Here is a 115343-nt window from a genome sequence, read left to right as displayed (position 1 = left end):
GGCCCATCACCACATCGTCTTCACGGATGTCGATGTACGGGTATGTGTCCGAACGGCTGATGGTGTCCACCAGCAGGGCGTCGCAACGCACAGTGTTGGCGGAGTGCTTGGCACCCTCGCGGACCTGGACCAGGCCGCGGTAGGCGGCACGGCCGCCGCCACGGGCCACGGACTTGGAGATGATGGAGCTCTTGGTGTTCGGCGCGATGTGCACCATCTTGGAGCCGGTGTCCTGGTGCTGGCCTTCGCCGGCGAAGGCGATGGACAGGGTCTCGCCCTTGGCGTGCTCGCCAACGAGGTAGACGGCCGGGTACTTCATGGTCACCTTGGAGCCGATGTTGCCATCGATCCATTCCATGGTGGCGCCCTCTTCGCAGATGGCGCGCTTGGTGACCAGGTTGTACACGTTGGTGGACCAGTTCTGGATGGTGGTGTAGCGGACGCGGGCGCCCTTCTTCACGATGATCTCCACCACGGCGGAGTGCAGCGAGTCCGAGGTGTAGATCGGAGCCGTGCAGCCTTCGATGTAGTGGACGTAGGAGTCCTCGTCGGCGATGATCAGGGTGCGCTCAAACTGGCCCATGTTTTCCGTGTTGATGCGGAAGTAGGCCTGCAGCGGGATGTCCACGTGGACGCCCTTGGGCACGTACACGAAGGAACCGCCGGACCATACGGCCGTGTTCAGCGAGGCGAATTTGTTGTCGCCCACCGGGATGATGGTGCCGAAGTACTCCTGGAAGATCTCCGGGTGTTCACGCAGTGCGGTGTCGGTGTCCAGGAAGATGACGCCCTGGGCTTCCAGGTCCTCGCGGATCTGGTGGTACACAACCTCGGACTCATACTGCGCGGCGACACCGGAGACGAGGCGGCTGCGCTCTGCTTCCGGGATGCCCAGCTTCTCGTAGGTGTTCCGGATGTCTTCCGGAAGGTCTTCCCACGTGGCGGCCTGCTTCTCGGTGGAGCGCACGAAGTACTTGATGTTGTCGAAGTCGATGCCCGAGAGGTCTGCACCCCAGGTGGGCATGGGCTTGCGGTCGAAGTACTTCAGGCCCTTCAGGCGCAGGTCCAGCATCCATTCCGGCTCATTCTTCTTGGCCGAAATGTCGCGGACTACCTCGTCGTTGATGCCACGGCGTGCGTTGGCGCCGACGTCGTTCTTGTCGGCCCAGCCGTACTCGTAGTTTCCGATACCGTGCAGTTCGGGATTCTTCTCCAGAATCTCCGAGATCACAGTGCCGTCAGCTACCGCTTTCTCTGCTAGTTGGTCCGTCATCACGGCCTTTCTTGCTGGTTGTTTGATTCCTGGTACGGGCTGTCCGGCTGCACTGAGGGGCCGTCAGGCTCCTTGGCAACCGGGCGCCCGGTAGGTATGTGGGTGGTGCAAACGTGGCCGCCGCCGGCGAGCGTGGACAACCTGCGGACGTCCACGCCGACCAGACGCGAGAACACCTCGGTCTCGGCGTCGCAGAAGACCGGGAACTCCGCGGCCAGGTGCTGGATGGGGCAGTGGCCCTGGCACAGCTGGATGCTGGACAGCGCCGCGGGGAGCGGCGCCTTGGCCTCGATGGAGTGGGCGGAGGCGACGTAGCCGTCGCGGCTGAGCGCCTTGGACAGCGCCATGGCGCGCTCGGCGATGTCCGGTCCGGCGTCGTTGACTTCCGGCGCGTAGCGCCGTTCCATGTCGGCAAAGCGCTCGACGGCGTACTCACGGACGGCTTCGTCGCCCGCCAGTTCCTGCAGGCGCCTGAGGGCGGAGCTGGCGATGTTGAGGTAGTCGTCGCCGAGTTTCGATTGGCCCTGCGAGCTCAGGACGTAGCGGCGGGCGGGACGCCCGGCGCCCGCGCCGGCCCTGGCCACGCGCTTGACCTCAATGACGCCGCTGCGTTCCAGGTGGTCCAGGTGGCGGCGGACGGCGGCGGGGGTGAAGCCGAGGAGCTCCCCCAGCTCGGCGGCACTGACCGGGCCATGCTCCAGCACGGCGCCGAGGACGCGGTCGCGCGTGCGGTCTTCCGCGTCAGGCAGCGCCGGCGTGCCCGCAAGGGGCTCGGCCGTCAGTGCGCCATGCCGCTTGGACGGCACGGAAACAGGGCTGCTCATGGAATACACAACACAATCATGTCGTAATTTCATCCTGGCAGCCAGTAAGGCAAGGCTGGCCTGAGGCGCCCACGGCGGCGGCCGTACTACTTCACGTAGAATACTCTGGTGCGATCCCCCGATTCCCCTGTCCTCGTTATTGACGGACTCATTAAGGATGTTGGCCCGCTGGCCTCCCTTGACGGCAAGATGCTCCGGGTGGTCGGAGGCCTTTCCCTCGTGGCCGAACGCGGCCAGATCACCGCGCTCCTGGGCGCCAACGGTGCCGGCAAGACCACCACGCTCGAATGCGCCCAGGGCCTCCAGCGGCGCACGGGCGGAAGTATCTCCCTCCTGGGCGAAGACCCGGACACGGCCGGGGCATCCCTGCGGGCACGCGTCGGCGTCATGCTCCAGGACGGCGGGCTGCCGCCGTCGGCCCGTCCCATCCCCCTGCTGCGCCACGTCGCCGGAATGTACCGGAACCCCATGTCCGTGGACCTCCTGGTGGAGCGGCTTGGCATCTCCCAGTTCAGCCGGACCAACATCCGGCGCCTGTCCGGCGGGCAGAAACAGCGGCTGGCCCTGGCCGCCGCGCTGGTGGGCAACCCCGAGATCCTGTTCCTGGACGAACCCAGCGCCGGCCTTGATCCCCAGTCCCGCCAGATCGTGTTCGAACTGATCGCCGAGCTCCGGGACTCCGGCATGGGCATCGTCCTGACCACCCACCTGATGGACGACGCGCAGCGGCTGGCAGACTACGTCTACATCATCGACGGCGGGCACAACGTCGCCGAGGGCACCGTCGCCGAACTACTGAGCGGCGACCACTCCACCGGCGAGGACATCACCGAGCGGACCCTGTTCTTCGATGCGTCCGCCGGGCTTGATTTCTCCGCCGCCCTCGGCGCGGGCCTCACTGTCAGCGAGAGCCGTGCCGGCAGCTACGCCGTCACGGGCACCCTGACCCCGGCAGACCTTGCCGCGCTCACCGCATGGTGGGCAGCGCGGGACATCATGCCGGCTTCCCTGCGCCTCGAAGCGCGCAGCCTCGAAGACGTTTTCCTGGACATCTCCGGAAGGGACATCCGATGAGCAACGCACTGGCCGGCCAGCAGGCAGGCCGGGACGGACACGCCGGACCAGCGCCCATCCTGCGCCGGATCCTGCTCCAAGGCCGCTACGAAACCCTGGCGATGATCCGCAACGGCGAACAGCTGATCCTTGCGGTCATCCTGCCCCTGCTCGCGCTGGTGGGCCTGACCGTCACGCCGCTTCTGGACGGCCTGGGCGGCAGCCGCATCGACGTCGCAGTGCCGGGCATCCTGGCGCTCTGCGCCATGTCCACGGCCTTCACCGGGCAAGGCATCGCCACCGGCTTTGACCGCCGCTACGGTGTGCTGCGCTTCCTTTCCACCACGCCGCTCGGACGGACCGGCCTGATCGCCGGGAAGATCCTGGCCGTGCTGGTGGTCTTGGCCCTCCAGGTCATGGTGGTCGGCGCCGTCGCTGCCATGCTCGGCTGGCAGCCGAGGCCCGAAGGCTGGCTGCCGGGCCTGGCCCTGCTGGTCCTGGGCGCCGCGGCATTCACCGCGCTGGGCCTGCTGGTGGCCGGCACGGTACGGCCCGAAGCCACCCTGGCCATCACCAACCTGCTGTGGATCCTGCTCGGGGCGTTGGGCGGCATCGTGGTGCCCGCCGAGCGCCTGCCCGCACTGGCCCAGGGCATCGTGCACTTCCTGCCCTCGGGGGCACTGGGCCAGGCGCTGCGGGATGCCTTCCTGCATGGCGTTGTGCCCCTGCCCGCCGTCATTGTCCTGGTGCTGTGGACGGTCCTGGCCGGTGCCGCAGCCATCCGCTGGTTCAAATGGAACTGAGAGCCCCGTTGTGGGCCCGAACCGTCAATTGGAATTGAGAGAAACTTTGAGCACGGCTTCCCGCCTCCCGAAAACCATCCAGCGCCTCGCAGCCAAGCTTCCCACGCAGCTCAACAGCAGCATCCGGCGCCTGGCGGTGCTCTCCCTCATCGGCCAGACCGTGCTGGTGGTCACCGGCGGCGCCGTCCGCCTGACGGCCTCCGGCCTGGGCTGCCCCACGTGGCCGCGGTGCACCAGCGACTCCCTGGTGAACACGCCCGAAATGGGCATCCACGGCTTCATCGAGTTCGGCAACCGGCTCCTGACCTTCGCCTTGGCCGCGGTGGCCGTCGCCATGCTGGTGTACCTGTGGAACCTCCGCAAGGAACGCCGCGACCTCTTCCTGCTGGCGCTGGGGCTGCTCGCCAGCATCCCGGCGCAGGCCGTGATCGGCGGCATCACGGTGCTCTCGAACCTCAACCCCTGGGTGGTGGGCCTGCACTTCCTGGTGTCCATGGCCCTCGTGGTCCTCGCCACCCTGCTGGTGAACCGGGCCTACGGCCGCGCGGGGCGCTTCATGAACCGCACCCTGCCCGCCCTGCCCGGCGTTGCTTCGCCGGTGATGGCCGCCGTCGCCGCGTTCTCTGCCCTGGCCGTGATGCTCGGCGTGGTGGTGACCGGGGCCGGCCCGCACGCCGGCGACGCCGACGCGCCCCGCAACGATCTGGACTGGGACCTGTTCTCCCACATCCACGCCGTCCCGGCCTACCTCATCACCGCCGGAACGCTCTTTGCGCTCTACCTGGTGCTCCGCAAGCGCATCCCGGGCATCTTCCGGACTGCCGTGTTCCTGCTCCTTGCCGTGACCCTGCTGCAGGCCGTCATCGGCTTCACCCAGTACTACAACGGCATCCCGGCGCTCCTGGTGGGCGCCCACATGCTCGGCGCCGCGCTGCTCATGAGCGCCGCCACGAATGCAGCAGACATAGCCCGCTTCAGCCCGGTCAAGTAGCCGCAGCTTAAACAACAACGCGGGGTCACTCCGCGCCCATCCACCTCGTTGGCATGGGCCGGGAGTGACCCCGCGTTGTTGTTTGGTGAGGCCCTTAGCCAACCAGCGGGGAACCGATGAACGGATCCACGGCGAGGGCGATGAAGAGCAGCGTCAGGTAGCTGATGGAACCGTGGAAGACCTTCATGGCGCCCTTGTTGGAGACGTCGCCGCCCTGGGCGCGGTTGTACAGGGCGTGGGACTCGTAGAGGAACCAGGCTCCCGCGGCGACGGCGGCGATGGTGTAAACCCAGCCGGCCCGACCGACGGGAACCATGAGCAGCGAGCAGGCAACCATGGCCCAGGCGTAGAGGACCACCTGCACGGAAACCACTTTGGCCCCGGCGATGGCGCCGAGCATGGGGACGTTGGCGTTGCGGTAGTCCTCGCCGTAGCGCATGGACAGCGGCCAGTAGTGCGGCGGCGTCCAGAGGAAGATCACCATGAAGAGCACGACGGCGGGCCACTCGAGGGTGTTGGTGACGGCGGCCCAGGCGATGAGCACCGGGAAGCAGCCGGCGGCTCCGCCCCAGACGATGTTCTGTGCCGTGCGGCGCTTGAGGATCATCGTGTAGATGACCACATAGAAGAGGATGGCGCCGAGTCCCAGCCAGGCCGCGAGCGGGTTGGCACCGAACCACAGGATGGCGATGGACGCCGCGCCCAGGATCCAGCCGAAGATGAGGGCTTCCCGGGGGGTCACTTCACCGGTGACGAGGGGCCGCTTCTCGGTGCGGTGCATGAGCTTGTCGATGTCTCGGTCGATGTAGCAGTTGAAGACGCCGGCGCTGCCGGCGGCGAACGCTCCGCCGACGAGCGTGGCCAGGATGAGCCCCAGCGAGGGGAAGCCGCGCTGGGCGAAGATCATGGTGGGCAGGGTGCTGACCAGGAGCAGTTCGATGACGCGAGGTTTGGTGAGGGCAAGATACGCCTTGAACTTACGGGAGATTCCGTTGCTCCCCCGGGCGGGGGACGCGTTGATGGGCGTATCTGTTGTGCTCACGGTGGCAGTCACTCTGTTCTATGCTCTGGTGTTCTCGCAGCGGCGGCTGTCCAAATTCAGGGGATGCACATGCCGCTGGTGGCCTCCAGATATCATACCGTGGCCCGAAGTGGGCCGTGGCACCGAAAATTCCCCAATGTTTCCGAAACTTCACGCCTTGTAAACCGCACAGTGATTCATAAAACGGAATTTCCGCCCAATTTTGGGAAATCCCACGGCCCAGGCCCCCGAATGAGGCTAAGCTGTCTGCAGATCAGCACTCGACGGCTTTCCGGGAAAACGCATTCTCAGGATCGGGTGACTGGGTGATAGATCAACGTTTCAATGGTGAACGGCTGGTAGACAACCCGCAGCGGGCGCCATCCTGTGCCCCTGCTCCGGCGCGTCCTCAATGCCTGCCGTCAGCACAGAGAGGGGCTCGGTTTTCGTGCCACATTTGGAAGAGCAAGAACTGTCATGGACCAGCTTGGACCAGCGCGCTGTTGACACCGTGCGTGTCCTGGCCGCGGATGCCGTGGAGAAGGTCGGCAACGGCCACCCGGGCACGGCAATGTCCCTGGCGCCCGCCGCATACCTGCTGTTCCAGAAGCTGATGCGCCACGACCCCAAGAACCCGGACTGGATCGGCCGTGACCGGTTCATCCTGTCCCCGGGCCACACGTCCCTGACCCTGTACATCCAGCTCTTCCTCTCCGGCTACGGCCTGGAGCTGAAGGACCTCGAGGCGCTGCGCACCTGGGGTTCGCTGACCCCGGGCCACCCGGAGTACAAGCACACAGCCGGCGTGGAGATCACCACCGGTCCGCTCGGCCAGGGCCTGGCCTCCTCCGTGGGCTTCGCCTACTCCCAGCGTCGCCAGCGCGGCCTGTTCGACCCCGAGGCAGCGGAGGGCACCAGCCCGTTCGACCACACCGTCTGGGTCATTGCCTCCGACGGCGACCTCCAGGAAGGCGTGACCTCCGAGGCTTCCTCGCTGGCCGGCCACCAGGAACTGGGCAACCTCGTGGTGATCTACGACGAGAACCACATCTCGATCGAAGACGACACCGACATCGCGTTCACCGAGGATGTCCTCAAGCGCTACGAGTCCTACGGCTGGCACACCCAGCGCGTTGACTGGACCAAGACCGGCGAATACGTCGAAGACGTCCAGGAACTCTACAGCGCCCTGCTCGCGGCCAAGGCCGAGACGAACAAGCCCTCCATCATCTCGCTGCGCACCATCATCGGCTTCCCGGCCCCCAAGAAGCAGAACACCGGCAAGATCCACGGTTCCGCCCTGGGCACCGAGGAAGTCGCGGCACTGAAGGAAGTCCTGGGCTTCGACCCCGCCAAGACCTTCCAGGTTGATGAAGACGTCCTGGCCCACGCCCGCGCCGTTGTTGACCGCGGCGCAGCCGCCCGCACCGAATGGCAGGCAGACTTCGAAGCATGGCAGTCCGCCAACCCGGAGAACGCCGCACTGCTGGAGCGCATCGAAGCCAAGAAGCTTCCGGTGGAGCTCGACGCCGCACTGCCGGTGTTCGAGGCCGGCAAGGACGTGTCCACCCGCGCCGCGTCCGGCAAGGTCCTGAACGCCATCGGCCCGGTCATGCCCGAACTCTGGGGCGGCTCCGCCGACCTCGCCGAGTCCAACAACACCACCATCGAGGGCTCGCCGTCGTTCATCCCGGCATCGCGCTCCACCGATGCGTGGAAGGGCAACCCCTACGGCCGGGTCCTGCACTTCGGCATCCGCGAACACGCCGCAGCGTCGATCGTGAACGGCATCAGCCTGCACGGCCGCACCCGGGCGTTCTCCGGCACCTTCCTGATCTTCTCCGACTACCAGCGCCCCGCCATCCGCCTCGGCGCCCTCATGGGTGTCCCGTCGCTGTACGTGTGGACGCACGACTCCATCGGACTGGGCGAAGACGGCCCCACCCACCAGCCGGTGGAACAGCTCGCCACGCTGCGCGCCATCGTGGGCCTGGACGTGGTCCGCCCCGGCGACGCCAACGAGGTCGCTGTGGCCTGGAAGACCATGCTGGAGAACCACGAGAACCCTGCGGGCATCGTGCTGACCCGCCAGAACATCCCCACCTACGCCCGTGGTGAAGGCGAAGCCGAGGGCGACACCTTCGGCTCGGTCGCAGGCGTGGCCAAGGGCGGCTACGTCCTGGCCGAAGCCTCCAAGGACGGCGCGACCGTTCCCGCCGACGTGATCCTGATCGGCACCGGCTCCGAGGTCCAGCTGGCCGTCCAGGCCCGCGAAGCCCTCCAGGCCGAAGGCATCGCCGCCCGCGTGGTCTCCATGCCGTGTGTCGAATGGTTCAAGAAGCAGGACGCCGCCTACCGCGAAGCTGTCCTTCCGGCTGCCGTCCAGGCACGCGTTTCGGTCGAGGCCGGCCTGGCCCTGGGCTGGGCCGAGTTCGTCGGCTCCGCAGGCCGTTCGATCTCGCTCGAACACTACGGCGCTTCCGCCGACTACAAGCGCCTCTTCCAGGAGTTCGGCATCACGGCAGAGGCAGTCGCCGCCGCCGCCAAGGACTCCCTCGCCGGCCTCCCGGCCTGACACGAACAAATTTTCAAGGAGATAAAGAAAATGACTACGACTCCCACGCAGCAGCTTTCCGATGCCGGTCTGTCGATCTGGCTTGACGACCTCTCCCGGGAACGCCTGTCCAGCGGCAGCCTGCAGAAGCTGATCGAAGAGAAGAACGTGGTCGGTGTGACCACCAACCCGTCGATCTTCCACGCCGCCATCACCACCGGCCACTACTACGACGGGAAGGTCGCCGAACTCGCCGCCCAGGGCGCCACCCTGGACGAAACGATCTTCGAGATCACCACCACCGACGTCGCCGACGCCTGCGACCTCTTCGCCCCGGTCGCCGCCGCAAGCAAGGGTGTTGACGGCCGCGTCTCCATCGAGGTGGACCCCCGCCTCGCCTGGGACACCGAAGGCACCATCGCCGAGGCCAAGCACCTCTACAAGAAGGTCAACAAGGACAACGTCCACATCAAGATCCCGGCGACCCTCGAAGGCCTCGCGGCGATCACCGCTGTCCTGGGCGAAGGCATCAGCGTCAACGTGACCCTGATCTTCTCCCTGGAGCGCTACCGCGCCGTCATCAACGCCTTCCAGTCCGGCCTGGAGCTGGCCAAGGAAAACGGCCACGACCTCTCCACGATCCACTCGGTGGCATCCTTCTTCGTCTCCCGCGTGGACACCGAGATCGACAAGCGCCTCGACGCCCTGGGCACCGACGAAGCCAGGGCCCTCAAGGGCAAGGCCGGCGTTGCCAACGCCCGCCTCGCCTTCCAGGTCTACGAAGAGCTCTTCTCCACCGAACGCTGGGCAGTGCTGGCCGAGGCCGGCGCCCTGCCGCAGCGCCCCCTGTGGGCCTCCACCGGCGTCAAGGACCCGGCATACCCGGACACCCTGTACGTGACCGAACTGGTCGCCGCCGGCATCGTCAACACCATGCCGGAGAAGACCCTTGAGGCCACCTTCGACCACGGCGTAGTCACCGGAGACACCATCTCCGGCACCTACGAGGCCGCCAACGAAACCCTCAACGCCCTCGAGGCGCTCGGCGTTTCCTACAACGACGTCGTGGCCCTGCTCGAGTCCGAAGGCCTCGAGAAGTTCGTGGCCAGCTGGAAGGAACTGCTGGCCGACGTCGAGGGCGCCCTCGCCGCTGCACGGAAGGCTTCCTAACCCACCATGAGCACACTCAGCTACGACGCCACCGGTGCCGCACGACAGGCCATCGAGAAGCACATCGACGGTCTTGTCGAAGACCGGATCGCCACGCGGATCTTCGCCAAGGACCACACCCTGTGGGGTCCCGACGCGGAGTCCGAATCCGCCGTCCGCCTCGGATGGGTTGAGGCCGCGGCCGTCTCCCAGCCGCTGGTAGACGGCATCCTGGAACTCGGTGATGCCCTGCGCGCCGAGGGTATCACCCGCATTGTCCTGTGCGGCATGGGTGGTTCTTCCCTGGCTCCCGAGGTCATTGCCGGCACCGCTGGCGTCGAGCTGACTGTGCTGGACAGCACCGATCCCGAGCAGGTCGGTGCCGCCGTCGCGGACCGCTTGGCCGAGACCGCCATCGTGGTCTCGTCCAAGTCCGGTTCCACCCTTGAGACGGACTCCCAGCGCCGCATCTTCGAGCAGGCCTTCACCGAGGCCGGCATCGACGCGAAGAGCCGCATCATCATCGTGACGGACCCCGGCTCCCCGCTGGACAAGGCCTCCCGCGAGGCCGGTTACCGTGCCGTCTTCAACGCCGACCCCAACGTCGGCGGACGCTACTCCGCGCTGACCGCCTTCGGCCTGGTGCCCTGCGGCCTGGCCGGCGTGGACATCCAGGCATTCCTGGACGAGGCCGAGGAAGCCGCCGAAATCCTCAACGAGGACGCCGCGGACAACATCGGGCTCGCCCTGGGCATCGCCCTCGGCGGCACGGCTCCCTTGCGCAACAAGATCGTCATCGCCGAGGATGGCTCCGGGATCGTCGGCTTCGCCGACTGGGCCGAGCAGCTCATCGCCGAATCGACCGGCAAGCTGGGCACGGGCGTGCTTCCCGTCGTCGCCGGCCCCAACGCCCCGGAGGTCAGCGGCGGCGCCGACGACGTCCTGGTGGTGCGGCTGGTGGGCGAGGACTCCGACGTCGAACTCGGTGAAAACGAAGTCGCGATCGCCGGTGGCCTGGCCACCCAGATGCTGGTGTGGGAATTCGCGACGGCGGTCGCCGGGCGCCTGCTCGGCATCAACCCCTTCGACCAGCCCGACGTCGAGGCAGCCAAGGTTGCCGCCCGCGGCCTGCTGGACGCCCGCCCCGAGCCGACCCCTGCCGCCTTCGTTGACGGTTCGGTGGAGGTCCGCGGCGGTGCCTGGCTGGGCGACGCCGCCACGGTTGGCGAAGCGGTGCAGGCACTGCTGGGCGAACTGGGTGCCACGGGTTACCTGAGCGTCCAGGCGTACCTGGACCGCATCACGCATGCCCCGCTGGAAGGCGTCCGGGACCAGCTGGCTGCAGTCGGCGGCCGCCCCGTGACGTTCGGCTGGGGCCCGCGGTTCCTGCACTCCACCGGCCAGTTCCACAAGGGCGGCCCCGCTATCGGCGCCTTCCTGCAGGTCACGGCCGCCTCGGCCACGGACCTCGCCATCCCCGAGCGCCCCTTCACCTTCGGTGAGCTCATCGCGGCCCAGGCCTCCGGTGACGCCCAGGTCCTGGAAGGCCACGGCCGTCCGGTTCTCCGCCTGCACCTCACCGACCGTGCGGCCGGCGTGGCGCAGCTCCAGGATGTTGTCGCTGCGCTGGCCGGCCAGGCCAGCGCCCTCGAAAGCTAAGGCACAATAGCAAACATGCCAGAATCTGAAAACGGCAGGAAGAACGCCGGGCCGCGCAATCCCCTCCGGGATCCGCGCGACCGGCGCCTGAACCGCATCGCCGGGCCGTCGTCGTTGGTGTTCTTCGGAGTCACCGGCGACCTCGCCCGCAAGAAACTCATGCCCGCGGTCTATGACCTTGCCAACCGTGGCCTGCTCCCGCCGAGCTTCGCCCTGGTGGGCTTCGGCCGCCGTGAATGGGACAACGAAGACTTCGCCGCCGAGGTGAAGGAAAACGTCAAGGCCCACGCGCGCACCAAGTTCGACGAGGCCGTCTGGGAGCAGCTGGCCTCGGGCGTGCGCTTCGTCCAGGGCGAGTTCGACGACGACGACGCCTTCGAGCGTCTCGGCGACACCCTGGACGAACTCGACGCGACCCGCGGAACCCGCGGCAACCACGGCTTCTACCTCTCGATCCCGCCCAAGGCGTTCGAACAGGTCTGCCGGCAGCTCTCCAAGCACGGCCTCGCCCAGGCGAAGTCCGGGCAGTGGCGGCGCGTGGTCATCGAGAAGCCCTTCGGCCACGACCTCGAGTCGGCCCGGCAGCTGAACGACATCGTGGAATCCGTATTCCCCCAGGATGCCGTATTCCGCATCGACCACTACCTGGGCAAGGAAACGGTCCAGAACATCCTGGCCCTTCGTTTCGCCAACCAGCTGTTCGAACCGCTGTGGAACGCGAACTACGTGGACCACGTGCAGATCACCATGGCCGAGGACATCGGCACGGGCGGCCGCGCCGGCTACTACGACGGCGTGGGCGCGGCCCGCGACGTCATCCAGAACCACCTGCTGCAGCTGCTCGCGCTGACCGCGATGGAGGAGCCCATCTCCTTCAACGCGGACGACCTGCGGGCCGAGAAGGAAAAGGTCCTGGCCGCGGTCAAGCTTCCGGATGACCTGTCCACGCACTCCGCGCGCGGCCAGTTCACGGGCGGCTGGCAGGGCGGCGAGCAGGTGCAGGGCTACCTGGACGAGGACGGCATCCCCGCCGACTCCAAGACCGAAACCTTCGCCGCGATCCGCGTGGACATCAACACGCGCCGCTGGAACGGCGTGCCGTTCTACCTGCGCGCCGGCAAGCGCCTGGGACGCCGCGTCACGGAAATCGCCGTGGTGTTCAAGCGCGCCCCCAACCTGCTGTTCCGCGACCATGCTGAGGACGACTTCGGCCAGAACGCCGTGGTGATCCGCGTCCAGCCGGACGAGGGTGCCACCATCCGTTTCGGCTCCAAGGTGCCGGGCACGCAGATGGAAGTCCGCGACGTCACCATGGACTTCGGCTACGGCCACTCCTTCACGGAGTCCAGCCCCGAAGCTTACGAACGCCTCATCCTGGACGTCCTCCTGGGCGAACCGCCGCTGTTCCCCCGGCACGCCGAAGTGGAACTGTCCTGGAAGATCCTTGACCCGTTCGAGGAATACTGGGCCGGCCTGGACGAGCAGCCGCAGCCGTACGCCCCCGGCAGCTGGGGCCCCGCCTCGGCCGACGAACTCCTTGCCCGCGACGGACGAACCTGGAGAAGGCCATGATCGTAGATCTTCCCGACACCACCACCTCCAAGATCTCCAAGAAGATCACGGCCCTGCGCGAGCAGGGCGGCGTGATCGCCCTGGGCCGCGTGCTCACCCTCGTGGTGGTCACCAAGTCCGGGCTGGAGGAGGAAGCCATCGAGGCGGCCAACGAGGCCAGCCGCGAGCACCCCTGCCGCATCATCGTCCTCGCCGACGCCGGGGCCGAGGCCCCGGACCGCCTGGACGCCCAGATCCGGGTGGGCGGCGACGCCGGCGCCTCCGAGGTGATCGTGCTCCGCGGCTTCGGCCAGCTCGCCCACGAGAGCGAATCGCTCGTGGCCGCGCTGCTGCTGCCCGACGCGCCGATCGTGGCCTGGTGGCCGCACGGCGCCCCGGAAAGCGCCTGCGAAACCTCCATCGGGCGCATCGCGCACCGCCGGATCACCGATTCCGCCAACGAGGCCGACCCGGCGGTGGCCCTGGAGAGAATCCGCTCCACGTACAAGGCCGGCGACACCGACCTGGCCTGGACCCGGCTGACCAACTGGCGCATGCAGCTGGCCGCGGTCTTCGACCAGATGGACGGCGACCCCGTCTCGGCCATTGCAGTCGAGGGCGCCTCGGACTCCCCGTCCACCCTGCTCCTGGCGGCCTGGCTCACCCGGGCGCTGGAAGCACCGGTCACCATCGTGGCCGATCCGGCGGGGACCGGCATCCGCCGCGTCCGCCTCACCCGCTCCAGCGGCGACGTCCAGCTCTTCCGCCCCGGCCTGTCCGTGGCGGAACTGAGCCAGCCCGGCCAGCCCACCCAACGGATCTCCCTGCCGCGGCGCAGCCTCAAGGACTGCCTCGCCGAAGAACTCCGCCGGCTCGACCCCGACGAAGTCTTCGGAGAAGTGATTACGATGGGACTGCCCCTAACCAGCCAGAGGAGAGTCCACACAAGTGCACGCTGACCCCAGAGTAAGCATCCATCCAGACTCCGCCGTCCTGATGGCGGCCATTGCAGCACGGCTCATCACCAAGCTCGTGGACGTACAGGACAAGCACGGCGAGGCCACCGTGGTCCTGACCGGCGGTACCGTGGGAATCGGCACCCTGAAGGCTGTGGCGGACTCCCCCGCAGCCGCAGCGGTGGACTGGTCCCGGGTCAACTTCTGGTGGGGCGACGAACGGTTCGTCGCCGCCGACAGCGATGACCGGAACGCCCTCCAGGCGCACAAGGCGCTCCTGGCCCACCTCCCGGTGGATCCGGCCAGGGTCCACGTCCCCGGTTCCTCGGACGAGTTTGCCTCGGCAGACGACGCCGCAGCCGACTACGCGGCACGCCTCAAGGCCGCTGCCGAGGCGGAGCACGCCGCGGACACCTCGGACAACCGTCCGGACGAGGCCGGGGAGCTGCCCCGTTTCGACATCCTGCTGCTTGGTGTGGGACCGGATGCGCACGTGGCCTCGCTCTTCCCGGAGCAGGCCGCCATCCGCGTCAAGGACCGGACTGTGGTGGGCGTGGAAAACGCCCCCAAGCCGCCGCCGTCGCGCGTTTCCCTGACGCTGCCGGCCCTCAACACCGCCCAGGAGATCTGGATGGTGGTGGCAGGCGAGGACAAGGCCGGTGCGGTGGGGCTGGCGCTTGCCGGCGCCAACCCGGTGCAGGTCCCGGCGTCCGGCCCGCTGGGCCGTTCGCGGACCTTGTGGCTTATCGACGAGAACGCTGCCTCACGGGTCCCGCAGCAGCTGGTCCGGAAGGACCCCGCGGGCGCGTAGCCGCTCAAGCGCTCCAGCCAGGACGATTTCCGCGTCCTGGCTGGAGCGTCTTTCTTTAACGTAGTCCAGATGGCTCTTGAAGCCGTCTTCTGCGTCCCTGTGCTCCGGGGCTTCGCCGGGATGCCGGCCCGCCGTGCAGCCGCACTTGGGGCAGTCCCAGCTCTTGGGGATCTGGTCCTCCGGCAGCTTAACGAAAACAAGCCGCGTCTCGTGTCCTTTGGCGCACCAATAGGAAACACGAATACGCGGCAAGCTGTCGCCGACATTATGGTCGGACTGGTTCCTTGGGGCTGATCCGGCAGTGACGCCCGCACGGGTGCCCCGGAATCCTGACGTGCCATGAACCATCTTCGATCCCCTCAAGACTCGGCCGGCTGGCGGTGAAGCCAACAGGCCCAGTCTAATGCGGGGATCCCGACGGCGGCAGTCCCGATCATGCCGGGACTGCCGTTTCCGCCGGGGAAAGCTAGGAATCGCCCCCGGCGGCGAAGCGCATGATCAGGCCAAGGCCAATGATCACGGCACCCCAGGTGATGCCGAGGATGATGGTGAAGCGGTTCAGGTTCCGCTCCGCAACGCCGGAGGAGCTCAATCCGGAACTCATGCCGCCGCCGAACATGTCGGACAAACCGCCGCCACGTCCCTTGTGCAACAGAATGAGCAGCGTCAGCAGAAGGCTGGTGATGCCCAGCAGGATCTGCAGAATGACTTGAAGAACGTCCACGACGGCCTTTCGAAAGATCGGATAACGGGAGCGGAACCTTGGGCCGGACTAGTCCGTAACGAGGTGGCTCTCGAACCTGACAATGTTAGCAAACTCCGCAGCGTCCAGGCTGGCGCCACCCACAAGCAATCCGTCCACGTCTGTTTCGGCCATGATCGCCGCGGCGTTGTTGGCCTTGACCGAACCGCCGTACAGCAGACGCGTCTTGGCGGCGACTGCGTCGTCGAAGATGGTGGCGAGCTCGGCGCGGATGGCGGCACACATTTCCTGCGCGTCTTCCGGTCCTGCGACCTCGCCGGTGCCGATGGCCCAGACAGGCTCGTAGGCCACGACGAGCTCGGCGGCCTGCTCGGCGGTGAGCTCCGCCACGCCTGCACGCAGCTGGGCCAGGGTGTGCTCCACGTGGGTGCCGGCCTGGCGGATCTCCAGGCCCTCGCCGACGCACAGCACTGGGGTGACCTCGTGCTTGAACGCGGCCTTGACCTTGGCGTTGAGGACTTTGTCGGATTCGTTGTGGATGGTGCGACGTTCGCTGTGGCCTACCAAGACGTAAGAGCAGCCGAGCTTGTTCAGGAACTGGCCGGAGATGTCACCGGTGTAGGCACCGGAGTCGTGCTGGGAGAGGTCCTGGCCGCCATAGACGACGTCCAGCTCGTCACCCTGCACCAGGGTCTGCACACCGCGCAGGTCCGTGAACGGCGGGAAGACGGCTACCTCGACGCGGCTGTAGTCGTGCGTGGCGTCGGACAGGGTCCAGGCCAGCTTCTGCAGGAGGGTGATGCCCTGGACGTGGTCCATGTTCATCTTCCAGTTGCCGGCGATGAAGGGCTTGCGGACGAAGTTGCCGTTGGCAGAGGTAGTCACGTGAACTCCAAAGAATGAGTGGAAAGAGAGAACAGCCGGCAGGGCGGGCCCTGGTGTGGGACGGGCGCCCTGCCGGCCGGTATGGCTTTAGCGGTCCAGCACGCTGAGCCCGGGAAGTTCCTTGCCTTCAAGGTATTCCAGGCTGGCGCCGCCGCCGGTGGAGATGTGGCCGAACTGGGAGTCCTCGAAGCCGAGGGTCCGCACGGCTGCAGCGGAGTCGCCGCCGCCCACCACAGTGAAGGCAGGCGTCTCCGTGAGGGCCTGTGCGATGGCACGGGTACCGCTGGAGAAGGCCTCGAATTCGAACACGCCCATGGGGCCGTTCCAGAAGACTGTTTTGGCGCCCTTGATCTGTTCGGCGAACGCCGCCGCCGAGACAGGCCCGATGTCCAGTCCGATGCCTGCGGCTCCGAAGGCACTGCCTTCGATGGCGTCGGCGCTGACGACTTCATGGTCGGCATCGGCCGCGAAACGGCTGGCGACCACGACGTCGGTGGGGACGACGAACGAGGTACCGGCTGCTGCGGCGCGCTCAAGGTAGTCCTGCACCACAGGGATCTGGTCTGCTTCGAGCAGGCTGCCTGCCACCTTGTGGCCTGCGGCCGCAAGGAAGGTGAACAGCATGCCGCCGCCCACCAGAATGGTGTCTGCCTTGCCGATGAGGTTGTCGATCACGGCGAGCTTGTCGGAGACCTTCGAGCCGCCGAGGACCACAACGTAGGGCCGCTGGGTATCCGTGGTGAGCTTCTGCAGCACGTCCACCTCGGTGTGCACCAGATCGCCCTGGTAGGAGGGCAGGCGTGTGGCGACGTCGTAGACGCTGGCGTGCTTGCGGTGCACGGCGCCGAAGGCGTCGTCCACGAAGGCGCCGTTGTCACCCGTCAGCGCCACGAGCTCGTCGGCGAAGGAGCCGCGCTCGGCGTCGTCCTTGCTGGTCTCGCGGGCATCGAAGCGGACGTTCTCGAGGACGAGCACTTCGCCGTCCTGCAGCAGTGCGGCGAGCTCCGTGGCGGAGGCGCCGACAGTGTCAGCGGCGAGCTCCACCTTGAACGGGGCAATCTCCGCCAGGCGGGCTGCAGCAGGCTTGAGCGAGTACTTGTCCTCAGGGGCGCCCTTGGGGCGGCCGAGGTGGGCGGTTACGAGCACGCGGGCACCGGCGTCCGAGAGCTTTTCGATGACCGGAAGGGAGGCCTTGATGCGGCCGTCGTCGGTCACTGTAGAGCCGTCGAGCGGCACGTTCAGGTCACTTCTGACGAGAACGTACCGCCCGCGGACACCTTCAGCGATGAGTTCGTTGAGGGTGTGAGATGTCATGTGTCTACCCTAGCCCAGCTTGGATGCGACGAGCTCCGTGAGGTCAACGAGGCGGTTGGAGTAGCCCCATTCGTTGTCATACCAGGAAACAACCTTGACCTGGTTGCCGATGACCTTGGTCAGGCCGGAGTCGAAGATCGAGGAGGCGGGGTCGCCGACGATGTCGGAGGAGACGATCGGTGCATCCGTGTAGCTGAGGATGCCCTTGAACTGCTCGGTCTCGGAGGCTGCCTTGAGGGCTGCGTTGACTTCCTCGACGGTGACTTCGCGGGAAACCGTGACGGTCAGGTCCGTGGCGGAGCCGGTGGGGACGGGAACGCGGATGGCGTAGCCGTCCAGCTTGCCCTTGAGCTCCGGGAGGACCAGGCCGATGGCCTTGGCTGCGCCGGTGGAGGTGGGGACCATGTTGATGGCGGCGGCGCGTGCGCGGCGGAGGTCGCCGTGGGGGCCGTCCTGCAGGTTCTGGTCCGCCGTGTAGGCGTGGACCGTGGTCATCAGGCCGCGTTCGATGCCGAAGGAGTCGTTGATGACCTTGGCCAGGGGGCCGAGGCAGTTGGTGGTGCAGGAAGCGTTGGAGATGATGTTGTGCGCTGCGGGGTCGTAGAGCTCGTGGTTGACACCCATGACGATGGTGATGTCCTCGTCGCTGGCAGGTGCCGAGATGAGCACCTTCTTGGCGCCGGCGTCGATGTGCTTCTGGGCAGCGGCAGCCTTGGTGAAGAAGCCGGTGGACTCGATGACGATGTCGACACCCAGCTCGCCCCACGGGAGGTTGGCGGGATCGCGCTCGGCCAGAACGGTGATGACCTTGCCGTCAACTACCAGGTTGCCTTCGGAGACCTCCACGGACTGGGTCAGGCGGCCGCCGACGGAGTCGTACTTCAGGAGGTGCGCCAGCGCCTCGGGGCTGGTGAGGTCGTTGACTGCAACGATCTCAAGGTCTGCGCCCTGGGCCAGTGCTGCGCGGAAGTAGTTACGGCCGATGCGGCCAAAGCCGTTGATACCAATACGGGTGGTCACTATGTAATCTCCTTGGTGCTGTTTCAAGCACGCCTAGTGAGTCGGAACTTTTCAGGTCCAACCGACAGATCCCGCACGTCATTGGGCAGAGATGATTATCAGATCGGAGGGCGACCAGCCACGTTGCTGAAGGCTAACCGCCTTCCGTGACCCATCTTACGTTTAACTAAGCCTGCCCCCGCAACTGCGGGGGCAGGCTTTCCAGCATTTGGGCGAAATACATGCACAATGTGACTTTTGTTACATCAGCATGAAATGCAGCTCACTAGAGGACGATGAGGCCCGTGGCGTTCGTGCGGGCGGCTTCGAAGCGCTTGGCGACATCGGCCCAGTTGGCGATGTTCCAGAAAGCCTTGACGTAGTCGGCCTTGACGTTGACGTAGTCCAGGTAGAAGGCGTGCTCCCACATGTCCAGCATCAGCAGCGGGGTGGTTCCGACTGCGACGTTGCCCTGCTGGTCGTAAAGCTGCTCGATGACCAGGTTGCCGCCGATGGGCTCGTAGGCCAGGAACGCCCAGCCGGAGCCCTGCAGGCCCATGGCCGCAGCGGTGAAGTGTGCACGGAACGCGTCGAACGAACCGAAGGCGTCGTCGATGGCAGCAGCGAGCTCGCCCTCGGGCTTGTCGCCGCCGTCCGGGGAGATGTTGTTCCAGAACACGGAGTGGTTGATGTGGCCGCCGGTGTGGAACGCAAGGTCCTTGGAAAGGCGGTTGATGTTGGCGAAGTCGCCCTTTTCACGGGCCTCAGCCAGCTGCGCGAGGGCGTTGTTGGCGCCTGCCACGTAAGCAGCGTGGTGCTTGCTGTGGTGCAGCTCCATGATCCTTGCAGAAATGTGCGGCTCGAGTGCTGCGTAGTCGTAGCCAAGCTCGGGCAGAACGTACTCTGTCACGAAATCCTCCAATGTCGTGGACCTAGGTCCGGTCAGTAACTCTCGTTGTGGTCATCCGGCTGGCGGACCGGCCGGAAATCCGTGGGGAGAATCCTTGCGGGGGCCGCCACCGGGAACAACCCGCTGCGCCGCCGCAGTATTTCCTCCATCCCGAGTTGATTCTAGGCGCGGGTCCTATTCGTCCATCATTTCGGGAGTCACATTTGCCTCGGTACCCGGGATGCCCAGATCGATGGCCCGTTTGTCGGCCATCGCGAGCAGCCGGCGGATACGTCCGGCGATGGCGTCCTTGGTCATGGGCGGTTCGGCGAGGCGTCCCAGTTCGTCGAGGCTTGCCTGCTTGTGGGCCACGCGAAGCTCGCCGGCGTACTTAAGGTGGTCCGGGACGTCGTCGCCCAGGATCTCGAGGGCACGGTCCACGCGGGCACCCGCGGCAACGGCGGCCTGGGCCGAGCGGCGGAGGTTGGCGTCATCGAAGTTCGCGAGCCGGTTGGCCGTGGCCCTGACTTCCTTGCGCATGCGCCGTTCCTCCCAGACCATGAGGGCGTCGTGCGCCCCCATGCGGGTCAGCAGCGCGGCGATGGTGTCGCCGTCGCGGATCACCACGCGGTCCACTCCGCGCACTTCGCGGGCCTTGGCCTGGATGCCGAGCCGGCGTGCCGCGCCCACCAGGGCGAGGGCCGACTCGGGACCGGGGCAGGTGACTTCCAAGGAAGAGGAGCGGCCGGGTTCCGTGAGCGAGCCGTGCGCGAGGAAGGCACCGCGCCAGACGGCCTCGGCGTCGGCGGCCGAACCGTTGACGACGGCGGACGGCAGGCCGCGCACCGGACGGCCGCGGCCGTCCAGGAGGCCGGTCTGGCGGGCGAGGGCCTCGCCGTCGCGCACCACCCGCACCACGTAGCGGCTGCCGCGCCGCAGCCCCCCGCCGGAGACGACGATGATCTCGCTTTGGTGGCCGTAGACTTCCGCGATGGCTGCCCGCAGGCGCCGCGCCGTGGAGGCGAGGTCGACTTCGGCCTCGATCACGATGCGCCCGGAGATGATGTGCAGTCCGCCTGCGAAGCGGAGCATGGCCGAGACTTCGGCCTTGCGGACAGATGATTTCTTGATGTCCAAGCGGGACAGTTCGTCCTTGACCGATGCGGTCAGTGCCATGGCGTGTTCCTAACTGTTCCCGAAAATATCGTGGTACGCCGCCGCCAGAAGCAGAGGATCGTGGACAGGGCGGCGTCGCGACGCCCCTACTCTACCCAACACAACCTCTGCGCCGATCATCCCGGCAGCCTTCTCGAAGGCCTTGACATCCTGCACTGCGGCAGGATCTGCCAGGACGACGTCGACGCTGAATTCGGGGGCGTACTTGCGGAGCACGTCAAGGTGGTCCGCGGCGGACATGCCGGAGGTTTCCTTGGTGTCCATATCCAGGTTCATGGTAAGGCAACGTTTCGCCGCAGTGTTGCCGAGCGCCTGGCGCAGTTCAGGGAGCAGCAGGTGCGGCAGCACGGAGGTGTACCAGGAGCCCGGGCCCAACACCACCCAGTCGGCCAGTTCGATGGCTGTGAGCGCCTCGGTGCAGGCCGGGGCGTCTTCGGGCAGGAGCCGGACGTCTTCGAGGGAGCCTGCCACGGCACATTTTGCCTGGCCGCGGATGGGCTGGAGTTCAACACCTCCCCCAGGAAGCGCCACGCGGGCCTTGCCCTCGATCGTCAGGGGCACGCTGGACATGGGCAGGACCTGGCCGCGGGCGCCAAGCAGCGCCCCGGCCCATTTGAGCCCGGCCACGGTGTCCCCCAGTAGCTCCCACAGGGTGACGATGAGGAGGTTGCCCATGGCGTGGTCGTCCAGCGAACCGCTGCGGCCCTCGGCCGCCTTGAAGCGATGCTGCATGACGTCGCGCCAGGTGCGGCCCCAGTCGGTGTCGTCACACAGGGCGCTCAGCGCCATGCGGAGATCGCCGGGCGGCAGGACCCCGTACTCTTCACGCAGCCGCCCGGAGGAACCGCCGTCGTCCGCCACCGTAACCACGGCCGTGAGTTCGGAGGTGAGCAGCCGCAGGGCGGACAGCGAGGCGGACAGGCCGTGGCCCCCGCCGAGCGCCACGACGGAGGGGCTCTTGTCCTGCTGGCTGCCGGGGGTTCCCTTGGGCGGGATCAGCGGCAGCGGCCCGGTGAGGACCCCCACTATTCCCGGCCCAGGTCGCGGTGGGCCGTGGTGACGGTGACGCGCGGGTACTGCGCGAGCCGTTTGGACAGCTCGACGGCGACTGCCACCGAACGGTGCTTGCCGCCGGTGCAGCCGACGGCAAGGGTGGCGTAGTGCTTGTTTTCCCGGCGGTAGCCGTCCAGGACGGGTTCGAGGGCGCGCACGTAGCGGTCCACGAACTCCTTGACGCCCTCGGCCTCGAGGACGTAGTTGCTGACGTCGGCGTCCAGGCCGGTGTGCGGCCGCAGGAGCGGCACCCAGTGCGGATTGGGGATGAAGCGGGCGTCGGCCACGAAGTTCGCGTCCACGGGCAGCCCGTACTTGAAGCCGAAACTCATGACATTCAGGCGCAGGGTGACGGGACCGGTGTCGCTGAACAGCTCGGTGATGGCGGTGGCGAGGCCGTGGACGTTGAAGGTGGAGGTGTCCAGGACGACGTCGGCGTGTTCGCGAAGTTCCTTGAGGACGTCGCGTTCGGCGGCAATGCCGTCGAGGATGCGGCCGCCGTCCTGCAGTGGGTGCGGGCGCCGGCCCTGTTCGAAGCGGCGGACCAGGACGTCGTCGCTGGCGTCCAGGAACAGGACCCGGAAGGTGATGCCCGTGGCGCTCAGGGCACCCAGCGCGGTCCGAATGTCCGTGAACAGCCCCTTGCTGCGGACGTCGACCACGACGGCGAGCTTGGGGATGGACTGCGGGGCGTGCGAGACGATCTCGGCGAGGGTGCCGAGCATCTGCGGCGGGAGGTTCTCCACGACGTACCAGCCGTGGTCCTCCAGCGCGTCCGAGGCCGTGCTGCGGCCTGCACCCGACATGCCTGTCACCACTAGCAGTTCCGCCTCGACGGGCTTGACGGGAGTGAGCCCGTCCTGCTCCGCGCCGGATCCTGCCGTTGCCTCGTCCATCAATGTCCCCAATCCTTGGTTGCGTTCGTGCCGGGCGTGCCACGGCCCGCAGCGGTGCCGCAGTCAGGCGCCCTGCTGGGCGTTCCCGTTGCGGGCACCGGTCAATGTCCTACCCTAGCTAATCTTCGAGGATTTCGCCGGTGGCCATGTTGATGGCCGGCCGGGCCTCGCCGGCATCCGCCTCCTCGCCGAGGTGGAGCACCACGGCGCGGGCCAGTGCGGGGCCGATGCCCTTGGCCGCGGTCAGCTCCTCTGCGGTGGCCGCCTTGATGTTCTTGAGCGAGCCGAAGTGCGCAACGAGCGCCTTGCGCTTGGCTTCGCCGAGCCCCGGAACCCCGTCCAGAGCGGACACTGTCATCGCCTTGCCGCGCTTCTGCCGGTGGAAGCTGATGGCGAAGCGGTGGGCTTCATCGCGGATACGCTGGAGCAGGTAGAGGCCCTGGGAGGTGCGGGGCAGGATGACGGGGAAGTCGCTGTCCGGCAGCCAGACCTCCTCGAGCCGCTTGGCCAAGCCGACCACGAAGACGTCGTCGATGCCCAGCTCCGCCAGGGCCCGCGCCGCGGCGTTGACCTGCGGCTGCCCGCCGTCCACCACCACGAGGTTGGGCGGATACGCGAACTTGGCCTTGGGTTCCGGAACGGCCGGGTCCGACGCCGGGATGCTGCCGGTCCTGGGCAGCTGGGCGGCCTTGTCCTGGAGGTAGTGGCGGAAGCGCCTGGTGAGGACGTCGTGCATGGCGGCGGTGTCGTCCGCGGCCGCCGCGCCGGTGATGGAGAACTTCCGGTAGTCGGCCTTCTTGGGCAGCCCGTCCTCCACCACCACCATGGAGGCCACCACGTTGGTGCCCTGTACATGGGAGATGTCGAAGCACTCGATGCGCAGGAGCGGGACGGGGAGCTCCAGGGCTTCCTGCAGTTCCTGGAGGGCCTGGGAACGGACGGTGATGTCGCCGGCGCGGCGGGTCTTGTGCAGTTTGAGGGCCTGTTCGGCGTTGTCGCGGACGGTGGACATGAGGGCGGCCTTGTCGCCCCGCTGCGGGACGCGGATGTCCACCTTGGCGCCGCGGAGCCCGCCCAGCCATTCGCTGAGTTCCTCATGGTTGCTGGGGTTCTCCGGCACCAGTACTTCGCGCGGGATGCGCCCCTGGCTTTCGCTGTCCTCACCGTAGACCTGCTGTAGCAGGTGCTCGATGAGTTCCGGCATCGTGGCGTCCTCGACCTTTTCCACCACCCAGCCGCGCTGGCCGCGGACCCGGCCCCCGCGCACATGGAACACCTGCACGGAAGCCTCGAGTTCGTCGTCATGCAGGGCGAAGACGTCGGCATCGGTATCCTCGGCGAGCACCACGGCATTGCGTTCGAAGACCTTGCGCAGGGCGATGATGTCGTCCCGGAGCCTGGCGGCCTTCTCATAGTCCAGTTCGGCCACGGCGGCCGCCATCTCCTTTTCCAGCTTGGTGATGAATCGCTTGGCCTCGCCGCCCATGAACGAGCAGAAGTCCTCGGCCAGGGCCCGGTGCTCCTCGGGACTGACGCGGTTGACGCAGGGGGCGGCGCACTTGTCGATGTACCCCAGCAGGCAGGGCCGGCCGCTGTCCTGCGCCCGCTTCAGCACGCCCGCGCTGCAGCTGCGCACGGGGAAGACGCGCAGCAGCGTGTCCATGGTTTCGCGGATGGCGCCTGCCGTATACGGGCCGAAGTACCGGGTGCCCTTGCGGCGTTCCCCGCGAAGCACCTGGACTCGCGGGAACTTCTCCCCCATGGTCACCGCCAGGTACGGATAGGTCTTGTCATCGCGGAAGACCACGTTGAACCGTGGCTTGAATTCCTTGATCCAGGTGTATTCCAGCTGGAGCGACTCGAGCTCGCTGCCGACCATGGTCCATTCAACGCTGCTGGCGGCGTGCACCATGGCGTGCGTCTTGGGCAGGAGCCCGGCCAGGTTGGCAAAGTACGAGTTCAGCCTCGACCGGAGGTTCTTGGCCTTTCCCACGTAGATGACCCGCCCATGCGGGTCGCGGAAACGGTAGACGCCGGGGGTGATGGGGATGTCACCCGGTTGAGGTCGGTAACTCGCTGGATCTGCCACGGCTCCAGTCTATGAGTATCTAGTCGACAGACTTGCTCTGGTTGTAGCTGGTGGAGCGTTCCTGGCCGCTCAGGGCTGCGATGGCGTCCATGATCTTGTCGGTGACCTCGCGGCGTGCCGGAAGGGAGTGGTCCGGGCCGGTCTTGTCAAAGTAGAGGGGCTCCCCCACCTTCATGGTGAAGTGATGCGGCTTGAAGCCTTTTTCGCCGGCCGGCTGCAGGCTCTCGGTACCGATCAGGCCGACCGGAACAACCGGCGCTCCGGTGGTCAGCGCAAGCCAGCCCACGCCCGTGCGGCCACGGTACAGAATGCCGTCCCGTGAGCGGGTCCCCTCGGGGTAGATGCCGATGCCTTTGCCGGCTTCCAGGATGTCCAGGAGTGTCTTGAGCGCCTGGACGCTGGCTGCCTGCTCGCCCCTCTCCACGGGGATGGAGCCCACGGACTCAAAGAAGGATTTCATGATCTTGCCCTTAACGCCGCCCGTGGTGAAGTACTCGGCTTTGGCGAAGAAGGCCACTGGCCGCGGCATGAGCGCCTGGACGATGACGCTGTCGAAGAAGGAGAGGTGGTTCGGGGCCACGATGAAGGGGCCGTCCGTGGGGACGTTTTCAAGGCCGACGACGGTGGGCCGGCAGGTGCCGGCGATCAGTCCACGTGTTGTCCAGCGGACTGCATCAAACAGCGCCATCGTTGCGCACCTCGCTCAGGGCCGCCGCACGGACGGCGTCAAGTTCTTCAATTTTCTTCCGCAGTTCCACGGCGGTCTTCACAATGGCGACGGCGCCGGCTTCCTCGAGTTCGCCGTGGGGGGCAAAGCCCCAGCTGACGCCGATGCAGTCCAGGCCGTTGGCCATGGCTCCTGCGACGTCCTGGTGCCGGTCCCCCACCATGACGGCGGGCTGGGAGTGCAGGTCCGCGAGGGCCGCGCCCACGATCTCGACCTTGCCGGGGGCGGAGTTTGCCGCCACGGACTCGTCGTCGGAGGCACCGCGGATGGAGACGAAGAAGGTGTCGATGCCATGGTGCTCGAGCACCAGCCGGGCGATGCCCTGCGGCTTCTGCGTGGCCACGGCCACGGGGCGGCCGGATTCGGAGAAGAATTCCAGCAGCGCACGGATGCCCGGGTACAGCTTGCTTTGGGCGATGCCCGTGGCCCGGTAATGGGCCCGGTAGCGCTCGATGGCTTCGTCCACCAGATCGCCGGGGACCAAGGCCATGTGCTGCAGGGAATCGCTGAGCTTGGGGCCGACCATGGCGTCCAGTACGGACTGTTCCGGGACCGGAAGTCCCATTTCACCGAGGGCCGCCGAGATTCCGCCTGTTATGCCACCGGCCGGATCGACAAGGGTGCCGTCCAGATCGAAGATTACGGGCACCGTTGTTTGAGTCACCGGGTTAGTTTCTCACGAGTGGCGTCATGCCTGAAACTCACATGCCGCCGTCGGAATATTTCCTGGTCCGGGATACTGGGCAGTGGGAATCTGTTCCGGCCGGCGGTGCCGCCGGGCAGCGTCATTGGCCGAGGATCCCGGCCAGGAACGCTGCCGTGTGGCTTTCCGTGGATTTGGCCACTTGTTCCGGGGTACCCGTGGCCACGACCATGCCACCGCCGGAACCGCCGTTGGGGCCCAGGTCCACAATCCAGTCCGCCGACTTGATGACGTCCAGGTTGTGCTCGATGGTGATCACCGTGTTGCCCTTGTCCACGAGGCCCTGGAGCACCATGAGCAGCTTCCTGATGTCCTCGAAGTGCAGGCCAGTGGTGGGCTCGTCGAGGACGTACACGCTGCGGCCGTTGGAGCGCTTCTGCAGTTCTGCCGCAAGCTTGACGCGCTGCGCTTCGCCGCCGGAGAGCGTGGTGGCCGGCTGGCCCAGGCGCACGTAGCCGAGGCCGACGTCCACCAGGGTGTTGAGGTGCCTGGCGATCGGGCTGAACGCCGCGAAGAACTCGGCACCCTCCTCGATGGGCATGTTCAGGACATCCGCGATGGTCTTGCCCTTGTAGTGGACCTCCAGGGTTTCGCGGTTGTATCGCGCCCCGTGACACACCTCGCAGGGCACGTAGACATCCGGCAGGAAGTTCATTTCGATCTTCAGGGTGCCGTCGCCCGAGCAGGCTTCGCAGCGGCCGCCCTTGACGTTGAAGGAGAAGCGACCGGGCTGGTAGCCGCGGACCTTGGCCTCGGTGGTCTCGGCGAAGAGCTTGCGGATGTTGTCGAAGACACCGGTGTAGGTGGCCGGGTTGGAGCGCGGAGTGCGGCCGATGGGGCTCTGGTCCACGTGCACCACCTTGTCCAGGTGCTCCAGGCCTTCCACCGAGCGGTGGCGGCCGGCCACCTGCTTGGCGCCGTTGAGCTTGTTGGCAAGGACCTTGTACAGGATCTCGTTGACCAGGGTGGACTTGCCGGAACCGCTGACCCCGGTGACGGCCGTGAACAGACCCAACGGGAAGGCGGCGTCCACATTGTTGAGATTGTTCTCGCGCGCCCCGACGACCTTGAGCTCGCGCTTTTTGTCGTACTTGCGGCGCTTGGCCGGGATCTCGATGCTGCGCCGCCCGGACAGGTAGTCGCCCGTCAGCGAGTTGGTGTTCTCGAGGAGTTCCTTGTACGAACCCGAGTGGACCACCTGGCCGCCGTGCTCGCCGGCGCCCGGTCCGATGTCCACCACCCAGTCGGCCTCGTGAATGGTGTCCTCATCGTGCTCCACCACGATCAGCGTGTTGCCGAGGTCCCGGAGCCGGGTGAGGGTTTCAATGAGCCGGCGGTTGTCCCGCTGGTGCAGGCCGATGGAGGGTTCGTCCAGGACGTACAGCACGCCGACCAGTCCCGAGCCGATCTGCGTGGCGAGCCGGATGCGCTGGGCCTCGCCGCCGGACAGCGTGCCGGAGGGGCGTTCGAGGTTCAGGTATTCCAGGCCGACGTCCAGGAGGAAGGTCAGGCGGGCCTGGATTTCCTTCAGGACCTGGTGGGCGATCTGCGCCTCGCGCCCGGTGAGTGTGAGGCTCCCCAGGAACTCGGCGCACTCGCGCATGGGCATGGCGGCGACGGCGGCAATGGACTTGCCGTTGATCAGCACGGAGAGCGAGGCCGGGTTGAGGCGGGCACCGTTGCACTCGGGGCACGGGATCTGCCTCATGTACTCTTCGTAGCGGTCACGGGCCCAATCGGAATCGGTCTCGCCGTGCTTGCGGTGCACATACTGGATGGCGCCTTCGAAGCCGGTGCTGTACTTGCGTTCACGGCCGAAGCGATTGCGGTACTGCACCACAACCTTGTGGTCCTTGCCGTACAGCACGGTCTGCCGGATCTCCTTGGGGAGCTTCTCCCAGGCGGTGTCCATGGAGAATTCAAGCTCCAGGGCCAGGCCCTCCAGCAACCGGTTCCAGTACTCCGTGGTGGCCGTGCCGAGGGACCACGGTGCGATGGCGCCCTGCGCGAGCGAGAGTTCCGGGTTGGGAACGACGAGTTCCTCGTCCACCTCCAGCTTCGTGCCGATGCCGCTGCAGGCCGAGCAGGCACCGAAGGGGTTGTTGAAGGAAAACGTACGCGGTTCGATCTCATCGATGGCGAGCGCGTGCTCGTTGGGGCAGGCCAGGTTCTCGGAGAAAGCCCTGATCCGGGCGGGATCCTCGGCGTCGACGTCCACGAACTCGATCAGGAGCCGGCCCTCGGCCAAGCCGAGAGCGGTCTCGACAGAGTCGGTGAGCCGCTGGCTGATGCCTTCCTTGACCACCAGGCGGTCCACCACGACTTCGATGGAGTGCTTGAACTGCTTGCCGAGCTTGGGCGGATCGCTGAGCTGGACGAGCTCCCCGTCCACCCGGGCACGGGAGTAGCCCTTGGCGGTGAGTTCCTTGAAGAGCTCCACGAATTCGCCCTTGCGGCCACGCACCACAGGGGCGAGCACCTGGAACCGCGTTCCGGCGTCGAGCTCAAGGAGCTGGTCCACGATCTGCTGCGGCGTCTGCCTGGTGATCGGCTCCCCGCATTCGGGGCAGTGCGGCCGGCCGACACGGGCCCACAGCAGGCGCATGTAGTCGTAGATCTCGGTGATGGTGCCGACTGTGGAGCGCGGGTTCTTGCTGGTGGACTTCTGGTCGATGGAGACCGCCGGGGACAGGCCTTCGATGAAGTCCACATCCGGCTTGTCCACCTGGCCCAGGAACTGGCGCGCATAGGCGGACAGGGATTCCACGTAGCGGCGCTGGCCCTCGGCGAAGATCGTATCGAAGGCGAGGGAGGACTTGCCGGAGCCGGACAGCCCGGTGAAGACAATCATGGCGTCCCGGGGCAGGTCGAGATCGACGTTGCGCAGGTTGTGTTCCCTGGCCCCCTTGACCACGAGCCGCGACAGATCAGGTCTGGCGGGCGTGGCCGGCTTCGGCACGGCAACACTGTTCAGGGCATCGAGGGCTGGATCGTCAGCTACGGCTTTGGGCACCCACTAATGCTAATCGAAAACTTCTTCGAATTTCCACGAGGCGCGGACACTCCGTGGACACGGTGCGGGCACGGCCTACTGGCGGGTATCAATCGGCGTCGTAGGCCGCGGCCAGCAGCTGAACGGCCTCCGCAAATGATGCTCCCTGGGCCTTGGCGGCGGCCGAGTACTGGGCCGCTGCGGCTGCGAGCGCGCCCCAGCGGTCGTCCCGCGCGCACACGACGGTGCCGTTCCGTCCCCGGGTGGCCACCACACCGGCCGCCTCGAGTTCCTTGTAGGCGCGGGCCACCGTATGCGGGGCCACGTCCAGGAGGCCGGCCAGGTTCCGCACGGGCGGGAGTTTGGCCCCGACGGCGAGCGTACCGCCGTCCACCAGCTCGATGATGCGCAGGCGCAGCTGTTCGAACAGGGCCACGGTGCTCGATTGGCTGGGCCGCCACTGACCGGGGAATTCCGCCGCCCCGCTCACAGGGCACCCCGTGCTGCCGGGCCGCCGGCAGCACGCAGCTGGCAGTGCGTCATGATCTCGGCGAAGCGTCCTTGGTCCATTGGAGCATTAGACCAGCGGCGCCGGTGCTGGACAAGCTGCGGGCACTGCGGACCGTGATTGCTACGCATGGCCCGGCGCCTCAGGACTTCTTGCGGGCCACGGCGAAGATGCGCCGGAACGGGAAGACAGTCCCATGGGCGGTGCGGTGGTAGGCCTCACTCAACAGGGCGGAGTACTGCGCTTCGAACGCCGCCGCCTCCTCGGCGGACAGGGCCGCGAGGACGGGCCGCAGGCCTGTTCCGCGGACCCAATCCAGCACAGGGTCCTCGCCCGGCAGGAGCTGCTGGTAGGTGGTCTCCCACGCGTCTGCCGCACACCCGGCGTCGAGCATGATCTCCAGGTACTCGGCAGGGCTGCCCACCGCGTCGTCGTGGCGGAGGACTCCGGCGAGCCGGCCGGACCATTCGGGCGATTCCGCCAGCTCCTTCATGAGCACGTGCGAGGGCGAGGTGAAGTTTCCCGGTACCTGCAGGGCGAACCAGGCCCCTGGCTGAAGCGCGGTGAGCCAGTTTCCGAGCATCTCCCGGTGGCCGGGAACCCATTGCAGTGCGGCATTCGTGACTACGACGTCGGTATCCGGTTCCGGCATCCACTCCGCGATGTCTGCCAGGGCGAACTCCAGATTGGTGGCGGCGGCCGCCTGGGCCGCCGCCTGCGCCAGCATCTCGGCGGACGAGTCCAGGCCCAGGACCTTGGCCCCGGGCCAGCGGGCGGCGAGGGTGGCCGTCAGCTTGCCCGGCCCGCAGCCGAGGTCCACCACATGGCGGGGTCCGTCCGCGAGGACCCTCGCGACGAGGTCGTGGAACGGCCGGTCCCGGTGGTTGCCGAACTCAACGTATTTGGCGGGGTCCCATTTCACGGAGGTCTCCTCTGGCTTGACGGCGGTTCCTGTGGCGAGCCTATCGCCGGGGCCTGGCACTAAGCTGGAAAGCAATGAAACTTCTTGATCAGCTCCCTGGACCGTCCGCCCCCGCAACGGGCACCGGCCCTGCCAACCCGGACGAAATCTACACACGGTTTGTGGAGTGGACCGAAAGCCGCGGGCTGCAGCTCTACCCGGCCCAGGATGAGGCCATCATGGAGCTGGCTTCCGGCGCCAACGTGATCCTGGCGACCCCCACGGGCTCGGGCAAGTCGCTCGTGGCCATCGCGGCGCACTTCGAGGCCATGTCCCGGGGTCAGCGCAGCTACTACACGGCACCCATCAAGGCCCTGGTCTCCGAGAAGTTCTTCGCCCTCTGCGACATCTTCGGCGCGGAGAACGTCGGCATGATCACCGGCGATTCCGGCGTCAACCAGGATGCGCCCATCATCTGCTGCACCGCCGAGATCCTGGCCAACATCGCCCTGCGCGAGGGTGCCGCCGCCGATCTGGGCGCCGTCATCATGGACGAGTTCCATTTCTACTCCGATCCGCAGCGTGGCTGGGCCTGGCAGGTGCCCTTGCTGGAACTCCCCCAGGCCCAGTTCCTGCTCATGTCGGCGACGCTGGGCGATGTGAGCCGGTTCGAGGCCGGCATGAGCGAACTCACCGGCCGGCCCACGATTACCGTGAGCTCCGCCGAACGGCCCATCCCCCTGCACAACTACTTCCAGGAAACGCCGGTCCACGAAACCCTGGAAGATCTCCTCGCCACCAAGCAGGTCCCCGTCTACGTGGTGCACTTCAGCCAGGCCGAGGCGATCGAACGCGCCCAGAACCTCATGAGCATCAACATGTGCAGCCGCGAGGAGAAGGACAAGATCGCCGAGCTGATCGCGAACTTCCGCTTCGCCGCCGGCTTCGGCAAGACTCTGAACCGCCTGGTCCGCCACGGCATCGGCGTGCACCACGCCGGCATGCTGCCGAAGTACCGCCGCCTCGTGGAGCAGCTGGCGCAGGCCGGCCTCCTGAAGGTCATCTGCGGCACCGACACCCTCGGCGTCGGGATCAATGTGCCCATCCGCACGGTCCTCCTGACCGCTTTGAGCAAGTACGACGGCGTCCGCACCCGGGTGCTGAACTCACGGGAGTTCCATCAGATCGCCGGCCGGGCGGGCCGCGCGGGCTATGACACCGCCGGCACCGTGGTGGTGCAGGCGCCCGAGCACGTGGTGGAAAACGCGAAGGCCATGGCGAAGGCCACGGCCAAGTTCGGCGACGACCAGAAGAAGCTGCGGCAGGTGGTCCGCAGGAAGCCGCCGGAGGGCTTTGTGTCCTGGGGCCGGCCCACCTTCGACCGCCTGGTGGAGTCCGTGCCGGACCCCCTGACCTCGAGCTTCAGTGTCACGCACGCGATGCTGCTCAACATCATGGAGCGCCCGGGCGACCCGTTCGTGGCCGCACGCCGCCTGCTCACCGAGAACCACGAGACCCGCGCCTCGCAGCTGCAGCTCATGAAGAAGGCCCTTGGCATCTACCGGGAGCTTCTGGCCGCCGGCGTGGTGGAGCGGATCCCCGAGGATGAGCAGGAGAAGGAAGGCCGCACCGTGCGCCTCACCGTCCACCTGCAGGCGAACTTCGCCTTGAACCAGCCGCTGTCCCCCTTTGCGCTGGCGGCGCTGGAGCTCCTGGACCCGGAGTCGCCGTCGTACGCCCTGGACGTGGTGTCCGTCATGGAGGCGACGCTGGAGAAGCCCCGGCAGATCCTCTCGGCGCAGCTGAAGAAGGCCCGCGGCGAGGCCGTGGCCGCGATGAAGGCCGACGGGATCGACTACGACCAGCGCATGGCCATGCTGGACGAGGTCAGCTACCCGCAGCCGCTGGCGGAGATCCTGGGCGAGGCGTTCGAGGTGTACCGGAAGGCCGCACCGTGGGTGGGCGACTTCGAGCTGGCGCCCAAGTCGATCATCCGCGACATGTACGAGCGCGCCATGAACTTCGGCGAGTTCGTCCAGTTCTACGGCCTGGCCCGCTCCGAGGGCATCGTGCTGCGCTACCTGGCGGACGGCTTCCGGGCGCTGCGCCAGACCGTCCCGCAGGATGCGCTGCGCGAGGACCTCGAGGACCTCATCGCCTGGCTGGGTGAACTTGTGCGCCAGGTCGACTCGAGCCTCCTGGACGAGTGGGAGGAGCTCACCTCCGGCCTGGCACCGACGCCGCACGACGCGCCGCCGCCCCCGCCGCCGTCGCTCACCTCCAACATCCGGGCTTTCCGCGTCATGGTCCGGAACGAAATGTTCCGCCGCGTGGAGCTGTTCGCCGACGAGGATTCGGCTGCTTTGGGCGAGCTCGACGCCGGCAGCGGCTGGGATGCCGAACGCTGGGAAGACGTGCTGGACGACTATTTCGACGAGCACGACGACATCGGCACCGGACCCGACGCCCGCGGCCCCGGCCTGCTCATGATCACCGAGGAGCCGGGCCTGTGGCGGGTCCGGCAGATCTTCGAGGACCCCGCCGGAAACCACGACTGGGGCATCTCCGCGGAAGTGGACCTTGCGGCTTCCGACGAGACCGGCACAGCGGTGGTCAAGGTCACGGACGTCAACAGGCTGTAGGTGGCGCAGCTGGACACCGTCCCGGACCTGACACAGAGCCTGCGGATTCTCGAATCCGTCAGGGCACAGTCGCCGGCGCCCTGCACGGGTCCGCGACGCTGGTGGCGCGGGGAACTGGATGTCGAGGGCCTCGCCTTGGGAGCCGTCCGGGCCGCCGCAACAGCCCTCAATGCCCTGACGAACAACGCAGGGCGGTATTCCGTGGAGGCCGGCTCAACGGCGGCGTCGTTCGACTCCCTGGGCCATCTGCGGATCGCCGGCCTGAAGGCCGAAGCGTTCGCCCCGATGTCGGGATTCCGGCGCACCTCAGACGGCTGGATCCGCCTCCATGCCAACTACCCCCACCACGAGGCGCGGCTCCTTGAAGCGCTCCGGGCGACCGGCCCGACGGAGGTCGACACGGCCCTGCTGGGGATGACCGCCGTCGAGGCCGAGGACGCGATTTGTGCGCGTGGCGGGGTTGCGGCAGCCGTCCGCACCCGGGAGGAGTGGCTCGCCACGCCGATGCATGCGGCGGCGGCCGCGGGACCGTGGGTCCGGTTCTCCGGGCCCGGGACAGCGCCGCACGCGCCGTCCGCGGGACGGCCTTCATCATGGCTTCCCTCTGCCTTCCCGGACAGGCCCCTGGCCGGGCTGAGGGTTCTCGACCTGACACGCGTGATCGCCGGACCGATCGCCACGCGCCTGCTCGGCGCACTGGGTGCGGACGTCCTGCGCATCGATCCCCCGGACCTTCCCGAACTGCCCGACCTCCATGTCGACACCGGCTTTGACAAGCGCAGTGCCGTGGCAGACTTCCGGGACCCGGGCGTTCTGCGGGCCCTGGAGCAGCTGCTCGACTCGGCCGACGTCGTGGTCTCCGGCTACCGCGCCGGCGGACTGGACCGCTTCGGCCTGGGGCCCGAGGCACTGCTGGCACGGCGCCCCGACCTTGTGGTCGTGGCCCTGAGTGCCTGGGGCCACGAAGGACCGTGGCGCGGGCGGCGGGGATTCGACAGCCTCGTCCAGGCGGCCTCGGGCATCGCCGCGCGCTACGGCCGGCTGGAGGAGGACGGCTGGCATCCGGGGACATTGCCCGTGCAGGCCCTGGACCACGCCACGGGCTACGGCCTGGCCGCCGCCGCGCTGTCCCTTCTGGCCGAGCGGCTCAGGACAGGAACAGGTGGGTGGGCCCGGCTCTCCCTGGCCCGCACCGCCGAAGAGCTCTTTGCGCTCCCCGCCGCCGCGGATCCCGCCGATGAGGCGCCGCAGCCACGCTACCGCATCGCGGACAGCGTCCATGGCAGACTCCGCCATGTGCCTCCGCCTCTCTGCGTCGACGGCGCACCGCTCGGCTACAGCGGCCCGCCGGTCCGCTATGGCAGCTCACGGCTCCGGTGGCTGTAGGGCCCTAGTAAGCTCGAACACATGAGTGTAATCCGCCCTGCCACCGTTGAAGACGTACCTGCCATCCTCCGGATGATCCACGACCTCGCGATCTACGAAAAAGAACCCGACGCCGTCAAGAACACCCCGGAAATGCTCACGGAGGTGTTGTTCGGGGAGAACCCCCGGGTCTATGCCACCATGGCCGAGAATGCAGCCGGGAACGTCCAGGGATTCGCCCTGTGGTTCCTGAACTACTCAACCTGGGAAGGCGTCCACGGCATCTACCTGGAGGACCTCTATGTCACCCCGGAAGCGCGCGGCGACGGCCACGGCAAGGCGCTGCTGCAGCATCTGGCGGCCACCGCCGTCGAGCGCGGCTACGCACGCGTGGAGTGGAGCGTCCTGAACTGGAATGAGCCGTCCATCAACTTCTACAAGAAGATCGGCGCCCTCCCGATGGAGGAATGGTCCACGTTCCGCCTCACTGGCGACGCCCTGACGGAATTCAGCGGGGCGGAATTCGGCGGGTCCCAGTCCGGCATGGGGGCGAAGGCTGCCAGCCGTGGCTGAGCAGCATTCCGTCCGCGCCCGCCACGAGTTCCGCGGAGTACGCACCGCCGAACACTGCTTCTCCCTCCCGCTGGACCACTCGGTGCCGGACGGCGAGAGCATCACCGTTTTTGCGCGGGAGTACAGTTCGACCGAACACAGCGAAACGGAGGCCAGCGAACTGCCCTGGCTGTTGTTCCTGCAGGGTGGCCCGGGTGGCCGCGGCAACCGCATCTCGAGCCTTTCCGGCTGGATGAAGGCGGCCGCCCGTGATTTCCGCATCCTCATGCTGGACCAGCGCGGCACAGGACTGTCCTCCCCCGCCGACCGCACCACACTGCCGCTCCGTGGCGACGCCGCAGCTCAGGCCAGGTACCTGACGCATTTCCGTGCCGATTCGATCGTGGCGGACGCCGAGGCCATCCGCCGAATCCTGGCCGGGGGCCGGCCCTGGACGGTGTTCGGGCAGAGTTTCGGCGGCTTCTGCGCGCTGAACTACCTATCCTTCGCCCCGGAAGGACTCCGCGAGGTCCTCATCACCGGCGGCCTCGCACCCTTGCAGGGACCGGCGGAACGGGTCTACCGGGCCACCTTCCAGCGGGTCGCCGAACGCAACGTCGAATACTTCGGCTGGTACCCCGAAGACCGGGCGCTCGTCACCCGGATCGCCCGGCACCTTGAGCAGCACGAGGAATACCTGCCCGACGGCGGCCGCCTCACCGTGGAGCGTTTCCAGATGGCCGGCTCGTTCCTGGGCGGCAATGCCCGGGTGGACGCCCTGCACTACCTGCTGGAAGACGCGTTCGTCACGGGCCCTGACGGGGAGCGCCTCTCCGACGCGTTCCTGGAGCAACTCCGGCCCATCGTGGCCCGCGCCGGCAACCCGCTCTATGCCGTGATGCACGAATCCATCTACGGCCAGGGGCAGGCCACCAACTGGGCGGCGCACCGCGTCCTCGACGAGTTCCCGGAGTTCCGGCCGGACGCCGCCGAGCCCCTGCTGACCGGCGAGATGGTGTACCCCTGGTACTTCGAGCAGGATCCGGCGCTCGCGCCGCTGCGTGAAGTGGCGGAACTGCTGGCCGCCAAGGAGGACTGGGAGCCGCTCTACGACGTCGAACGGCTCGCCGCGAACACGGTTCCCGTCGCGGCCGCCGTCTACAAGGACGACATCTACGTGGACCACGGGCTGTCCATGGAAACCGCCGGGGCTGTCCGCGGCCTGCAGGCCTGGGTCACCGACGAGTTCCACCACGACGGCATCGCCGAGGACGGCGAAGGGATCTTCGCGCGGCTCTTGGGGATGGTCCGGGGCCAGCGCTAAGCTGCCACGGCGTGCCCCAGTCAGACGGCACTGCCCGACGGCAGTTGGCCTAGTCCGTGAGGCGTCCGGCCTCCGCGGCCGGGCGCTTTGCTGCGGCGGCAGCCGCTACGAGCAGCACCGCAAGGCCGAGGACCCCGGCCGCGATGTTCAGTCCCTGGTAGCCCACCCACGCCAGGACCAGCCCGGACGATGCTCCGCCGAGGGCACCGGCGGCGCCCATCACGGTGTCCGAGACGCCCTGGACGGTGACCCGCTGTTCCTGGGCCACGCTCTCGGCCAGCAGGGTGGAACCGGCAATGGTCGCCGCCGACCAGCCCAGGCCCAGCACCACCAATCCGGTGGTGACCAGGGAGGTGCTGTGCTGCCCGAAACCCGCCAGGCCGACCGCCAGCACCAGCAGCACGAAGCCAACGGCAATGGTCCTGGTGCGGCCCACACGGTCGGTGAGCCAGCCCATGAGCGGCGACAGGGCGAACATTCCCGCGATGTGCAGGGAAATCGTGAAGCCGATGACCACCAGGGCGTCGGTGCCGCCGTGGTGCCCGGCGCTGGAACCGCCGAGCATCTGCTGCAGGTGCAGGGGCGTCATGGACATGACGGCAACCATGATCCCGTGCGCGGCCACGATCGCGAGCAGGGCCAGCGACGCCTGCGGCGACGCCCGGACGGCCCGCATCCCTTCGGACAAGGAACGCTTCTTGGCGGGCGCGGCTCCGCTCGCCCCGGCCGCAGCGCCGTCGGCGGCCCCGTTCCGGAGTTTCCGGGCAAGCAGCAGCGGGTCCGGACGCAGCCCGGCAAAGAGCAGTACCGCGGCCAGCAGCAGGCCCGCGGCGGAGAAGACGAAGGGTCCGGCGATGGCGGGCAGGCCCAGCGCGGTGCCCACAACGGCGCCCGGCTGGATCAGGTTGGGCCCGGCCACGGCGCCGATGGTCACGGCCCACACCACTGTGGACAGCGAACGTCCGCGGTGTTCCGGATCGGCGAGGTCCACGGCCGCGAAGCGCGCCTGCAGGTTGGACGCCGTGCCCAACCCCAGAAGCGCCGCCCCCAGGAGCAGGAGCACGAAGGAGGCGGTGACGGCCGAAACGATGACCAACAGGGCGCCGGCCATGGCTGCGACGAGTCCGGCCACCAGACCGATGCGCCGTCCGCGCCGCTCGGCGAGGCCGGCCAGGGGCAACGCAGCCACCGCGGCGGCAAGGGTGGTGATGGTGGTGACGGAGCCCGCCCAGGCGTCCGAGCCGCCAAGGTCCACGGCGAGCAGGGAGCCGATGGACAGTGTGGCTCCGTTGCCGATGCCGCTGAGCAGTTGGGCCGAACTGAGCAGGAAAACGGAACGGCGCTGGACCCGGTGCGGATCCAGCGCCGTCGTCGAAGTAGAGGTCACTTCACGAGACTACCGTGTGAACCGCCTGCTTACTCGGCTTCGCTCAGGCTCTTGCGCGCGTCTTCCTCAAGACGGGCGTCCAGCTTGGACTGGCGGGCAGCCGGGCTGAGCAGGCTGGCCACAACAGCCACCACGATGGTGCCGATGATGACCGCCAGCGAGACAAACGTCGGGATCTCCGGGGCCCATTCGATGTGCTGGCCGCCGTTGATGAACGGCAGCTCATTGACGTGCATGGCGTGCAGGACGAGCTTGACGCCGATGAACGCCAGGATGACGGACAGCGCGTGCTTCAGGTAGACGAGCCGGTTCATGAGGCCGCCCAGCAGGAAGTACAGCTGGCGCAGGCCCATGAGGGCGAAAATATTGGCCGTGAACACGATGAAGGCGCTCTGGGTGAGGCCGAAGATGGCGGGGATGGAGTCCACCGCGAACAGGAGATCCGTCATGCCGATGGTCACGAAGACGATCAGCATGGGAGTGAAGACCTTCTTGCCGCCAACCGTGGTGCGCAGCTTGCCGCCGTCGAACTTCTCCGACATCGGCACCACCTTGCGGAGGCGGGCGATCAGCGGGTTCTCGGCGCCCTCTTCCTCGTCCTCGCCTTCATCCTGGGCCTGCTTCCACGCCGTCCAGAGCAGGAAGGCACCGAAGATGTAGAAGACCCAGCTGAACTGCTCGATCACCACGGCGCCCAGGGCGATGAAGATGCCGCGCAGGATGAGCGCGATGATGATGCCCACCATCAGCACTTCCTGCTGGTATTTCCGGGGCACGGCGAAGCGGGCCATGATGATGATGAAGACGAACAGGTTGTCGATGCTGAGGCTGTATTCAGTCACCCAGCCGGCAATGAACTGGCTGCCGTACTCGACGCCGGCGAAAGCGAACATGGCGCCGGCGAACACGAGGGCCAGCGTCACGTAGAAGGCCACCCAGAGCCCGGCCTCCTTCATGGAGGGTTCGTGGGGACGTTTGACGACCAGCAGCAGGTCGATCAGGAGAATGATGCCGAGGGCGACAAACGAGCCGATCTCGAACCAGACGGGAAGTTGCACGGAAGAGGCCTTTCGCAGGGTGCACGGAATTGGTGTAAGTCTCTCCGGCAGGCCTGCGCACTTTGTGCTTGAATCGGCTGCCCGCTAGGCCCGGCGAGGCGTCTGTGCCTTGCGTGTTGACGGACGTAGCGCTTGGGATACTCCCCTACGTGACCTCAACTTTACCCTAGGCGTGCCCGGCCGACTGCATCTGCCGCAGTTCGCGTTTCAGTTCGCCCACCTCATCGCGGATCCTGGCCGCGATCTCGAACTGCAGTTCGGCCGCCGCGGCGTGCATCTGCTCCGTTAGCTGCTCGATCAGCCCCACCAGGTCTTCGGCCGGCGCGGCGGCGAGGCCGTCGGCGCGGACGGTCACCGCGGACTTGCCCTTGCCGCGGCCCTTGCCCGTGGCTGCCAGGAGTTCCTTGGTGTCGGCGTCCTCCCGGGCCAGCTGGTCCGTGATGTCCGCGATCTTCTTGCGCAGCGGCTGGGGGTCGATGCCGTTGTCCGTGTTGTACTGCACCTGGATTTCGCGGCGCCGGTTGGTTTCGTCGATCGCCTTGGCCATGGAGTCCGTGATGCGGTCCGCGTACATGTGCACCTGGCCGGAGACGTTGCGGGCGGCACGGCCGATGGTCTGGATGAGCGAGGTTGCCGAACGGAGGAAGCCTTCCTTGTCGGCGTCGAGGATGCTGACCAGCGAGACTTCGGGAAGGTCCAGGCCTTCGCGGAGGAGGTTGATGCCCACGAGGACGTCGAAGCTGCCCATGCGCAGTTCGCGCAGGAGCTCCACCCGGCGCAGGGTGTCCACATCCGAGTGCAGGTACTGGACCTTGATGCCGTGGCCCAACAGGTAGTCGGTGAGGTCTTCGGCCATGCGCTTGGTGAGCGTGGTGACCAGGACGCGTTCATCGCGTTCGGTGCGGAGCCGGATCTCGCCGAGGAGATCGTCGATCTGCCCCTTGGTGGGCTTGACGATGACCTCGGGGTCGATCAGGCCGGTGGGGCGGATGATCTGCTGCACGTAGCCATCGGCCTTGCCGAGCTCGTACTTGCCGGGCGTGGCCGAGAGGTAGACGGTCTGCCCGACGCGCTCCAGGAACTCGTCCCACTTCAGCGGCCGGTTGTCCATGGCCGACGGCAACCGGAAGCCGTGGTCCACCAAGGTCCGCTTGCGGGACATGTCGCCCTCGTACATGGCGCCGATCTGCGGGACCGTGACGTGGGATTCGTCGATGACCAGCAGGAAATCATCCGGGAAGTAGTCGATGAGGCAGTGCGGGGCCGTGCCGCCGTCACGGCCATCGATGTGCCGGGAGTAGTTCTCGATGCCGTTGCAGAAGCCCATCTGCTGCATCATCTCGAGGTCGTACGTGGTGCGCATGCGCAGGCGCTGGGCCTCGACGAGCTTGTTCTGGCCCTCCAGGACGTTGAGCCGCTCGGCGAGCTCGGTTTCAATGGCCGTGATGGCCCGGCCCATGCGTTCGGGGCCGGCGACATAGTGCGAGGCCGGGAAGATATACATCTCTGTTTCCTCGCGGATGACGTCACCTGTGACGGGATGCAGGGTGTAGATGTTCTCGATCTCGTCGCCGAAGAACTCGATGCGCAGGGCAAGTTCCTCGTACATGGGAATGATCTCCACGGTATCGCCGCGGACCCGAAAGGTGCCGCGGTGGAAGTCCATGTCGTTGCGGGTGTACTGCATGGAGACGAACTTCCGCAGGAGGTCGTCCCGGTTCATTTCCGCGCCCTTGCGGAGCGTGACCATGCCGGCGATGTATTCCTCGGGGGTGCCCAGGCCGTAGATGCAGGACACGGTGGCCACCACGATCACGTCGCGCCGCGTCAGGAGGGCGTTGGTGGCGGAGTGCCGCAGCCGCTCCACTTCCTCGTTCACGGAGGAGTCCTTCTCAATGAAGGTGTCCGTCTGCGGGACGTACGCTTCCGGCTGGTAGTAGTCGTAGTAGGAGACGAAGTATTCCACCGCGTTGTTGGGCAGGAGCTCGCGGAATTCGTTGGCGAGCTGCGCCGCGAGGGTCTTGTTCTGGACCATCACCAGGGTGGGACGCTGGACCTGCTCGATCAGCCAGGCCGTGGTGGCACTCTTGCCGGTACCGGTGGCGCCCAGCAGCACCACGTCTTTCTCGCCGTTGTTGATCCGTTCGGTCAACTCCGCGATGGCGGCCGGCTGGTCACCGGCCGGCTGGAACTCGCTGATGACCTCGAAGGGCGCGACGACACGGTTGATCTCCTGGGCAAGGCTCATGGAACAAATCTACCCCTGCCCCCGGACAGTTACTGTCCGGGTTTGCACCGGTTCATCGTACGACGGCGGCTGCCAGCCGCTCTGCTCGGCCCACGCCTCCATCTCCGGCCAGGCCACCTCGGTGAACCACGGCTCCTTCGCCTCCGCGTAACGCACCGTCCCGCCGTCACCGGCGTGCAGGGCGGCGAGCCGGTGCTTCTCGGCCGCGTACCGGGCCGCTGCCTCCGGGTTTCCGCGCAGCCAGTCGCGGAACAGCAAGGCGTAGCGCCAGCCCGGGCTGCCCTGCACGCGGACGTGGACGTTGGCGGCCCGGCCGGGGTCGGCGTTGCCGTGGAAGCGTTTCTGCCAGGCGGAAGGGTCCTGGTCCGGCGGCGTGGGGGTGTCCCGGACGGCCCCGGCTTTCACGGGGAATCCTGCCTCGGCCAGTTCCCCGGCAATCCGGTCTGCAGCCGCCAGCGAGGAGACGGCCACCTGCAGGTCGAGGACGTCCTTCGCGTCCAGGCCGGGCACCGAGGTGGAGCCGATGTGTTCCACGCCGTGCACTTCCGAGGAGGACTTCCGGATCCGCTCGATCAGCCGCCCGGCCTGGGCCGGCCAGTCCGGATCAGCAGGGACGATGAGCGGTCCGCCGGACCGTGGCGCCGTGCGCGGCTCCACCAGGTTCCGGGCGAACGGGAGCAGCCGCTGTTCCCACAGCTCCTGCACGCGCGCGCGGATCTCCTCCACGCTGCCCGAATTGTCCAGGATCACGTCCGCGGCAGCCAAGCGCTCGGCGCGGGTGGCCTGGGCGGCCATGCGGGACGCGGCCTCGTCCGGGGTCATGCCCCGATGCTCCACCATGCGCCGGACCCGGACCTCGTCCGGGGCGTCGACCACCAGCACCAGGTGGAAGCTGCTGCCCTGGCCGGTTTCGACGAGGAGCGGTATGTCCTGGACAACCACATCGCCGGGGGCCGCGGCGGAGAGTATCGCGGCGGCGCGCTCCCGCACCAGGGGGTGGATGATGCCGTTGAGGACCTCCCGCCGCTCCGGATCCTTGAAGACGATCGCGCCGAGTGCCGGCCGGTCGAGCCGCCCGTCGGCGTCGAGAATCTCCGTGCCGAAGGCCTCCACCACACGGGCGAGACCCGGGGTTCCCGGCTCGACGACCTCCCGCGCGATGACGTCGGCGTCGATGAGCACGGCCCCGAGTTCCTTCAATGTTGACGCCACCAGCGATTTCCCCGAGGCGATGCCGCCCGTCAGTCCGATCTTCAGCACCCCTCCAGACTAATCCCCACTGCCTCCCTGACCTCGCTGCGCTCGCTCAGGGAACCCTGGCAGCGTGGGCCCCCCACCGCCCCACGAACTCGCTGCGCTCGCTCAGGGAACCCTGGCAGCGTGGGCCCATGCCAGCACTAGACTGGGGCGGTGCAAGAACAAGTGAGCCGGGCAACGGCGTATACGACGCTGGCTGCGGGCCCTGACTTCCGCCATGAGCTGGAGATCAAGCGTTCCCGCTTCATCACCGTGCTGCGGCGCTGCGGCGACGAAAACGCGGCCAGGGCCCTCGTCGCGGACCTCCGCCGGGAATTCCACGATGCCCGCCACCACTGCTCCGCCTTCGTGATCGGCCCCGACCGCATGGTCCAGCGCTCCAGCGACGACGGCGAACCGTCCGGCACCGCCGGCATCCCCATGCTGGAGGCGCTCATCAAGCGCGAGACACAGCCCGCGGTGACGGACCTCAGCGACATCAGTGCCGTCGTCGTGCGCTATTTCGGCGGGATCCTGCTCGGTGCGGGCGGGCTGGTCCGGGCCTATTCGGAGTCGGTTTCGACGGCGCTTGATGCCGCACCGTTGGTTCAACGCCGCCGCCTGCGGCTGTGCGCCGTCAGCGTTCCGCATGCCGCCGCCGGACGGCTCGAGAACGAGCTCCGCTCCGCCGGATATGTCATGGCGGAAACCGGCTATGGGCCCAGTGAGACGGTCCTGCGGCTGGCGCTTCCGGACGAGCCCGCAGCAATCGACGACGCCGGTGCCCGGCTTGCGTCGCTGACCGCCGGGGCCGCCGTGCTCCAGCCGGAGGGAACGGAGTGGATCGATGTCACAAGGTGAGCCGACGCCGGACGTCCGGCGGCTGGACGTCAGACTGCTTGACGTGACCGAAGAGGTGCTGGAACGGCTGCTCGACCTCGCGCTCGGGGACGCGGACCCGGACGAGGTCACGCCGCCGTTGGGCGCCGGCTGGAATGCGGAACGGATCGAATGGTTCCGGAAGTACCACCGGGACGCCATGGCCGGCCTCGACGGCACATCGCAGGAGAAGAGCTGGGCCATCGTGACCGGGGGAAGGATCGCCGGTTCCATCAGGCTGAAGCGCACGGGACCCGGTGCCGTGGAAACCGGCATCTGGCTGGGCCGGAGTTTCCGGAGCCAAGGCTTCGGCGGCCTGGCCCTCAAGCTCGTGGCCGCCGAGGCCGCATCCGCCGGTGCCACCGTGCTGGAAGCGGCTACGACTCCCGCCAATCGGGCGGCCCAGGCGCTGCTGCGCTCGGCCGGCGCCGCACTTTCCGAGCAGCCCGGCTCAGTCCGCGCACGCCTTGGACTCCTGCAACCTCCGGTACGTCGTCAGGCCGGTCTTCCCGCCGGCATGTCGCAGGAATAGCATCAGGGGATGGACGCCGCCGTTCATCCCCTGATCACGGAACGACAGATCTCCCGGCTTCGTTCGGCCCTGCGGCTGCCCGTCGCAGTGCCCGGGGAGGCACCCTATGCCGCACAAAGCAGGGTCTGGAACGCGATGATCAACCGCCGGCCTTCACTCATCGCCACCTGCACGGACGCAGCGGAAGTCCAGACCGCGGTCCGCTTCGCGCGCGAGCACCAGCTTGAGGCGGCGGTACGCTGCGGCGGTCACAGCCTGCCCGGCTTCGGCACCAGCGACGGCGGGATGGTTATCTCACTGGCGGGACTGAAGGACATCAGCGTCGACCCTGCCTCCCGGAGGGTCCGGGTGGGAGGCGGCTGCCTTCTCGGGGAGATCGACCGGCGCACCCAGGAATTCGGTCTCGCTGTTCCGGCGGGAGTCGTCTCGCATACGGGCATCGGAGGCCTTGCCCTCGGCGGCGGCGTCGGGCTGCTCATGCGCCGGTACGGGCTGACGATCGACCATCTGCTTTCCGCCGACGTGGTGACCGCAGAGGGCCGCCTCCTGCACACATCAGCAGATGAGAACGCCGGGCTGTTCTGGGCGCTGCGCGGAGGCGGCGGCAACTTCGGCATTGTCACGGGCTTCGAGTTCCAGGCCCAGGAGGTACGCCAGGACGTGCTCGCCCTGCTGCTTGCCTGGCCTCTTGAGCAGGTCCACGAGGTATTTGAGCGCTACTTGGATTACGCTGCAGACGCGCCCCGCGAACTGACCTCACTGATCTTCCTGTTCAACGTCCCCCGGAGCGATCCGTACCCGGCGGCGATGCATGGAGCGCCCGCCGTCGGCCTGGCCGGCATGTGGTGCGGGGACATTCCTGACGGCTTGTCGGCCGTGCTGCCCCTGCGCGACTACGGGCCACCGGCGGTGGACCTCAGCGGCCCGCGGCCGTTCCTGTTCATGCAGTCCATGTCGGACGACGAATATCCGTGGGGCCGCCGCTACTACATGAAGACGGGCCTGATGGAAACATTGCCACGGGCCGCCATCGAGCTTTCGGTGGAGGCCTTCGCCAACGCACCCCACCCTGCCCTGGAGATCGATTTCCACCACTTGGGTGGAGCAATCAGTGACGTGGATGGTTCCGCCACAGCCTTCGCGCACAGGACTGCGCAGTTCGCCTACGACTTGCCCACCTCGTGGGACAACTCCGTGGACGACCAGGCCATGATCGAGTGGACGAAACGCACCGCCCAGGCCCTGGACGCGTACGTGCCGGGCGGCAGTTACCTCAACGTCGAAGCTGACACCGGGCCGGAGGTGAGCAGGCGCGGCTGGGGAGCGAACTGGCAGCGGCTTGCCGCCGCCAAAAAGCAGTACGACCCGACGAATTTCTTCCACCTCAACCCGAACATCGACCCCGGCCACGGCGACGGCCGCGGCTGATCCTGGCGCCAGCTGCTTGCTGCCGCAAGGACTCCCGCCGCCGTCGGGCACAGCCTGCACGCAAAAGGACCCCCGCCAAGCGGCGGGGGTCCTTTCGTGGCTATTCAGCTGTTCCCGGTGAAGGGAAAGGCGGAATTAGTTGCCGGTCAGCTTCTCGCGCAGAGCGGCGAGGGCCTCGTCGGATGCCAGGGTGCCACCGGAGGTAGCCTCCGAAGCAGCCGGCTCAGAGGAGTAGCTGGTGGTGCCGGAGTCGCTCTCACCGGACGTTGCAGCAGCAGCGTCGTCGGCAGCGTGCTGGGCAACCTGCTTCTTGTGGGCTTCCCAGCGGGTCTGGGCGTCAGCGTACTGCTGCTCCCAAGCTGCGCGCTGGGTCTCGTAACCCTCGAGCCATTCGTTCGACTCGGGGTCGAAGCCCTCGGGGTACTTGTAGTTGCCCTCTTCGTCGTACTCAGCGGCCATGCCGTACAGAGCCGGGTCGAACTCGGTGCTGTCGGCGTCAACGCCCTCGTTGGCCTGCTTGAGGGAGAGGGAGATGCGGCGGCGCTCGAGGTCGATGTCGATGACCTTGACGAACAGTTCGTCGCCAACGGAGACAACCTGCTCGGCCAGCTCCACGTGGCGGACAGCCAGCTCGGAGATGTGCACGAGGCCTTCGATGCCGTCTTCGACGCGAACGAACGCACCGAACGGAACCAGCTTGGTGACCTTACCCGGAACAACCTGGCCGAGGGCGTGGGTGCGGGCGAAGGTCTGCCACGGGTCTTCCTGCGTGGCCTTGAGCGACAGGGAAACGCGCTCGCGGTCCAGGTCGACCTCGAGAACCTCGACGGTGACTTCCTGGCCAACTTCGACAACCTCGGACGGGTGGTCGATGTGCTTCCAGGACAGCTCGGAAACGTGAACGAGGCCGTCTACGCCGCCCAGGTCCACGAATGCACCGAAGTTGACGATGGAGGAAACAACGCCGGGACGGACCTGGCCCTTTTCCAGCTTGTTGAGGAACGTGGAGCGGACCTCGGACTGGGTCTGCTCGAGCCATGCACGGCGGGACAGAACAACGTTGTTGCGGTTCTTGTCCAGCTCGATGATCTTGGCTTCGATCTGCTGACCGATGTACGGAGCCAGGTCGCGGACGCGGCGCATCTCGACGAGGGACGCGGGCAGGAAGCCGCGCAGACCGATGTCGAGGATAAGACCACCCTTGACAACCTCGATGACGGTACCGGTAACGACGCCGTCTTCTTCCTTGACCTTCTCGATGTCGCCCCAGGCACGCTCGTACTGAGCACGCTTCTTGGACAGGATCAGGCGGCCTTCTTTGTCTTCCTTGGTGAGAACCAGGGCTTCGACGAGATCGCCAACAGCGACAACGTCACCGGGGTCTACGTCGTGCTTGATGGAAAGCTCGCGGGAAGGGATGACACCTTCGGTCTTGTAACCGATGTCGAGCAGAACTTCGTCGCGGTCGACCTTGACGACGGTACCTTCGACGAGGTCTCCGTCGTTGAAGTACTTGATGGTGGCGTCGACAGCTGCGAGGAAGTCCTCAGCGGTACCGATGTCGTTAATGGCGACTACGGGGGTACCGGGCTTCTCGGTGGAGGTGATGGTCATGTAGTAGGGGCTCCGTTGTGGATAGAGTATCGGTCAGGCAAACCGCCTGAAGCCCGGATCCGGGCCGCAGGACACGGCAAGTCGCCGGGTCATCCTGAATTGTGGATTGTAAATTTACGCGCACCTAGTACGCGCCCGTTTATTCTAGTCGCTCCCGCCAACGAGGGTCAAAGCGGCAGGACATCACCCAGGTGGGCGAACGTCACGCCGTGGTCCAGAAGCCGTGGCAGGGCCTTGGCATATCCCGCCGCGGTCCCGCTGCCGGGCTTGTTGAAATGCGAGATCACGATGTCCCCCGCCCCGGTCCGCCCCACCTCGGCGGCGACTGCTCCGGCAGGATAGCTGGCACCGGCGTCGCCGTTGATGGTGAAGTTGACCGGCAGCAGTCCCAGCCTGCGCGTGATGGCAGCCGTCACCTCGTCATAGAAGGCCGTGCCCGGGCGGAAAAAGCGTGCCGCCTTGCCGGTCAGCTGTCCAAGGACCGGCTGGTTGCCCATGATCTCGTCGTAGACGGCGCCGACGCCGGCGGTTCCGGGAATGCCGTAGGCGGCCTGGCCGGCCACGGACAGGGGCCGGTGCTGGGAGCCGTGGTTCGCCAGCTCGAAAAGCGGATCGGCCGCGAGCTCCGCGGCCAGCCCCGGGTTGGCCTGGATCCAGCGCTGGTTCATGAACAGCGTGGCGGGCACGTTCAGGGACCGCAGGGTTGCCAGGAGTTGCTGACCACAGCCCGTTCCGCCGGGCCCGCCGCAGGCATCAAAGGTCAGCGCGGCATGGCGGGAGGCCGAACCGTTCACGACGCCCGTGACGTGCAGCCCCCATTCCTTGGGCCGCAGTCCCCCGAATTCGGCGATGATCTGCTCTTTGTCCGGCAGCGCGGCGAGTCCGGACGAAACGTTCGACGGCGGTGCTCCCGCTTGGTTTCCCGCCCTAGACTGCTGGGCAGCGGCGGCCTGCTGGCTGGACAGCGCCTCGATAGGTGGCGGCGGCGCGGCCGGCCCTGCTGAAGGAATTGCAGGAGCGCTGGAAGGAAGTGCAGTTGACGCCGGACTCGTTGTGGATTGGCCCACGCTTTCAGTAGTTGCGCACGCCGCCAGGGCGGCGGACGCAAGGCCCGCCGTTCCAAGCAGCACTGATCGCCGGCCGGCCAGCAGCCGCCGCTTGGAATCCCCCATGGATGTCCCTGTCTATATGTGTGAAGCGTGTGAAGTTGTGGCTAGAAGTGCGTGAGGCAATGAGCCGATCGCTCGACGGCGAACATCTGCTGAGCCTCAAAAGCAGCGCCTGGCCGGTGTTCATGGATCCGCCCAGCCGCAGCAAGCGTAACCGGCGACACGGCTCCGAGGTATATCGAGCCGAGGTCTGTGACGTCCATGTCCAGGTCAGGCGTCGCGCCGGGTGCTGCCTCGACGACGGCAGCAGCACCGTCGTCGTCGGACTCCAGAACCCAGGTGCCGCCCGCCAAGCCCAGTGAATCCCTGACGCCCAGGACGAGACGGCGGGCAATTGGATAGTGCCGTGCAGACAGAGCCGCGGGGGCGTCGAGTATCCGCAGCCAGAGCATGTCCCGCACATCCGAGGAGTCGATACACCGCGGGTCCTCAAGCGCCCACGTCAGGGGGTCATCCACGGGAGCTTCCGCCCAGGTGACCTGATCAATGAGGTCGATGCTGCCCAGGAACCGCCAGAGGTCCAAGTAGGCCGCATTCGTCGCTGCCACCAGGTCCACGATTTCCATGGTGTAGGGCTTTGTATCCCACCCCTTGAAGCGGTACGAGACGTAGCCATCCGCAATGCCGGAGGCGTCGTAGTGCAGTGCGCTGCGGACACCGGCGTCCGGCTTGCCGTCGTGGCCTATCGAGCCTGATGCCAGCAGCCGGTAGTACTCCTGCCGCTCCATGGATCCGGGGCTGACGTGCTGCACGCGTTCGAAGATCGTCGGAGCCAGCTCAAGCAGCGCCGCCGGGTCGGCGACTTCGACCGTGCCGCTCGCCAGTCCCTTAAGTCGGAACCGTGGACCGGTATCCACTTTTATGCTGCGCTCAAACGTGGCCACTCCAAAACCGAAGCGGCCATAGATGGAACCCTCCGATGCCGTAAGTGCCGCCATGGCGAGGCCATCGTCCTTGGCGCCGGCGAGATCTGCCGTGATCATGCCACGCAGGATTCCGTTGCGGCGATGCGTGCCACGGACTGTCACCGCAGTCACCAGGTTGGATTCCAGCTGCCGCCCGAAGCCAATGTTCAAGGCTTTGCGCATGGTGGCATAGGTCGCCACGGGGACTTCAGCCCCCAGGGAGTGTTCCGGCACGCCTCCGTTGACGTACACGCCGGTCAGCTCGCGATTGTCGATCCGGTAGGCGGTCAGGGTCTTGGCAAGGTATTCGGCGTTGCGGCGTTCTTGGTGGAAGCCGTGGGCAACAGCCTGGACCCACGTGGAGCAACGGTCGTAGGCAGGGTTCTCCTGGTCGTCTACGGCAAGGAAGCGCTGGACAATATATTTCTCGGAGTTTCTTACATTGGGATCAGCCACGCCCCCGAGCCTAGCCAGACGCCGAAAGGCGCGCCACCATCTGGGCGGCGCGCCTTCCAGTGATCCTGTGGATCTTGGCTCCGGGGCTAGTGACCGGCGTCGTGCCAGCTGGAGCCGACACCGATCTGGACGTCGAGCGGGACGGTCAGCTGGGCGGCGGAGCCCATCTGCTCGGCAACGATCTTCTCCACGGCCTCCCGTTCACCGTTGGCGACTTCCAGGACCAGTTCGTCATGGACCTGCAGCAGCATGCGGGACTTGAGTCCTTGGCCGGCCAGCTCGGCGGCGACGCCAAGCATTGCGCGCTTGATGAGGTCCGCGGCCGATCCCTGGATCGGCGAATTGAGCGCGATGCGTTCGGCAGCTTCGCGGGCCTGCCGGTCCGTGCTGGTCAGGTCCGGGAGGTAGCGCCGGCGTCCCTCGATGGTGGCCGTGAAGCCGTCCACGCGGGCCTGGTCCACCACACCGCGCAGGTAGTCCCGCACGGCGCCGAAGCGGTCGAAGTAGTCCTTCATGAGGGTCCGTGCCTCATCCACGGAAATCTCCAGCTGCTTGGACAGGCCGAACGACGTCAGACCGTAGGCCAGGCCATACGACATCGCCTTGACCTTGGAACGCATGGCGCTGGTGACTTCTTCCGGTGCCACGTTGAAGATGTGCGCACCGACGAAGCGGTGCAGGTCCTCGCCGTCCTTGTACGCCTGGATGAGGCCCGCATCGCCGGACAGGTGCGCCATGATGCGCATTTCAATCTGCGAGTAGTCGGCGGACAACAGGCATTCATAACCCTCGCTGACCACGAAGATGCCCCGGACGCGCCGGCCTTCCTCGCTGCGGACCGGGATGTTCTGCAGATTGGGGTTGTTGGAGGAAATGCGGCCGGTGGCGGCCACGTTCTGGGCGTAGGTGGTGTGGATGCGCCCGTCCTCGCCCACGGCCTTCTTCAGCGTCTCCACCATCTGGGCCAGCTTGGAGGATTCGCGGTGGGCCATGAGCTGGACCAGGAACTCGTGCCCGGTCTTCTCCAGCAGCCCCTTCAGCGAGGCGGCGTCCGTAGTGTAGCCGGACTTGATCTTCTTGGTCTTGGGCAGGCCCAGTTCCTCGAACAGCACGGTCTGCAGCTGCTTGGGCGAGCCGAGGTTGACCTCGTGGCCGATGGCGGCGAAGGCCTGTTCCTGGGCGTTGTCGATGACCTTGGCGAGATCTGCGAGCTGCTCGTTCATGCGGTCCATGGAGACCGCGATGCCGGTGAGTTCCATCTGGGCCAGGACGCGTGCCACCGGCAGTTCCAGGGTGGTCAGGAGGGCATCGGCCTTGCGCTCGATCAGTTCCTGCTCGAAGTGCTTGCTGAGGGTGTGCACGACGGCGGCCTGCTGGACCAGCGCGGTGGCCGCCGCATCGTCGTCGCCGCCGAGTTCGAGTTCCAGCTGGCCCGATTGGGCCGCCGGCGTGGTCAGCGTGATCTTCAGGTGGTGCTGGGAGAGCTCGGGAAGTTCGTAGCTGCGCCGGTCCGGCTGGATCAGGTAGCCCGAAATGGCGGTATCGTCCACCACGCCTTCAAGGCCCAGACCGCGGTTGTGGAGGGCCTTGAGCCCGGCCTTGAACTCGTGCATGACCTTGGCTTCCTCGGGATCCTGCAGCCAGTGGGCCACGACGGCCTCGGCGGCGGCATCCAGGGCCGGCAGCTCGATGTAGGCGGCGCCGCCCTTGCGGACCACGGCCAGCGCCGCAGCGTCTTCCCCGATCCGTCCCGGCACCGGCTGGACGGCGAGGGCCGAGCGCATGCCCGAGCCCGCAGCGAAGAAGGCCTTCAGCGCGGCTGCCTCCGTCAGCGTGGCGAATTCCGGAGCCTCGATGGTTTCCGGTTCCGCACCGGCGGTGTCGTCCCCGTAGAGGGCGAAGAGCCGGGTGCGCAGCGTCCTGAATTCGAGGGTGTCGAAGAGCTCTTCCACGGCCTGGCGGTCCGGCCGGGGTTCGGCGAGCTCGGCCAGGCCCACGGGGAGCTCAAGATCGCGCAGCAGGTGGTTCAGGCGGCGGTTCCGCTTGACGCTGTCCAGGTTGTCCCGGAGTGCGGCACCGACCTTGCCGCCGATGGAATCGATGTTTTCCAGGATTCCCTCGAGCCCGCCGTAGAGGTTGATCCACTTGGCGGCGGTCTTGGGGCCGACGCCGGGGACCCCGGGCAGGTTGTCGGCGGACTCCCCCACCAGTGCGGCCAGGTCCGAGTAATGCGACGGCGACACGAAGTATTTTTCTTCGATGGCGGCGGCATCCAGGCGCGGGATGTTGCTGACGCCCTGCTTGGGGTAGAGCACCAGAACGTTGTCGTTGATGAGTTGGAACGTGTCCCGGTCGCCGGAGACCAGGAGGACCTCGAAGCCTGCGGCGTCGCCCTGCGCCGCCAACGTTGCCAGGATGTCATCAGCCTCGTAGCCGGGCATCTTGATGGTCTTGATGCCCCAGGCGCCCATGACCTGGTCGATGAGGTCGATCTGGCCGTGGAACTCGTTGGGAGTATCGTTGCGGCCGGCCTTGTACTCGCTGTACTCGGCCTTGCGGAATGTGGTGTCATCCGAAACGTCGAAGGCAACGGCCACGTGTGTGGGCTGCTGGTCCCTGATGAGGTTGATCAGCATGGAGGTGAAGCCGTGGACGGCGTTGGTGTGCTGCCCCGACGACGTGGCGAAATTCTCCGCCGGCAGGGCGTAGAACGCCCGGAAAGCCATGGAGTGGCCGTCAAGCACGAGCAGCCGCGGCCTGCCTCCGCCCACCTCCGCGGGAGCCGGCGTGGCCCTTGGGGTCGGTGCCGTGGCGATGGCAGTTGTGGCCGCTGGAACTGTGGCCTCTGGAACAGGGCCCGGTTTGGTTGTTTCACTCACAGGTGCCAGCCTAGTTGGCATGGTAGACAATTTCACGCCGAACCCGTTCGTCGACGAGCTCAACCAGGCCGGCGTTCCCGAGGAACTGCACGGCTGGCTGTCCCGCTTCGGCGTAGGCCCGCTGGTGGTCAAGATGGGGATCCGGTTCTCGGAGCTCACTGCGCAGCGGAGCGTTGCCACCATGCCGGTGGAAGGCAACACCCAGGTGGCGGGCATCCTGCACGGCGGAGCCCATGTGGTGCTCGCCGAGACGCTCGGCTCCTTTGCTTCGGCCCTGCATGCCGGACCGGGACGCCATGCCGTGGGCATCGAGGTGGGCGCCACGCACCACCGCTCCGTCTTCAGCGGATCCGTGACCGGCACCTGCACCGCGATCCACCTGGGCGGCACGCTGGCCACCCACGAGATCGTGATCACCGACGAACAGGGCAGGCGGCTCTCCACGGTGCGGATCACCAACATGATCCGGGACAACCGCCCCTAGACCAGCGGGTTGGGGGAACCGGCGCTTCCGCGCATCAGCCGGGCTTGCCCGGCAGGCGGTAGTGCAGCTCCACCGCAGCACCACCAACGGTGCGCGAGGACAGCAACTCCAGCGGCGCCGTCGGGCCGTCCAGCGGCAGCAGCCGCTTCCCGGACCCCAGCACCACCGGGATGATGGTGACGATCATTTCGTGCAGCAGCCCGGCGTTGGCAAACTGCGCCACGAGATCGCCGCCGCCAACGAGCCACACGTTCTTCGCGCCGGCGTCCGCCAGCAGGTCAGGGGCGAACTCGCGGACGTCGCCACGGACGAACGTGACGTCCGAGCCCGCAGGGGCCGCATGTTCGTGGTGGGTGAAGATCCAACACGGGATGCCCTGGTACGGCCATTTCCCGGCCTCGTGTTCCATGAGCCAGCGGTAGGTGTGGCCGCCCATGGCGATGCAGCCGACGCCGGCCATGAAGTTCTCGTAGCTTTCGTTGACGCCCTCCACATGGTCGAACTGGAGCAGCCAGCCGAGGTCGTCGTCCTCGGAAGCGATGAAGCCGTCGATGGTGGAGGCCACGTAGTACTGGAAGATCGACATGGGGCCAGAATAGTCAGTCCGCGGCCGGGTTCCCATACTCCACGCGGACGCTGTCGTCGTCGGGCAGTACAACCACGCGGCCCTGTTTGAGGGTCCAGCCGTCGTTCAGGAGGAAGATCCGCCCTCCGCTCACCAGGAGCAGCCGCAGCCCGGTGTAGCGGTACAGCGGCTGGGCGGTGCTGCCGGCAGCCTCCTCCCCGCGTACGTTTTCCTCGCGCACGTTCGGTGCCGTGACGGCGAGCCTCTCCTTGCTGTAGACGACGGCGGTGGGCAGCAGGTGCGAGCGTTCCTGGTAGTCGAGGGCTGCCCCGCGGCCCAGGGCCTGGGCATAGTCGGAGGTCCCCCAGAACAGCAGCAGGGTGACCAACACGAAGACGAACGACCGTTCCAGCCCGCGCGGGGTCATCCGCAGGCTGCGCCCCGGGACGGCGGAGCGGCGCCTGAGGCTGAGCCCCCAGGCGCCGAACACCAGCCCGCCGGCGATCAGGAACGGCACATAGAGCAGGATCCGCCCGGGCTGCGTGACGATGACAGTCCACATGACGGCGGCGAAAAGGAATCCGGCGGCGAGCACCGCCGTCGCGGCCCTGCGGACAATGGTGCGGAACCGCGGAGTGCCGAGCATCCGTTCCACGGCGCGGTCCGCCATGAGCCACAGCAGCCCGATGACGGCCAGCCATGCCAACGGCTGGAACAGCGACTGGATGCTGCGCAGGATGAAGTCCTGCACCGTGAAGCCGAACAGGCTGACGTCCAGCCCCATGGACTTGGCCTGCGCATCGGTGCGGGCCCAGCCGAAATAGACGAGCAGTGCGGTGGCAACCGTCAACGGCGGGCCAATGACGGAGAGGACGTCGAGGGTCCGTTGCCAGCGCGAATCCGCCAGGCTCCGGTCCTGGCTTGCGGTCTCCGGTTCGGCAGCCGCCTGGTTCACGGCGTGGCCGTGTCTGTGGCCGTTTCAGTGGGGCCTGCGGTGCCGCTTGATGTGCCCGTTTCACCGGGCCCATCGGGCGGGGTGCCCGCCGGGCCTGCCGTACCCGTGGTCTCCGGCGGCTTGGTGGTGGGCGTGGTGTCGTCGTAGAAGAATGTTGCGGAGCCCCGCACTTCGAGCGTGTCCGTGATGGTGATCCGGATCGACTCCTTGCCTTCGGCCGGGGGCATCGTCAGGTAGAGGGTTTCGTAGTCCCCGCCGCCGGAGGGGCGCTCCAGGAAGGCCGTCTCGCCGTCGACCTTCACTTCGTCAACCCGCACGTAGTAGCCGTCCAGGCGGACCACGGTGCCGCCCGAGCTGGGGCCTGAGGGGCGGGACAATCCGGGGACCGGCTTCAGCCCCGCGTCCACCACGGTGAGGCCGCTCAGATGCCGGGGGCAGGCTTCACCCGTGCCGGGTTCCGGGGTAAGCGCCAGGCCCGGATGGGCCCGGTGGTAGGCGACGACGGCGGCGGAGACGGTTGCGACGGTGCGTTCCAGGCATGATGCATCCGTCACGGACGGGGCAGCGGCGACGGCCGCCCCTGCGGTGTCCCAGTCACGTTGCGCGCCGCTTTGCAGGGCACGGCAGACGGCGGCCGCAGCCTTCCAGGGCTCTGCGTCGTCCGCGCCCTGCAGGCTTTGTTCGAGGGCATCGCATTGCCGCTGCTGGAGCAGGAGATACCGTTGGCCGGCAGTGGGATCCGAGGGGCCAACGGGCCCGATGGGAACCCAGCGGAGCACCGGGGCGTCTGCTTTCGGAGCGCCCGGGCCCGCCGGACCGGCAGGCTGGGCCGCGGTGGGATCGGACCCCGCAGCGGCGCCGGATGGCGGGGCACCGCCCGCGGCAGAATCGGCAGGAGGCGCGGGAGCGGCGCAGCCGGAGAGCCACGCCACCAGGAGAAGGACGAGCAAGCGTCCGATGACACTCTTTCGCGTTCGGCTCTTCATGACAGCCCCGCCTCTGCCGGATCATGACCACGCAGTCACACTGCTGATTATTCTCCCGAATGGACGTATCGGCCAGAGCCTGTCCGCCAGAGCCTGGGGAGTGCAGGGGGCTACTTCCCGAAGTACGGAACGATCAGGTAGATGCCGAACAGCACGGCCGCACCGCAGACGGCGAAGCACACGTAGGCGAGGGAACGCAGGAGCCCGGGAGACTTCTGCTGGGCATCGCCCGCGATGGCGGTGAGGCGGACGCCCAGGGAGTACAAGACCACCAAGGTCACGGCGGAGAAGAGCGTCACGCCTGCAACCTGGAGCAATTCCAACCACTTCACAGCTGCACATCCTTGCTCTTGGTGGACTTCTTTTTCTTGCGGAAGCGGACGGCGTGGCCGGCTTCCTCGACCTCGACGGCGTTGTGGTGGCCCACATGCGACTTACGGGAGGCCAGGAACATGAACAGCACGGCGGCGGTGCCCGCCACGGCGGCGATGACCACACCCACGGTGCCGATGCTCACGAGCCAGGCCGTGAGGCCACCCACGATCGCTGCGGCAGGCAGCGTGAAGAGCCAGCCGAGGGCAATCTTGCCGGCAGTGCCCCAACGCACTGAGGTGCCTTTGCGGCCCAGGCCGGAGCCGATGACCGAGCCCGAGGCCACCTGCGTGGTGGACAGTGCGAAACCAAGGTGCGAGGACGCCAGGATCGCCGAGGCGGTGCTGGTCTCTGCGGCGAAGCCCTGTGCGGGCTTGACCTCGGTCAGGCCGGAGCCCATGGTGCGGATGATGCGCCATCCGCCGGCATAAGTGCCGATCGCGATGGCCAGTGCACAGGCTGTCACGACCCAGAACTGGGGGCCGCTTCCTGCGGCCTGCGTGCCGGAGGCAATCAGGACCAGGGTGATGATGCCCATGGTCTTCTGGGCATCGTTGGTGCCGTGAGCCAAGGCCACGAGGCTGGAGGTGAAGATCTGGCCGGTCCGGAATCCGCCGCGCTTCTGCGTGAGCTTGTCACCGGTTTCGGGATCGTGCCGCGAGGTCAGGGCGTAGGCCAGGCGTGTGCACAGGTAGGCCACGCCGCCGGCGATGACCGGGGCGAAGACGGCCGGCAGAATGACCTTCTGCAGGACGGTTTCGAAGTTGATCGAGTGCAGGCCGATGCCCACCACCGCGGCACCGATCAGGCCGCCGAAGAGGGCGTGCGAGGAACTGGACGGCAGTCCCTTGAGCCAGGTGATCATGTTCCAGAGGATCGCGCCCATGAGACCGGCGAAAATGACCTCCGGGGTGATGTGGATGCCGTCCGATCCTTCGCGGATCAGTCCGCCCGAGATGGTCTTGGCCACCTCGGTGGACAGGAACGCACCCACAAGGTTGAGCACGGCGGCCAAGGCGACTGCGGTCTTAGGTTTGATGGCACCGGTTGCGATGGGCGTGGCCATCGCATTGGCGGTGTCGTGAAAACCGTTGGTGAAGTCAAAAAATAGGGCCAGCGCTATGACTAGCGCGACCATGAAGGTGATTTCCACCTGTTGCCCAATCTGCAGAGTCGACGTTCAGCAGTTCCACTTCCCCGTGCCTGCCATGCACTGCATAGTTCAGCAGTTGTTCAACTGGCTGCACTTGCGGAATTCAATCTGACGGGCCTGAAACCTTTAGAATCCTACGTGCCAAGTCCGGCATGGCCAAACACCGTATCAGCCCAGAAACTCCCGAATTGCCGCCAGCTCGCGGCGGCGCAGCCCCCGCCGGGGATCCGGTGAGATCCAAAGCACACGGCCGGGCTGGAAATCGGCCCAGGAACGGGCTGCAGCCTCGTGCTCCAGCTGGTCATCCACCCAGACGATGCGCTCGGCCCCACGCGCCTCCACATCCCTCCGCAGGGCGTCCAGCTTCCACCATTCGGCGGATTCATCCCAGCCCGCACTGGACAGCACCGGCCAGTGTTCGCCCTGGAGGCCGATGGCCGGGCACAGGAATTGGGGCGCAAGCCGTTCCCAGGTGGTGAGCCAGACAAACCTTGCGGCGGGGTGCAGGGCCAGCTCATTGAGTTCGGCGACCATCTCGGCTGCATAGACGACGTCCAGGATGCCGGCGTCGGCGATTTTCCACGCGGTACCCCAGTCCGTGGCGCCCAGCGGGCCGAAGGGGTTCACGACGCCGTCGACGTCCAGGTACAGCGAAACGGTGGGCTGCGGCATACCGGGCATGTCACCCCCTCCTGGACATGGCGACAAGCCCAGCCTAAGTCAACGGCCGCCCGGCGGGCCGGGACCAGCGCATCAAATCATTGAATTCATTCTCTTGACGTTCGTCACTGAACTGATATTCTCGAGGCATGGAAAACCCCGCAGCCCCCTCCTCCCGCAGCGTCCGGCCCCTTGAGGAGTCGGTCCGCACCGACTTCAGCCAGGCGATGTCCTACGGCGGATACCTGGATCTCGACCGGCTGCTGACGGCCCAGCACCCCCTGAGCAAGCCCGAGCACCATGACGAAATGCTGTTCATCATCCAGCACCAGACCAGTGAACTGTGGCTCAAGCTCGTCCTGCACGAACTGCTGGAGGCCCGGCGGCTGCTCGGCGCCGACAATCTCGGCAAGGCACTGAAGTGCATCGCCCGCGTCAAGGCCATCCAGCGCACCATGACCGAGCAGTGGTCCGTTCTTGGCACGCTGACCCCGCGCGAGTATTCCGAGTTCCGCGGCTTCCTGGGCAGTTCGTCCGGCTTCCAGTCGTACCAGTACCGGGGCGTGGAGTTCCTCCTGGGCAACAAGAACCGGGACATGCTCCGCGTCTTCGAAAGCGATCCCGTAGCGCACGCCCAGCTCAGCACGCTCCTGGAGGAGCCCACCCTTTACGATGCCTTCCTCGCGGTCCTGGCGCGCGCCGGCTACGCCGTGCCGGCGGAAATCCTGGAGCGGGACCCCAGCGAGCCGTGGACCTTCCAGCAGGCCCTGGTTCCGATCTTCCGGGACATCTACGAATCGGAAGCAACAACGTGGGGCCTCTATGAAGCCTGCGAAGACCTGGTGGACATCGAGGACAACTTCCACGCCTGGCGGTTCCGGCACATGCGCACGGTGCAGCGGACCATCGGCTTCAAGGTGGGCACCGGCGGCTCCTCCGGCGTCGACTTCCTCAAACGCGCCCTGGACCTGACCTTCTTCCCCGAGCTCTACGCCGTCCGCACCGAGATCGGCAACTAGCCCCGCCACCCCGGCCACCCCTACCCCTGGAGAGACATGAACACCGTGCAGGAAACCCAGCGCCCGTCGTCGGCCGAGCTCGACGCCGCCGACCCCCTCGCCGCCCAGCGTGAAGCCTTCTACACCCCCGGCGGCGGGCAGCTCGCCGCCTACCTCGACGGCAACTCGCTCGGACGCCCGCTCAAGGCCACCGCCCGGAACCTGGCGGCGTTCGTGGAGGACGCCTGGGGCAGCCGCCTCATCCGGGGCTGGGACGAACAGTGGATGGACGAGCCCACCACCGTGGGCGACCGGATCGGCGAAGTCACCCTGGGCGCCGCCGCCGGCCAGGTCACGGTGGGCGATTCCACCTCCGTCATGCTCTACAAGCTGATCCGCGCGGCCGTGGACGCGCAGCCGGGCCGCGACGAGATCGTGGTTGACCGGGACAACTTCCCCACCGACCGCTTCATCATCGAAGGCATCGCGGCGGAAAAGGGCGCCACCATCCGGTGGATCGCCTCCAACCCCGCCAGCGGCGTCCGCACGAGCGATCTGGAGGGACTGCTCAGCGAGCGGACCGCCGTCGTCGTCCTCAGCCATGTTGCGTACCGCTCCGGCTTCATGGCCGACGCCCAGGCCATCACCGCCATGGTGAAGGACTCCGGTGCGCTCATGCTCTGGGACCTGTGCCATTCCGTGGGCTCCGTCCCCCTGCAGCTGGACGCCTGGGGCGTGGACCTCGCCGTGGGCTGCACCTACAAGTACCTCAACGGCGGGCCCGGATCCCCCGCCTTCGCCTACGTCAACGCCGCCCGGCAGGACGCCCTGCAGCAGCCCATCTGGGGCTGGATGGGCGCCGAGAACCCCTTCGGCATGACGGACAGATACACCCCGGCCCAGGGAATCCGCCGCTTCATCACCGGCACGCCGCCCGTCCTGGCCATGCAGCCGCTCAAGGACATGCTGGAACTCATTGCCTCCGTGGGCATGGACGCGGTCCGGGAGAAATCCGTCAAGCTGACCGAACACGCCGCAGCCCTGGCCGAGGAAATGCTGGTGCCGCTGGGCGCCGAGATCGTCAGCCCGCGCGACACGGCCGAACGCGGCTCGCACATCACCGTCGACCACCCGCTGTTCGGCGACGTCACCCGGAAACTGTGGGAACAAGGCGTCATCCCGGACTTCCGCCCCCCGCACGGCCTGCGCATCGGCCTGTCCCCCCTCAGCACCGGCTACGAGGAGCTCGAACTGGGCATCACGGCCATCCGCGACGCCCTCGCCGAACTCTTGTGAGCGCCGTCCTCGACGACATGGACTCCCGGCCCGGGAGCACCACGTCCCTGCTGCGCACCGTCATCGGCCTCTACCTGCGCGGGACGGGCGGCTGGATGCCCACCACCGGCCTGCTGGCACTGATGGGGGCACTCGACGTCGACGGCCCGGTGGCGCGCACGGCCCTGAGCAGGTTGAAGAAGAAGGAGATCGTGCTTCCGGCGGCGCGTGACGGCGTCGCGGGGTTCGGCATCACCGACGGCGCCGCGGCCATGCTGGCCCGCGGCGACCGCAGGATCTTCAACCCCCGCAGCATGTCCGCCGCGGACCGCTGGTGCCTCGTCTCGTTTTCCATCCCGGAGACCGAGCGTGAAAAACGGCACCAGCTGCGCCGGCGGCTGCACTGGATCGGCTGCGGGACCGTGGCCGCAGGCCTGTGGATCTGCCCGGATCCGCTGCGCGGCGAGGTGGAGGAAATCCTCGATGACCTGTCACTGCGCGGCATGGCCACCCTGTTCGTCACGGACACCCCGCTGGTGGGCGGGAGCATGCAGGACGCCGCGGCGTCCTGGTGGGATCTCGACGCTGTGGCGGGGCTGCACCGCGACTTCATCCGGCACTGCGGCGGCCTGCCGGCAGCTCCTGCCGGGGCCAGCGCGGACGCTTTCGCCGCGTATGTGCGGTGCATCGACCGGTGGCGGATCATCCCGTATCTGGACCCCGGACTGCCGGAGGGGTTCCTGCCCGGGGATTGGCCGGGCACGGAGGGCATCGCCCTGTTCCAGCGCATCCTCGCGGCCTACGCGGACCCGAGTGCCGGGTTCGTGAAGGCCACCCTGGGCGAGTAGCCGCACGTCGCGGCGGGCCGCCGGCCGGCACTCAGCTGCCTGACTTCACCCGGGCGACAAAGCGGAAGCGGTCGCCGCGGAAGGCACTGCGCGTCCATTCCACGGGGGTCCCGGCTGCGGTCCGGGCCAGCCGGTGGACCACCAGCAACGGCGCGCCCATTTCGATTCCGAGCAGGCGGACCTCCTCGGGACCCGCCAGCGCGGTCTCCACGGTGTCCTCGACGTCGATGATGTGGATGCCGTAGCCGTCGGCGAGGGCCGCGTAGAGGGAGCCGGACTTCTCCAGGTTCGCCTTGAACCGCGGCAACTTTCCGGGCAGGTAGGCGACCTCGTGGGCCAGCGGTTCGCCGTCGATCAGCCGGATGCGTTCAAGCCGGTGGACGGTTCCACCCTCCGGGACCTCGAGCCTCCCGGCGGTCTCCGGACTTGCCTTGACAGTGCCGAGCCCCAGCACCTTGGCATCCGGACGCAGGCCGTCGGCCCGGACGTCGTCGGAAAACGAGGTCAGCTGGCGCACATGGGTGACCTTGGGCGGCGCCACGAAGGTCCCGTGCCCCTGGATCCGGCCCAGTTTTCCTTCGGCCACGAGTTCGCTGATGGCCTGCCGCACCGTGGTGCGTGACGTTTTGTAACGCTCCGCCAGGGCCCGCTCCGTGGGGATCATGGCGCCCGGCGGTTCCTGGGCAATGAGCTGCAGAATCTCGGTCTTGAGCAGGTAGTACTTGGGCAAAGCGGGTACGGCATCAGCGGACATATTGGACATCCTACTTGTGGACAGCGGGATTGGTCTATGCCAATCTGGTGAAAGTTGGTCTAAACCAATTCCGAAATACTCCGCAACTCCCCCACTTTCACCAGATCCAAAGGGACCAAGATGTCGATCCTGCAAGACCTCAGGCACACGCCCGTCCCCGGGCAGCAGCCGGCCACCGCCGCCGTGGCATCCGCCCCGGCCGGAACCACGCTGGCAGGCCGGCGGTGACGCCGGCAGTCCTGGGCCTGCACATCGGCGGCTCCAAGACCCACGCGCTGAAGGCCGCGTCCGGTGCGGACACGGCTGCCGGAGAAGGTGTCGAGCTCACCGAGGACAGCGCCAACCTCGCCTCGCTGGGGCACCAGCGGGCGGACGCCGTGCTGCGGCGCATCGCCGCCGAACTGGGCGACGGCGTCCAGGCCGTCTACGCCGGTGCGGCGGGGGCCGACACGCCTGCCAACCGCGCGGTCCTCGCGGCGCTCCTCACCGAGCATTTTCCCGGCGCCAGGATCGACGTCGTGCATGACACCCGGATCATCCTCGCGGCTTCCGGGCTGCAGTCCGGTGCCGTCCTGGTGGCCGGCACCGGTTCGGTGGCCTGGGGCCTGACGCCCGACGGGCGGGAGGCCCGCGCCGGCGGCTACGGCTACCTCCTGGGCGATGAGGGCGGCGGCTACTCCGTGGTCCGCGATGCCGTCCGCGAAACGCTGCGCGAATACTATGCCGGCCTGGAACCGGGTCCCCTGGCGCAGGCTTTGCTGTCCGCCACCACCAGCGCCGACCCCCTCCAGCTCATGGACCTCTACTACCGGAAGCCCGAGCCACGCTACTGGGCCGGGTTGTCCTCACTGGTCTTCGAGCTCGCTGCCGCAGGAGACCGGGAGGCCGCCCACATCGTGGCCGACGCCGCCTACGCGCTGGCTGCCCTGGCCCGGCAGGTCCATGGCAGCCTCGGCACCGAACTGCCGCTGATCCTGGCCGGCGGCCTCCTCCTGAAGCACCCTGAACTCGCCGCCGCCGTGGCCCGCAAGCTCGAGCCCGAGGACCCCGGAAAGGTCCGGCTGCTGGAACGGGCCCCGGTCCACGGCGCCGTCGAACTCGCACGCCGGGGACTCGCCCAGGCCGGCGCCTGAGCCGCCCCCTCACGGAGCCCCCACATACCTTGCCTTCCCCCATAGACAGACAGGAACCATGACAGTCACTTCCCCCTCCCCGACGCCCGCGCTGCCCGGCACGCGCATGGCCGGCGAAATCAGCGAACAGCCCCTGGTGCTGGCCCGCGTGCTGAAAGAAGGCCTCGAGGCCTTCCGCGGCATGGCCGCCATCATCCGCAAGGCCAAGCCCCGCTTCGTCCTGCTCGCCGCCCGCGGCACCAGCGACCACGCCGCGCTGTACGCGAAGTACCTCATCGAAATCAGCATGGGCCTGCCGGTCGGCCTCGCATCGCCGTCGACCCTAACCGCCTACGGCGCCACCCCCGCGCTGGACGGCGTGCTGTGGCTGGCCGTCAGCCAGTCCGGCGGTTCCCCGGACCTGGTGGAGTCGACGGCGGCGGCGCGCCGCTGCGGCGCCCTGACCGTGGCGCTCACCAACTCACCAGGCTCCAATCTGGCCCAGGCCGCAGAGCACCATCTGGACATCCTCGCGGGCAGCGAGACCGCCGTGGCCGCAACCAAGAGCTACACCGCCCAGCTCCTGGCCCTCTGGCTGCTCATCGACGCCTGGCGCGGCGGCACCGGGACCCGGGCGGCAGGGCTGCAGGACTGGGCCGCTTCCGTGCTCGACGACGACACCGTGCTGGATCTGGCCGGCCGTTACCGTTTCGCCGACCGGATCATCACCACCGGCCGCGGCTACTCGTACCCGACAGCCAGGGAGGGCGCCCTGAAGCTCATGGAAACCTCCTACCTGCCGGCGCAGGCCTTCTCCGGGGCGGACCTGCTGCATGGCCCGTTCGCGATGATCGATGCCCAGCATCCGGTGATCGCGGTGGTGCCCGAGGGCATCGGCGGCGACGCCATGCGCCCGGTCCTGGAGCGGCTCTCCGGGCGCGGCGCCCACGTCTGCATCGTGGGTGACCCTGCTGCCGCGGCCTCCGGCGGACTGGTCATCCCGCTGCCGGGCGGCGTCCCCGAGGAGCTGTCCCCCATCCTGCAGATCCTCCCGCTGCAGCGGCTGGCCCTTGCCTTGTCCGTGGCCCGCGGCAACGATCCCGACGCGCCGCGGGGCCTGCTCAAGGTGACCGAAACCTGGTGACTTCCGCCTGACGATACCGCGTTGGCCGGGTGCGGTCGGCATCCGGCCAACGCCGTGGGCAGGTGCCTCAGGGAGGTGCCGGGAGTAGTCTGGAACCATGGCCTGCACCCCGGTTGGTTGGTGGTTGTGATGCGCACGTGGCAGCACTGGCTGCCGGCCGCGCTGGTCCCCCTTGGGCTGGCCGCCGCGACGCTGGCGGCGTCCCTCCAGGCCGGTGCCGCCGTCACCCTGCCGGAGAAAAGTACGGCGGAAATCCTGGCCATGATCGGCACCTCCGATGTCCGGGCGCTCTCCGGAACCCTGGAACAAAACTCTGAACTGGGCCTGCCCGAACTGCCCCGCACCGGGCCCACCGCTGTTCCCGGTGCGGCCTCCGTCCTTGAACTGCTGAGCGGTTCCCACACCGCACGCGTCTACCTCGACAGTCCGGACAAGGCCCGGCTGCAGATCCTGGACCAGCTCGCCGAACGTGACGTGGTCCTCAACGGCAGCGAGCTCTGGCTGTACAACTCGGCGGACAACAGCGCCGCCCACGCTCAGTTGCCCGCGGCGAAGCTGCCCGCAGCGGGCCTGCCGGAGTCCAGGATCCCCAGGCCAGCAGGCCCCCTGCCCTCGCGGCCCGCGATGCCCATCCCTGAACAACTCGCCCAGCACTTCCTTGCCGCCGTCGAGCCCAGCACCGAGGTGACGGTGGGGCAGCCCTCCCGCGTGGCGGGACGCAGCGCCTACCACCTCGTCCTGAACCCCCGCAGCACTGAAACCCTGGTTGAGTCGGTGGCCATCGACGTCGACTCCGAGACCGGCCTGCCGCTCGGTGTCGAGTTGCGGGCACGGGGACAGGCCGAGCCCGCCTTCTCGCTCGCCTTTACGGAGCTAAGCCTTGCAGTGCCCGACGCCGGCTTGTTCAGTTTTGTGCCGCCGCCCGGCGCCACCGTAGAGGAGCTGGCCGCGCCCGCGAAGCCCGCTGTCCCGCCCACGCCAGGTACCAAACCGGCCGACCCGGCCGTGCCGCCGCTGCCGGAAACGCCGGGAGGCCCTGCGGCAGGCGGTGTCACCGTTTCCGGCAGCGGTTGGGACACCGTGATCGGCTTGCCGCCCGGCACCGTGGCATTCGGCGCCGATCCCCTTCTCGCCCAGGCCACGCAGGCCGTTCCGGGCGGCAGGGCGGTCAGCACGGCCCTGGCGACTGCGCTGCTGCTCGACGACGGCCGCGTGTATGCGGGCATGGTACCCCTCGAGCGGCTGCAGTCCGCAGCCATGACCCGGTGACGGCCGCGGCCGCCCCCGGCGGCCTCGCGATCGAAACCCACGGGCTCAGTAAGCACTTTGGCCAGCGTGCCGCCGTCGACCGCATCGACCTGGCGGTGCCGCGAGGTTCCGTGTACGGGTTCCTGGGCCCCAACGGTTCCGGCAAGACCACCACCATCCGCGTGCTGCTGGGCTTGGCGTCCGCCGACCACGGGGACATCCGGGTCCTGGGCCGGGAGATGCCGCGCGAGCTGGCCGGCGTCCTACCGGAGGTCGGGGCGCTGGTCGAAGGGCCGGCGTTCTATCCCTTCCTCAGTGGCGCGGCGAACCTCAGCCGCCTGGACACCGCCGACCGCCATGCGTCCCCCGCAACCCGGCGGCGGAGGGTCGGCGAGGCGCTGGACCGTGTCGGGCTGGCCCACGCGGCCGGCAAAAAGGTCCGCGCCTATTCCCTCGGCATGAAGCAGCGGCTCGGCATCGCGAACGCCCTGCTCCGGCCGCGTGAACTGCTGGTGCTGGACGAGCCCAGCAACGGCCTCGATCCGCAGGGCACCCGCGAGGTCCGGCACCTGGTGCGCTCCCTGACTGACGGGGGTGCCACGGTCTTCGTTTCCAGCCATCTCCTCGCCGAAGTCGAACAGATGTGCACCCATGTGGGCGTGATGAGCGCCGGACGGCTCGTCGCTCAGGGCACGCTGGACGGGCTCCGGGCCGCCGGCCGCACGCGCGTCCAGGTCCTGACGCCCGACGTCGGGACCGCCGGCCGCGTGCTGGCGGGGCTTGGGCTGGAGTCGGGTTCGCCGGACGGCACGGGCTCCCCGGGCGCACCGGGAGCCCGCCCCGGTGAAGCCCTTGTGTGGGCAGAGCTGGCCCGCCCCGGCGTCGAGCCCGAAGCGATCGTCGCGGCACTCGTGGCCGGCGGTGTCCGGGTACGTGGTTTCACCGTGGAGCGTTCCAGCCTCGAGGAACGGTTTGTGTCCCTGACCGGGGAGGGGTTCGACGTTGTCGGCTGAACACTTTGTCGCTTGAGCAATCCGGGCCGGCCGCCCGCGGCCGGCCCGGTGGAAGCTGGCCGTTGATGGCCTCGGAGCTGACCGTGCTGTTCCGCCGGCTCCGCACGTGGGCGATGCTTCTCGCGCTTGCTGCGATCCCCATCCTGATCGCCGTGGCCGTCCGGGTCACCTCCCGGCCCGCCACGCCGGGACGCGGGCCGCTGTTCCTGGACCGGATCACCCAGAACGGCCTCTTCGTGGCCGTCACGGCACTGGTGGTTTCCGTGCCGCTGTTCCTGCCGCTGACCGTGGGCGTGGTGGCCGGCGACACGATCGCCGGCGAGGCCAGCCTGGGGACTCTCCGGTACCTGCTGCTGGCGCCCGCCGGCCGGGTACGCCTCCTTCTGGTCAAATACACCGGGGCGGTGGTGTTCTGCGCAGCCGCTACGGCGACCGTCGCGGCGGCGGGCGCCCTGGCCGGCGTCGCGCTCTTCCCCGTGGGACCGGTGACGCTGCTGTCCGGTGACACGATCGACGTCGGCGAATCCATCGTGCGGTCCCTGCTGATCGCCGCCTACATCACGGTGTCCTTGCTGGGGCTCTCGGCCATCGGCCTGATGATTTCCACGTTCACGGACGTCCCGGTGGGCGCCATGGCCGCCACGATCGTGCTGTCCGTGGTCTCGCAGGTCCTGGACAACCTGCCCCAGCTGGACTGGCTGCACCCCTGGCTCTTCAGCCACCACTGGCTGGGCTTCGCCGATCTGTTGCGCCAGCCGATCTCGTGGACCTCGTTCGGCGAGAATGCGCTGCTTCAGGCCGGCTACATCGCCGTGTGCGGCGCCATCGCCTACGGAAAGTTCTCTACCAAGGACGTCTTGTCCTGAGCCGGCTTTGTGTGGGGCCTGGGCTCTTTGTCCTGGGCCTGGGCTAGGCTCTTCGCATGGCCAGATACTTCGACGTTCACCCCCAGGATCCCCAGCCGCGCGCAATCGGCCAGATTGTCCAGATGGTCCGGTCCGGCGGACTGATCGCCTACCCCACCGACTCCTGCTATGCGCTTGGGGCCCAGCTGGGCAACAAGGAGGCCCTGGACCGCATCCGGACCATCCGCCAGCTGGACGACAAGCACCACTTCACGCTGGTCTGCAAGGACTTTGCGCAGCTGGGGCAGTTCGTGATGATCGACAACGACGTGTTCCGTAGCATCAAGGCCGTCACTCCGGGCAGCTACACGTTCATCCTGCCGGCCACCCGGGAAGTCCCCAAGCGGCTTCTGCACCCCAAGAAGAAGACCGTGGGCGTGCGAATCCCGGACAACAAAGTGGTGCAGGCACTCCTGGCCGAACTCGGCGAACCGTTGCTCTCCAGCACCCTGTTGCTGCCCGACCAGGACGAGCCGCTCACCCAGGGCTGGGAAATCAAGGAACGGCTCGACCATGAGGTGGACGCCGTGCTCGATTCCGGCGACTGCGGCGCAGAGCCCACCACCGTGGTCGACTTCTCCAGCGGAGTGGCCGAAGTGGTGCGGCGCGGAACGGGCGACCCGTCCCGGTTCGAGTAGACATGACGGTGAACGAATCCCCCGTTAGCATCGCCGTTGGCGACGTCTCCGTTTCAGGCGTCTACGCGCGGCCGGAGAAGCCTTTCGCGTCCTTGGTCATTGCCCACGGGGCCGGCGCCGGCATGGAGCACCCGTTCCTGGCAGGTTTCGCCCGGGCCTTGAACGACGACGGCGTGGCCACCCTACGCTTCAACTTCCCCTACCGGGAGGCCGGCAGAAGGTTCCCTGACCGTCCGCCCGCGGCAATTGCCGCCTGGCGGGCCGCCATGGACCTGGCCAGGGCCAGCTCCGACGGTGAACCCCTGTGGGCGGCCGGCAAATCGTTCGGCGGCCGCATGGCATCCATGGCCGTGGCAGAGGGCATGCCGGCCGCCGGCTTGGTCTACCTCGGCTACCCCCTGCACCCGCCGGCCCAGCCGGAAAAGCTCCGGGACGGGCACCTCTACGGACTCACCGCGCCCATGCTGTTCCTGCAAGGCACGCGGGATACGTTCGCGACGCCGGAGCTCCTTGAGGGAGTGGTGGGCCGCATCGGGCCCAACGCAACACTGCAATGGCTGGAGGGCGGCGACCATTCCTTCGACGTTGCCGGGAAGAAGCGTCCAGCTGCCGAGGTGGGGGCATCCCTGGCCACTCCAGTGGCGGCATTCATGCGGGCGCACAGCTGATACTGGCACCGGGTGGCCTGTCATCGACTCGCGGAAGGCTGACTCGTCGAGCGCCGATGAATGACAGACTCGGCCACCGCAAGGTTGATCACCCAGGAGGCACCCATGAGCACCGCACGGGTTGCCTCGTCGGCCGGGCCTACGGCAAGCATCCAGGAGAGGAACACCACGGCTTGGGTTCCTGCGCCCAGGGCGATCGCGTAGGCGCGGGTCATCCACGCGCTGTGCCTGACGAAATCCCGCCGGCGAACCGCCAGAAAACCCAGGATGATGCTCGCCGCCATGGCCGAGCCAAAGATGAGGCGGAGAACGAAGAGAGCCTCGCCGTCACCCGCCGGAAGGGCATAGAACATCGACATCCACAAGCCCGAGAATGCAGCGAGCAGGCCCGCGGGCACCAGGATGCGTCCGGCGATCCGGTGCCACCGGCGCCTGCCGCGCCGAAGGGAAGGGACGAACTGGAAAGCCCCGAGCAGGCAGTAAACGGTGACACTGACAATGTGCGTCACCACCGGGATGGGCGAGGCGAAGAACCGGACGTTCTGCGGCGTCACAGCGGCGCCACCCGTTAGTTCGGAGAGACGGGCCGCCCCGGCAATCACCGGGATGAGGCTGAGAAGGATCAACGCGGCGGGCACGGGCCACTGCGCCCGGCGGCGGCTGCGAAGTACGGGGATGGAGCTGGCGGTTTCCGATGTCATGGCTTGCCCTTGGGCTCAGTGGTGTACGGCGTACACCTTATGAGTCACAGGCTAGGTGTACGTTGTACACTTGTCAACGGAGGGCCGAGCAACACTTTTGGAAGGCGATTCAGATGACCCAGCACATGGAGGCAAGCCGACGGCTGCCGCTGAACCGGGACCGCGTGCTGCTGGCCGCCGTCGCGCTGGCAGACGAGGTGGGCATCGAGGCACTCAGCATGCGTCGGCTCGCACAGGAGCTCGGCGTTGTTCCCATGGCGCTCTACAAGCACGTCGCCAACAAAGAGGAACTCCTGGACGGCATGGTGGACACCATCGTCGGCGAAATCGACCCTCCCGTCCCCGATGCCCACTGGAAGAGCGCGGTCCGGCTGAGGGTGCTCTCGGCCAGGCGCGCACTCCTGCGGCATCCCTGGGCCCGCCCGGTGGTCGAGACCCGCACCAACACGACGCCGGCCGTGCTGGAGTACATGGAAACGTTCGTGGGAATGTTTCTGGCAGGCGGATTCTCCGCGGACCTCACCCACCACGTCATGCATGCCATCGGCAGCCGCATGTGGGGGTTCACCCAGGAGGTGTTCGACGACTCAGCGAGGCAGAACGGCACAGAGCAGCCAAGCTTAACGGTCGAGGCCCGGGCCGCCGTGGCCCGGCAGATGGCAGAGAGCCATCCGAACCTCTTTCAGATCGCCATGGCGGCAGCACATGACGACGAGTCCGTCGTCGGGCACGGCTGCGACGACCAGTTCGAGTTCGAATTTGCCCTCGACCTGCTCCTTGACGGGTTTCAGGGACTCCACGAGCGGAACTGGACGTCAGTCGGCTAGGCCGCTCGAGTCGAAAGAGGTACCTCGTTCGTCTTGACCCCCGGCGGACAGAGTCAGAGAGTTAGGGAAGTCCGGCACATCGAAGCGTGGAACAAACGCCAGGAGGATCCGTCATGTCCGAGTTCGTGACGTCGAAGGACGGCACCCGCATCGCCTACGAGCAGGACGGCGAAGGCCCGGTGGTGATCCTGGCTGCCGGGGCGATGCAGTTCAGGGGCTTTGATCCCCGGACCGTCCAGCTGGCCAAGGATGTGGCCGCGCAAGGGTTCACGGTGGTCAACTATGACCGGCGCGGACGCGGCGAAAGCACCGGCGCGTCCTCCTTCACCCTGCAGGACGAGATCGACGACCTCGCCGCCCTCATCAACAGGGCGGGCGGACAGGCGGCACTGTACGGCAGCTCTTCCGGCGGTGCCATCAGCCTGGCAGCGGCGGCAGCGGGACTCCCCATCACCAAACTGGCGCTGTGGGAGGTCCCCCTTGGCGTCGAGAACGGCACGGACGCCGCGGCCTTCCTGGCCGGGCTGCAGGAACGCATCGACGCCGGCGACCGCCCCGGCACCATCGAGTACTTCATGAAGGACATGCCCGCGGAATGGCTCGCCGGCGCCAAGAACAGCCCAGGATGGCCCATCATGCTCGGACTTGGCCCTAGCCTCCGCGCCGACTCGGAATCACTTGCCTGGGCGCAAACAGCCCCGCGTACGGAACTCTGGCAAGCCATCACCCAGCCCACGGTGGTCATTCTCGGCGAAGGGGCCCTTCCGTTGATGACGGCGGCCGCCGATTCGATCATCGCCAATCTGGCGAACGCGCGCCGGCAGACCGTTCCCGGCGCGAACCACAGCTGGGAGCCAGCGGCGATGGCAGGCACGCTCGCCGGATTCTTCGCAGAGTAGCCCTCATCATGCTGCCGTCCGAAGCCGAGGGGTGAGGGATGGACCTCGCCGACATCGCCGTCGAGCTTTGCACCCTGCTCCCTACGGAGTTCACTGCTACGCGAGACACCCGGGCCAAGGAAGCCAAGTCCGGAGGCGACGCAGAGCTGGCCCGCCGGATCGGCCGCCTGCCCAAGCCGTCGGTCCCGGCCTGGGCCATCAACATGCTCGCGAAGCAGCGCCCGGCGGAAATCGACGCCGTCGTGGAACTCGGCGCGGCCCTGCGCACGGCCCAGGAGGATCAGGACCGCACCGCCCTCCGGGAGCTTGGCCAGCAACGGCCGCGCGTCCTGGCCGGTGCCGTCGCGCAGGCCCGCGCGGTGGCCGACGGCCTCGGTGTCAGGGTGAGCGACGCCGCGGCGGGCGAGATCGAGCGCACGCTGCGTGCCGCCATGACGGATCCCCGTGCCGCCCAGGCTGTCCGCAGCGGCCAACTGGTGCGTGCGCTCGCCACGGAGGGAATCGACGCCGTTGAGATTGATGATGCTGTTGCCGTGCCGAGGGCGCTCCCCCTGGCCACAACGCCGCCTGGGGCAGCCCCTGGTACGGCGCGTCCGGCGGAACGTGCCCTGGCGGCGGTGCCCGGGACCGGGGAGCGCCTGCGCGTCAGCGCGGAGGCCGCCGTCCAGGAGGCGGAACGCAGTGCTGCCACGGCAGACGCAGAGCTCGCCGACGCCGAGCTCCGGCTCGCCGAGGCAAGGTCCCGGCGGGACCAGCTCGCTGCCGACGTCCGGCAGGCGAAGGAGGAGCTGGCCCGGCTGCAGCGGGAGCTGGCCAGTGCGGACCAGGAGGCCGCGGCCGCCGGGCGGGGCCGCACCCTCGCCGGCCGCCGCGCCGAGCGGGCGCGCAAGACTGCCGAAAGAGCGCGGGGACGGCTGAAGGATCCGGGCTGAAGCCCGGCCGGCCCGGCGTCGGCGGCCGGCCTCACATCCTGGCCTTGGTCCTCGCCGTTGCCTGGGCCGTCCACGGATCCTCCGGCCACGGGTGCTTCGGGTAGCGGCCCCGCATCTCGGCACGGACCTGCGCATACGGTCCGGACCAGAACGACGCCAGATCGTCGGTCACCGCCAAGGGCCGCCGGGCCGGCGAGAGCAGGTGGAACAGCACCGGCACACGCCCACCCACCAGCCGCGGTGTCTCGGCCCAGCCGAAGCATTCCTGCAGCTTGACCGCCACCACCGGACGGCCGCCGTCGTCGTCCACGTCCGGGTAGTCGATGCCCACGCGCGAGCCGCTGGGCACCTCAAGCCGCTCCGGGGCAAGTTCGCCGAAGCGGGCTGCCTCCGGCCACGGCAGCAACCGCCGCAGCGGATCGCCGAGGTCTATCCGGTGGGTGGCGGCACCGCCGGCCAGGGCTTCGAGCTCCGGCGCCAGCCACTCATCAAGGCGACCCAGCAGGGCGGGCTCCGAAACGTCCGGCCAGGGCTCACCCAGTTCCCGGTGCAGGAGGGCCATGCGGCGCCGCAGGGCATCCGCCGCCGCCGACCAGCCGATCATCCCCAGCCCCTCGGCTTCCAGGGCGCGGGCCACCGCCGTTCTCCCCTCGGCCGCGGATGCCCGCACGGGTGTGGAGGACAGCACGATCGCCCCCAGCCGGCGTTCCCGCCGGGCCGCGACCTTGCCCTGGCTGAACTGCGCTTCCACCGTGTCCGTCAGGAGGTGCCGGGCGGCCTCTGCCGCTGCCTCTGCCGAGAGCGGCGCCGCGGAACGGATGACGGCACCGGTCCCGGCCGCGTCCCGCCCTTGCGCACGGGACACTTCGGCCACGGCCAGCCACTCGTGCCCGGTCAATGGGCTGCCTGCAGGCAGTCCCGCCTGCGTGCCGGAGGACAGCAGGTACCGCTCAAGCCCTGCTCCCGCGACGCGGCGCGCGACGCGGTCCGGGAAGGCAAGCGCGACGACGAAGCCGAGGGCCTCCGCCGCCGTCACCGGCGCGGCGGAGGAACGCACGACGCCGGAGCCCTCCTGGCGTGCAATCGCCTCCATCCGCCGGACTTCCTCCGCCCAGCGCCGGGCCGCCGGATCCTTGCCGGAGCGAAGGGCGGCCAGCAGCCGCGGGAGATCAGCGCCGGGGGCGCGCTGATCGCCGGAGACCAGGGCGACGGCCTCCGCGGCGGTACGGTGTCCGACCACGGCGGCGCCGTCCAGCAGGGCACGGGCAAGCCGTGGCTCGGCGGGAATCCTGGCCAGGGTCTTGCCCCGCGCCGTGGCGAGTCCGTCCGCATCCACGGCGCCGAGTTCCCACAACACCTCCATGGCCTCGTCCATTGCCGCGCGGGGCGGGGCGTCCGGGAGGGCGAGGTCCCGTCCGCCGGGCGCTCCCCAGCAGGCCAGGAGCAATGCCGCTCCGCTCAGGTCCGCCACGGCGATCTCCGGGGTCTGGTGCGCGGGTGCGGCCCCGAAGGCCTTCTCGTCGTAGCAGCGGACCACTTTCCCGGGCCCCTGCCGGGCCGCGCGCCCGGCGCGCTGCTCGGCGGACGCCCGGGAGCAGGACACGGTCACCAGGCCGGACATGCCGCGGTTGGCGTCGCGGCGCGGCTCACGGGACAGCCCGGCGTCGATGACCAGCCGGACGCCGGGAACCGTCAGGGAGGATTCGGCGAGCGCCGTGGAGACGATGATGCGTGCCGGTCCGCCGGATTCGCGGCCGGACACGGCGCGGTCCTGTGCTGCCGGCCCGGCCTGGCCGTGCAGTTCCAAGACCTCGACGCCGGCAGGGACCCTGCTGCGCAGCCGGGACGCCACATGCGCCACTTCCCAGGAGCCGGGGAGGAACACCAGGGCGTCGGTGCCGGGATTCCCGGCGAGCGCCTCGGCGTGCGAGGCCGCGGCCGTGTCCGCGACGTGGTCGAGGAAGGCACGGGCCACTCCCCGTCCGTCCACCCGCGGGACCGGGGCCGGTGCCCACGCAGTTTCCAGGGGGTACAGCGCGGAGGGGCAGTCGACCACGGGAGCCGGCCGGCCGCCGTCGTGGTCTCCGAGCAGGGCGGCGAAGCGCGGCGCGTCCAGGGTGGCGGACATGGCTACGAGCGTGAGGTCGCCGCGCAGTTCCCTGACCTCGGAGAGCATGCCGAGCAGCAGGTCGGTCTCCAGTCCGCGTTCATGGACTTCGTCGAGGATGACCGCGGTGATGGTGCCCAGCCCAGGGTCGTCCAGCAGGCGGCGCAGCAGGATCCCCGGGGTGACGAACTCCACTAGGGTGTCGGGGCCGGCCTTGCGTTCCCCGCGGACCGTGTAGCCGACACGGTCCCCGAGCGCGCTGCCGTCCAGGGCCGCAAGGCGCCGGGCCGCCGAGCGGGCGGCGACGCGCCGTGGCTGGGTGACGACGACGCGGGGGACCTTCTCCGCTGCTGCGGCGCCGGCCCTCGCGACGCCGGCCCCTGCGGTGCCGGCCGCGAGGTTGGCCAGCAGCGGAGGGACAAGGGTGGTCTTGCCCGTGCCCGGAGGCGCCTGGACCACGGCCGTGCCGGCCGGGCCTCCCGCGCCCAGCGCCGCGGCGAGATCACCCAGCGACTCCGCAAATACCAGGCCGGCCCCGATGGCGTCCAGGTCAAAGAGCCGGCGGGCATGGTTGCGGGCGTGGGCCGGGGCGGCAGGGGCGGGGCGTGAAGTCACCCCTTCATTGTCCCCCGCCCAGTGCCCCCCGCCCGGCGGGCCCTCGGGCGTTCCGGCTCCTAGAAGGAGGGGACCGTGTATCCCAGGCCCAGAAGCCCCCGGCCTGCCTGCTCCAGGATCGGATCGATGGTCAGCGTCGGGTGGTTCAGCAGGACGTTCACGTCGCGCTGGATCCGCTGGAGCGGGTGGGCGAGGCGGTGGATGCTGCCACCTGATCCCGAGGTCACCAGACGTACGGCCTCGGCCGATGCCTCCCCGCTGAGGGCCAGCGCGAGCCGGCTTGCCGCCCGTTCCTCGTCCGTCACTGCCGAGGGCCGGCGGCCATGGGAGGAGGCGACCACCCGGACTCCTTCTTCCCATTGCAGGCGTGCCGTGGCCAGCAGTCCGTAGGCCTGCGCGAAACGGGCCTGCGCCAGCGGCGAATCCGCCTGACGGTTCTCCACGGTGTTCTTGACCTTGCGCACGATCATCCGCTCGCGGAACAGCTCGACGGCGTACTCCGCCGCTCCCAGCGCGGCGGCGGGTGCCACCATGTTCAGGAGCGCGGCCATCGGCGTGTGGAGCACGGGGTCCTGATGGATCCCGCTGCCGGGGTTGTCCGCCGCGCTCAGCAGCGCCCAATCGGCCACCCGGCGCTCCGGGACAAACAGCCGTTCTGCGCGGAGATCGTTGCTGCCTGTTCCGCGAAGGCCGGCCGTGTGCCACACGTCCAGCAACTCCAGATCAGCCACGGGCACCAGGCACTGCAGCCGTGCGCCGTCGTGTTCCACGCCCAGCAGGGCCCACTCGGAATGCATCACCCCGGAGGCGAAGCTCCAGCTTCCGGTGATGGAGTAGCCGCCCGGGACCCGCACTGCCGAACCGATGGGGGCATTGGTGGCGGCGGCCAGGGGCGCCGGACCGTCCGCGAAGACTTCATCCTGGACTGCGGCGGGCCAGCGGGCGAGCATCCAGACGTGCTCGCTCAGATGGCCTGCGGTCCACGCCGTGGACGCGCAGCCCCGGGCCAGCCGCCGGATGACTTCAGCGTAGCTCTCCACGCCCATGCCGAAGCCGCCCACGGCTTTCGGAGCCAGCATCCTGAAGACTCCGGCCTCCGCCAGTTCCGCCATGGTGGCTTCCGGCAGGCGACGCAGGCTCTCCGTTTCCTCCGCACGCTCCCGCAGCCGCGGAACGAGTGCGTCCACCCGGGCCAGCATGTCAGCGTGGCTGGGGATGGGCTCGCTCAGGACGGGCCCGACGTCGGCCGGAAGGGTGAGCGTGTGGGCCGTGTGGTCGCGTTTGGCGGCCAGGTAGCGGCGGTTGGCCGGGGACAGGTGGACTCCCGTGGGCACCTGTTCGGCGACGCCGATCCCCAGGCCGGTGAGCTGCGCGGCCTTGTCCGGGTTGTTGCTGAGCAGCCGGACCGTGCCGGCGCCGACGGCCTGCAGCATCTGGGCGGCGGCCGTGTAGTCGCGCTCGTCCTCCCCGTGGCCAAGGGCAAGATTGGCTTCATAGGTATCAAGCCCGGTGTCCTGCAGGGCGTAGGCGTCAAGCTTGGAATACAGGCCAATGCCTCGGCCTTCCTGGCGAAGGTAGAGCAGGAAGCCGCCGGCGCCGGAGATCCGTTCCACGGCTTCGCGCAGCTGCGGACCGCAGTCGCAGCGCTCGCTGCCGAAGACGTCGCCGGTGAGGCATTCGCTGTGCAGCCGGACCAGGGGCCCCGCGCTCCCCTCCGCCGGCGCCGGCAGTGCCTGCTCCCAGTCCCCGAAGGCAAGCAGGAGGTGTTCCTTACCGTCGGCCAGCCCATGGAAGGTGAGGACCTCGGCCACGGCGGTGAAGCCGTCCGGGAAGCGCAGCGGCACGGTCACCCGGCTGCGGACACGGGCCGGGGCTGCAGCCGCAGCCTGCGCCGGAACAGGAGCCAGGGGCAGTGCAGCTGCCGGCGGGGCGACGGTCTCGCAAAGAATGGTCATCTGAGGCTCCTGCCATAGAGACTGGGGAATTACTTGAAGATTGAAGCTAACCGTAGCCGCAATTAGTTCACGATGCAAGTAAATCGTCGTCCATATAACTTCACGCGTGAAGTTATATGGACTATGGTTGCGGCATGGATACTGCTGCGGAAACCACCATGGAAACCACCATGGAAGCCACCCTGGAAGCGGCTGCGGAGCCCCGGTGGCTCAACAGCGATGAGCGCGACACGTGGCTGGGCCTGGTGGGCGTCCTGATGCGGCTCCCCTCGGCCCTTGACGCCCAGCTTCGGTGCGATGCCGGGCTCAGCCACTTTGAGTACATGGTTCTCGCCGGCCTCTCCGAGGCCCCGGAGCGCACGCTGCGGATGAGCGAACTGGCCGGCTTCACCGAATCGGGCCTCCCCCGCCTGTCCCAGGTGGTGGGGCGGCTGGAGAAACGCGGCTGGGTCCTCCGCTCCCCCAACCCGAGCGACGGCCGGATCACCCTGGCCACCCTCACAGACGACGGCTGGAAGAAGATCGTGGAATCGGCACCGGGGCATGTCCAGGCCGTCCGGTCGCTGGTCTTCGATCCCCTCACGAAGGCGCAGTCCCGCCAGCTCGGCGAGATCGGCCACCGCATCCTGCGTGCCATCGATCACCAGGAGCGCTGCCCCGGCAACACCGGTTAAGGTTCTCCGCGCGGACGGGCCCCGGATCCCGCGCGCCACCCTATGCTGGTGCCATGACGCAGCTGCCCGTCGGGTCCCCCGAAGCACTGGCCGGCATGCTGGCCTCCACCGGCTACCTCGCCGACGAAGGCCTGGCCACCATCGGCTACCTGGCCTTGGGCATGGAACGGCCGCTGCTCCTGGAGGGCGAGCCGGGCACCGGCAAGACATCCCTGGCCGAGGCCCTGGCGCAGGTCTTCGGGCTGCCGCTGATCCGTCTCCAATGCTATGAGGGCATCGATGCCACGCAGGCCCTGTATGACTGGGACTTCACGGCACAGATCCTGCACCTGCGCAGCGTGGAAGCCGGCGGCGGCGCGGGCTTGAGCGTTGCCGAACTGGAGCGCTCCCTGTACGACGAGCGGTTCCTCCTGGCCCGGCCCATCCTGAAAGCCCTGCAGAAAAGTCCGGCCGTGCTGCTGATCGACGAAATCGACCGCGCCGATGACGAATTCGAAGCGTTCCTCCTCGAGGTCCTCTCCACCTACCAGGTGTCCATCCCGGAGTTTGGCACCGTCAGGGCGGAGACCGCGCCGGTGGTGGTCCTGACCTCCAACCGGACCCGGGACCTGCACGACGCCCTCAAGCGGCGGTGCCTCTACCACTGGATCGACCATCCGGGCCTGGCCCGCGAGGTGGAGATCGTGCGGACCAGGCTGCCCGAAGTTCCAGCGCTGCTGGCCGAGCAGGTGGTGCGCGTGGTGCAGCAGATCCGGGCCTCCGATGACATCCTGAAGCCTCCAGGCGTGGCGGAAACCCTGGATTGGGCCCGGGCCCTGCACCGCCTTGGCCGGGCCGAACTGGACCTGGCTTCGGCAGCGGCCAGCATCGGCGCCCTGTGCAAGTACCGCGAAGACACCCAACGCGTTTCGGCAGCGCTGGCCCGGATGCTCGGCTAGGCGATGACGGCCGCCGCGGAGCCGAGCGCCCGGGAACACAGCGCCGGACATCAAGGCCCCGGACAGCACAGCGCCGAGGAGATCCTCCTGGCCTTCGCCGCCGCCGTGCGTGGGGCTGGAGTGAAGGTCACGGCGGACCGGGCGCGCAGTTTCGTCGACGCCGTCGGGAGGCTCTCGCTGGCGAAACCCGTCGGCGTCTTCTGGGCCGGCCGGGCAACGCTATGCGCGTCGCCGGAGGACCTGCCGGCCTACGGGCGCGTCTTCGAGGCCTGGTTCGCAATGGACGAGTCGTCCGCTGCCCGGCTGGAGGCCTCGGCGGGCCGGGTCAGCGCCGCGGCGTTGGACAACGACGACGGCGGCGCGGGCGGCGCGAAGGAGCAACTGCGGGCGCTCGCGAGCCGCCGTGAACGCTTGCGGCACCGGGACGTGGCCACCCTCGATGATGCGGAGCGGGAACTGCTGCACCGGATGTTCGAGGAGCTGCAGGTGCGGCTGCCAAGCCGGCAGTCGAGGCGGCGGCGCGCGGACCACCATGGCGAGGTGGACCGGGTACGGACGCTGCGCAGCCAACTGCGCCGCGGCGGTGAACCGGGGCCGCTGCGCCGCGCCACGGCTCCGCGCAAACCCCGCCGCGTCCTCTGGCTGATCGATGTCTCGGGCTCCATGGCCCCCTACGCCGACAGTCTGCTCCGGCTGGCCCATCGGGTGGTGACCGCCGCGCCCCACCAGGTAGAGGTGTTCACCGTGGGAACGAGGCTGACGAGGGTGTCGGCGGCCCTGCGGGTGCCCGACGCCGACAACGCCCTGGCCCTGGCCGGGCGCACCGTTCCCGACTGGTCCGGCGGGACCCGGCTGGGGGACGTGCTGCGGGCGTTCAACGACCGCTGGGGGCAGCGGGTCACGGCCCGGGGCGCCGTCGTCGTGATTGCCAGCGACGGCTGGGAGCGCGGCGACCCGGCCCAGCTGGGGCGCCAGGTGGAGAGGCTGCACCACGTGGCCCGGCGCGTCATCTGGGCCAATCCGCACCGGGGCAAAGTCGGTTACGAACCCGTGCAGCAGGGAATCAGGGCGGTACTGCCGCACGTTGACGTATTCATAGGGGGACACTCAATGCGGAGCTTCGAGGAGTTGCTGGATGTGATGGCCAATGCGTGAGGTGCTGGATGATCTGGTGGCCGCGGTGGCGGCCGGACGCACGGTGGGGCTCGGAACCGTGGTGCGGACTTTCCGCTCGGCGCCCCGGCCGGCCGGCGCGGCCATGATGGTCGACGCCGACGGCCGGGCGGTGGGCTCGGTGTCCGGCGGCTGCGTGGAGGGCGCGCTCTACGAACTGGCCACCGAGGTGGCCCGCGAGGGCCGCCCGGTGCTGCAGCGTTACGGCATCAGCGACGACGACGCCTACGAGGTGGGCCTGACGTGCGGCGGGATCCTACACATCTTTGTGGAGCCCGTCTCCACGGCCACCTTTCCGCAGCTTGTGGAAATGGCCGACGACGTCGCCGCCGGCAGGCCCGTGGCCGCGGTCACCGTGATCGAGCACCCGGATCCGGCCTGGCTGGGCAGGCACCTGGTGGTCCGGCCGGACGGCTTCAGCGGCTCGCTGGGCAGCGACCGGGCCGACCATGCCGTGTCCGACGACGTCCAGGGGCTGCTGGCCACAGGCCGCAACGCCACCCTCAGCTACGGCCCCGATGGGCAGCGGCGCGGTGAAGGGATGCGCGTCTTCGCCGTCAGCTTCGCCCCCCAGCCGCGGATGCTGGTGTTCGGTGCCATCGATTTTGCCGCCGCCGTGGCCCAGCAGGGCAGCTTCCTGGGCTACCGGGTCACGGTCTGCGACGCCCGGCCGGTGTTCGCCACGGCCGCCCGGTTCCCGCAGGCCGCCGAAGTGGTGGTCGACTGGCCGCACCGCTACCTCCAGGCCCAAATCGACGCCGGACAGGTGGACAACCGCACCGTGGTCTGCGTGCTCACCCACGACCCCAAATTCGACGTCCCCCTCTTGGAAGTGGCCCTGCGCCATGATCTTGCCTATGTTGGCGCGATGGGTTCACGCCGCACGCACCACGACCGCATGGACAGGCTGCGCGAGGCGGGGCTGAACGAGGATGAACTGGCCAGGCTCTCCAGCCCCATCGGACTGGACCTGGGCTCACGGACACCGGAGGAAACGGCAGTCTCGATTGCCGCCGAAATCATTGCGCTGCACTGGGGCGGAGCCGGCGGCAGGCTGAGCACCATGGACGCCCGGATCCACCACGAACCCATGGCCGACGCCGACCATGAGGCGGCCGCACAAGAACTTCGGTCCAGCTAAGGCGCCACCCTCCGCCTTGGGGTAACCTGTGTCACATCAGACTGGATGCCGGGCATTCGAGCTCGTCCTCCCAGACGAGAGGAGATCCCAATGGCTAGTTCCAAAACGATCACCGTCGAAGTCGATGATGTCAGCCATACCGACGACGTCGAGCCGCGCTTGCTGCTGGTCCAGTACCTGCGCGAACGGCTGGGCAAGACCGGAACATTGATTGGCTGCGACACCACCAATTGCGGCGCCTGCACCGTCCACTTGGACGGGACCAGCGTGAAGTCCTGCACCATGTTCGCCGTCCAGGCGGACGGCCACAGCGTCACCACCATCGAGGGCCTGGCCCGGGACGGCAAGCTCGCTCCCCTGCAACAGGCCTTCCACGAATGCCATGCACTGCAATGCGGGTTCTGCACGCCGGGGATGATCATGCAGTCCGCCTCCCTGCTCCAGGAAAATCCGCATCCCTCGGAACAGGAAATCCGGGACGGCCTGGAAGGGAACCTCTGCCGCTGCACCGGCTACCAGAACATCGTTGCGGCAGTCCAGGCTGCCGCGGACGGAACCATGGCTTCGGACAATGGCGCTACGGAAACGGCAGGTGTGGCATGACCACCGCTGAAGTCGGCCGGCCCCGGCTGCGCAAAGAAGACTCCCACTTCATCACGGGCCGCTCCAAGTTCACGGACAACATTGTCCTTCCCGGAATGCTCCACCTTGCCATGGTGCGCAGTCCTTTCGCCCATGCCAGGATCACCTCCGTGGACGTCTCCGCGGCGAAGTCCTCCCCCGGCGTCGTGGCCGTCCTCACGGGAAGCGACGTCGCGGCGGAACAGGGCGGCCTGCCCAATGTCTGGCCCATCACGGCCGAGCAGAAGGCTCCCTCACATCCGGCGATCGCCGTCGACGAGGTAGCGTTCGCCGGCGAAGTGGTTGCCTGCATCATCGCCCGCAGCGCTGCGGCGGCGCGCGACGCCGTCGAGCTGGTGGACGTCAGCTATGACGAGCTGCCCGTTGTCCTGGACCTGGAGGAGGCTGCCACGGACCGGGTGCTGGCCCATACGGACCTGGAATCCAACAAGTCGGCCACGTGGGTCTTTGACTCGGGCGAGGCCGGCACGGGCAAACCCGTCAGTGAGGCGCTCGCCGATGCCGAGGTCCTCATTGAGCGCACCTTCCACCAGCAGCGGCTCATCCCCGCCTTCATGGAACCGCGCTCCACGGTGGTGGACCCCACCGGCGAACAGATCACCGTGTGGTCGGCCACCCAGATCCCCCATATCCTGCGGCTCCTGCTGGCACTGACACTCAGCATTCCCGAAAGCAAGGTGCGGGTGATCGCCCCCGATGTGGGTGGCGGCTTCGGCGGGAAGCTCCAGGTCACCCCCGAGGAGGCCATCACCGTGCTGGCGGCCAGGCACACCGGCAAGCCGTGCAAGTACACCGAGACCCGCAGCGAGTCCCTGATGGCGGCCCACCACGGCCGGGCGCAGGTGCAGAAACTCAGGCTCTCGGCCACCAAGGAAGGCATCGTCACCGGCCTGGACGTGAGGCTGCTGGCGGACATGGGAGCCTACCTGGGCCTGGTGTCGTCCGGGATCCCCATCCTGGGCGCCTTCATGTACAACGCAATCTACAAATTTCCGGCATACCGCTTCGAGTGCACCAACGTCTTCACCAACAAGGCATGGACGGACGCGTACCGGGGTGCCGGCCGGCCGGAGGCCACGTTCGCAATCGAACGCCTGATGGACGAGCTCGCCGTGGAACTGGGCATGGATCCGCTCGAGGTGCGAAGGAAGAACTGGATCACGCACGAGGAATTCCCCTTCGCCACCGTCGCCGGGCTGGAATACGACAGTGGAAACTACGAGGCCGCCACGGCCAAGGCGCTGGAACTCTTCGACTACGAGGGGCTCCGGGCCGAACAGGCACGGCGCCGCGAAGCGAAGGATCCCGTGCAGCTGGGCATCGGGATCTCCACGTTCACCGAAATGTGCGGCCTGGCGCCTTCCCGCGTGCTGGGCGCGCTCAAGTACGCCGCCGGCGGCTGGGAACACGCCCAGGTGCGGGTACTGCCCACGGGCAACATCGAGGTGGTCACCGGAACCTCGGCCCATGGCCAGGGCCACGAGACCGCATGGAGCCAACTCGTGGCGGACAAGCTGGGCGTGCCGTTCGAGAACGTCGAAGTGCTGCACGGGGACACCCAGATCTCGCAACGGGGCCTCGACACCTACGGCTCCCGCTCGTTGACCGTCGGCGGCATGGCAGTCCTCGCCGCCGCGGACAAGGTGATCGAGAAGGCCAAAGTGATCGCAGCGCACCTCATGGAGGCCAGCGAAGAGGACATCGAATTCGCCGACGGCAAGTTCGGCGTCAGGGGCACGGATCAGTCCACCAGCCTCAGCGAGATCGCCTGGGCGACCTTCTCCGCTCACAGCCTGCCGGACGGTTTTGAGCCCAACCTTGATTCCGAGGCCACCTTCGACCCGCAGAATTTCTCCTTCCCGCACGGCACCCATCTGGCCGCCATGGAGGTGGACACGGAAACTGGGCGGGCCACCATCCGCAAGTACGTCTGCGTGGACGACGTCGGCGTAGTGGTCAATCCGCTCATTGTGGAGGGCCAGGTCCATGGCGGGCTGACCCAGGGCATCGCGCAGGCGCTTTATGAAGAAGCCGTGCATGACGACGCCGGCACCCTTGTCACCGGCTCCTTCGTGGACTACCTGGTGCCCAGCGCCCCGGACCTGCCGCACTACACCACAGCACGGACGGAAACCCCGTCCACCACCAACCAGCTCGGGGCCAAGGGAGTCGGCGAGGCCGGAACCATTGCCTCGACGCCGGCCATCGTCAACGGGGTGCTGGACGCCGTGCGGCACCTCGGCGTGAAGGACATCAAGATGCCGTGTTCGCCGTCGCGCGTGTGGGCGGCCCTGGAAGAAGCCAAGATGAGCGGAGGTGTGCAATGATTCCGAGCGCATTCGACTATGCCGCACCGGAGACCCTGGCCGAGGCACTGAGCCTGCTGGGATCAGCCGGGGACGACGTCAAGCTGCTGGCCGGCGGGCAAAGCCTGATCCCGGTGATGAAGCTGCGCCTGGCCGATCCCGCCATGGTGATCGACCTGGGCCGGATCGCCGAACTGTCCGGCGTGCGCGACGACGGCGATGCCTTGCTGATCGGCGCGATGACCCCGCACCACCAGGTGGCCACCGACCCCCTGGTTGCCGAGCATGTGCCCTTGCTGGCCAAGGCCACGGCGACCGTGGCGGACCCCCAGGTGCGGCACCGCGGCACGTTCGGCGGAGCCCTGGTGCATGCGGACCCTGCGGGCGACCTGCCCGCGCCGGCGCTGGCCGCCGGGGCCACGTTCATCATTGCCGGTCCGGGCGGGGAACGCCGCGTGGCTGCGGCGGACTTCTTCCAGGGCTACTTCAGCACAGCCCTCGACGACGGCGAAATCCTCACCCACGTGCGCGTGCCGAAGTACACCGGATGGGGCGCGCACTATGAGAAGTTCACCCGCGTGGCCCAGCAGTGGGCCATCGTCGCGGTGGCCGCGATGGTGCGCGTGGAAGGGAACACCATCGCCGAGGCCCGCATCGGGCTGACCAACATGGCCAGCACACCCCTGCGTGCCACCGCGGTTGAGGAGGCACTGGCAGGCTCGCCGCTGACGCTCGAGGCCATCGCGGCAGCAAGCGCCCATGCAGCGGAAGGAAGCGATCCGGCGAGCGACCTCAACGGCGACGCGGCCTACCGGCGGCACCTGGCCACGGTCCTCACCAAGCGGGCGATCCTCGCGGCCGCAGGCCTCTGAGCGGTCCCGCGAAAGGAAGCCGTGGAACTCAAACACCATTTCGTGGTCCCCGCTTCGCTGGAAGACACCTGGCGCGCGTTCAACCAGCTGGAAGACATTGCCCCGTGCTTTCCGGGGGCAGCGCTCACCTCCGTGGAGGGTGAGCAGTTCACCGGAACAGTGAAGGTCAAGCTGGGGCCCATCGCCATGGTCTACTCCGGCACAGGTGAATTCGTCGAACGCAACGAGGACACGCACACCGTGGTCATTTCGGCCGCGGGAAAGGACAAACGCGGCAACGGTACCGCGGGTGCCACGGTGACCGCCGTACTGACTCCCGACGCCGGCGGCACCGCCGTGGACGTGACCACCGACATGAACGTGACGGGCAAACCCGCCCAGTTCGGCCGGGGCGTCATCCAGGACGTCTCGGACAAACTGCTGGCGGAGTTCGTCCAGTGCGTCATAGGGAAAGTGGGCGGTGAGGCCGGGGAAGCCGCGGAAGCAGCAGCCCCTGAATCGTTGGCGGCAGACGCGCCTTCCGGGGAGCCGGCCGCGCCGGAAGCCTCACCCGCCGCTGCGCCGTCAACCGGGGAGGCGGCCGCGACGAGCGGCGCCGCTGCACCCCGGGCCACAGCTCCCCACGCGACTGCACCCAAAGCGGCTCCCGCTTCGGCGGCCGAGCTTGATCTGGGCTCCGCCGTGCTGCCGGCGCTGATGCGCCGCCTTGCACCCGTCCTGCTGGGCGCAGCAGCCGTGATCGGCCTGATCTTCTGGCTGGCGCGCCGCCGTCGCTAGGGGCGTCGTAGGGTCTACACGGGCGTCATCGCGTCGTTGGGGCCGTCGTCAGCGGGACGTGCAGGATCCCCCGGGACCATCCCGGGGGATCCTGCAGCCGGCCGGAATCCGCCCGCGTTGGAGGCTAGCGGCCGCCTCCGCCGATGATGCCGTTCTCCACCGCCTTCGTCACTGCATCGGCCTCGGCCTGGGTCAGCTTTCCATCCGTGACGGCCGTGTCCAGCCTGGTCTTGAGCGCTGCCGCGCGCTCCGCCTGGGCTCCCGTGCGGATTTCCTCGAGGGCCGCGGTGACCTTGGATTCCTCGATGCCGAGCGACCCGGCCAAGGACTTGGCCAGCGCCGCGTCCATGGCTGCACGGTCCGGCTTGGTGCCCTCCGTGGGCGGCGTGGTGGGCTTGTTGGCTTCGCGGAACGCCTGCAGCGCCTCGGTGACTTTCGCCTCGTCGACGCCGAGCTTCGTGGCGAGCGCCGCCGCGATCCGGCCGCGGTCGCCCCTGTGGCCGCCGGGCTTGCCGTGGCCGTCAGCGGGAGCGGTCCCCTCCGCCGTCGAGCTTGCGGACGGGCTGGGAGTGGTGGCTGCGGACGCCATGCTGGTGACACCCAGGCCTGCGCCCAGCGCCAGGGCACCGGCCGCGACGCCGAGCGTGATTCTCTTGGTTCTTGACATGCTTGCTCTCCTCGATCCGCCGTGGGAACGGCTGCTGTGGAAGGACGGTCACTAACGCCGCCCTCATTCCACGATGAGGCCATCACCCAAGGGACCGCTGTCCGGAAGCTGTCATTGGGCTGTGAATGCGGGGCCAAGGCCAGGGAGCAGCGCTACGGCTCGGGCTGCGGCGAGGGAGCGGGCGCACTGCCCGCGTCGCTGTATTCATCTGCGCGGGCACGTTGCCGGCGGCTCGCCAGCAGGAACGGCATGGCGATGAGTTCCACAATGCCGCTGATCGCCAGGGAGCCGGCATAGCCGTACACATCCGCGGCCCTCCCCAACAACGGCTGCACCACCACGCCACCGGTGGATCCCATGAGTGAATCGAAGCTCAGCACGGTGGCCCGCTGCTTGGAGTCGATCATGTCATTCAGGTAGGCCTGCCGCACCGGGGTACCGGCAGAGGCGACCAGCGCCCAGAGGGCCAGCAGCGCCAGGGCCACCCAGAACACCCGTGTGAACCCCAATGCAACCAGAATCACTGCGCCCACGATGCTGCTCAGGATCAACACCGTGGTGCGCTTGTGGACGAGGCGCCGGACGCGGGGCGCCAGCCATCCGCCGAGCACCTGCGAGCCGGCCACCATGGCCGCCGCCAGGCCCGCCACGGAATACGCCCGCGGGTCGCCGAAGAGTTCAAGCAAGTACGGCTGGAGGGCGTAGAACACATAGATCCCGACGCCGGCACTGAACGGTGCGGCCAGCATCACGTAGCGCACCGGAGGCTTCTTCAAGCCGTTCTCGATCGAGGCGGAGAGCACGGCACGCGTTGCACGGAGGGGATGGCTCGAGCGTTCGGGCGTGAACCCCACATCGCGCATGAGCCAGAAGGCCACCACAAACATGGCCAGCAGCACGCCCACGCGCAGCAGGAACGGCACGCCCAGGTTGGTGGCCTGGGCTATGACGCCGCCGGCCACGGAGCCCGCCAGCATCGCGATGCCCGACACCATCTGGCCCCGCCCGAGCACCACCTCCAGCCCGCCTTCGTACCCGGAGAAGCGCAAGGCATCCACCAGCCAGGCCTCCACCGCACCCGAAAAGAAGGTGAAGCCCAGGCCAAGCAACACCGAGACCACCGCCCACATCCAGAACGGGGAGGAAAACTGCCAGAGCAGGTAGTAGAGGTAGGTGGACCCGGCCAAGGTCACCGTGCCGAGGAGAAAGGAGACGCGGCGCCCCCACCCGTCGGCCACCACTCCCGTGGGAACTTCGAACAGCACCATGCCGGCCGTGAAGAAGGCGTTGGCGGCAAAGGCCTCAAGGTTGCTGAGCCCGGCATCCAAAAGGAACAGGGTGTTGATGCCCCAGATGAACGAGGCCGCAAGCGTATTGCCGAGCGTCAACGTGAGAAAGATGCGCTGGATCCTGCGTGCGGGGCCCGTGATCGCGTCGCCGCCCCGGCCAGTCTGATGAGGGAGCACCAGCCCATTCTCGCCCCGTTCGGCGGCGCCCGCCAGAGGCCCGCCCTACGGCGACGGGCTGAGCACCATCGCGGAGCCGCCTCCGCGCCTGACCGGCTCAGCCGCGGCCACCATGCTTCCGTCGGATCTGAACTCGATTGCCGTCGCCGCGCCGATCTCGGCGGCCGAGGTGAAGGCGTCACCGGACGGCACCAGGGTATGGCCGAAGGGCGCCAGCCCGCTTCCGTGCGCGGTGATGAATCCTGGCTCGGCCGTGACATTGAGCGTGTTGCGTTGCGAGGCACGCGGTGCCGCAATCGCTTCGGAAATACTCATGCCCCGGTCCACGCGGTTGAGGATCGTCTGCAGGACGGTGGTGATGATCGTCGAGCCGCCGGGTGAACCAAGCGCGAGGAACGGCTTGCCGTCGTCGAGGATAATGGTGGGCGACATCGAGGAGCGCGGGCGCTTCCCCGGCTCGATCCGGTTCGGGTCCGTCGGAACATACACGGTGGAGAAATCAGTCAACTCGTTGTTGAGCAGGAACCCACGGCCGGGCACCACGATGCCGGATCCGCCGGTCTGCTCGATCGTCAGCGTGTACTCGACCACGTTGCCCCACTTGTCTGCGACCGTCAGGTTCGTCGTCGAAATGTTCTCGGTGTCCTTCTCCTCGGCGGGCGCCGCAACGGCAGCCGGGCACACGCCGTCGTACGCGGACACATCACCCGGCAGGACCGGCTTGGCGGCCGCGTGCAGCGGATCGATCCGGCACGCGCGCTCCTTGCCGAACACGGCGTCGGTGAGCGCCGCGGTGGGGACATCGGTAAAGGCGGGGTCCCCCACGTACTTGGCGCGGTCCGCGAAGGCGAGCGCGCTGGCCTCAAAGTAGTGGTGCAGGGCGGCCGGGGTGGACATTCCGGCGACGTCGAAGGTTTCCAGGATGTTCAGCGCCTCGCCCACTGTGGTGCCGCCGCTGCTCGACGGCGCCATGCCGTAGACGTCAAGGCCGCGATAGTCCACGTGCGTGGGCGCCTGGTCCAGGGCACGGTACGCGGCCAGGTCCGCCGTCGTCATGTGACCGACGGGGACGGGCAGCGTGGTGGTGGCGGTCTTCGGCGGCGCCTGGACCGTGGCGGCGATCTCCGCCGCGAGCGGGCCGCCGTAGAAGCCGTCCGTGCCCTGCTTGGCGAGGAGCCGGTACGTCGCGGCCAGGTCGTGGTTCTGGAAGACGCTCCCGACGGCGGGCGCGTCGCCGCCGGGGAGGAAGAGACTGCTGGTGGAGGTGAAGGCTTCAAAGCGTGGCTTGTTGTCCAGGGTCTGCTGGCGGAATGTCTGGTCCACCACGAAGCCACGGGTCGCCACCTTGATGGCCGGCTGGAGGGCATCGCCGAGGTTCAAGGTGCCCCAACGCGCGAGCGCGCGCTCCCAGGTGGCCGGTGTGCCGGGGACGCCCACGGAGACGCCGCTGGTGACAAGCTCGGGCGTGAAGCGGTAGGGCAGGCCGGTGGCCGGGTTGATGAACGCATCGTGCGGCATCGCCGCCGGCGCTGCCTCGCGGCCGTCGATGGTGCCGACCTGGCCGGTCCCGGCGTCGTAGAACACGAAGTAGCCGCCACCGCCGATCCCGGCGCTGTAGGGCTCGGTAACGCCCAGGGTCGCGGCCGCGGCAACGGCGGCGTCCGCAGCGTTGCCGCCCTTGCGGAGGATCTCGAGGGCCGCGGCGGACGCCTCGGGATCCACGGTGCTCACCGCACCGCCGAAGCCGGTGGCGGTGGCGGTCTTTTCAGTTTCCCGGGGATCGGCGAACGCGGGGCTGATGACCGCCCCGCTCGTTACGCTCATGGCCAGAACGGCTGTGATGGCAGCCAGTCGACGTCTCACAAACAGCATGGTCGCTCCCGTCAGGGTGATGCGGATTGGGGGTGGGGGCCACATTACTCCCGGGCGGCGGGGTACTCAACGGTTCGGGGAAAGCCCCGCAGCCTACACGGCCGCGGTGTCCTGGCCGACCGTGATCTTCTTCAAGTGCAGTCCGCGGCAGGGAATCGCCGCCGACACCAGATCCTTGCTGTGCTCGTGCTGCGGATCGGCAAAGAAGCTGGTGGTCTCGGCAACTTCCACCAGGCGCCCTTGGTAAAGGACCGCCACACGGTCGCACATATGCCGCACAACGTCCATGTCATGCGTGATCATGACGAGTGAGAGCCCCCGGTCCTGGTGGAGGCGGCGCAGCAGGTTCAGGATGGTGCGCTGGGTCAAGGCATCCAGGGCGGACGTTGCCTCGTCGCAGATCAGCACTTCCGGTTCCAGCAGCAGAGCCCGCGCAATCGTGACCCGTTGCAGCTGCCCGCCGGAGAACTGGGCTGGCCGCCTGCCAAGCATCTCGGTGTCCAGGCCGACCTCTGCCATGACCTCCTCGATCCTGAGCGCACGGGTGCTTGCGTTGAGGTCCTTGCGCTGCAGCAGCGGAGCCTCGAGGCTGGCCCGGAGCGTCATCCTGGGGTCGAAGGAATCGTGCGGCTCCTGGAAGACCAATTGCACGGCGGTCGCCACCCGGCCGCGCTTCACGCCAGGCTCGAGGGAACGGCTGATCGTCCCGCTGCTGATGTCCTCGAGGCCGACAATCAGCCGGGCCAGGGTGCTCTTTCCCGACCCCGACTGGCCTAGCACACCCAGGACCTCGCCCCGCTCCACCTGCAGGGAGACGTTGTCCAGGGCTGCCCGCGCGCCACCCCTGGCAGGGCCGAAGCGCTTCACCACCCGGTCCAGGTCCAGGACGTTTCCGGCCGCGGCTTGGGTCTGGCCCCTGGTGGCCGGCAGCAGGGTGGAGGCCTCGAGCAACTGCCGGGTGTATTCCGTCCGCGGCCGGCTGAGGACCTGCGGGGCGGGCCCTGACTCCACGATCTGCCCGCCGTCCATGACCAGCACCCGGTCCGCGAAGGCGGCCACGGAGGCCAGGTTGTGGGTGATGTACAGGACGCCGAGTCCGCGTTCGCCCCGCTCTCGGTCGAGCAGCTGCAGGATCTGCCGTTCCAGCACTTTGTCCAGGGCCGACGTCGGCTCGTCTGCCAGCAGGATGCCCGGTTGTCCTGCCAGCGCAAGGGCCGTCATGGCCCGCTGTGCCATCCCGCCCGACAGCTGGTGCGGGTACGCCTTGGCGCCCCAGGCAGGGTCCTCGAATCCGACCTCGGCCAGCAGTTCCAGGGTCCTGGCCTTTGCGTGTGCGCCGCGGAGACGGGCGTGCATGGCCAACGGTTCCCGGAGGTGGCTGCCGATGGTCTTCGCGGGGTTGAACATCCTCTTGGGCTGTTGGAACAGCATGCCGAGCCTGCCGCCGCGGACACTGTTCAGCTCCGCTTCACCGGCCGTGGAGAGTTCGGTTCCGCCAAGGCGGATGGAGCCGGATTCGATCCTGAGTTGCTCCGGCAGCAGGCGCAGGGCCGACATCGCCGTCATGGTCTTGCCGGAGCCCGATCCGCCCACCAATGCCACGAATTCCCCCGGCTCAACGGCCAGGCTGACGCCTGAAAGGATGCCGCGGGAGGCCTGGACGCTGCTGACGTGCAGGTCTTCGATGACGAGTTGTTCCGGCATGGTCAGCGGCTCCCCGCCGGCAGAAGGAGCGGAGTGGCTGCCATGTGGGCGGCGCGCTGTCCGATCAACGTGACGCACAGGGCCACGACGAAAATGGCCAGGCCCGGCGCGATGATCCCCACCGGCGCCCGGTCCGCGAAGGGCTGGGCCGCGGCGAGCATCGAGCCCCAGTCCGATTGCGGCGGCTGGACACCGAGGCCCAGGTAGGACAGGGCTCCAACGCCGATGAGCAGTTGCCCGTACCTCAGCGTGGCCTGCCCCAGCATAGGGGCGGCCAGGTGCGGGAGGATGTGCCGGAAAACAACGAACGACGGTGGGCAGCCCACCACGCGTGCGGCCTCCACGAATCCCCGCGCCGAGACATCATAGGCCAGCGTACGCGCCAAGCGGGCGAAGGGCGTCCAGCCGGTCACCGTCAGCGCCACAAGGAGCGATTGGAAGCTGGTCCCCATGGCCGCGACGATGAACAGCGCCACCACCATCTCGGGAAGGGCCAGGAGGACATCGTTGGTGCGGGTGAAGATCTCATCCAGCCAGCCCCGGCGGCGTGCGCTGGCAATCCCGATCACGATGCCCAGGAGTCCGGTCAGGAGAGTCGCCACGGCGGCCATCAGCATGGAGAAGCGGCCGCCGTCGAGCAGCCTGCTGAGGTTGTCCCGTCCAAGGTGGTCCGTCCCCAACCAGTGGGCCCCGTTGGGCGGCGAAAGCCGGGCCAGGAGGTTCTGCTGCTCCGGCGGATACGGCGTCAGCCACGGAGCGGCGGCCACCGCAACCACAACGAGGGCGAGGACGACGACGGCGGCACGGTCGGTTGCTGATCCGCTACGCAAGGGCACCTCCGGCTTTGGGGCTCAGGAATCGGTGGACGAAGTCCGCAAGGGTGGTCACCGCAACGGCCAGGGCGACGACCACCACGACGCCTCCCTGGGCCAGGGGGATGTCGCTGTTGACCACGGCGTCGTACAGCAAGCGGCCCATTCCGGGAACGGCGAAGATGACCTCCACGATCACCGAGCCGCCCAGCAGGCCGGCGAACCACACCGCAACCAGGGTGGCCAGAGGCAGCAGGCCGTTGGGAACGACATGCCTGAGGATGGCCTGGGCCTGGCTCATCCCCCGGGCGCGGGCCGCCGGGACATGCTCCGCCTCAAGGGCGTCGATCATTCCGGTGCGTACCGCGGAGGTGAAGTAGCTGATGGGGCGCAGGGCAAGGGCGGCCGCCGGCAGGACGGCGGAGGATGCATCGTTCCAGCCCGCCGAGGGAAGTACGGCAAGTTTCAGCGCGAACACCAGGACAAGCAGCGGGGCCAGCCAGTACTCGGGCATGGCGATGAAGGACTGCGTGACCGTGGTGATGATCTTGTCCGTCTTCCGTCCTTGACGGAGGGCCGAGGCCATGCCCAGCGGCAAGGAAACCAGGACTGCCGCGGCGAGTGCCAGCACAACAAGGCTGAGCGTGACGGCGAGCGCAGGCATCACTTGTTCCACCACGGGGGTCCGGCTGACATGGGAAAGCCCCATGTCTCCGCCGAGCAGGCCGCCAAGCCAGCGAAAGTACTGGACCGGGAGCGGATCGTGGAGCCCCAGGCTCATGCCGAGCGCCTGGACGGTCGATTCATCGACGACGTCGCCTGCCACCCGGGACCGGATGATTTTGCGCACCGGATCCCCCGGCGTCACGTAGGGAACCAGGAACACCGCGAAGGACGACAGAAGAACGGCGACCACCAAAGTCGCCGTTCTTCTGGCCATGAAGGAGAGCATCCGTGTTCCTCGGACCCGCTAGGATCCCGTCTTCGCTGTCTGTGCGGTCAGGACGTACCGGGCCAGGGGGTCCTGCACGTAGCCCTGGACGTTGCTGCGGATGGCGTCGGTGGCCTGTTCGTTCACGAGCCACACGTTGACGGCCTTGGACTCCAGGATCTGCCCGGCTTGCGAGTAGAGGCCGTAACGCTCCTCGGGGTTGCTGGCCTTGCCTGCCTCGCTGATGATGCGGTCGTAGTCCGCATCGCAGAAGTGGCTCAGGTTGTAGCTGCCCTTGCAAGTGTAGTCGGCCGTGAGGAAACCGATAGGGTCCGCGATGTCGATGAGGCGGTTCCGCTGGCTGAGCAGCATGTCGTAGTTGCCAGCGAGCACGTCCGGCTCCGCCGCGGCGTATTCCTTCGCCTGGACTGTCACCGGGATGCCGATGTTCTTGAGGTTTTCCTGGATCACGGTCGCCACGTCAGCGAATTCCGCGCGTTCCACGATGGCGATGATCTCCAGCGGCCGTTCCGGGGTGTAGCCTGCCCCGGCGAGCAGGGCCTTCGCCTCGTCCACGTTCTGGCGCGGCGCACTGAACTTTTCCCCCGCCCACGGCTCCGAAGGCGCGAACGGTCCCGTGGAAGGCAGAGCGGCACCTTCGTAGACGCTCGCGGCTAGGGCGTCCAGATCGAGGGCCGAGCGGAGAGCCTTCCGCACGTTGACGTCGTCGAGCGGCTTCCGGCCGTTGTTCAGGTACAGGGTCGCGGTACGCGACGAATCGGCCTTCAGGACGCTGACATTCGGGGCATCCTTGAGTCCGGATAGGCTTGCCGCCGGGATCGACAGGGACACGTCGGCCTCACCGGTCTGCACCTGGGCCGCCCGGGTGGCACCGTTCGTGATGAAACGCACCTCTGCGCCGGCGAGCTGGACCTTGCCGCCCCAGTAGTTCTCGTTGCGGTCCAACGTCAGCGATTGCTTGGGCTTCTCCGAGACGGGGGTGAAGGGGCCGGTGCAGTGGCCGAAGGGGTCCACGGTTCCGTCCTTGTAGGCGGCGGGTGCCAGGACGCCGGTGTTGACACTTGCCAGGCGGTACGGGACCAGCGGGCTCTCCCCAGGCGTGGTGACCCGGACGGTGCCGCCATCCACGGCCTTGACGGAACTGATGGAGGTCCGGTTGAAGGCCCTGGCGGGCACCTTGGCATCGAGAACATGCTGGAGGGAAGCTGCCACAGCCTCGGCCGTCAGCTCGGTGCCGTCCTGGAACTTCACGCCGTCGCGGATGCTGAAGTCCCATTCCACGGGCGAGACCTGCTTCCATTCCTCGGCCAGGAAAGGAACAACCTTCCCCTGGGCGTGGTCGTACTTGGTCAGTGTTTCCAGGCATCCCGAAAGGGAAAGGATGTAGGCCGCGTCCGACTCCGGCGCCCAGTTGGCCACGGGAGCGCGGAAGTTGTCTACGACAATCCGCTGCCCAGGGTCCGGCGCGCTGCCGGCGGCGCCGCCCTGGGCACTTTTGAAGCCGCAGCCAGTCAGGGAGAGCACAGCGACCAGTCCGAGGACCGTGGTGGACCGGCTGAATACACGCAAAAGGAACCGCCTAGAGGGATCGCCCGGTGGATGCTTTGCCGGGCACAGGAACGTAACGACCATTTAGGTTAGCCTTACCTGCGCATAAGGCAAAAGCGGGCGGCAGTTCCTGCGTAACAGTTCCTGCGTAAAAAATGGCCTGCGCCGCGCCGGCTACCCAGCGACCCGCCCCGGGCGGTCAAACTCCGATTGACCAGCGCCCCGCCACTCAGCCACCAAGCAGGTCCGCGTGGTGGACGGCGACGACGTTCGGGTGCGCCCGGAGCCGGTAGCGGAGGGCGTTGTCCCCGTAGGTTTCCAGGATGGGGCTGTTCGTCGGGTCAACCGAGAGGCCCCGTGCCCGCGACTGGAACTCGGGACTCACGGCCAGCTGCGGCATGGTGGCGTCCAGCGCCGGGTTGTAGAAGAAGGGCAGGGAGATCCTGTCGGTGCCGCGAAGGGGCGAGATCACGCGGTGCAGGGTTGCCTTGAGGTAGCCGTTGGTGGCCAGCTCCAGCATTTCGCCGATGTTGACAACGAAGGTTCCCGGCACTTGGGGTGCGTCGATCCAGGTCCCCTGGTACTCGACCTGGAGCCCGCCCTTTCCGGGCTCCACCAGCAGGAGCGTGATCACGCCGCCGTCCCGGTGGGAACCCACCCCTTGCTTGGGCTCCGGGTTGGATTCCCCCGGGTAGCGCACAATCTTGAGCAAGGGGAAGGCCCGCTCGGCGAAGGCTGCGTCGAAGGTGTCCTCAGGGGCTCCGAGGGACACGGCCAAGGCGCGCAGGAGGCTGAGCGAAATGGCACTGAGCCGATCGGTCCACTCCCCGACAATCTGCCGCATTTCGGGAAGCGCCTCCGGCCACAGATTCGGTCCCTCAAGCCGCCAGTAGTCCGCGACGTCCGGTCCCGGCGGGATGGCGGCCCGTTCGACGCCAACGTCGATCTGCTCGCGCCAATCGATGCCGCCGTCGGTGAGTTCGCCGCCCACCCTGGTGTAGCCACGGAACTGCGGGCTGTGGACGTTTTCGATGGCGAGCTTCTGTTCCTCCGGCAGATCGAAGAAGCGCCGGGAGATGTCCAGAATGGCGTCCGTCAGCTCCTGCGGAATGCCGTGGCCGGCCAGGTAGAGGAAGCCGACCTCATGCATGGCATTGCGCAGATCGTCGCGGAAGAGGGCCGCTGCCTCCGGGCCCGCGTTCAATTGGGAGAAGTCGAGGACGGGCAATGTTTCGAGGGACAAGGTCAATATTCCTTTTCTCTAAACTTCGCAAGCTGATGCCTGTAATTGCTTCAATGTTACGTACTGAGGTGGGGAATCCGCAGCCCCGCGAACCGGCCCTTCGCACTGCGACACATCGCCGCCGGCACGTAGGCCAGACTGGAGGTCACCGAATCTGAAAGCGTGAACCACCTTGATTACTCTCCAGCAGGACGCCCAGGGCTTTATCCGCATGAACAGGCACTTTCCGAACAGCGCCGCAGTGTCCATCATCATCTTCAGCGATGGAAGCCAGGAAGTGCTCACCGGGCGGCGGCTCAACGAAATCTACGACGCAGCCCTGGCCGCCTACAGGGCCGGCAACCAGCTCGATGCCAAAGGCTTCTCCCATGGACCCAAAAAGAAGATCCAGCAAGGCATCGAATTCGTCCCGGTCCACCCCGGGATGACGAAGTAGGGTCATCACCGCCAGGCCGGCCGTTGGCAGCGGGATGCTTCGATCATGCCCCCATTGTGCAACTCTTGTTCCATGGATCTTGACGTGTCGCCCGCGCTCACGATTCCGGCGTCGGAACTCGGCTGGCGGTTCTCGCGTTCGTCCGGGCCAGGTGGTCAGCACGTCAACACCACGGACAGCCGCGTCGAACTCTCGTGGAGCATAACCGGCTCGGCGGCCCTTTCGGACGGCCAACGGCTGATGCTGCTCACGCGCCTCGGGCACCGCCTCATCGCCGGGGTCATCACCGTGACCGCCTCAGAGCAGCGCTCGCAGCTGCGCAACCGCGAGACGGCCCTGGCCAAGCTCGCAGGACTGGTGGCGGAAGGACTCGCTCCGGAAGCCGCTCCCCGCCGGCCCACCAAGCCCACCCGGGGCTCGAACCGCCGCCGCCTCACCACAAAGAACCAGCGCTCGGCGACGAAACAGCTGCGGCGAAGACCGTCCGCCGAATAGGCGGGCCCCTTGTCCCGGCGATACGCACCGGGTGTAATGGACGCACGGCGGCGATCCCCCGCCGTCGCGCGCCGAAGGAGCCGCCATGTTCACCAGCCCGTACCCCGACGTCGAGATCCCCGAGTCCACGCTCTACGACTACCTGTTCGGCGGGCTCGGCGCGCAGGACCTGGACAGGATCGCCCTCGTGGACGGCGCAAGCGGCGCGGGGACGAGCTATGGCGAGCTCGTCGCCCGCATCGACGCCCTGGCCGGCTGGCTCGCAAACCGGCAGGCCGGGCCGGGGACCACGGCGGGCCTGTTCTGCCCCAACATCCCGGCGTTCGCCGTCGTCTTCCACGGGATCCTCCGTGCCGGCGCCGCCGTCACCACCATCAACGCGCTGTACACCGCCGAGGAAGCCGGCCGCCAGCTCACGGACGCGGGCGCCTCATGGCTCTTCACGATCTCGCCCTTCCTCGAGCGGGCCCAGGCCGCGGCGCAGGCGGCGGGCATCCCGGCGCAACACCTCGTGGTGCTCGACGGCGGTGACGCGGCTGCCGCTTCCGGGCATCCTTCGTTGCTTGAGGCGCTCAGTGCGGGCCTCCCGGCTCCGGACGTGCGCATCGATCCGCACGCAGCGGCCGTCATCCCCTATTCCTCGGGCACCAGCGGCACCCCGAAGGGCGTCATGCTCAGCCAGCACAACCTCGTCGCGAACGTCGCCCAGTCGCGCGCGCTACTGGGCGTCAACCAGGACGACGTGCTGCTGGCCGTCCTGCCGTTCTTCCACATCTACGGCATGACGGTCCTGCTGAATCTCGCCTTCGTGGAGCGGGCCCGGCTGGTCACGATGCCGAAGTTCGACCTCGCGGAGTTCCTGCGCATCACCCAGGACCACCGCTGCACGTTCCTGTTCATCGCCCCGCCCATCGCGGTGGCGCTCGCGAAGCATCCGCTCGTTGACCAGTACGAGCTCTCATCGGTCCGCGCCACCCTCTCCGGGGCTGCGCCGCTCGACGGCGAACTGGGGAACGCCGTGGCGGACCGGCTGGGCTGCACCATGCTCCAGGGCTACGGCATGACCGAGCTGAGCCCTGTCTCGCATCTCATTCCGATCGACGCAGGCAACAAGGTGCCCCTCGCTTCGGTCGGCTATACGGTGCCGAACACCGAATGCAAGCTCCTGGACCCGGTCACGGACGAGGAGATGGAGGCCCCCGCGGAGGGCCCCAGCGCGCCCGGGCAGCTCCTGGTCCGGGGCCCGCAGGTCATGCTGGGCTACCTCAACCGGCCAGACGCGACGGCTGCGACGCTGGACCCGGACGGTTTCCTCCGCACGGGAGACATAGCGACGGTCACGGCCGACGGCGTCGTGACGATCGTCGACCGGCTCAAGGAGCTCATCAAGTACAAGGGGTACCAGATCGCGCCGGCCGAGCTCGAAGCGCTGCTGCTCACCCATGCGCAGATTGCGGACGCAGCGGTGATCGGAGTCCACGCGGACGACGGCGAAGAGGTGCCCAAGGCGTTCGTCGTCCGGCAGGCCGGGGCCGGGCTCGGGGACACGGAGGTCATGGAGTTCGTTGCCGGGCACGTCGCGCCGTTCAAGCGTGTGCGGTTCGTTGAGTTCGTCGACGCGATCCCGAAGTCGGCGTCGGGCAAGATCCTCCGGCGCGAACTGCGTGCCCGGGGCCAGGAAGGCTAGGAACCCATGAACAGCGTCACGTGCGATCTAACGATTTCCCTCGACGGATTCCTCGCCGGGCCGAATCAGAGCCCGGCCAACCCCCTGGGCGAGGGCGGAGAGGAGCTGCACCGGTGAATGTTCGAAGAACCCGAGGCCAACGCAGCGGCGATTCAGGGCATCCTCTCGTCGGGCGCCTACATCATGGGCCGCAACATGTTCGCCGGCCCCGGGCCGGGGGTGTGGGATGAGGACTGGCGCGGCTGGTGGGGTGACGAGCCGCCCTACCATGCCCCCGTGTTCGTTCTCACGCACCATCCACACCCTCCCCTGGTGATGGACGGCGGCACAACGTTCCACTTCGTGGCCGACGGGATCGAGTCTGCCTTGGCCCAGGCGCGGGCGGCGGCGGCCGACCAGGACGTCGCCATAGCCGGCGGCGCAGAAACCGCCCGCCAATACCTATCGGCAGGGCTGATCGACGAGCTGCGGCTCCACATCGCACCGATCATGCTCGGAGCGGGCGAACGGCTCCTGGACGGCGTCGAAAACCTCAGGCTTGAACCGACGGACGTGAGCGGCACCGGCCTGGTGACACACGTGCGCTATCGCGTGATCCGCTAGGCGTCAGTTCACGCCGGGGCGCTGCCCGGCGGACCGCTGATGACGGTGGGGACATATTCAAGCAGCTGGGAGCGGCCGTCAAAGGTCCTGCTGTCCACCATTTCCAGCGCAACATCCGGGTAGCCGTCATAGATGCGTTCCCGCCCGGTGCGGCCCGTGATCACCGGGAAGACCACCAGGCGGAACCTGTCCACGAGACCGGCGGTCAGCAAGGACCGGGCGAGACTGAGGCTGCCGAGCGTGCTCAGGGTCCCGGTCCTGCTCCGTTTCATCTCCCTCACCGCCTCCACCGCGTCCCCGGCGACCAGCTCCGAGTTGGGCCAGACGAGGGGCGGCTGCAGGGTGGAGGAGAAGATGACCTTGGGCACGGCGGCCAGGCCGGCCAGGCTGGCCCCCTCGGTCTCGGAGAATACCGAGTCATCGGCCGCGGCCTCCTCGGACATGCTGGACATGACCCGATAGGTGTTCGCGCCCATCAGGAAGGTGTAGTCCTTCTTCCCTTCCTCCTCGAGCCAAGCCAGGTACTCCGGCCCCTCCAGGCCCCACCACCCGGGCCAACCCTCGGCCGAGGCGTAGCCGTCCAGGGAGATGATCAGGTCGACCATCAGCTCCGCTGATGACCCCTCTGCAGTTGCCTCGCCCATGGCTGTCTCCTCCAAGTGATCGGCATCGGTGCGCGCCATGCTAACCCTGCTGCGATCAGACGTTCAAGGGTTTGCTGGCGACCGGTCACCTGCGGCATGGCCGGGGCATCCCCGGGGTCCTTCACCGTTTGTCGGTCTGGCCTACTTCGCTGCGGATCTGATCGTCGCTCATGCCGGGGCGTCCTGGTTGATATCGGGCGAACCGTCCTGCTGGAAGTCCAGGAACACGGTCTCGTCGCCGCCCTGCAGGCGGATGTCCCAGCTGAGGCCTCCGTCGGGGTCGCGGCGGGCGATGAGTGTCCGGCGGCGTTCCGGGTCCAGGGAGGACAGCAGCGGGTCGTTGGCGAGGGCTTCCTCGTTTTCCGGCAGGTAGATCCGGGTGAAGAGGCGGTTCATGAGGCCGCGGGCGAACACGGCCACGGAGATGAACGCCGCCCCGCCGGGCTTGGTGGGGCCGGGGTTGACCGTGGTGAAGGTGTACACCCCGGTGTTGCCCACCGCGGCGCGGCCCCAGCCGGTGAAGGTGTAGCCGTCGCGGACCAGGGAACCGGTGCGCCGGACGATGTTGCCCCCGGCGTCGGGCTGCCAGATCTCCAGGATGGCGTCCGGGATGGCGTGGCCGGCGCCGTCGTACACGGTGCCCTGCAGGCGGATGCTGCCGGGGCTGCCCGGGGCCAGGAGCTCGTTGTCCTTGCTGAAGGGCAGGGCGTAGCCGTAGAACGGTCCGACGGTCTGGCCCGGTGTGGGTGTCAAAGCGGTGGGTGTCAGGGTGCTCATGTGCCTACTCCTCGTCCCCGGCGTCGCCGAAGGCTTCGTTTTCCGTCCAGGTCCGTTTGGAGCCGCTCAGGATGATGTCCCACCTGTAGCCGAGGGCCCATTCGGGGCTGGTCAGCTCGTGGTCGTACCGGGCCACGAGCCGGTCCCGGGCGTCCTGGTCCACGATCGACTGGTAGATGGGGTCCAGCGGGAAGAGCTGGTCGCCCGGGAAGTACATCTGGGTGACGATGCGCTGGGTGAACTCCGTGCCGAACATCGAGAAGTGGATGTGCGCCGGGCGCCAGGCGTTCAGGTGGTTCTTCCACGGGTACGCGCCGGGCTTGATCGTGGTGAAGCGGTAGGAGCCGTCCGGGCCGGTGATGCAGCGGCCGACGCCGGTGAAGTTGGGGTCCAGCGGGGCGGGGTGCTGGTCGCGCTTGTGGATGTAGCGGCCCGCGGCGTTGGCCTGCCAGATCTCCACGAGCTGCCCGGCCACCGGGCGGCCGTCCCCGTCGAGCACCTTGCCTGCGACGATGATGCGTTCACCGACCGGTTCGCCGTTGTGCTGGATGGTCAGGTCCGCTTCCAGCGCGTGCACGTCCTGGTGGCCGAACGCGGGCGAGTACAGCTCGATGGTCTCCGGGTCCGCGTGGTGCAGGCTCTTGGTGGGGTGGCGCAGGATGCTGCTGCGGTACGGCGCATAGTCCAGGCGCGGCTGGGTCTCCGGCGCTGCGCCGTTCCTGACGGCCTCGGCGTAGCGGCCGCCGATGCCCTTGATCTCGGCACTGAGATCCGTCTGGGTATGCGCGGCGGCATCCGACGATGCATGCGCGGCGTGTGGCTCAGCGGCGGGCACAAGCTCATCTTCGTCGGGATGCACGGATGTTGGTTGGTCCAGCATGGCTGGCTCCTTTCGGGTGAATCTCGCCAGTTGTGGCGAGGTGAGGTGAATCAGCGGTGACGTTGGCAGTCAATCCGCCCATGCCGCCGTCGGGCCGTCCTGCGGGATTACCGCGTGCCCGGCCAGCCGGTATAGGACTCAGCCAGGTAGGCCATGCCGTGCTTGGAGGCGACAACCGAATTCAGCTCGCCGAGCTGCCGCGCACGGCCGAAGTTGTCCGAACCGGGGATGCTGTGCAGCATGGAGGTCATCCAATACGAGAAGTGCTGCGCCTTCCACACTCGGTCCAGGGCACGGTCGCTGTAAGAATCCAGGAGCGCAGTGGAGCCGCTGGCGTAAAAGGACTCCAGGCCTTCAAAAAGGACCTTCACGTCGTGGATGGCCAGGTTCAGGCCCTTGGCGCCGGTGGGCGGCACGGTGTGCGCGGCGTCGCCGACCAGGAACAGGTTTCCGTGGCGCATGGGCGACTGGACAAAGCTACGGAACGGCAGCACCATCTTCTCGATCACAGGGCCTTCCTTCAGCTCAAAGCCGTTGCCATTGACCCGCTTGCGGAGTTCGGTCCAGATACGCTCGTCGTCCCAGTCGGCCGCATTTTCCGCCGGGTCGCACTGGAAGTACATGCGCTGGACCGTATCCGTGCGCTGGCTGACCAGGGCGAAACCGTGCTCCGAGTTCGCGTAGATCAGTTCGTCGGCACTGCGCGGGGCTTCGGTGAGGATGCCGAACCAGGCGAAGGGATACTCATGGAAATGCTGGGTACGCGCGGCCTCCGGCACCTGGCGCCGGCAGTGGCTGCGGGAACCATCGGCGCCAACGAGGAAGTCCGCCTGGATCTCGAACTCCCGGCCCTCGGCGTCTGTGAACCGGACCTTCGGTTTGCCTTCGAGGTGGTGCACGGTGGTGTCGGTAACGCTGTATTGGACGTCGCCGCCGTCGGCCTCGCGCCGGGCGGCAAGGTCCGCGAACACGTCCGTCTGCGGGTAGAGCCACACGGACTCTCCCACGAGTTCCTTGAAGTCGATCCGGTGGCTTTCGCCGTTGAACCGCAGCTCGATGCCATCGTGCCGGTCGCCTTCGCGCAGCACGCGGTCCGAGACTCCGGAGTCCACCAGCAGATTCACGGTGCCGTGCTCCAGGATGCCAGCACGGACCGTCTCCTGGATTTCCTTGCGGCTGCGGATTTCCACCACCACGGAGTCGATGCCCCGCTTCGCCAGCAGATGGGAGAGCATCAGCCCGGCAGGGCCTGCACCCATGATGGCGACTTGGGTGGTGACGGTGGTGCGTGCCATGGTGTTCCTCGCTTCGTTGCGGACCCTGCCGGGTCGGCGCGGCAGGTGCGGTGGACTTCTGCCACCAGTGTGGCCCAGGCCGCAGGGTCGCCGTAAGCTGGATTCCGTTGAACGGAAGTTGCTAGCCCTGCCGCAGCTTGTCCAGCTGCCGCCCGATGCCCCGGGCGGCCGTCTGGAGCGCAGGTACCAAGGCCTGCGGCCGCGCCTCCGCCAACGGAAGCACCACGCCCAGGGCCGCCACCGTGCGGCGCTTGCCGTCCACCACGGGCACGGCGATGCTCCAGGTGTCCGGATCCACTGCGCCCGCGAGCTGCGCATAGCCCTGCTGGGCGGTTTCGGCAAGCAGTTGGCGCACGACGCCGGCGGTCACCTTGCCGGCCGGGTCATTGAACAGCCGGAGGTACTCCGCCTGCAGTTCGCGAGGCTGGTTGGCCATCAAGGCGAGGCCGGCCGAGGAGACATGCACGGGCATGCGGCCCGCGACACGGGCACGGTTGGCCACGGATCCGCGCCTGGAGAGCCGCTCCACGAACAGAGCCTCCCAGCCATCCAGGACCGCCAGGTTCACGTTCCTGCTCAAGACCTGCTGGATGTCCTCCATGAACGGCATGGCCGCCTGGCGCAAGGCAAGCGTGGGTGAATTCCTGTTGACGAGCTCCCACAGCCGCATGCCCAGGCCGATGTTTCCGCCGTCGCCGAGATCCAGGAGCCCGTGGTCGGCGAGCTGGCGGACCAGCCGGTGCGCACTGCTCAGCGGAAGCCCCGCACGTTCCGCGAGCTCGGACAACTGCAGGACCGCGACGCCTTCGGGAAAAGCCGCGATGACCCGCACCACGCGGTCCACCACGGAATCCCCCGATGCCGAATTGGCCATGCCCGGCTCCTTTGCGCCTGCCCCACAGTTCCATTCAATAGAATACCTGCGCGCTCCAGGGGGCAACCGAATTCTGGCCGATGTGCCTCGATTCAGGGGGCCAGTTCAGAGGGCCGTGCTCACTTGGCTCCCTTGAGGATCAAGGCGTCGCCCTGGCCGCCGCCGCCGCACAGGGCGACGACGCCGGTCCCGCCGCCTGCACGCTGCAGCGCGAGGGCCTGGTGCAGCACCAGCCGGGCACCCGAGGCGCCCACCGGGTGCCCCAAGGCGATCGCGCCGCCGTCGGCGTTGATGCGCTCCGTTCCGATGCCCAGATCCCTGGCCGACTGGATGACCACGGAGGCGAAGGCCTCGTTGATCTCAATCAGGTCCAGCTCATCCACCGTCAGGCCCTCGCGCTTGAGCGCGGCCTCGATGGCCCGGGACGGCTGCGAATGCAGGGAGCCGTCCGGGCCGGCGGTCTGGCCGTGCGCCCCGATCTCGGCGATCCATGAAAGCCCGGCCGCTTCGGCCGCGGCCTTGCTGGCGATCACGACGGCGGCGGCACCGTCCGAGAGCGGCGACGCCGAACCGGCGGTGATGCTCGCGTCCGCCGCCGTCGAGAAGGCGGGCTTGAGCGCCGAGAGGGCCTCCGCCGTCGTGCCGGGGCGGATGCCCTCGTCGGTGCCGACCGTCAGTTCCGGACCCCTGCGCTGCGGGATGGTGAGGGGAGCGATTTCCGCGTCGAAGATCCCGGCTGCACGGGCGGCGTCGGCGCGCTGGTGCGAGCGGGCAGCGACCTCGTCCTGTTCTTCGCGGCCGATGCCGCGCGTGGCGTTCCCGGCGTCGGTGGCGGCGCCCATCAGCTCCCCGCTGAAGGGATCCTGCAGGCCGTCGTGGTTGAGCGAGTCGGCCATGGGAGTGTCCCCGATGGTGACGCCGGCGCGCAGGCCCTTGACCAGGTGCGGGGCGTTGGTCATGGATTCCTGCCCGGCAGCGACCACGAAATCGGCCTCGCCGGCGCGGATCATCCGGGCGGCATCGATGACGGCGGTCAGGCCGGACAGGCAGAGCTTGTTCACGGTCACGGTGGGCACGTCCCAGCCGATCCCGGCACCGAGGCTGGCCTGCCGGGCCGGGCCCTGGCCCGCGCCGGCCTGGATGACCTGGCCCACCACCACGGCGTCGATCTGCTCCGGGGCCACACCGGCACGTTCCAGGGCTGACCGGATCGCGTGGGCGCCGAGCTCGCTGGCAGAAAGGGACGCCAGCCCGCCACGAAAACGGCCGAACGGCGTACGGGCACCGCCCAGGATGACGGGGATGGTGGCGTCTGAGCTCATGGGAATTGGCCTTTCGGGCTGAATGAGTGAAGGGGAATTAGGTGGTTTGCCGGTCTGCGGGGATGCCGGGAGGCTTGCCGGACCGGCGCGGGCGACCCGGAGGAGCGGCTCAGGCGAAGGCGGAGATGCCCGTGATGGAGCGGCCGATGATCAGGGCCTGCACGGTTTCGGTGCCCTCGTAGGTGTGGATGCCTTCAATGTCGGCAAAGTGCCGGGCCACCCGGTTGGCCAGCAGGATGCCGTTGCCGCCCAGCAGGTCGCGGGCGTTGGAGGCGATGGAGCGGGCCGTGCGCGTGCAGGTGAACTTGGCGAGCGAAGCCTGCGCCGGGGTCAGTGCGCCTTCCTCATCCAGCCTGGTCATCTGCATGACCATGAGCTGCATGGTGGCCAGCTCCGAGTGCATGCGGGCGAGGCGCTCCTGCACGATCTGCGAGGCGGCCAAGGGTTTGCCGAACTGCCGGCGCTGGGCGGCGTACTGCACCGCCGTTTCGTAGCAGGCCGTGGCATGCCCGACGGCGGACCACGCCACCCCGAGCCGGGTCGCCAGCAGCACCCGCGAGGTGTCCTTGAAGGAATGGGCGCCCGGAAGCACGTTCTCCTCCGGCACAAAGACGTTCTCCAGGCGGATATGCGCCTGCCAGATCGCACGCAGGGAAACCTTGCCCTCGATAGTGGTGCCCGTGTAACCCGGTGAATCCTGCGGGACAAGGTAGCCGTGGACCTTGCCATCCTCGCCGCGGGCCCAGACGACGGTCACGCCGCCGATCGAACCGTTGCCGATCCACTTCTTCTCGCCGTTGAGTACGTAGCCGCCCTCGACGGCGGTAGCAGTGGTTTCGAGGCCCACGGAGTCGGAACCGTGCGCGGGCTCGGTCAGGGCGAAGGAGCCGTATTCTTCGGCCCGGGACAGCGCCGGCAGCCAGCGTCCGCGCTGTTCCGCGGAACCGCACTCGGCAACGGAACGCAGCGCCAAGCCGCCCTGCACGGCCAGGACCGTGGCAATGGAGCCGTCCCCGCGGCTCAGTTCCATGGTGACCAGGCCGGCGGCGGTCTTGCTCATGGCCGGAAAGCCTTCCACGTCCACGCCGTCGCGCAGCAGGTCCAGCTCCCCCAGGCGCTTGACCAGGTGCAGCGGATACTCGGCGCGCTCCCAGTAGCCGGCGATCACCGGGAGGACCTCATCCTGGACGAAGGCGCGGGCACGGTCCCAATAGGCGCGGTCCTCGGCGCTGATGTCCTTGAAGACCGAGGCCGGATCCGGGTCGAGCGCCTCCGTCAGCACATACTCGGGTTCCATGGTGCCGCTGGGAAAAGAGGCGTGCAGTTCGGTGGGGATGGCAGTGGAGGCGGAGTTTGTCATCAAGCGGTCCTTTGGATTCCAGTGGTTCCCTCCGCCCAGCGGAGACCCGTGGCAAAACCACGTGGAATCAAGAATGAATGAAACTCAGTTCCATGTCAAGGCACTTAGTTTCACAATCGGAGTCTTGCAGCCGCTAACCGGCCGGGTCTAGCCGACGTGGACCCAAGGGCGCTGCCTGACGTCGGGTTCGGCCTGGCGCAGGACCTCGCGCGTGACCGGGGCGATTTCGCCTTCACCCAGGAACAGGAAGCGAAGGAGGTTGATGACCGGATTGCCTTCGGTCCAGCGGAAGTAGATATGGGGCATCAGGCCCGTGACATCGCGGATGTGCAGGAGCACCGAGGCGATCGTGTTCGGGATCACGGGTGCGTGGACCTCCAGCACCGCGTAGCCGTGCCGGAAGATTCCGCGCACTTCCAAGGCCGTCTCAAAGTCTGAGGAATCATCCACCACCACTTCCAGGAACACCGCCGGGTAGTCCTCTGGCAGGTGGCTGACGGCGATGGCGGAATCGAGCTTGTCACGGTAGGCCTCAGCGGTCATCCGGCGGGGTTCGTGGGAGATGATGCCGATGGGCCCGTCCTCCATGGCGGTGAGGAATTCAATGGCCTGCTGGTCGAAGCGGACGTGGGTGGCGTGCAGCTCGAAGGACCGCAGCACCCGGGAGAGCAGCGAGATCAGGATGATGCCAAGGATGAAGAACCCGGCGATCCTGATCCCCTCGGGCCGCTCGATGATGTTGGCGATGGTGGTGTAGATGAACACCACCGCGATCGCGCCGAAACCGATCGTGCGCCGGGATTGCCTGCGGCGCCGCGCCGAGAGGGTCACCGCCACTGCCGCGGACGTCATCAGCACCAGCACGCCGGTGGCGTACGCACCGCCCTGGGCGTCGACGTCGGCGTCGAACAGGTAGGTGACCAGGAACCCGGTCAGGGTGAACACCAGCACCAGGGGGCGCACGGCCCGGGCCCATTCGGGGGCCATGCCGTAGCGGGGCAGGTAGCGCGGGACAAGGTTCAGCAACCCGGCCATGGCCGAGGCCCCGGCGAACCAGAGGATCGCGATGGTGCTCACGTCGTACACGGTGCCAAACCCGGCACCCAGGTACTCGTGGGCCAGGAACGCCAAGGCTCGGCCGTTGGCCTGGCCTCCGGGCTGGAATTCGTGCTCCGGGATCAGCACCACGGTGGTGAAACTGCTGGTGATCAGGAAGGAGCTCATGATGACGGCGGCCGTGGTCAGCAGGCGGCGGGTTCCCCGGATGCGCCCTTCGGGGTGGTCTTCGGTGTCGGATGCATTGCCCCTGACCTGGGGCATCACGGCCACCCCCGTCTCGAAACCGGACAGGCCCAGGGCCAGCTTGGGGAACACCAGCAGCGCAATGCCCACCGCCATGAGCGGGTTCCCGTGGGACGTTGCCAGCACACCCCACCAGTCCCCGATGGCGGACGGATGGATGAAAACCTCCACGAGGGTGATGGCCACGACGACGACGTTCAAGCCCAGATAGACCGCCACCAGGATGACCGCGACCCCGATCGCTTCCTTGAAGCCGCGCAGGAACACCGCAGCCAGCAATGCCAGCAGGACCAGGGTGATGATGACGTTCTGGCCCTGGAGCCAGCTGGGGGCGAACGGGTTCTGGACCAGGTGCGCCGTGGCATCCGCGGCCGAGAGCGTCATGGTGATCATGAAGTCCGTGGCGGCGAATCCCAGCAGGACCAGGACAAACAGTTTGCCGCCCCAACGGGACAGCAACCGCTCCAGCATGGCAATGGATCCTTCACCCCGGTGGCTTTCCCCGGCCACCCGCCGGTAGACCGGCAGTGCACCCAGCAGGGTGACAGCGACCAGCACCAGGGTGGCCAGCGGGGAAATCACCCCGGCCGCCAAGGCCGCGATGGCGGGCTGGTAGCCCAGGGTGGAAAAGTAATCGACGCCGGTCAGGCACATGACCTGCCACCATGCATGCGTTTTCTCGCGCGACGCCAAGACGCCGCCGGGGCCCTGGTGGGAGCCCTTGGAGTCCTGCAGGCCAAGAAGCAGCCATGCCCTGAATGCCTCCGCGGCGCCCGGACGGGGTGTGGACGGATCCGCCGGCGGCCTGCTCATGCTGGTCATCTGTGCCCTTCCGCAAAATGCGAAGCACTGTCTGATTCATGCCGACAGTAACACCGGAGGCGCCCCGCCCGGCGGAATCCGCCGGGATCTTGACGGAATCTTTGCGCGGACCAGTTCAGGGTTGGAAGCGGGTCAGGGCTGGAAGCGGTAGCCGATGCCGGCCTCGGTGAGCAGGTGCCGGGGATTGCCGGGTTCGGGTTCGAGTTTCCGTCTCAGTTGTGCCATGTATACGCGCAGGTAGTTGGCTTCCTTGGCGTAGGCCGGCCCCCAGACCTCGGTGAGGAGTTGCTGCTGGGTGATGAGTTTCTCCGGGTTCCGCACCATGATGTCCAGGATGTTCCATTCCGTGGGGGTCATCCGGACGTCCTGGCCGTCACGGCTCACACGTTTCTTGCCCAGGTCGATGGTGAAGGAGTCCGTCACCACCACGGGGTCCTCATCCCCCGGCTCCGCGGTGCGGCGGAGGATGGCCCGCAGCCGGGCCAGGAGTTCATCGAGCCCGAATGGTTTGGTGATGTAATCGTCCGCCCCGGCGTCCAGGGCCTCCACCTTGTCGTTGGAGCCGTGCCGGGCGGAGAGGACCAGGATCGGTACGCTGCTCCATTCCCGGAGCCTGGTGATGACGGTGGTGCCGTCGATGTCCGGCAGGCCCAGGTCAAGGATCACCACCGCGGCGGGGTGCTGGGCGGCCGAGCGCAGTGCCGTTTCGCCGTCGGGGGCGGTGGCGACGGTGTAGCCGTGGGCCTGGAGTGTGATCTTCAGGGCCCGGACGATGTGCGGATCGTCGTCGACCACCAGGACACTGCCCGCGTGGACGTGGTTCACTGGACGCCCTTCTTGACGGGCAGGGGCGGGGTGTGGGCCCGTTCCAGCAGCACGGACTGTGCCTCGATCGGCGCCTGGGTGGCGCCGCGTTCGAACGCGGCGCCCGTGGACAAGGGCAGGCGGACCAGCATGGTCAGCCCGCCGCCGGGGGTTTCCTCGGCGCTCAGGGTACCGCCCATGGCTTCCGTGAATCCCTTGGCCACGGCCAGGCCGAGGCCAACGCCGGTGGTGGCGGGGACGTCGTTTAGCCGCTGGAAGGGCTGGAACATCTCCACCACGCTCCCGGCGGGGACGCCCTGGCCATGGTCGATGATGCGCAGTTCGCCAGCGGGACGCCCGGCCAGCGTGGTGGTGCTGAGGCCTCCCGCCGCGCCAACGATCACGATGTCCGACGCCGGGGCGTATTTGACGGCGTTCTCCACGATGTTGGCAATGACGCGTTCCAGCATGCCGGCGTCGGCATCAACCTCGGGCATGTTGGCTGGCAGGTCCACCCGGACCTTCCCGGCCGGAATGCCGTGCAGGGCCGCCGGAATCACCTCGTACCAGCGCACGGGCCTGATCAGGGCGTTGACGGAGTCGGAGCTGATGCGCGACATGTCCAGCAGGTTCCCCACCAGGACGTCGAGCCGGTCCGAGCATTCATCGATCGTGGCGAGCAGTTCCTGTTCCTCCTCGGGTGTGTAACGGACGTTGGCCTGCCGCAGCCCTCCGACGGCCAGCTTGATCCCGGCCAGCGGGGTCCGCAGATCGTGGGACACCGCGCGGAGGATTGAAGTGCGCATGGTGTTGCTCTCGGCCAGGCGCACGATTTCCCGGCGGCTGGCCGCGAGCTGACGGCGTTCGAGCTGCGCGGAAAGGTGGGCACCAAAGGCGCCCAGCAGGCGGCGGTCACTCGCGGGCAGGATCCTGCCGGAGAGGACCAGCCGGGTTCCGGCGTCGATCTGTTCGATGTTCTCCCCCGCATCCGGCGCGGCCGCGGGCCGTTCGCCGGCACGGGCCACGAGCCGCCAGCCCGGGTCGGCGCCGCCACCCGCGCCCCCGCCCGGATCCGCGGTGAAGAGGGCAGCGCCGCGCACCTGGAACACATCCAGGGCCTGCTCCAGCAGCCCCTTCACGGTGTCCTCGGCGCTGGACGCGCCGCGGGTCAGGTCCCCGAGGGTGGCAGCTTCGGCGCGGGCGCGGGCGGCTTCCTTGGAGCGCCGCGCCGAGAGGTCCACGACGGCGGCCACGGCGGCCGAGACACCGACGAACACCAGCAAGGCCAGGAGGTTCTGCGGGTCGCTGATGGTCAGGGTCCCCACGGGCGGGGTGGAGAAGTAGTTCACCAGCAGGCTGCTCCACAACGCACCCAGCAGTGCGGGCCACAGCCCGCCCACCAGGGCCACGGCCACGGAGCCGGTCAGCTGGACCAGCACCGCCGTCGCGACGTTGTGTGAGGGACTGGCCGCCAGCAGAAGCTGCAGCAGCACGGGAAGCACCACGGCCAGGGCAAAGCCGAGGGACACGCGGGCGCGTCCAAGGTCCCTCTGGCGGGAGCGTTCCCTGCCGCGGCCGCCGAGCGGATGCGAGACCATGTGGACATCGATGTCGCCGGAGTCCCGGACCACCCTGTTGCCGATGCCGCCACGGATCAGCCGGCTTGCCAGGGAACGGCGCCGGGACACGCCCACAACGATCTGTGTTGCGTTGACGCTGCGGGCGAAGTCCAGGAGCGCCGCCGCCGGATCCTCGCCCGCCACGGTGTGGTAGCTGCCGCCGAGGTCCCGGACCAGGAGCCGTTGTGCTTCGAGATCCTGCGGTGACTCGGCCGCGACCCCATCGGCGGACCGCACGTGAACGGCGAGGAGATCGCCGCCGTTGACGCGTTTGAGGATCCGCGCCGCCCTGCGGATCAGGACCTCTCCTTCGGGCCCGCCCGTCAGGCCGATGACGATCCGTTCCCGCGCCGGCCAACTGGCCGCGATGTTGTTTTCTGCCCGGTACTTGGCCAGGCCCTCGTCCACGCGGTCGGCCAGCCACAGCAGCGCCAGTTCCCGGAGCGCGGTGAGGTTTCCGAACCGGAAGTAGTTCGAAAGCGCCGCATCGACCTTGTCCGCGGCGTAGATCTTGCCGTCCACCAGGCGCTGGCGCAGCAGTTCCGGGGAGATGTCCACCAAGTGGATTTGATCGGCCCGCCGCACCACGTCGTCGGGCACGGTTTCCGCCTGCCGGACGTCCGTGATGGCACTGACCACGTCGCCCAGCGAAGCCAGGTGCTGGACGTTCACCGTGGACAGGACGTTGATGCCGGCTTCGAGGAGTTCCTCGATGTCCTGCCAGCGTTTGCTGTTGCGGGTTCCCGGGACGTTCGAGTGGGCGTATTCGTCCACGACGGCGATGGACGGACGGCGGGCCAGAACGGCGTCGAGGTCCATTTCTTCGAAGAAGGTTCCCCGGTACTCAAGGGTCCGCGGCGGGATGGTTTCCAGGCCGTCGGCGAGCGCCCGGGTATCGCTGCGCCCGTGGTCCATGACAAACGCCACCACAACGTCCTCGCCGCGGCCGCCCAGCCGGTGGGCTTCCTCGAGCATGGCGTAGGTCTTCCCGACCCCCGGGGCTGCCCCAAGGAAAATACGCAGCGTTGCCCGTCCCATGACGCCATTCTTCCACTCCGACTGGATACTCACTTGCCCTGCGCCACGGCGGCCGCCACGTCAAGGTTCAGCTCCGTGACGTTCACGGACGGCTGCCCCAGGAATGCCTCCAGTCCGCTGCTCGTGTGCCGGTCCACCATGGCCTGGACGGCCTCGGGGCTGAGTCCGTGGGCTGCGGCCACACGGGGCACCTGGAGCCGGGCATAGGAGGGCGAGATGTCCGGGTCCAGTCCCGAGCCGGAGGTGGTCACCGCGTCCGCGGGAACCTCGGACTCCGTGACCTCCTCGGCGGCGGCAACGGCGGTGCGGTTGGCGGCAACGGCGTCGAGCAGTTTTGCCTCGTTGGGGCCAAGATTGCTGGCCGAGGACGACGCCGGGTCCCAGCCGACGGCGGAGGGCCGGGCGTGGAACCAGCGCGGATCCTGGGTGCCGGCGTCGTCGGCGGAGGCCTGGGCGATCAGGGCCGAAGCGGCGGGGTTGCCGGCGGGGTCCTTGAGGATGGAGCCGTTGGCCTGGAACGGGGCAACGGCTTGTGCGATGCCGAAGACCGCAAGCGGGTAGAGCAGCCCGAGGATGACGGTGGCCAGCAGCAGGAACCGCAGGGCCGTGCCGGTCTGGCGAAGATAGCCGGAAAGGGTGTTCACAGGTGGCCTCCTAGCCGATGCCGGGGATGAGGGAAATGAGCAGGTCGATGAGTTTGATGCCGATGAAGGGCGCCGCAAGCCCGCCCAGTCCGTAGATCAGCAGGTTCCGGCCCAGGGCCTGGTTGGCCGAGACTGCCCGGTACTTCACGCCGCGGAGGGCCAGCGGAACCAGCATGATGATGATCAGCGCATTGAAGATCACAGCGGACAGGATGGCCGAGGACGGCGAAGCCAGGCCCATGATGTTGAGCAGTCCGAGCCCCGGGAAGGCCGCCGTAAACAGGGCCGGGACGATCGCGAAGTACTTGGCGACGTCGTTGGCCACGGAGAACGTGGTCAGGGCGCCGCGTGTGATGAGGAGTTGCTTCCCGATGCCCACGATGTTGATCAGCTTGGTGGGGTCCGAGTCCAGGTCCACCATGTTGGCGGCTTCCTTGGCGGCCGGCGTGCCCGAGTTCATGGCCACGCCGACGTCTGCGGCAGCCAGCGCGGGGGCATCGTTGGTGCCGTCGCCCGTCATGGCCACAAGCCGGCCTTCAGCCTGTTCCCGCCGGATGACCTCAAGCTTGTCCTCCGGCGTGGCCTCGGCCACGAAGTCGTCCACGCCGGCCTCCGCGGCGATCGCCTTTGCGGTGATGGGGTTGTCGCCGGTGATCATCACGGTGCGGATCCCCATGCGTCGCAGCTCGGCGAAGCGGGCGTGCATGCCCGGCTTGACCACATCTGCCAGGTGCACGGCCCCCAGGATCCGGGCTCCGCCGTCGTGGGCGGTTTCGGCCACCAGAAGCGGTGTGCCGCCTTGCGCCGAAATCTCCTGCACCCTGCGGTCGACCTCGGCAGGCATGCGCCCGCCCGCCTCAGTGACGAAGCGTGCGACGGCGGACGCGGCGCCTTTTCGGATCCTGCGCCCATCGAGGTCCACGCCGCTCATGCGGGTGCTGGCCGTGAATTCGACAATGGCGATCTCTGCCGAGGCCTTGCGCAGCTCGGCCAGATCCGGCGCTTCCACGCCCTTGTCCGCGGCGAGATCAACGATCGAGCGCCCTTCGGGCGTTTCGTCCGCCAGGCTGGACAAGCGGGCGGCGGAGATGAGTTCGGTCCGTTCCACTCCGTTGGCCGGGAAGAAATTGACCGCACGCCGGTTGCCGTACGTGATGGTGCCGGTCTTGTCGAGCAGCAGCGTGGTGATGTCCCCGGCGGTTTCCACGGCACGGCCCGAGGTGGCCAGGACATTGTGCTGTACGAGGCGGTCCATCCCGGCAATGCCGATGGCCGGAACCAGTGCGCCGATGGTGGTGGGGATGAGGCACACCAGGAGCGCCACCAGGACAATCGGCGACGGCGTTGCGCCCGCCAGGGAGGCGAACGGCGCCAGGCTCATGGTGACCGCCAGGAACACGATGGTCAGCGAAACGAGCAGGACATGCAGGGCGATTTCGTTGGGCGTCTTCTGCCGCACGGCACCCTCCACCAGCTTGATCATCCGGTCGATGAACGTCTGGCCCGGTTCGGCCGTGATGCGCACGGCAATGCGGTCCGAGAGGACGCGGGTGCCCCCGGTCACCGAGGAACGGTCCCCGCCGGATTCGCGGATCACAGGAGCGGACTCCCCCGTGATGGTGGATTCGTCCACACTGGCCAGGCCTTCGATGATTTCACCGTCGGAAGGGATGACGTCCCCGGCCTCGCAGATCACCACGTCGTTCAGGCGCAGATCCGTGCCGGGGACCTGCTTGACGGTGCCATCCGCCAGCCGGAGCCGCGCCTGGACGCCCTTGCGGCTTGCCCGGAGGCTGTCGGCCTGGGCCTTGCCGCGGCCCTCGGCGATGGCTTCGGACAGGGTCCCGAACAACACGGTCAGCCACAGCCACACCGTCACGGCGATGCTGAACACCGCGGGTTTGGCGATGCAGATGACGGTGCACAGGGCCGCGCCCACCAGCACGGTGAACATCACCGGCGAATGGACCATCTGGCGCGGCGCCAACTTCCGGACTGCCAGTGGAAGCGCGGCCCCGACGCTGGCAATCGTCAGTTCTGCCGGGGCTTTGGTGTGGTGTTTGTGCTCCCCTGGGGTGCCCAGGGGGTTTCCGTCGGCGAGGGTTGCGGTGGCGCTGTCCCTGGCGAATGCCGTGCTGGGGCGGGTCATTTAAGGAGTCCTTCTGCGAGGGGGCCCAAGGCGAGGGCCGGAAAGTAGCTCAAGGCAGTCATGATCACCGTGACGCCGAGCAGGAGCGAGCCAAAGAGCCAGCCGTGGGTGGGTACGGTGCCGGACGACGCCGGGATCTTCTGCTGTTTGGCGAGGGAACCGGCCAGGGCAAGCACCAGCGCGATCGGCAGGAAACGGCCCAGGAGCATCGCCAGCCCCAGCATCACGGACAGGTAGGGGCCGGAGCTGGTGATCCCGCCGAAGGCCGAGCCGTTGTTGTTGGCGCCGGACGTGAAGGCGTAGAGGAGCTCGCTGAACCGGTGGGGTCCGGCGGCCGGGGCGTTGGCCAAGATGTCCGGCAGCAGCACCGTGATCCCGGCCAGGGCCAGCACCAAGGTGGGCGTCAGCAGGATGTACAGGGCCGCGAGCTTCATTTCCTTGGGGCCGATCTTCTTTCCCAGGAATTCCGGGGTGCGGCCAACCATGAGGCCGGCGATGAACACGGACACTATGGAGAGGATCAGCAGGCCATAGAGCCCTGATCCGGTGCCGCCGGGGGCCACTTCACCGAGCATCATGTTCACCATGGCGACTCCGCCTGCCAGGGGTGGCAGGGAATCGTGGGCAACGTTCACAGCACCGGTGGAGGTCAGCGTGGTGGAGGCCGCAAAGATGGCGCTCTGTGCCGGGCCCAGCCGCTGCTCGAACCCTTCCCCCAATCCTCCGGCAGCCGCCGTCGCGGTTCCCTGCGCGGAGGCAACTGCCCAGCCCATGAGGGCGGTGGAGCCGAGCCAGAGCGTAGCCATGACAGCAACTACCGTGTAGCCCTGCCGCTGGTCCCCCACCATCCGGCCGTAGGCATATGGCAGCGCCGATGGGATCAGCAGGATCAGGAAGACCTGGAAGAGGCTGATGAAGACGTTGGGGTTTTCGAACGGGTGCGCCGAGTTGGCGTTGAAGTAGCCGCCGCCGTTGGTGCCAAGTTCCTTGATGGCCTCTTGGGATGCCACCGGGCCGCCGGGGATCGTCTGGGTGACGCCCGCTGCTGCGTTGGTGACGTCGGTGGGGGAGAAGTTCTGGACCACGCCGCCGATGACCATCACGATCGCCGCGATGGTTGCCAGCGGCAGGAGCACCCGGAAGGACGTCCGGGCCAGGTCCACCCAGAAGTTCCCCAGCCTGTCCGTCCGGGTCCGCGCGATCCCGCGGACCAGCGCGACCACAACAACAATTCCGACGCCGGCGGAGAGGAAGTTCTGCACAGCCAGGAGGCACATCTGGACGAAGATGCCCACCGTGGCCTCGGGGACATACGTCTGCCAATTGGTGTTCGTCACGAAGGAGATCGCGGTGTTCATGGCGATCCAAGGATCCACGCCCGGCAGGGAGCCGCTCCCCGGCAGCACGCCCTGGAGCCGCTGGAGCAGGAAAATCACCAGGATGGAGACCGCCGAGAAAACCAGCACACTGCGGAGATACACAGACCAGCTCTGTTCCGTGCCGGCGTCCACGCCGGCCAGACGATGGAACATGCGCTCCGCGCCGGTGGAGTTCTTGCCCTCAAACACGCGGGCGAGGTAAACGCCCAGCGGTTTGTGCACCAGGACCAGCAACAACAGCAGGACCGCAATCTGGGTGGCGAAGGAGGCGATACTGAAATCCATCCGTATCACCACTTTTCCGGGTGGATCAGAACGGACAGCAAGTACCCCAGCAGGGCCAGCCCGGCCAGCAGGAGCCCGATCCACATGATCGCGTCAAAGATCATTGCCCGCTCACCGGACCATCGCCGTCGACCATTTTGCCCAAAAGGTGGGCTATCCACATCACGATTCCC

At 67.9% G+C, this 115343-nt stretch carries 99 protein-coding genes and 1 pseudogene (1 of these 100 running past the window's edge); 42 read left to right on the top strand and 58 right to left on the bottom strand.

All coding sequences use genetic code 11. The annotated features are described in order from the left end of the window. Positions 1-1273: the 5' portion of a Fe-S cluster assembly protein SufB gene (gene sufB / locus NVV90_RS10335; protein ID WP_207616897.1), read on the bottom strand. It extends 191 nt beyond the left edge of the window; the window shows 1273 of its 1464 coding nt (coding positions 1-1273); the start codon lies at positions 1271-1273; the stop codon falls past the left edge of the window. After that, positions 1273-2097, bottom strand: a complete 825-nt coding sequence (locus tag NVV90_RS10330) for a metalloregulator ArsR/SmtB family transcription factor (protein ID WP_258437224.1) — start codon at positions 2095-2097, stop codon at positions 1273-1275. Before NVV90_RS10330 ends, sufB begins: the two co-directional genes overlap by 1 nt. Before the next feature lie 108 nt (positions 2098-2205). Here NVV90_RS10330 and NVV90_RS10325 point away from each other — a divergent pair, with 108 nt between their 5' ends. From NVV90_RS10325 to NVV90_RS10315, 3 genes are read left to right on the top strand one after another with little or no spacing between them, the layout of a single operon-like run. Next, a complete protein-coding gene (locus NVV90_RS10325) occupies positions 2206-3171 on the top strand; it encodes an ABC transporter ATP-binding protein (RefSeq protein WP_258437223.1) in 966 nt (321 codons plus the stop codon). Next, positions 3168-3953, top strand: coding sequence for an ABC transporter permease (locus NVV90_RS10320; RefSeq protein WP_258437222.1), 786 nt, complete (start codon positions 3168-3170; stop codon positions 3951-3953). The genes NVV90_RS10325 and NVV90_RS10320 overlap by 4 nt, the downstream gene beginning before the upstream one ends. A 46-nt stretch (positions 3954-3999) precedes the next feature. Further along, positions 4000-4944, top strand: coding sequence for a heme A synthase (locus NVV90_RS10315; RefSeq protein WP_258437221.1), 945 nt, complete (start codon positions 4000-4002; stop codon positions 4942-4944). Between the two features lie 94 nt (positions 4945-5038). Here the strand turns inward: NVV90_RS10315 and NVV90_RS10310 are convergent, their stop codons facing one another. Beyond that, entirely contained in the window at positions 5039-5998 is a 960-nt protein-coding gene (locus NVV90_RS10310) for a heme o synthase (RefSeq protein WP_258437220.1), read from the bottom strand. 379 nt (positions 5999-6377) lie between these two features. Here NVV90_RS10310 and tkt point away from each other — a divergent pair, with 379 nt between their 5' ends. Genes tkt through pgl form a run of 6 tightly spaced genes read left to right on the top strand, consistent with a single transcriptional unit; the run spans position 6378 to position 14645 of the window. After that, positions 6378-8540 (top strand): transketolase, encoded by a 2163-nt coding sequence (tkt, locus tag NVV90_RS10305; protein ID WP_258437219.1) that lies wholly within the window; start codon positions 6378-6380, stop codon positions 8538-8540. Positions 8541-8570: 30 nt separating this feature from the next. Beyond that, entirely contained in the window at positions 8571-9689 is a 1119-nt protein-coding gene (gene tal / locus NVV90_RS10300; protein ID WP_258437218.1) for a transaldolase, read from the top strand. A 6-nt stretch (positions 9690-9695) separates the two neighbouring features. Then, entirely contained in the window at positions 9696-11327 is a 1632-nt protein-coding gene (locus NVV90_RS10295; RefSeq protein WP_258437217.1) for a glucose-6-phosphate isomerase, read from the top strand. A 15-nt stretch (positions 11328-11342) separates the two neighbouring features. Beyond that, positions 11343-12899: a glucose-6-phosphate dehydrogenase gene (gene zwf / locus NVV90_RS10290; protein WP_258437216.1), complete on the top strand. Its 1557-nt coding sequence runs from the start codon at positions 11343-11345 to the stop codon at positions 12897-12899. After that, positions 12896-13837 carry a glucose-6-phosphate dehydrogenase assembly protein OpcA gene (locus NVV90_RS10285; RefSeq protein ID WP_258437215.1) on the top strand — a complete coding sequence of 314 codons (942 nt, stop codon included), beginning with the start codon at positions 12896-12898 and terminating at the stop codon, positions 13835-13837. Before zwf ends, NVV90_RS10285 begins: the two co-directional genes overlap by 4 nt. Positions 13838-13874: 37 nt before the next feature. Further along, a complete protein-coding gene (pgl, locus tag NVV90_RS10280; protein ID WP_258437214.1) occupies positions 13875-14645 on the top strand; it encodes a 6-phosphogluconolactonase in 771 nt (256 codons plus the stop codon). Here the strand turns inward: pgl and NVV90_RS10275 are convergent. The 15 genes from NVV90_RS10275 to NVV90_RS10205 all read right to left on the bottom strand — a co-directional run bounded on the left by NVV90_RS10275 (position 14598) and on the right by NVV90_RS10205 (position 30501). Continuing rightward, positions 14598-14993 carry an RNA polymerase-binding protein RbpA gene (locus NVV90_RS10275; protein WP_258437213.1) on the bottom strand — a complete coding sequence of 132 codons (396 nt, stop codon included), beginning with the start codon at positions 14991-14993 and terminating at the stop codon, positions 14598-14600. The genes pgl and NVV90_RS10275 overlap by 48 nt on opposite strands. 118 nt (positions 14994-15111) lie before the next feature. Continuing rightward, positions 15112-15369: a preprotein translocase subunit SecG gene (gene secG / locus NVV90_RS10270; RefSeq protein ID WP_258437211.1), complete on the bottom strand. Its 258-nt coding sequence runs from the start codon at positions 15367-15369 to the stop codon at positions 15112-15114. Positions 15370-15417: 48 nt separating this feature from the next. Then, positions 15418-16233, bottom strand: coding sequence for a triose-phosphate isomerase (gene tpiA, locus NVV90_RS10265; protein ID WP_258437210.1), 816 nt, complete (start codon positions 16231-16233; stop codon positions 15418-15420). A gap of 87 nt (positions 16234-16320) precedes the next feature. Further along, positions 16321-17547: a phosphoglycerate kinase gene (locus NVV90_RS10260; RefSeq protein WP_258437209.1), complete on the bottom strand. Its 1227-nt coding sequence runs from the start codon at positions 17545-17547 to the stop codon at positions 16321-16323. A gap of 9 nt (positions 17548-17556) precedes the next feature. Next, positions 17557-18567 (bottom strand): type I glyceraldehyde-3-phosphate dehydrogenase, encoded by a 1011-nt coding sequence (gap, locus tag NVV90_RS10255; RefSeq protein ID WP_258437208.1) that lies wholly within the window; start codon positions 18565-18567, stop codon positions 17557-17559. 265 nt (positions 18568-18832) lie between these two features. After that, positions 18833-19456 (bottom strand): superoxide dismutase, encoded by a 624-nt coding sequence (locus tag NVV90_RS10250; protein WP_258437207.1) that lies wholly within the window; start codon positions 19454-19456, stop codon positions 18833-18835. 174 nt (positions 19457-19630) lie between these two features. Beyond that, positions 19631-20611, bottom strand: coding sequence for a DNA-binding protein WhiA (whiA, locus tag NVV90_RS10245; RefSeq protein WP_258437206.1), 981 nt, complete (start codon positions 20609-20611; stop codon positions 19631-19633). A 9-nt stretch (positions 20612-20620) separates the two neighbouring features. Continuing rightward, the gene (yvcK, locus tag NVV90_RS10240) at positions 20621-21637 is read right to left on the bottom strand and encodes a uridine diphosphate-N-acetylglucosamine-binding protein YvcK (protein WP_258437205.1); all 1017 of its coding nucleotides are present in this window, start codon (positions 21635-21637) and stop codon (positions 20621-20623) included. Further along, entirely contained in the window at positions 21637-22560 is a 924-nt protein-coding gene (gene rapZ / locus NVV90_RS10235; RefSeq protein WP_258437204.1) for an RNase adapter RapZ, read from the bottom strand. Before rapZ ends, yvcK begins: the two co-directional genes overlap by 1 nt. A 118-nt stretch (positions 22561-22678) precedes the next feature. Next, positions 22679-24649, bottom strand: a complete 1971-nt coding sequence (gene uvrC, locus NVV90_RS10230; RefSeq protein ID WP_258437203.1) for an excinuclease ABC subunit UvrC — start codon at positions 24647-24649, stop codon at positions 22679-22681. A gap of 19 nt (positions 24650-24668) precedes the next feature. After that, entirely contained in the window at positions 24669-25337 is a 669-nt protein-coding gene (locus tag NVV90_RS10225) for a 1-acyl-sn-glycerol-3-phosphate acyltransferase (protein ID WP_258437201.1), read from the bottom strand. After that, complete coding sequence (locus NVV90_RS10220) at positions 25324-26040, bottom strand: HAD hydrolase-like protein (RefSeq protein ID WP_258437200.1); 717 nt, start codon at positions 26038-26040, stop codon at positions 25324-25326. The genes NVV90_RS10225 and NVV90_RS10220 overlap by 14 nt, the downstream gene beginning before the upstream one ends. Before the next feature lie 121 nt (positions 26041-26161). Further along, positions 26162-29092 (bottom strand): excinuclease ABC subunit UvrA, encoded by a 2931-nt coding sequence (gene uvrA / locus NVV90_RS10215; protein ID WP_258437199.1) that lies wholly within the window; start codon positions 29090-29092, stop codon positions 26162-26164. Between the two features lie 88 nt (positions 29093-29180). Further along, positions 29181-29561, bottom strand: a complete 381-nt coding sequence (locus NVV90_RS10210; RefSeq protein WP_258437198.1) for a GntR family transcriptional regulator — start codon at positions 29559-29561, stop codon at positions 29181-29183. A gap of 160 nt (positions 29562-29721) precedes the next feature. Further along, on the bottom strand, positions 29722-30501 hold the full coding sequence (locus NVV90_RS10205) for a trans-aconitate 2-methyltransferase (protein ID WP_258437197.1): 780 nt from the start codon (positions 30499-30501) through the stop codon (positions 29722-29724). A 74-nt stretch (positions 30502-30575) separates the two neighbouring features. Here NVV90_RS10205 and NVV90_RS10200 point away from each other — a divergent pair, with 74 nt between their 5' ends. From NVV90_RS10200 to NVV90_RS10185, 4 genes are read left to right on the top strand one after another with little or no spacing between them, the layout of a single operon-like run. Further along, positions 30576-33122, top strand: a complete 2547-nt coding sequence (locus NVV90_RS10200) for an RNA helicase (protein ID WP_258437196.1) — start codon at positions 30576-30578, stop codon at positions 33120-33122. After that, the gene (locus tag NVV90_RS10195; protein WP_309304050.1) at positions 33123-34508 is read left to right on the top strand and encodes a CoA transferase; all 1386 of its coding nucleotides are present in this window, start codon (positions 33123-33125) and stop codon (positions 34506-34508) included. Positions 34509-34529: 21 nt separating this feature from the next. Continuing rightward, positions 34530-35060 carry a GNAT family N-acetyltransferase gene (locus NVV90_RS10190; protein ID WP_258437195.1) on the top strand — a complete coding sequence of 177 codons (531 nt, stop codon included), beginning with the start codon at positions 34530-34532 and terminating at the stop codon, positions 35058-35060. Further along, positions 35053-36363, top strand: a complete 1311-nt coding sequence (locus NVV90_RS10185; protein ID WP_258441023.1) for an alpha/beta hydrolase — start codon at positions 35053-35055, stop codon at positions 36361-36363. Before NVV90_RS10190 ends, NVV90_RS10185 begins: the two co-directional genes overlap by 8 nt. A 49-nt stretch (positions 36364-36412) precedes the next feature. Here NVV90_RS10185 and NVV90_RS10180 read toward each other — a convergent pair whose 3' ends face one another. The 4 genes from NVV90_RS10180 to coaE all read right to left on the bottom strand — a co-directional run bounded on the left by NVV90_RS10180 (position 36413) and on the right by coaE (position 42316). Next, positions 36413-37750, bottom strand: coding sequence for an MFS transporter (locus NVV90_RS10180; RefSeq protein ID WP_258441022.1), 1338 nt, complete (start codon positions 37748-37750; stop codon positions 36413-36415). Between the two features lie 29 nt (positions 37751-37779). Further along, entirely contained in the window at positions 37780-38808 is a 1029-nt protein-coding gene (locus tag NVV90_RS10175) for a TerC family protein (protein WP_258441021.1), read from the bottom strand. A gap of 166 nt (positions 38809-38974) precedes the next feature. After that, on the bottom strand, positions 38975-41056 hold the full coding sequence (gene uvrB / locus NVV90_RS10170) for an excinuclease ABC subunit UvrB (RefSeq protein ID WP_258441020.1): 2082 nt from the start codon (positions 41054-41056) through the stop codon (positions 38975-38977). Between the two features lie 9 nt (positions 41057-41065). After that, complete coding sequence (gene coaE, locus NVV90_RS10165) at positions 41066-42316, bottom strand: dephospho-CoA kinase (RefSeq protein WP_258441019.1); 1251 nt, start codon at positions 42314-42316, stop codon at positions 41066-41068. Between the two features lie 150 nt (positions 42317-42466). On the opposite strand from coaE, the gene NVV90_RS10160 reads away from it, so the two are divergent. From NVV90_RS10160 to NVV90_RS10150, 3 genes are read left to right on the top strand one after another with little or no spacing between them, the layout of a single operon-like run. Beyond that, on the top strand, positions 42467-43153 hold the full coding sequence (locus NVV90_RS10160) for a YigZ family protein (protein WP_258441018.1): 687 nt from the start codon (positions 42467-42469) through the stop codon (positions 43151-43153). Further along, positions 43140-43703 carry a GNAT family N-acetyltransferase gene (locus tag NVV90_RS10155; protein WP_258441017.1) on the top strand — a complete coding sequence of 188 codons (564 nt, stop codon included), beginning with the start codon at positions 43140-43142 and terminating at the stop codon, positions 43701-43703. The genes NVV90_RS10160 and NVV90_RS10155 overlap by 14 nt, the downstream gene beginning before the upstream one ends. Before the next feature lie 9 nt (positions 43704-43712). Beyond that, positions 43713-45131 (top strand): FAD-binding oxidoreductase, encoded by a 1419-nt coding sequence (locus NVV90_RS10150; RefSeq protein ID WP_258441016.1) that lies wholly within the window; start codon positions 43713-43715, stop codon positions 45129-45131. 135 nt (positions 45132-45266) lie between these two features. On the opposite strand, the gene rpsA is transcribed toward NVV90_RS10150, so the two are convergent. The 4 genes from rpsA to polA form a co-directional block, all read right to left on the bottom strand. Further along, a complete protein-coding gene (gene rpsA / locus NVV90_RS10145; protein WP_258441015.1) occupies positions 45267-46745 on the bottom strand; it encodes a 30S ribosomal protein S1 in 1479 nt (492 codons plus the stop codon). Between the two features lie 167 nt (positions 46746-46912). Further along, positions 46913-47917 carry a polysaccharide deacetylase family protein gene (locus tag NVV90_RS10140; protein WP_258441014.1) on the bottom strand — a complete coding sequence of 335 codons (1005 nt, stop codon included), beginning with the start codon at positions 47915-47917 and terminating at the stop codon, positions 46913-46915. A gap of 41 nt (positions 47918-47958) precedes the next feature. Then, entirely contained in the window at positions 47959-49275 is a 1317-nt protein-coding gene (locus NVV90_RS10135; protein WP_258441013.1) for a GNAT family N-acetyltransferase, read from the bottom strand. Between the two features lie 86 nt (positions 49276-49361). Further along, a complete protein-coding gene (polA, locus tag NVV90_RS10130) occupies positions 49362-52001 on the bottom strand; it encodes a DNA polymerase I (protein ID WP_258441134.1) in 2640 nt (879 codons plus the stop codon). A gap of 172 nt (positions 52002-52173) precedes the next feature. Here polA and NVV90_RS10125 point away from each other — a divergent pair, with 172 nt between their 5' ends. Continuing rightward, positions 52174-52638 (top strand): hotdog fold thioesterase, encoded by a 465-nt coding sequence (locus tag NVV90_RS10125; RefSeq protein ID WP_258441012.1) that lies wholly within the window; start codon positions 52174-52176, stop codon positions 52636-52638. 34 nt (positions 52639-52672) lie between these two features. On the opposite strand, the gene NVV90_RS10120 is transcribed toward NVV90_RS10125, so the two are convergent. From NVV90_RS10120 to NVV90_RS10095, 6 genes are all read right to left on the bottom strand, one after another. Continuing rightward, the gene (locus NVV90_RS10120) at positions 52673-53224 is read right to left on the bottom strand and encodes a dihydrofolate reductase family protein (RefSeq protein ID WP_258441011.1); all 552 of its coding nucleotides are present in this window, start codon (positions 53222-53224) and stop codon (positions 52673-52675) included. Positions 53225-53237: 13 nt separating this feature from the next. Beyond that, positions 53238-54158: a hypothetical protein gene (locus NVV90_RS10115; protein ID WP_258441010.1), complete on the bottom strand. Its 921-nt coding sequence runs from the start codon at positions 54156-54158 to the stop codon at positions 53238-53240. Next, positions 54155-55144, bottom strand: coding sequence for a hypothetical protein (locus NVV90_RS10110; RefSeq protein WP_258441009.1), 990 nt, complete (start codon positions 55142-55144; stop codon positions 54155-54157). The genes NVV90_RS10115 and NVV90_RS10110 overlap by 4 nt, the downstream gene beginning before the upstream one ends. A gap of 110 nt (positions 55145-55254) precedes the next feature. Beyond that, positions 55255-55476 carry a hypothetical protein gene (locus NVV90_RS10105; RefSeq protein WP_258441008.1) on the bottom strand — a complete coding sequence of 74 codons (222 nt, stop codon included), beginning with the start codon at positions 55474-55476 and terminating at the stop codon, positions 55255-55257. Beyond that, positions 55473-56669: an inorganic phosphate transporter gene (locus NVV90_RS10100; RefSeq protein WP_258441007.1), complete on the bottom strand. Its 1197-nt coding sequence runs from the start codon at positions 56667-56669 to the stop codon at positions 55473-55475. Before NVV90_RS10100 ends, NVV90_RS10105 begins: the two co-directional genes overlap by 4 nt. Before the next feature lie 168 nt (positions 56670-56837). Continuing rightward, positions 56838-57350 carry an HAD domain-containing protein gene (locus tag NVV90_RS10095; RefSeq protein ID WP_258441006.1) on the bottom strand — a complete coding sequence of 171 codons (513 nt, stop codon included), beginning with the start codon at positions 57348-57350 and terminating at the stop codon, positions 56838-56840. 128 nt (positions 57351-57478) lie between these two features. Here NVV90_RS10095 and kynA point away from each other — a divergent pair, with 128 nt between their 5' ends. From kynA to NVV90_RS10080, 3 genes are read left to right on the top strand one after another with little or no spacing between them, the layout of a single operon-like run. Next, positions 57479-58348, top strand: coding sequence for a tryptophan 2,3-dioxygenase (gene kynA, locus NVV90_RS10090; RefSeq protein ID WP_258441005.1), 870 nt, complete (start codon positions 57479-57481; stop codon positions 58346-58348). 36 nt (positions 58349-58384) lie between these two features. Further along, the gene (locus NVV90_RS10085; RefSeq protein ID WP_258441004.1) at positions 58385-59623 is read left to right on the top strand and encodes a kynureninase; all 1239 of its coding nucleotides are present in this window, start codon (positions 58385-58387) and stop codon (positions 59621-59623) included. Further along, positions 59620-60450 (top strand): PaaX family transcriptional regulator C-terminal domain-containing protein, encoded by an 831-nt coding sequence (locus tag NVV90_RS10080; RefSeq protein WP_258441003.1) that lies wholly within the window; start codon positions 59620-59622, stop codon positions 60448-60450. Before NVV90_RS10085 ends, NVV90_RS10080 begins: the two co-directional genes overlap by 4 nt. A gap of 31 nt (positions 60451-60481) precedes the next feature. Here the strand turns inward: NVV90_RS10080 and NVV90_RS10075 are convergent, their stop codons facing one another. Next, on the bottom strand, positions 60482-61204 hold the full coding sequence (locus tag NVV90_RS10075) for a GntR family transcriptional regulator (protein WP_396125377.1): 723 nt from the start codon (positions 61202-61204) through the stop codon (positions 60482-60484). A 224-nt stretch (positions 61205-61428) separates the two neighbouring features. On the opposite strand from NVV90_RS10075, the gene NVV90_RS10070 reads away from it, so the two are divergent. The 7 genes from NVV90_RS10070 to NVV90_RS10040 all read left to right on the top strand — a co-directional run bounded on the left by NVV90_RS10070 (position 61429) and on the right by NVV90_RS10040 (position 67932). Continuing rightward, positions 61429-62337: an N-acetylglucosamine kinase gene (locus NVV90_RS10070; protein ID WP_258441001.1), complete on the top strand. Its 909-nt coding sequence runs from the start codon at positions 61429-61431 to the stop codon at positions 62335-62337. 58 nt (positions 62338-62395) lie between these two features. Continuing rightward, complete coding sequence (locus NVV90_RS10065) at positions 62396-63460, top strand: SIS domain-containing protein (RefSeq protein WP_258441000.1); 1065 nt, start codon at positions 62396-62398, stop codon at positions 63458-63460. Positions 63461-63589: 129 nt separating this feature from the next. Then, complete coding sequence (locus NVV90_RS10060) at positions 63590-64729, top strand: DUF2092 domain-containing protein (RefSeq protein WP_309304111.1); 1140 nt, start codon at positions 63590-63592, stop codon at positions 64727-64729. Beyond that, positions 64726-65721 carry an ABC transporter ATP-binding protein gene (locus NVV90_RS10055; RefSeq protein WP_258440999.1) on the top strand — a complete coding sequence of 332 codons (996 nt, stop codon included), beginning with the start codon at positions 64726-64728 and terminating at the stop codon, positions 65719-65721. Before NVV90_RS10060 ends, NVV90_RS10055 begins: the two co-directional genes overlap by 4 nt. Before the next feature lie 65 nt (positions 65722-65786). Further along, complete coding sequence (locus NVV90_RS10050) at positions 65787-66587, top strand: ABC transporter permease (protein WP_258440998.1); 801 nt, start codon at positions 65787-65789, stop codon at positions 66585-66587. Positions 66588-66643: 56 nt separating this feature from the next. Next, positions 66644-67264, top strand: coding sequence for an L-threonylcarbamoyladenylate synthase (locus NVV90_RS10045; RefSeq protein ID WP_258440997.1), 621 nt, complete (start codon positions 66644-66646; stop codon positions 67262-67264). Between the two features lie 2 nt (positions 67265-67266). Beyond that, positions 67267-67932 carry an alpha/beta family hydrolase gene (locus tag NVV90_RS10040; RefSeq protein WP_258440996.1) on the top strand — a complete coding sequence of 222 codons (666 nt, stop codon included), beginning with the start codon at positions 67267-67269 and terminating at the stop codon, positions 67930-67932. A 20-nt stretch (positions 67933-67952) separates the two neighbouring features. Here NVV90_RS10040 and NVV90_RS10035 read toward each other — a convergent pair whose 3' ends face one another. Further along, complete coding sequence (locus NVV90_RS10035) at positions 67953-68633, bottom strand: DUF2306 domain-containing protein (protein ID WP_258440995.1); 681 nt, start codon at positions 68631-68633, stop codon at positions 67953-67955. 113 nt (positions 68634-68746) lie between these two features. On the opposite strand from NVV90_RS10035, the gene NVV90_RS10030 reads away from it, so the two are divergent. From NVV90_RS10030 to NVV90_RS10020, 3 genes are all read left to right on the top strand, one after another. Continuing rightward, complete coding sequence (locus NVV90_RS10030; protein ID WP_258440994.1) at positions 68747-69460, top strand: TetR/AcrR family transcriptional regulator C-terminal domain-containing protein; 714 nt, start codon at positions 68747-68749, stop codon at positions 69458-69460. A gap of 113 nt (positions 69461-69573) precedes the next feature. Continuing rightward, positions 69574-70359, top strand: a complete 786-nt coding sequence (locus tag NVV90_RS10025; protein WP_258440993.1) for an alpha/beta fold hydrolase — start codon at positions 69574-69576, stop codon at positions 70357-70359. Between the two features lie 38 nt (positions 70360-70397). Continuing rightward, positions 70398-71291, top strand: coding sequence for a hypothetical protein (locus NVV90_RS10020; protein ID WP_258440992.1), 894 nt, complete (start codon positions 70398-70400; stop codon positions 71289-71291). Positions 71292-71322: 31 nt separating this feature from the next. Here the strand turns inward: NVV90_RS10020 and hrpB are convergent, their stop codons facing one another. Together hrpB and ribA are read right to left on the bottom strand one after the other, a co-directional pair. Beyond that, positions 71323-74013, bottom strand: coding sequence for an ATP-dependent helicase HrpB (gene hrpB / locus NVV90_RS10015; protein ID WP_258440991.1), 2691 nt, complete (start codon positions 74011-74013; stop codon positions 71323-71325). 59 nt (positions 74014-74072) lie between these two features. Further along, entirely contained in the window at positions 74073-75968 is a 1896-nt protein-coding gene (gene ribA, locus NVV90_RS20970) for a GTP cyclohydrolase II RibA (protein ID WP_309304110.1), read from the bottom strand. Positions 75969-76102: 134 nt separating this feature from the next. Between ribA and NVV90_RS10000 the strand changes: the two genes are divergently transcribed. From NVV90_RS10000 to NVV90_RS09965, 8 genes are all read left to right on the top strand, one after another. After that, on the top strand, positions 76103-76642 hold the full coding sequence (locus NVV90_RS10000; protein WP_258440990.1) for a MarR family winged helix-turn-helix transcriptional regulator: 540 nt from the start codon (positions 76103-76105) through the stop codon (positions 76640-76642). A gap of 53 nt (positions 76643-76695) precedes the next feature. After that, positions 76696-77580: a MoxR family ATPase gene (locus NVV90_RS09995; RefSeq protein ID WP_258440989.1), complete on the top strand. Its 885-nt coding sequence runs from the start codon at positions 76696-76698 to the stop codon at positions 77578-77580. Between the two features lie 105 nt (positions 77581-77685). Further along, positions 77686-78735, top strand: coding sequence for a VWA domain-containing protein (locus NVV90_RS09990; RefSeq protein WP_258440988.1), 1050 nt, complete (start codon positions 77686-77688; stop codon positions 78733-78735). Beyond that, entirely contained in the window at positions 78728-79894 is a 1167-nt protein-coding gene (locus NVV90_RS09985) for an XdhC family protein (protein ID WP_258440987.1), read from the top strand. Before NVV90_RS09990 ends, NVV90_RS09985 begins: the two co-directional genes overlap by 8 nt. Before the next feature lie 90 nt (positions 79895-79984). Continuing rightward, complete coding sequence (locus NVV90_RS09980) at positions 79985-80497, top strand: (2Fe-2S)-binding protein (protein WP_258440986.1); 513 nt, start codon at positions 79985-79987, stop codon at positions 80495-80497. Continuing rightward, a complete protein-coding gene (locus tag NVV90_RS09975) occupies positions 80494-82863 on the top strand; it encodes a xanthine dehydrogenase family protein molybdopterin-binding subunit (RefSeq protein WP_258440985.1) in 2370 nt (789 codons plus the stop codon). The genes NVV90_RS09980 and NVV90_RS09975 overlap by 4 nt, the downstream gene beginning before the upstream one ends. Then, entirely contained in the window at positions 82860-83714 is an 855-nt protein-coding gene (locus tag NVV90_RS09970) for a xanthine dehydrogenase family protein subunit M (protein ID WP_258440984.1), read from the top strand. The genes NVV90_RS09975 and NVV90_RS09970 overlap by 4 nt, the downstream gene beginning before the upstream one ends. 21 nt (positions 83715-83735) lie before the next feature. After that, positions 83736-84491, top strand: coding sequence for an SRPBCC family protein (locus NVV90_RS09965; protein WP_258440983.1), 756 nt, complete (start codon positions 83736-83738; stop codon positions 84489-84491). A 124-nt stretch (positions 84492-84615) separates the two neighbouring features. Here the strand turns inward: NVV90_RS09965 and NVV90_RS09960 are convergent, their stop codons facing one another. The 8 genes from NVV90_RS09960 to NVV90_RS09925 all read right to left on the bottom strand — a co-directional run bounded on the left by NVV90_RS09960 (position 84616) and on the right by NVV90_RS09925 (position 94755). Next, on the bottom strand, positions 84616-85158 hold the full coding sequence (locus NVV90_RS09960) for a hypothetical protein (protein ID WP_258440982.1): 543 nt from the start codon (positions 85156-85158) through the stop codon (positions 84616-84618). 152 nt (positions 85159-85310) lie between these two features. Then, entirely contained in the window at positions 85311-86624 is a 1314-nt protein-coding gene (locus NVV90_RS09955) for an MFS transporter (protein ID WP_396125376.1), read from the bottom strand. 45 nt (positions 86625-86669) lie between these two features. Then, the gene (gene ggt, locus NVV90_RS09950; protein WP_258440981.1) at positions 86670-88496 is read right to left on the bottom strand and encodes a gamma-glutamyltransferase; all 1827 of its coding nucleotides are present in this window, start codon (positions 88494-88496) and stop codon (positions 86670-86672) included. A 93-nt stretch (positions 88497-88589) separates the two neighbouring features. Then, entirely contained in the window at positions 88590-90200 is a 1611-nt protein-coding gene (gene nikE / locus NVV90_RS09945) for an ABC transporter ATP-binding protein (RefSeq protein WP_258440980.1), read from the bottom strand. 2 nt (positions 90201-90202) lie between these two features. Then, entirely contained in the window at positions 90203-91036 is an 834-nt protein-coding gene (locus tag NVV90_RS09940; RefSeq protein ID WP_258440979.1) for an ABC transporter permease, read from the bottom strand. Next, positions 91023-91964: an ABC transporter permease gene (locus NVV90_RS09935; protein ID WP_309304109.1), complete on the bottom strand. Its 942-nt coding sequence runs from the start codon at positions 91962-91964 to the stop codon at positions 91023-91025. The genes NVV90_RS09940 and NVV90_RS09935 overlap by 14 nt, the downstream gene beginning before the upstream one ends. Positions 91965-91982: 18 nt before the next feature. Next, entirely contained in the window at positions 91983-93596 is a 1614-nt protein-coding gene (locus NVV90_RS09930) for an ABC transporter substrate-binding protein (protein WP_258440977.1), read from the bottom strand. Positions 93597-93741: 145 nt separating this feature from the next. Continuing rightward, complete coding sequence (locus NVV90_RS09925) at positions 93742-94755, bottom strand: isopenicillin N synthase family oxygenase (protein WP_258440976.1); 1014 nt, start codon at positions 94753-94755, stop codon at positions 93742-93744. Between the two features lie 172 nt (positions 94756-94927). Between NVV90_RS09925 and NVV90_RS09920 the strand changes: the two genes are divergently transcribed. From NVV90_RS09920 to NVV90_RS09905, 4 genes and pseudogenes are all read left to right on the top strand, one after another. Further along, the gene (locus tag NVV90_RS09920) at positions 94928-95191 is read left to right on the top strand and encodes a hypothetical protein (RefSeq protein ID WP_258440975.1); all 264 of its coding nucleotides are present in this window, start codon (positions 94928-94930) and stop codon (positions 95189-95191) included. 72 nt (positions 95192-95263) lie between these two features. Continuing rightward, positions 95264-95686, top strand: a complete 423-nt coding sequence (gene arfB / locus NVV90_RS09915) for an alternative ribosome rescue aminoacyl-tRNA hydrolase ArfB (protein WP_258440974.1) — start codon at positions 95264-95266, stop codon at positions 95684-95686. A gap of 85 nt (positions 95687-95771) precedes the next feature. Beyond that, complete coding sequence (locus tag NVV90_RS09910) at positions 95772-97373, top strand: AMP-binding protein (RefSeq protein WP_258440973.1); 1602 nt, start codon at positions 95772-95774, stop codon at positions 97371-97373. 6 nt (positions 97374-97379) lie between these two features. Beyond that, a pseudogene (locus NVV90_RS09905) lies at positions 97380-97976 on the top strand (dihydrofolate reductase family protein). Positions 97977-97984: 8 nt separating this feature from the next. Here the strand turns inward: NVV90_RS09905 and NVV90_RS09900 are convergent. The 14 genes from NVV90_RS09900 to NVV90_RS09835 form a co-directional block, all read right to left on the bottom strand. After that, positions 97985-98620, bottom strand: coding sequence for a dihydrofolate reductase family protein (locus NVV90_RS09900; RefSeq protein WP_258440972.1), 636 nt, complete (start codon positions 98618-98620; stop codon positions 97985-97987). A 168-nt stretch (positions 98621-98788) separates the two neighbouring features. After that, the gene (gene pcaG, locus NVV90_RS09895) at positions 98789-99397 is read right to left on the bottom strand and encodes a protocatechuate 3,4-dioxygenase subunit alpha (protein WP_258440971.1); all 609 of its coding nucleotides are present in this window, start codon (positions 99395-99397) and stop codon (positions 98789-98791) included. Between the two features lie 4 nt (positions 99398-99401). Continuing rightward, positions 99402-100277 carry a protocatechuate 3,4-dioxygenase subunit beta gene (gene pcaH, locus NVV90_RS09890; RefSeq protein WP_258440970.1) on the bottom strand — a complete coding sequence of 292 codons (876 nt, stop codon included), beginning with the start codon at positions 100275-100277 and terminating at the stop codon, positions 99402-99404. Positions 100278-100384: 107 nt separating this feature from the next. Further along, positions 100385-101572 (bottom strand): 4-hydroxybenzoate 3-monooxygenase, encoded by a 1188-nt coding sequence (locus tag NVV90_RS09885; RefSeq protein ID WP_258440969.1) that lies wholly within the window; start codon positions 101570-101572, stop codon positions 100385-100387. A 121-nt stretch (positions 101573-101693) separates the two neighbouring features. Beyond that, entirely contained in the window at positions 101694-102446 is a 753-nt protein-coding gene (locus tag NVV90_RS09880; RefSeq protein ID WP_258440968.1) for an IclR family transcriptional regulator, read from the bottom strand. Positions 102447-102565: 119 nt separating this feature from the next. Beyond that, entirely contained in the window at positions 102566-103768 is a 1203-nt protein-coding gene (locus NVV90_RS09875) for an acetyl-CoA C-acetyltransferase (RefSeq protein WP_258440967.1), read from the bottom strand. A 109-nt stretch (positions 103769-103877) separates the two neighbouring features. Next, positions 103878-105128, bottom strand: a complete 1251-nt coding sequence (locus NVV90_RS09870; protein WP_258440966.1) for an acyl-CoA dehydrogenase family protein — start codon at positions 105126-105128, stop codon at positions 103878-103880. 147 nt (positions 105129-105275) lie between these two features. After that, positions 105276-107252 carry an amino acid transporter gene (locus tag NVV90_RS09865; protein ID WP_258440965.1) on the bottom strand — a complete coding sequence of 659 codons (1977 nt, stop codon included), beginning with the start codon at positions 107250-107252 and terminating at the stop codon, positions 105276-105278. A 132-nt stretch (positions 107253-107384) separates the two neighbouring features. Further along, positions 107385-108077 carry a response regulator gene (locus NVV90_RS09860; RefSeq protein ID WP_258440964.1) on the bottom strand — a complete coding sequence of 231 codons (693 nt, stop codon included), beginning with the start codon at positions 108075-108077 and terminating at the stop codon, positions 107385-107387. Continuing rightward, positions 108074-110713: a DUF4118 domain-containing protein gene (locus NVV90_RS09855; RefSeq protein ID WP_258440963.1), complete on the bottom strand. Its 2640-nt coding sequence runs from the start codon at positions 110711-110713 to the stop codon at positions 108074-108076. Before NVV90_RS09855 ends, NVV90_RS09860 begins: the two co-directional genes overlap by 4 nt. A 29-nt stretch (positions 110714-110742) precedes the next feature. Next, positions 110743-111357: a K(+)-transporting ATPase subunit C gene (gene kdpC, locus NVV90_RS09850; protein ID WP_258440962.1), complete on the bottom strand. Its 615-nt coding sequence runs from the start codon at positions 111355-111357 to the stop codon at positions 110743-110745. 10 nt (positions 111358-111367) lie between these two features. After that, a complete protein-coding gene (gene kdpB / locus NVV90_RS09845) occupies positions 111368-113506 on the bottom strand; it encodes a potassium-transporting ATPase subunit KdpB (RefSeq protein ID WP_258440961.1) in 2139 nt (712 codons plus the stop codon). Then, positions 113503-115170: a potassium-transporting ATPase subunit KdpA gene (gene kdpA, locus NVV90_RS09840; protein ID WP_258440960.1), complete on the bottom strand. Its 1668-nt coding sequence runs from the start codon at positions 115168-115170 to the stop codon at positions 113503-113505. The genes kdpB and kdpA overlap by 4 nt, the downstream gene beginning before the upstream one ends. 5 nt (positions 115171-115175) lie before the next feature. Then, complete coding sequence (locus NVV90_RS09835; protein WP_258440959.1) at positions 115176-115274, bottom strand: potassium-transporting ATPase subunit F; 99 nt, start codon at positions 115272-115274, stop codon at positions 115176-115178. Positions 115275-115343 lie beyond the last annotated feature (69 nt).

It is taken from the genome of Arthrobacter sp. CJ23 (assembly GCF_024741795.1).
Lineage (GTDB): Bacteria > Actinomycetota > Actinomycetes > Actinomycetales > Micrococcaceae > Arthrobacter.
This window is presented reverse-complemented; position numbering and strand designations above follow the sequence as displayed.

Coding starts and splice junctions, on each gene's coding strand:
- kdpB (WP_258440961.1), bottom strand. CDS start 113,506: ATGACCCGCCCCAGCACGGCATTCGCCAGGGACAGCGCCACCGCAACC.
- NVV90_RS10075 (WP_396125377.1), bottom strand. CDS start 61,204: ATGTCCGCTGATGCCGTACCCGCTTTGCCCAAGTACTACCTGCTCAAG.
- NVV90_RS09910 (WP_258440973.1), top strand. CDS start 95,772: ATGTTCACCAGCCCGTACCCCGACGTCGAGATCCCCGAGTCCACGCTC.
- NVV90_RS10095 (WP_258441006.1), bottom strand. CDS start 57,350: ATGCCCGGTATGCCGCAGCCCACCGTTTCGCTGTACCTGGACGTCGAC.
- NVV90_RS09970 (WP_258440984.1), top strand. CDS start 82,860: ATGATTCCGAGCGCATTCGACTATGCCGCACCGGAGACCCTGGCCGAG.
- NVV90_RS09865 (WP_258440965.1), bottom strand. CDS start 107,252: ATGACCAGCATGAGCAGGCCGCCGGCGGATCCGTCCACACCCCGTCCG.
- NVV90_RS10085 (WP_258441004.1), top strand. CDS start 58,385: ATGAACACCGTGCAGGAAACCCAGCGCCCGTCGTCGGCCGAGCTCGAC.
- pgl (WP_258437214.1), top strand. CDS start 13,875: ATGGCGGCCATTGCAGCACGGCTCATCACCAAGCTCGTGGACGTACAG.
- NVV90_RS10035 (WP_258440995.1), bottom strand. CDS start 68,633: ATGACATCGGAAACCGCCAGCTCCATCCCCGTACTTCGCAGCCGCCGC.
- NVV90_RS10150 (WP_258441016.1), top strand. CDS start 43,713: ATGGACGCCGCCGTTCATCCCCTGATCACGGAACGACAGATCTCCCGG.
- nikE (WP_258440980.1), bottom strand. CDS start 90,200: ATGCCGGAACAACTCGTCATCGAAGACCTGCACGTCAGCAGCGTCCAG.
- NVV90_RS09875 (WP_258440967.1), bottom strand. CDS start 103,768: ATGAGCTCAGACGCCACCATCCCCGTCATCCTGGGCGGTGCCCGTACG.
- NVV90_RS09885 (WP_258440969.1), bottom strand. CDS start 101,572: ATGGCACGCACCACCGTCACCACCCAAGTCGCCATCATGGGTGCAGGC.
- tkt (WP_258437219.1), top strand. CDS start 6,378: ATGCCTGCCGTCAGCACAGAGAGGGGCTCGGTTTTCGTGCCACATTTG.
- NVV90_RS10120 (WP_258441011.1), bottom strand. CDS start 53,224: ATGTCGATCTTCCAGTACTACGTGGCCTCCACCATCGACGGCTTCATC.
- NVV90_RS09980 (WP_258440986.1), top strand. CDS start 79,985: ATGGCTAGTTCCAAAACGATCACCGTCGAAGTCGATGATGTCAGCCAT.
- pcaH (WP_258440970.1), bottom strand. CDS start 100,277: ATGCTGGACCAACCAACATCCGTGCATCCCGACGAAGATGAGCTTGTG.
- rpsA (WP_258441015.1), bottom strand. CDS start 46,745: ATGACCATCACCTCCACCGAGAAGCCCGGTACCCCCGTAGTCGCCATT.
- NVV90_RS10155 (WP_258441017.1), top strand. CDS start 43,140: ATGTCACAAGGTGAGCCGACGCCGGACGTCCGGCGGCTGGACGTCAGA.
- uvrB (WP_258441020.1), bottom strand. CDS start 41,056: ATGAGCCTTGCCCAGGAGATCAACCGTGTCGTCGCGCCCTTCGAGGTC.
- polA (WP_258441134.1), bottom strand. CDS start 52,001: ATGGCTTTCCGGGCGTTCTACGCCCTGCCGGCGGAGAATTTCGCCACG.
- NVV90_RS10140 (WP_258441014.1), bottom strand. CDS start 47,917: ATGGGGGATTCCAAGCGGCGGCTGCTGGCCGGCCGGCGATCAGTGCTG.
- tal (WP_258437218.1), top strand. CDS start 8,571: ATGACTACGACTCCCACGCAGCAGCTTTCCGATGCCGGTCTGTCGATC.
- NVV90_RS09960 (WP_258440982.1), bottom strand. CDS start 85,158: ATGTCAAGAACCAAGAGAATCACGCTCGGCGTCGCGGCCGGTGCCCTG.
- NVV90_RS09935 (WP_309304109.1), bottom strand. CDS start 91,964: ATGCTCTCCTTCATGGCCAGAAGAACGGCGACTTTGGTGGTCGCCGTT.
- NVV90_RS10190 (WP_258437195.1), top strand. CDS start 34,530: ATGAGTGTAATCCGCCCTGCCACCGTTGAAGACGTACCTGCCATCCTC.
- ribA (WP_309304110.1), bottom strand. CDS start 75,968: ATGACCATTCTTTGCGAGACCGTCGCCCCGCCGGCAGCTGCACTGCCC.
- NVV90_RS09995 (WP_258440989.1), top strand. CDS start 76,696: ATGACGCAGCTGCCCGTCGGGTCCCCCGAAGCACTGGCCGGCATGCTG.
- NVV90_RS09900 (WP_258440972.1), bottom strand. CDS start 98,620: ATGGGCGAGGCAACTGCAGAGGGGTCATCAGCGGAGCTGATGGTCGAC.
- NVV90_RS09835 (WP_258440959.1), bottom strand. CDS start 115,274: ATGATCTTTGACGCGATCATGTGGATCGGGCTCCTGCTGGCCGGGCTG.
- NVV90_RS10020 (WP_258440992.1), top strand. CDS start 70,398: ATGGACCTCGCCGACATCGCCGTCGAGCTTTGCACCCTGCTCCCTACG.
- NVV90_RS09930 (WP_258440977.1), bottom strand. CDS start 93,596: ATGGTCGTTACGTTCCTGTGCCCGGCAAAGCATCCACCGGGCGATCCC.
- ggt (WP_258440981.1), bottom strand. CDS start 88,496: ATGCTGTTTGTGAGACGTCGACTGGCTGCCATCACAGCCGTTCTGGCC.
- pcaG (WP_258440971.1), bottom strand. CDS start 99,397: ATGAGCACCCTGACACCCACCGCTTTGACACCCACACCGGGCCAGACC.
- kynA (WP_258441005.1), top strand. CDS start 57,479: ATGGAAAACCCCGCAGCCCCCTCCTCCCGCAGCGTCCGGCCCCTTGAG.
- NVV90_RS10025 (WP_258440993.1), top strand. CDS start 69,574: ATGTCCGAGTTCGTGACGTCGAAGGACGGCACCCGCATCGCCTACGAG.
- NVV90_RS10260 (WP_258437209.1), bottom strand. CDS start 17,547: ATGACATCTCACACCCTCAACGAACTCATCGCTGAAGGTGTCCGCGGG.
- NVV90_RS10200 (WP_258437196.1), top strand. CDS start 30,576: ATGAAACTTCTTGATCAGCTCCCTGGACCGTCCGCCCCCGCAACGGGC.
- rapZ (WP_258437204.1), bottom strand. CDS start 22,560: ATGGACGAGGCAACGGCAGGATCCGGCGCGGAGCAGGACGGGCTCACT.
- NVV90_RS10225 (WP_258437201.1), bottom strand. CDS start 25,337: ATGGCGCTGTTTGATGCAGTCCGCTGGACAACACGTGGACTGATCGCC.
- NVV90_RS10050 (WP_258440998.1), top strand. CDS start 65,787: ATGGCCTCGGAGCTGACCGTGCTGTTCCGCCGGCTCCGCACGTGGGCG.
- NVV90_RS10285 (WP_258437215.1), top strand. CDS start 12,896: ATGATCGTAGATCTTCCCGACACCACCACCTCCAAGATCTCCAAGAAG.
- kdpA (WP_258440960.1), bottom strand. CDS start 115,170: ATGGATTTCAGTATCGCCTCCTTCGCCACCCAGATTGCGGTCCTGCTG.
- NVV90_RS10275 (WP_258437213.1), bottom strand. CDS start 14,993: ATGGTTCATGGCACGTCAGGATTCCGGGGCACCCGTGCGGGCGTCACT.
- NVV90_RS09855 (WP_258440963.1), bottom strand. CDS start 110,713: ATGGGACGGGCAACGCTGCGTATTTTCCTTGGGGCAGCCCCGGGGGTC.
- NVV90_RS10295 (WP_258437217.1), top strand. CDS start 9,696: ATGAGCACACTCAGCTACGACGCCACCGGTGCCGCACGACAGGCCATC.
- NVV90_RS09870 (WP_258440966.1), bottom strand. CDS start 105,128: ATGACAAACTCCGCCTCCACTGCCATCCCCACCGAACTGCACGCCTCT.
- NVV90_RS10065 (WP_258441000.1), top strand. CDS start 62,396: ATGACAGTCACTTCCCCCTCCCCGACGCCCGCGCTGCCCGGCACGCGC.
- NVV90_RS10110 (WP_258441009.1), bottom strand. CDS start 55,144: ATGAAGAGCCGAACGCGAAAGAGTGTCATCGGACGCTTGCTCGTCCTT.
- NVV90_RS09985 (WP_258440987.1), top strand. CDS start 78,728: ATGCGTGAGGTGCTGGATGATCTGGTGGCCGCGGTGGCGGCCGGACGC.
- NVV90_RS10060 (WP_309304111.1), top strand. CDS start 63,590: ATGCGCACGTGGCAGCACTGGCTGCCGGCCGCGCTGGTCCCCCTTGGG.
- NVV90_RS10125 (WP_258441012.1), top strand. CDS start 52,174: ATGGTAGACAATTTCACGCCGAACCCGTTCGTCGACGAGCTCAACCAG.
- NVV90_RS10030 (WP_258440994.1), top strand. CDS start 68,747: ATGACCCAGCACATGGAGGCAAGCCGACGGCTGCCGCTGAACCGGGAC.
- NVV90_RS10045 (WP_258440997.1), top strand. CDS start 66,644: ATGGCCAGATACTTCGACGTTCACCCCCAGGATCCCCAGCCGCGCGCA.
- arfB (WP_258440974.1), top strand. CDS start 95,264: ATGGATCTTGACGTGTCGCCCGCGCTCACGATTCCGGCGTCGGAACTC.
- zwf (WP_258437216.1), top strand. CDS start 11,343: ATGCCAGAATCTGAAAACGGCAGGAAGAACGCCGGGCCGCGCAATCCC.
- NVV90_RS10000 (WP_258440990.1), top strand. CDS start 76,103: ATGGATACTGCTGCGGAAACCACCATGGAAACCACCATGGAAGCCACC.
- NVV90_RS10040 (WP_258440996.1), top strand. CDS start 67,267: ATGACGGTGAACGAATCCCCCGTTAGCATCGCCGTTGGCGACGTCTCC.
- whiA (WP_258437206.1), bottom strand. CDS start 20,611: ATGGCACTGACCGCATCGGTCAAGGACGAACTGTCCCGCTTGGACATC.
- NVV90_RS10320 (WP_258437222.1), top strand. CDS start 3,168: ATGAGCAACGCACTGGCCGGCCAGCAGGCAGGCCGGGACGGACACGCC.
- NVV90_RS09975 (WP_258440985.1), top strand. CDS start 80,494: ATGACCACCGCTGAAGTCGGCCGGCCCCGGCTGCGCAAAGAAGACTCC.
- NVV90_RS10330 (WP_258437224.1), bottom strand. CDS start 2,097: ATGAGCAGCCCTGTTTCCGTGCCGTCCAAGCGGCATGGCGCACTGACG.
- NVV90_RS09880 (WP_258440968.1), bottom strand. CDS start 102,446: ATGGCCAATTCGGCATCGGGGGATTCCGTGGTGGACCGCGTGGTGCGG.